99 protein-coding genes, 12 tRNA genes, 1 other RNA gene and 5 pseudogenes (1 of these 117 running past the window's edge) are annotated in these 111749 nt (G+C 71.2%); 60 read left to right on the forward strand and 57 right to left on the reverse strand.

Features of this window, described 5'->3' with window-relative positions; genetic code table 11:
• Positions 1-45: 45 nt before the first annotated feature.
• The 3 genes from ACFWBD_RS06655 to ACFWBD_RS06665 form a co-directional block, all read right to left on the reverse strand.
• Entirely contained in the window at positions 46-2361 is a 2316-nt protein-coding gene (locus ACFWBD_RS06655; protein ID WP_385663636.1) for a DEAD/DEAH box helicase, read from the reverse strand.
• A gap of 349 nt (positions 2362-2710) precedes the next feature.
• Positions 2711-3250 (reverse strand): hypothetical protein, encoded by a 540-nt coding sequence (locus tag ACFWBD_RS06660; RefSeq protein WP_385663639.1) that lies wholly within the window; start codon positions 3248-3250, stop codon positions 2711-2713.
• 96 nt (positions 3251-3346) lie between these two features.
• Positions 3347-3697 carry a metallopeptidase family protein gene (locus tag ACFWBD_RS06665; protein ID WP_385663641.1) on the reverse strand — a complete coding sequence of 117 codons (351 nt, stop codon included), beginning with the start codon at positions 3695-3697 and terminating at the stop codon, positions 3347-3349.
• An 84-nt stretch (positions 3698-3781) separates the two neighbouring features.
• On the opposite strand from ACFWBD_RS06665, the gene ACFWBD_RS06670 reads away from it, so the two are divergent.
• The 7 genes from ACFWBD_RS06670 (at position 3782) to ACFWBD_RS06700 (ending at position 10331) form a co-directional block, all read left to right on the forward strand.
• A complete protein-coding gene (locus ACFWBD_RS06670) occupies positions 3782-5368 on the forward strand; it encodes a metallophosphoesterase (RefSeq protein WP_385663644.1) in 1587 nt (528 codons plus the stop codon).
• A gap of 80 nt (positions 5369-5448) precedes the next feature.
• Positions 5449-5521 (forward strand) — tRNA-Glu (locus ACFWBD_RS06675).
• Between the two features lie 38 nt (positions 5522-5559).
• Positions 5560-5634: transfer RNA gene (locus ACFWBD_RS06680), tRNA-Asp, on the forward strand.
• A 24-nt stretch (positions 5635-5658) separates the two neighbouring features.
• Positions 5659-5732 (forward strand) — tRNA-Phe (locus ACFWBD_RS06685).
• A gap of 116 nt (positions 5733-5848) precedes the next feature.
• Positions 5849-9817: an ATP-dependent RNA helicase HrpA gene (hrpA, locus tag ACFWBD_RS06690; RefSeq protein ID WP_385663647.1), complete on the forward strand. Its 3969-nt coding sequence runs from the start codon at positions 5849-5851 to the stop codon at positions 9815-9817.
• Positions 9818-9911: 94 nt separating this feature from the next.
• A tRNA-Asp gene (locus tag ACFWBD_RS06695) sits at positions 9912-9986 on the forward strand.
• Positions 9987-10139: 153 nt separating this feature from the next.
• Positions 10140-10331 carry a DUF6274 family protein gene (locus tag ACFWBD_RS06700; RefSeq protein ID WP_385663650.1) on the forward strand — a complete coding sequence of 64 codons (192 nt, stop codon included), beginning with the start codon at positions 10140-10142 and terminating at the stop codon, positions 10329-10331.
• A 505-nt stretch (positions 10332-10836) separates the two neighbouring features.
• Here the strand turns inward: ACFWBD_RS06700 and bldC are convergent.
• Positions 10837-11043 (reverse strand): developmental transcriptional regulator BldC, encoded by a 207-nt coding sequence (gene bldC, locus ACFWBD_RS06705; protein ID WP_003949541.1) that lies wholly within the window; start codon positions 11041-11043, stop codon positions 10837-10839.
• Positions 11044-11646: 603 nt separating this feature from the next.
• Positions 11647-12489, reverse strand: coding sequence for a hypothetical protein (locus ACFWBD_RS06710; RefSeq protein WP_385663653.1), 843 nt, complete (start codon positions 12487-12489; stop codon positions 11647-11649).
• 188 nt (positions 12490-12677) lie between these two features.
• Here ACFWBD_RS06710 and ACFWBD_RS06715 point away from each other — a divergent pair, with 188 nt between their 5' ends.
• Both ACFWBD_RS06715 and ACFWBD_RS06720 read left to right on the forward strand, forming a co-directional pair.
• Complete coding sequence (locus tag ACFWBD_RS06715) at positions 12678-13778, forward strand: Leu/Phe/Val dehydrogenase (protein WP_385663656.1); 1101 nt, start codon at positions 12678-12680, stop codon at positions 13776-13778.
• A gap of 310 nt (positions 13779-14088) precedes the next feature.
• Positions 14089-14349, forward strand: a complete 261-nt coding sequence (locus ACFWBD_RS06720; protein ID WP_200726382.1) for a DUF3073 domain-containing protein — start codon at positions 14089-14091, stop codon at positions 14347-14349.
• Between the two features lie 102 nt (positions 14350-14451).
• On the opposite strand, the gene purM is transcribed toward ACFWBD_RS06720, so the two are convergent.
• The 7 genes from purM to purS form a co-directional block, all read right to left on the reverse strand.
• Entirely contained in the window at positions 14452-15552 is a 1101-nt protein-coding gene (purM, locus tag ACFWBD_RS06725; RefSeq protein ID WP_385663659.1) for a phosphoribosylformylglycinamidine cyclo-ligase, read from the reverse strand.
• A 41-nt stretch (positions 15553-15593) separates the two neighbouring features.
• Positions 15594-17120: an amidophosphoribosyltransferase gene (purF, locus tag ACFWBD_RS06730; protein ID WP_385663661.1), complete on the reverse strand. Its 1527-nt coding sequence runs from the start codon at positions 17118-17120 to the stop codon at positions 15594-15596.
• A gap of 253 nt (positions 17121-17373) precedes the next feature.
• The gene (locus tag ACFWBD_RS06735) at positions 17374-17811 is read right to left on the reverse strand and encodes an META domain-containing protein (RefSeq protein WP_385663663.1); all 438 of its coding nucleotides are present in this window, start codon (positions 17809-17811) and stop codon (positions 17374-17376) included.
• Positions 17812-17905: 94 nt separating this feature from the next.
• Positions 17906-18703 (reverse strand): sterol carrier family protein, encoded by a 798-nt coding sequence (locus ACFWBD_RS06740; protein ID WP_385663666.1) that lies wholly within the window; start codon positions 18701-18703, stop codon positions 17906-17908.
• Between the two features lie 160 nt (positions 18704-18863).
• Positions 18864-21122 carry a phosphoribosylformylglycinamidine synthase subunit PurL gene (purL, locus tag ACFWBD_RS06745; RefSeq protein WP_385663669.1) on the reverse strand — a complete coding sequence of 753 codons (2259 nt, stop codon included), beginning with the start codon at positions 21120-21122 and terminating at the stop codon, positions 18864-18866.
• Positions 21119-21799 carry a phosphoribosylformylglycinamidine synthase subunit PurQ gene (gene purQ, locus ACFWBD_RS06750; protein ID WP_385663672.1) on the reverse strand — a complete coding sequence of 227 codons (681 nt, stop codon included), beginning with the start codon at positions 21797-21799 and terminating at the stop codon, positions 21119-21121. The genes purL and purQ overlap by 4 nt, the downstream gene beginning before the upstream one ends.
• Entirely contained in the window at positions 21796-22068 is a 273-nt protein-coding gene (purS, locus tag ACFWBD_RS06755; RefSeq protein ID WP_020131278.1) for a phosphoribosylformylglycinamidine synthase subunit PurS, read from the reverse strand. The genes purQ and purS overlap by 4 nt, the downstream gene beginning before the upstream one ends.
• A 364-nt stretch (positions 22069-22432) precedes the next feature.
• Here purS and ACFWBD_RS06760 point away from each other — a divergent pair, with 364 nt between their 5' ends.
• From ACFWBD_RS06760 to ACFWBD_RS06795, 8 genes are all read left to right on the forward strand, one after another.
• Positions 22433-22750, forward strand: a complete 318-nt coding sequence (locus tag ACFWBD_RS06760) for an Lsr2 family protein (RefSeq protein ID WP_385663675.1) — start codon at positions 22433-22435, stop codon at positions 22748-22750.
• A 153-nt stretch (positions 22751-22903) separates the two neighbouring features.
• Positions 22904-22975: transfer RNA gene (locus ACFWBD_RS06765), tRNA-Gly, on the forward strand.
• 80 nt (positions 22976-23055) lie between these two features.
• Positions 23056-23128, forward strand: a tRNA-Gly gene (locus ACFWBD_RS06770).
• Positions 23129-23300: 172 nt separating this feature from the next.
• Complete coding sequence (locus ACFWBD_RS06775) at positions 23301-24254, forward strand: ABC transporter ATP-binding protein (RefSeq protein WP_385663677.1); 954 nt, start codon at positions 23301-23303, stop codon at positions 24252-24254.
• On the forward strand, positions 24251-25066 hold the full coding sequence (locus ACFWBD_RS06780) for an ABC transporter permease (protein WP_385663680.1): 816 nt from the start codon (positions 24251-24253) through the stop codon (positions 25064-25066). Before ACFWBD_RS06775 ends, ACFWBD_RS06780 begins: the two co-directional genes overlap by 4 nt.
• A 64-nt stretch (positions 25067-25130) precedes the next feature.
• On the forward strand, positions 25131-26384 hold the full coding sequence (locus ACFWBD_RS06785) for a sensor histidine kinase (RefSeq protein WP_385663683.1): 1254 nt from the start codon (positions 25131-25133) through the stop codon (positions 26382-26384).
• Entirely contained in the window at positions 26381-26989 is a 609-nt protein-coding gene (locus ACFWBD_RS06790) for a response regulator (RefSeq protein ID WP_385663686.1), read from the forward strand. Before ACFWBD_RS06785 ends, ACFWBD_RS06790 begins: the two co-directional genes overlap by 4 nt.
• A gap of 23 nt (positions 26990-27012) precedes the next feature.
• Positions 27013-27088 (forward strand) — tRNA-Gly (locus ACFWBD_RS06795).
• A 37-nt stretch (positions 27089-27125) separates the two neighbouring features.
• On the opposite strand, the gene ACFWBD_RS06800 is transcribed toward ACFWBD_RS06795, so the two are convergent.
• The 6 genes from ACFWBD_RS06800 to ffs all read right to left on the reverse strand — a co-directional run bounded on the left by ACFWBD_RS06800 (position 27126) and on the right by ffs (position 36919).
• A complete protein-coding gene (locus ACFWBD_RS06800; RefSeq protein WP_385663689.1) occupies positions 27126-28025 on the reverse strand; it encodes a phosphoribosylaminoimidazolesuccinocarboxamide synthase in 900 nt (299 codons plus the stop codon).
• A 169-nt stretch (positions 28026-28194) separates the two neighbouring features.
• Entirely contained in the window at positions 28195-29706 is a 1512-nt protein-coding gene (locus tag ACFWBD_RS06805) for a N,N-dimethylformamidase beta subunit family domain-containing protein (protein ID WP_385663692.1), read from the reverse strand.
• A 283-nt stretch (positions 29707-29989) separates the two neighbouring features.
• Positions 29990-32560 carry a hypothetical protein gene (locus ACFWBD_RS06810; protein WP_385664174.1) on the reverse strand — a complete coding sequence of 857 codons (2571 nt, stop codon included), beginning with the start codon at positions 32558-32560 and terminating at the stop codon, positions 29990-29992.
• Between the two features lie 332 nt (positions 32561-32892).
• Positions 32893-34188, reverse strand: a complete 1296-nt coding sequence (purD, locus tag ACFWBD_RS06815) for a phosphoribosylamine--glycine ligase (protein ID WP_385663695.1) — start codon at positions 34186-34188, stop codon at positions 32893-32895.
• A 156-nt stretch (positions 34189-34344) separates the two neighbouring features.
• The gene (locus ACFWBD_RS06820; RefSeq protein ID WP_385663698.1) at positions 34345-36750 is read right to left on the reverse strand and encodes a DNA polymerase III subunit gamma and tau; all 2406 of its coding nucleotides are present in this window, start codon (positions 36748-36750) and stop codon (positions 34345-34347) included.
• Positions 36751-36820: 70 nt separating this feature from the next.
• Positions 36821-36919: signal recognition particle sRNA small type (gene ffs, locus ACFWBD_RS06825), an RNA gene on the reverse strand.
• 71 nt (positions 36920-36990) lie between these two features.
• On the opposite strand from ffs, the gene ACFWBD_RS06830 reads away from it, so the two are divergent.
• Both ACFWBD_RS06830 and ACFWBD_RS06835 read left to right on the forward strand, forming a co-directional pair.
• A tRNA-Ser gene (locus ACFWBD_RS06830) sits at positions 36991-37078 on the forward strand.
• Positions 37079-37673: 595 nt separating this feature from the next.
• The gene (locus ACFWBD_RS06835) at positions 37674-37895 is read left to right on the forward strand and encodes a hypothetical protein (protein ID WP_028807083.1); all 222 of its coding nucleotides are present in this window, start codon (positions 37674-37676) and stop codon (positions 37893-37895) included.
• Between the two features lie 339 nt (positions 37896-38234).
• Here ACFWBD_RS06835 and ACFWBD_RS06840 read toward each other — a convergent pair whose 3' ends face one another.
• Entirely contained in the window at positions 38235-39560 is a 1326-nt protein-coding gene (locus ACFWBD_RS06840) for a wax ester/triacylglycerol synthase domain-containing protein (protein ID WP_385663700.1), read from the reverse strand.
• A 326-nt stretch (positions 39561-39886) separates the two neighbouring features.
• Here ACFWBD_RS06840 and ACFWBD_RS06845 point away from each other — a divergent pair, with 326 nt between their 5' ends.
• Entirely contained in the window at positions 39887-41059 is a 1173-nt protein-coding gene (locus tag ACFWBD_RS06845; RefSeq protein WP_385663705.1) for a macrolide family glycosyltransferase, read from the forward strand.
• An 86-nt stretch (positions 41060-41145) separates the two neighbouring features.
• The gene (locus ACFWBD_RS06850) at positions 41146-41637 is read left to right on the forward strand and encodes an acyl-CoA thioesterase (RefSeq protein WP_385663708.1); all 492 of its coding nucleotides are present in this window, start codon (positions 41146-41148) and stop codon (positions 41635-41637) included.
• Between the two features lie 33 nt (positions 41638-41670).
• Here ACFWBD_RS06850 and ACFWBD_RS06855 read toward each other — a convergent pair whose 3' ends face one another.
• From ACFWBD_RS06855 to ACFWBD_RS06875, 5 genes are all read right to left on the reverse strand, one after another.
• Positions 41671-43602, reverse strand: a complete 1932-nt coding sequence (locus ACFWBD_RS06855; RefSeq protein ID WP_385663711.1) for a copper resistance CopC/CopD family protein — start codon at positions 43600-43602, stop codon at positions 41671-41673.
• A gap of 164 nt (positions 43603-43766) precedes the next feature.
• On the reverse strand, positions 43767-44531 hold the full coding sequence (locus tag ACFWBD_RS06860) for an SDR family NAD(P)-dependent oxidoreductase (protein WP_385663713.1): 765 nt from the start codon (positions 44529-44531) through the stop codon (positions 43767-43769).
• Positions 44528-45013 (reverse strand): cupin domain-containing protein, encoded by a 486-nt coding sequence (locus tag ACFWBD_RS06865; protein ID WP_385663716.1) that lies wholly within the window; start codon positions 45011-45013, stop codon positions 44528-44530. Before ACFWBD_RS06865 ends, ACFWBD_RS06860 begins: the two co-directional genes overlap by 4 nt.
• Positions 45010-45648: a GNAT family N-acetyltransferase gene (locus tag ACFWBD_RS06870; protein WP_385663719.1), complete on the reverse strand. Its 639-nt coding sequence runs from the start codon at positions 45646-45648 to the stop codon at positions 45010-45012. Before ACFWBD_RS06870 ends, ACFWBD_RS06865 begins: the two co-directional genes overlap by 4 nt.
• A complete protein-coding gene (locus ACFWBD_RS06875; protein ID WP_385663721.1) occupies positions 45641-47707 on the reverse strand; it encodes a penicillin acylase family protein in 2067 nt (688 codons plus the stop codon). Before ACFWBD_RS06875 ends, ACFWBD_RS06870 begins: the two co-directional genes overlap by 8 nt.
• Before the next feature lie 77 nt (positions 47708-47784).
• Here ACFWBD_RS06875 and ACFWBD_RS06880 point away from each other — a divergent pair, with 77 nt between their 5' ends.
• The 4 genes from ACFWBD_RS06880 (at position 47785) to ACFWBD_RS06895 (ending at position 50499) form a co-directional block, all read left to right on the forward strand.
• On the forward strand, positions 47785-48528 hold the full coding sequence (locus ACFWBD_RS06880) for a siderophore-interacting protein (protein WP_385663724.1): 744 nt from the start codon (positions 47785-47787) through the stop codon (positions 48526-48528).
• A 24-nt stretch (positions 48529-48552) separates the two neighbouring features.
• A complete protein-coding gene (locus ACFWBD_RS06885; protein ID WP_385663727.1) occupies positions 48553-49155 on the forward strand; it encodes an HhH-GPD-type base excision DNA repair protein in 603 nt (200 codons plus the stop codon).
• Between the two features lie 830 nt (positions 49156-49985).
• The gene (locus ACFWBD_RS06890; protein WP_385663730.1) at positions 49986-50297 is read left to right on the forward strand and encodes a hypothetical protein; all 312 of its coding nucleotides are present in this window, start codon (positions 49986-49988) and stop codon (positions 50295-50297) included.
• A gap of 79 nt (positions 50298-50376) precedes the next feature.
• Positions 50377-50499, forward strand: a complete 123-nt coding sequence (locus ACFWBD_RS06895; RefSeq protein WP_351761623.1) for a hypothetical protein — start codon at positions 50377-50379, stop codon at positions 50497-50499.
• Between the two features lie 18 nt (positions 50500-50517).
• Here the strand turns inward: ACFWBD_RS06895 and ACFWBD_RS06900 are convergent.
• A pseudogene (locus ACFWBD_RS06900) lies at positions 50518-50946 on the reverse strand (helicase HerA-like domain-containing protein); the annotation flags it as partial.
• A 260-nt stretch (positions 50947-51206) separates the two neighbouring features.
• Here ACFWBD_RS06900 and ACFWBD_RS06905 point away from each other — a divergent pair.
• Both ACFWBD_RS06905 and ACFWBD_RS06910 read left to right on the forward strand, forming a co-directional pair.
• A complete protein-coding gene (locus ACFWBD_RS06905; RefSeq protein WP_004943146.1) occupies positions 51207-51503 on the forward strand; it encodes a type II toxin-antitoxin system VapB family antitoxin in 297 nt (98 codons plus the stop codon).
• Positions 51504-51635: 132 nt separating this feature from the next.
• Positions 51636-52304, forward strand: coding sequence for a LytR C-terminal domain-containing protein (locus ACFWBD_RS06910; RefSeq protein ID WP_385663733.1), 669 nt, complete (start codon positions 51636-51638; stop codon positions 52302-52304).
• Positions 52305-52365: 61 nt separating this feature from the next.
• Here ACFWBD_RS06910 and upp read toward each other — a convergent pair whose 3' ends face one another.
• Entirely contained in the window at positions 52366-53001 is a 636-nt protein-coding gene (gene upp, locus ACFWBD_RS06915) for a uracil phosphoribosyltransferase (protein WP_351761628.1), read from the reverse strand.
• Positions 53002-53169: 168 nt separating this feature from the next.
• On the opposite strand from upp, the gene ACFWBD_RS06920 reads away from it, so the two are divergent.
• From ACFWBD_RS06920 to ACFWBD_RS06935, 4 genes are all read left to right on the forward strand, one after another.
• Positions 53170-53373: a hypothetical protein gene (locus ACFWBD_RS06920; protein WP_385663736.1), complete on the forward strand. Its 204-nt coding sequence runs from the start codon at positions 53170-53172 to the stop codon at positions 53371-53373.
• A 345-nt stretch (positions 53374-53718) separates the two neighbouring features.
• The gene (locus tag ACFWBD_RS06925) at positions 53719-54273 is read left to right on the forward strand and encodes a hypothetical protein (protein ID WP_385663739.1); all 555 of its coding nucleotides are present in this window, start codon (positions 53719-53721) and stop codon (positions 54271-54273) included.
• A 50-nt stretch (positions 54274-54323) separates the two neighbouring features.
• Positions 54324-54755: a tRNA adenosine(34) deaminase TadA gene (gene tadA / locus ACFWBD_RS06930; protein ID WP_020131307.1), complete on the forward strand. Its 432-nt coding sequence runs from the start codon at positions 54324-54326 to the stop codon at positions 54753-54755.
• Between the two features lie 58 nt (positions 54756-54813).
• Positions 54814-54898 (forward strand) — tRNA-Ser (locus ACFWBD_RS06935).
• A gap of 524 nt (positions 54899-55422) precedes the next feature.
• Here the strand turns inward: ACFWBD_RS06935 and ACFWBD_RS06940 are convergent.
• The 4 genes and pseudogenes from ACFWBD_RS06940 to ACFWBD_RS06955 all read right to left on the reverse strand — a co-directional run.
• Positions 55423-55611 (reverse strand): annotated as a pseudogene (locus ACFWBD_RS06940) (site-specific integrase); the annotation flags it as partial.
• A gap of 107 nt (positions 55612-55718) precedes the next feature.
• Positions 55719-55936 (reverse strand): annotated as a pseudogene (locus ACFWBD_RS06945) (site-specific integrase); the annotation flags it as partial.
• A 138-nt stretch (positions 55937-56074) separates the two neighbouring features.
• Positions 56075-56494, reverse strand: a complete 420-nt coding sequence (locus tag ACFWBD_RS06950; protein ID WP_385663742.1) for a hypothetical protein — start codon at positions 56492-56494, stop codon at positions 56075-56077.
• Positions 56495-57099: 605 nt separating this feature from the next.
• The gene (locus tag ACFWBD_RS06955; RefSeq protein ID WP_385663745.1) at positions 57100-57396 is read right to left on the reverse strand and encodes a PLD nuclease N-terminal domain-containing protein; all 297 of its coding nucleotides are present in this window, start codon (positions 57394-57396) and stop codon (positions 57100-57102) included.
• Between the two features lie 186 nt (positions 57397-57582).
• Here ACFWBD_RS06955 and ACFWBD_RS06960 point away from each other — a divergent pair, with 186 nt between their 5' ends.
• From ACFWBD_RS06960 to ACFWBD_RS06980, 5 genes are all read left to right on the forward strand, one after another.
• Positions 57583-57759 carry a hypothetical protein gene (locus ACFWBD_RS06960; protein WP_020131312.1) on the forward strand — a complete coding sequence of 59 codons (177 nt, stop codon included), beginning with the start codon at positions 57583-57585 and terminating at the stop codon, positions 57757-57759.
• 17 nt (positions 57760-57776) lie between these two features.
• Positions 57777-58070 carry a Dabb family protein gene (locus ACFWBD_RS06965; RefSeq protein WP_171398159.1) on the forward strand — a complete coding sequence of 98 codons (294 nt, stop codon included), beginning with the start codon at positions 57777-57779 and terminating at the stop codon, positions 58068-58070.
• A gap of 208 nt (positions 58071-58278) precedes the next feature.
• Positions 58279-59220: an RNA polymerase sigma factor SigF gene (locus ACFWBD_RS06970; RefSeq protein ID WP_385663748.1), complete on the forward strand. Its 942-nt coding sequence runs from the start codon at positions 58279-58281 to the stop codon at positions 59218-59220.
• Positions 59221-59524: 304 nt separating this feature from the next.
• Positions 59525-60436 (forward strand): RNA polymerase sigma factor SigF, encoded by a 912-nt coding sequence (locus tag ACFWBD_RS06975; protein ID WP_385663751.1) that lies wholly within the window; start codon positions 59525-59527, stop codon positions 60434-60436.
• Between the two features lie 54 nt (positions 60437-60490).
• A complete protein-coding gene (locus ACFWBD_RS06980; protein ID WP_385663754.1) occupies positions 60491-61267 on the forward strand; it encodes a hypothetical protein in 777 nt (258 codons plus the stop codon).
• A 173-nt stretch (positions 61268-61440) separates the two neighbouring features.
• On the opposite strand, the gene ACFWBD_RS06985 is transcribed toward ACFWBD_RS06980, so the two are convergent.
• Positions 61441-61638, reverse strand: a complete 198-nt coding sequence (locus ACFWBD_RS06985) for a hypothetical protein (RefSeq protein ID WP_385555750.1) — start codon at positions 61636-61638, stop codon at positions 61441-61443.
• Positions 61639-62174: 536 nt separating this feature from the next.
• Here ACFWBD_RS06985 and ACFWBD_RS06990 point away from each other — a divergent pair.
• The 4 genes from ACFWBD_RS06990 to ACFWBD_RS07005 all read left to right on the forward strand — a co-directional run bounded on the left by ACFWBD_RS06990 (position 62175) and on the right by ACFWBD_RS07005 (position 66685).
• Positions 62175-62702, forward strand: a complete 528-nt coding sequence (locus tag ACFWBD_RS06990; RefSeq protein ID WP_385663757.1) for a MarR family winged helix-turn-helix transcriptional regulator — start codon at positions 62175-62177, stop codon at positions 62700-62702.
• 13 nt (positions 62703-62715) lie between these two features.
• Positions 62716-65265, forward strand: coding sequence for an MFS transporter (locus ACFWBD_RS06995; RefSeq protein ID WP_385663760.1), 2550 nt, complete (start codon positions 62716-62718; stop codon positions 65263-65265).
• A 78-nt stretch (positions 65266-65343) separates the two neighbouring features.
• Complete coding sequence (locus ACFWBD_RS07000) at positions 65344-66165, forward strand: YceI family protein (protein ID WP_385663763.1); 822 nt, start codon at positions 65344-65346, stop codon at positions 66163-66165.
• A 49-nt stretch (positions 66166-66214) separates the two neighbouring features.
• Complete coding sequence (locus ACFWBD_RS07005) at positions 66215-66685, forward strand: PPOX class F420-dependent oxidoreductase (protein WP_385663766.1); 471 nt, start codon at positions 66215-66217, stop codon at positions 66683-66685.
• 137 nt (positions 66686-66822) lie between these two features.
• Here ACFWBD_RS07005 and ACFWBD_RS07010 read toward each other — a convergent pair whose 3' ends face one another.
• The 9 genes from ACFWBD_RS07010 to ACFWBD_RS07050 all read right to left on the reverse strand — a co-directional run bounded on the left by ACFWBD_RS07010 (position 66823) and on the right by ACFWBD_RS07050 (position 77639).
• Entirely contained in the window at positions 66823-67587 is a 765-nt protein-coding gene (locus tag ACFWBD_RS07010) for a TetR/AcrR family transcriptional regulator (RefSeq protein WP_385663769.1), read from the reverse strand.
• Positions 67588-67903: 316 nt separating this feature from the next.
• Entirely contained in the window at positions 67904-69388 is a 1485-nt protein-coding gene (locus ACFWBD_RS07015; protein WP_385663772.1) for an MFS transporter, read from the reverse strand.
• A gap of 178 nt (positions 69389-69566) precedes the next feature.
• On the reverse strand, positions 69567-71837 hold the full coding sequence (locus tag ACFWBD_RS07020) for an ArnT family glycosyltransferase (RefSeq protein WP_385663775.1): 2271 nt from the start codon (positions 71835-71837) through the stop codon (positions 69567-69569).
• Positions 71834-73378: a glycosyltransferase gene (locus ACFWBD_RS07025; RefSeq protein WP_385663778.1), complete on the reverse strand. Its 1545-nt coding sequence runs from the start codon at positions 73376-73378 to the stop codon at positions 71834-71836. The genes ACFWBD_RS07020 and ACFWBD_RS07025 overlap by 4 nt, the downstream gene beginning before the upstream one ends.
• A gap of 14 nt (positions 73379-73392) precedes the next feature.
• Complete coding sequence (locus ACFWBD_RS07030) at positions 73393-75036, reverse strand: sensor histidine kinase (RefSeq protein ID WP_385663781.1); 1644 nt, start codon at positions 75034-75036, stop codon at positions 73393-73395.
• Positions 75033-75773, reverse strand: coding sequence for a response regulator transcription factor (locus ACFWBD_RS07035; RefSeq protein ID WP_020131327.1), 741 nt, complete (start codon positions 75771-75773; stop codon positions 75033-75035). The genes ACFWBD_RS07030 and ACFWBD_RS07035 overlap by 4 nt, the downstream gene beginning before the upstream one ends.
• A 156-nt stretch (positions 75774-75929) precedes the next feature.
• Positions 75930-76304: an antibiotic biosynthesis monooxygenase family protein gene (locus ACFWBD_RS07040; RefSeq protein ID WP_385663783.1), complete on the reverse strand. Its 375-nt coding sequence runs from the start codon at positions 76302-76304 to the stop codon at positions 75930-75932.
• 113 nt (positions 76305-76417) lie between these two features.
• Positions 76418-77293: a DUF2797 domain-containing protein gene (locus ACFWBD_RS07045; RefSeq protein ID WP_385663785.1), complete on the reverse strand. Its 876-nt coding sequence runs from the start codon at positions 77291-77293 to the stop codon at positions 76418-76420.
• The gene (locus tag ACFWBD_RS07050) at positions 77214-77639 is read right to left on the reverse strand and encodes an HGxxPAAW family protein (RefSeq protein ID WP_385663787.1); all 426 of its coding nucleotides are present in this window, start codon (positions 77637-77639) and stop codon (positions 77214-77216) included. The genes ACFWBD_RS07045 and ACFWBD_RS07050 overlap by 80 nt, the downstream gene beginning before the upstream one ends.
• Before the next feature lie 221 nt (positions 77640-77860).
• Here ACFWBD_RS07050 and ACFWBD_RS07055 point away from each other — a divergent pair, with 221 nt between their 5' ends.
• On the forward strand, positions 77861-78358 hold the full coding sequence (locus ACFWBD_RS07055; protein ID WP_385663789.1) for a MarR family winged helix-turn-helix transcriptional regulator: 498 nt from the start codon (positions 77861-77863) through the stop codon (positions 78356-78358).
• Positions 78359-78444: 86 nt separating this feature from the next.
• On the opposite strand, the gene ACFWBD_RS07060 is transcribed toward ACFWBD_RS07055, so the two are convergent.
• From ACFWBD_RS07060 to ACFWBD_RS07075, 4 genes are all read right to left on the reverse strand, one after another.
• A complete protein-coding gene (locus ACFWBD_RS07060; protein WP_385663792.1) occupies positions 78445-78816 on the reverse strand; it encodes a VOC family protein in 372 nt (123 codons plus the stop codon).
• Between the two features lie 262 nt (positions 78817-79078).
• On the reverse strand, positions 79079-79879 hold the full coding sequence (locus ACFWBD_RS07065; protein WP_385663795.1) for a DUF2637 domain-containing protein: 801 nt from the start codon (positions 79877-79879) through the stop codon (positions 79079-79081).
• A 1820-nt stretch (positions 79880-81699) separates the two neighbouring features.
• Positions 81700-82248: a UTRA domain-containing protein gene (locus tag ACFWBD_RS07070; protein ID WP_385663798.1), complete on the reverse strand. Its 549-nt coding sequence runs from the start codon at positions 82246-82248 to the stop codon at positions 81700-81702.
• Between the two features lie 14 nt (positions 82249-82262).
• Positions 82263-83039 carry a GntR family transcriptional regulator gene (locus ACFWBD_RS07075; RefSeq protein ID WP_385663801.1) on the reverse strand — a complete coding sequence of 259 codons (777 nt, stop codon included), beginning with the start codon at positions 83037-83039 and terminating at the stop codon, positions 82263-82265.
• A gap of 634 nt (positions 83040-83673) precedes the next feature.
• On the opposite strand from ACFWBD_RS07075, the gene ACFWBD_RS07080 reads away from it, so the two are divergent.
• The 14 genes from ACFWBD_RS07080 to ACFWBD_RS07145 all read left to right on the forward strand — a co-directional run bounded on the left by ACFWBD_RS07080 (position 83674) and on the right by ACFWBD_RS07145 (position 93782).
• On the forward strand, positions 83674-83925 hold the full coding sequence (locus tag ACFWBD_RS07080) for a DUF6284 family protein (protein ID WP_385663805.1): 252 nt from the start codon (positions 83674-83676) through the stop codon (positions 83923-83925).
• A complete protein-coding gene (locus ACFWBD_RS07085; protein ID WP_385663808.1) occupies positions 83925-84212 on the forward strand; it encodes a DUF6303 family protein in 288 nt (95 codons plus the stop codon). The genes ACFWBD_RS07080 and ACFWBD_RS07085 overlap by 1 nt, the downstream gene beginning before the upstream one ends.
• Positions 84209-85183, forward strand: coding sequence for a DUF2637 domain-containing protein (locus ACFWBD_RS07090; protein ID WP_385663811.1), 975 nt, complete (start codon positions 84209-84211; stop codon positions 85181-85183). Before ACFWBD_RS07085 ends, ACFWBD_RS07090 begins: the two co-directional genes overlap by 4 nt.
• Positions 85183-85524, forward strand: coding sequence for an RRQRL motif-containing zinc-binding protein (locus tag ACFWBD_RS07095; protein ID WP_385664177.1), 342 nt, complete (start codon positions 85183-85185; stop codon positions 85522-85524). Before ACFWBD_RS07090 ends, ACFWBD_RS07095 begins: the two co-directional genes overlap by 1 nt.
• A 49-nt stretch (positions 85525-85573) precedes the next feature.
• On the forward strand, positions 85574-86068 hold the full coding sequence (locus tag ACFWBD_RS07100; protein WP_385663814.1) for a hypothetical protein: 495 nt from the start codon (positions 85574-85576) through the stop codon (positions 86066-86068).
• A 17-nt stretch (positions 86069-86085) separates the two neighbouring features.
• Positions 86086-86652 (forward strand): plasmid transfer protein TraA, encoded by a 567-nt coding sequence (gene traA / locus ACFWBD_RS07105; protein WP_385663817.1) that lies wholly within the window; start codon positions 86086-86088, stop codon positions 86650-86652.
• Between the two features lie 67 nt (positions 86653-86719).
• Complete coding sequence (traB, locus tag ACFWBD_RS07110) at positions 86720-88726, forward strand: plasmid transfer protein TraB (protein ID WP_385664180.1); 2007 nt, start codon at positions 86720-86722, stop codon at positions 88724-88726.
• Between the two features lie 180 nt (positions 88727-88906).
• Positions 88907-89215, forward strand: coding sequence for a hypothetical protein (locus ACFWBD_RS07115; RefSeq protein WP_385663819.1), 309 nt, complete (start codon positions 88907-88909; stop codon positions 89213-89215).
• 16 nt (positions 89216-89231) lie between these two features.
• On the forward strand, positions 89232-89561 hold the full coding sequence (locus ACFWBD_RS07120) for a hypothetical protein (RefSeq protein ID WP_385663822.1): 330 nt from the start codon (positions 89232-89234) through the stop codon (positions 89559-89561).
• Positions 89562-89650: 89 nt separating this feature from the next.
• Complete coding sequence (locus ACFWBD_RS07125; protein ID WP_385663825.1) at positions 89651-90556, forward strand: bifunctional DNA primase/polymerase; 906 nt, start codon at positions 89651-89653, stop codon at positions 90554-90556.
• Complete coding sequence (locus ACFWBD_RS07130) at positions 90553-90987, forward strand: hypothetical protein (RefSeq protein WP_385663828.1); 435 nt, start codon at positions 90553-90555, stop codon at positions 90985-90987. Before ACFWBD_RS07125 ends, ACFWBD_RS07130 begins: the two co-directional genes overlap by 4 nt.
• A complete protein-coding gene (locus ACFWBD_RS07135; protein ID WP_385663830.1) occupies positions 90984-92132 on the forward strand; it encodes a DUF3631 domain-containing protein in 1149 nt (382 codons plus the stop codon). The genes ACFWBD_RS07130 and ACFWBD_RS07135 overlap by 4 nt, the downstream gene beginning before the upstream one ends.
• 172 nt (positions 92133-92304) lie before the next feature.
• A complete protein-coding gene (locus ACFWBD_RS07140) occupies positions 92305-92502 on the forward strand; it encodes a helix-turn-helix domain-containing protein (protein ID WP_385663832.1) in 198 nt (65 codons plus the stop codon).
• Positions 92502-93782: a tyrosine-type recombinase/integrase gene (locus ACFWBD_RS07145; RefSeq protein ID WP_385663835.1), complete on the forward strand. Its 1281-nt coding sequence runs from the start codon at positions 92502-92504 to the stop codon at positions 93780-93782. Before ACFWBD_RS07140 ends, ACFWBD_RS07145 begins: the two co-directional genes overlap by 1 nt.
• An 80-nt stretch (positions 93783-93862) precedes the next feature.
• On the opposite strand, the gene ACFWBD_RS07150 is transcribed toward ACFWBD_RS07145, so the two are convergent.
• Positions 93863-93935: transfer RNA gene (locus tag ACFWBD_RS07150), tRNA-Arg, on the reverse strand.
• Between the two features lie 195 nt (positions 93936-94130).
• Positions 94131-94221: transfer RNA gene (locus tag ACFWBD_RS07155), tRNA-Ser, on the reverse strand.
• Between the two features lie 157 nt (positions 94222-94378).
• Here ACFWBD_RS07155 and ACFWBD_RS07160 point away from each other — a divergent pair.
• Together ACFWBD_RS07160 and ACFWBD_RS07165 are read left to right on the forward strand one after the other, a co-directional pair.
• Positions 94379-94930 (forward strand): SSI family serine proteinase inhibitor, encoded by a 552-nt coding sequence (locus ACFWBD_RS07160; RefSeq protein WP_385663838.1) that lies wholly within the window; start codon positions 94379-94381, stop codon positions 94928-94930.
• A 372-nt stretch (positions 94931-95302) separates the two neighbouring features.
• Positions 95303-99790, forward strand: a complete 4488-nt coding sequence (locus tag ACFWBD_RS07165) for a PAS domain-containing protein (protein WP_385663840.1) — start codon at positions 95303-95305, stop codon at positions 99788-99790.
• A 28-nt stretch (positions 99791-99818) separates the two neighbouring features.
• Here ACFWBD_RS07165 and ACFWBD_RS07170 read toward each other — a convergent pair whose 3' ends face one another.
• Entirely contained in the window at positions 99819-100403 is a 585-nt protein-coding gene (locus tag ACFWBD_RS07170) for a TetR family transcriptional regulator (protein WP_385555695.1), read from the reverse strand.
• A 171-nt stretch (positions 100404-100574) separates the two neighbouring features.
• On the opposite strand from ACFWBD_RS07170, the gene ACFWBD_RS07175 reads away from it, so the two are divergent.
• On the forward strand, positions 100575-101891 hold the full coding sequence (locus ACFWBD_RS07175) for an MFS transporter (RefSeq protein ID WP_385663842.1): 1317 nt from the start codon (positions 100575-100577) through the stop codon (positions 101889-101891).
• A 275-nt stretch (positions 101892-102166) separates the two neighbouring features.
• On the opposite strand, the gene ACFWBD_RS07180 is transcribed toward ACFWBD_RS07175, so the two are convergent.
• The 5 genes from ACFWBD_RS07180 to ACFWBD_RS07200 form a co-directional block, all read right to left on the reverse strand.
• Entirely contained in the window at positions 102167-103822 is a 1656-nt protein-coding gene (locus tag ACFWBD_RS07180; RefSeq protein ID WP_385663845.1) for a long-chain fatty acid--CoA ligase, read from the reverse strand.
• Positions 103823-103974: 152 nt separating this feature from the next.
• Positions 103975-104523: a SigE family RNA polymerase sigma factor gene (locus tag ACFWBD_RS07185; protein ID WP_385663847.1), complete on the reverse strand. Its 549-nt coding sequence runs from the start codon at positions 104521-104523 to the stop codon at positions 103975-103977.
• A 412-nt stretch (positions 104524-104935) separates the two neighbouring features.
• On the reverse strand, positions 104936-106102 hold the full coding sequence (locus ACFWBD_RS07190) for a lipid-transfer protein (RefSeq protein ID WP_385663850.1): 1167 nt from the start codon (positions 106100-106102) through the stop codon (positions 104936-104938).
• Positions 106099-106512: an acyl dehydratase gene (locus ACFWBD_RS07195; RefSeq protein WP_385663853.1), complete on the reverse strand. Its 414-nt coding sequence runs from the start codon at positions 106510-106512 to the stop codon at positions 106099-106101. Before ACFWBD_RS07195 ends, ACFWBD_RS07190 begins: the two co-directional genes overlap by 4 nt.
• The gene (locus tag ACFWBD_RS07200; protein WP_385664183.1) at positions 106509-106727 is read right to left on the reverse strand and encodes a Zn-ribbon domain-containing OB-fold protein; all 219 of its coding nucleotides are present in this window, start codon (positions 106725-106727) and stop codon (positions 106509-106511) included. The genes ACFWBD_RS07195 and ACFWBD_RS07200 overlap by 4 nt, the downstream gene beginning before the upstream one ends.
• 310 nt (positions 106728-107037) lie before the next feature.
• Between ACFWBD_RS07200 and ACFWBD_RS07205 the strand changes: the two are divergent.
• Positions 107038-107136: pseudogene (locus ACFWBD_RS07205) on the forward strand (pentapeptide repeat-containing protein); the annotation flags it as partial.
• A 140-nt stretch (positions 107137-107276) separates the two neighbouring features.
• On the opposite strand, the pseudogene ACFWBD_RS07210 reads toward ACFWBD_RS07205, so the two are convergent.
• A pseudogene (locus tag ACFWBD_RS07210) lies at positions 107277-107546 on the reverse strand (MaoC family dehydratase N-terminal domain-containing protein); the annotation flags it as partial.
• 323 nt (positions 107547-107869) lie between these two features.
• On the reverse strand, positions 107870-108184 hold the full coding sequence (locus tag ACFWBD_RS07215) for a hypothetical protein (RefSeq protein ID WP_385663855.1): 315 nt from the start codon (positions 108182-108184) through the stop codon (positions 107870-107872).
• A gap of 362 nt (positions 108185-108546) precedes the next feature.
• Here ACFWBD_RS07215 and ACFWBD_RS07220 point away from each other — a divergent pair, with 362 nt between their 5' ends.
• Entirely contained in the window at positions 108547-109440 is an 894-nt protein-coding gene (locus ACFWBD_RS07220; RefSeq protein WP_385663858.1) for a bifunctional DNA primase/polymerase, read from the forward strand.
• Positions 109441-109845: 405 nt separating this feature from the next.
• On the opposite strand, the gene ACFWBD_RS07225 is transcribed toward ACFWBD_RS07220, so the two are convergent.
• The 3 genes from ACFWBD_RS07225 to ACFWBD_RS07235 all read right to left on the reverse strand — a co-directional run.
• Positions 109846-110145, reverse strand: a complete 300-nt coding sequence (locus ACFWBD_RS07225; protein WP_385663861.1) for a hypothetical protein — start codon at positions 110143-110145, stop codon at positions 109846-109848.
• Between the two features lie 465 nt (positions 110146-110610).
• Positions 110611-110697: transfer RNA gene (locus ACFWBD_RS07230), tRNA-Ser, on the reverse strand.
• A gap of 308 nt (positions 110698-111005) precedes the next feature.
• On the reverse strand, positions 111006-111749 hold the 3' portion of the coding sequence (locus ACFWBD_RS07235) for an HTTM domain-containing protein (protein WP_385663863.1). 453 nt of this gene lie beyond the right edge of the window; 744 of the gene's 1197 nt are visible here — the last part of the coding sequence; its start codon lies beyond the right edge, outside the window — the gene reads right to left on this strand; it ends in the stop codon at positions 111006-111008.

Here is a 111749-nt window from a genome sequence, read left to right on the forward strand (position 1 = left end):
CCGATGTTCGGTGGGGGCCACGGCGTTCACTCATCTGAGCCGACGTCAGCCGTTGCGCTTCCAGCGCGGCTTGTCGTCGCGGCGGCCGGTCGTGCCGGAGCCGGTGCCGGTGCCGGTGCCGGTGCCGCGGTGGTCGTCACGGCGGCCGAACGGACGGTCGCTGCCACGGTGCGTGGACGGACGGTCGTCGCGACGGTCACGGTTGAACGGACGGTCGCTGCCACGGTGGGTGGACGGACGCTCGTCACGACGGTCACGGTTGAAGCCGCCCGACTGACGGTCGTCGCGGCGGAAGCCACCAGAGGGGCGCTCGTCACGACGGTCACGGTTGAAGCCGCCCGCGGGACGGTCGTCGCGGCGGAAGCCACCGGAGGGACGCTCGTCACGACGGTCGTCACGGCGGTCGTCGCGACGGTCACGGTTGAAGCCGCCCGCGGGACGCTCGTCGCGGCGCTCGAAGGAACGGCCACCACGGTCGTCACGGCCGGCGCCGCCACGGTCGTCACGGCGGTCGCGGTTGAAGCCACCGCGGTCGTCACGACGCTCGAAGGAACGGCCACCACGGTCGTCACGGCCGGCGCCACCGCGGTCGTCGCGGCGGAACCCGCCACGCTCGCCGTCACGGCGGTCACGGCCGGCGCCACCGCGGTCGTCGCGGTTGAAGCCGCCACGGTCGTTGTCGCGGCGCTCGAAGGAACGGCCACCGCGGTCGTCACGGCGCTCGTAGTTGCCCCGCTCGTCACGGCGCTGACGCGGCTGCTCGTACGCGGGACGCTCGGCGGGCTGCTCGGAGACCGCGGCCTCGGCCGGCGCCTCCACCACGGCGTTCTGCTCCACGACCGCCTCGGCGGCTGCGACGACAGCCGCCTCCGGGTCCTCGCCACGCTCACGCGCCACGCGGGCCACCAGACGGTCGGCGTCCTCGCGCAGCTCGGTCGCGCGTCGCTGCGCACGCTCCAGCTCCTTGGTGAGCTGGGAGACCTCACGCTCGGCCTGCTGCGCAGCGTTGCCCGCGGACTCGGCCTGGACCTCCGTCATCGAGCGGGCGCCGGTGATCTCGGCGACCTCCGGCTCGAAGGCGGTGCCGCCCTGGATGATGTGACGCCCGGCGTCGACACCCGCGTCCTCCATCAGACGGAAGATCTGACGGCGCTGGTGCGGCAGCGAGAGGGAGACGACCGTGCCGGTGCGGCCGGCCCGGGCGGTACGGCCCGCGCGGTGCAGGTAGTCCTTGTGGTCGCCGGCCGGGTCCACGTTCAGGACCAGGTCGATGCCGTCGACGTGGATACCGCGGGCGGCGACGTCGGTCGCGACGAGCGCGTTGACGTAGCCCTTCTTGAAGTCCTCGAGCACCCGGGTGCGCGCGCCCTGCGTCATACCGCCGTGCAGCGCGTCGGCCTTCACACCGGAGTCGCACAGCTGCTCGGCGATACGGTCGGCGCCGAGCTGGGTGCGGACGAAGATGATGGTGCGGCCCTTGCGGGAGGCGATCGCGGCGGTGACCGGCGCCTTGTCCTTGGGCTTCACGATCAGGATGTGGTGCGACATGGTCGTGACGTTGCCCTGGGCGCTGTCGACCTCGTGCGTGACGGGGTTGCTCAGGTAGCGCTTGACCAGCGTGGAGATCTCGTTCTCCATCGTGGCCGAGAACAGCATGCGCTGGCCGCCGCCGGGGATCTGGTCGAGCAGCTCGGTGACCTCGGGCAGGAAGCCCAGGTCGGACATCTGGTCGGCCTCGTCGAGCACGGCGACCTGGACGTTCTCGAGCGAGCAGGCGCCGCGGTTGATGAGGTCACGCAGGCGGCCCGGGGTGGCGACGAGGACGTCGACGCCGCGCTCCAGGGCGTACATCTGGTTGCTCATGGACGTACCGCCGCAGACGACCTTCATCTTCAGGCCGAGCACGTCGCCGTACGGCTGAAGCGCGTCCGCGACCTGCATCGCGAGCTCACGCGTCGGCGTGAGGATGATGCCGCGGGGCTTCTTCTTGTCGGTGTGGCCGCCGGACAGCGACGCCAGCAGCGGCAGACCGAACGAGAGGGTCTTGCCGGAGCCGGTGCGGCCACGGCCGAGGATGTCCTTGCCGGCCAGGGCGTCCGGGATGGTCGCGGCCTGGATCGGGAAGGGGCTGGTCACGCCGTTCTGCGCGAGCTTGCGCACGACGCCCTCGGGGAGCCCCAGGGCGGAGAAGGTGACTTCGGGGGTCTCGGGGGTCTCGGCGACGGCTGCCTCGACGGCCTCGGCGACCTCTGCCGCGGCCTCGGCCGTCTCGACGGTCCCCGCGACCTCGATCGCCTCGAGGTTGATCGGCTCGTCGTTGTTCTCGGACACGACGGAGTGATCAGTACTGAAAATGGACATGCGAATGCGAAACCTTCCGGAGTCTCAAGTCGGCACGCGCCCGTCAACTCCGTGTTCGCATTGCACTACGACCGCCTCTATGCGGTCAGCCACGGCAAGGGAGAGTACGCGCCACACGGCGCGCTCTGCGGTGGCGCCGGGCAAATGGGATCAAACGATCTACCACTATAAGCACCCTGGCCACCGAAGGCAAACCGAGTCTCATCACCGCAGCTCAGCGGCCCTCTCGGGCCCGAGACCAAGGGCCGAACCAAGGGCCGACCGAAGGGCCTGAGACGAAGGACCTGAGCCGGGCCCGATCCGAGAGGCCTGCGCGAGACGGACGGCCTCCCGGGACAGAGCACCTGCTCTAGGCGGGCGAGCCCGCCTCCGGCGCCGGTTCCCGGTCCCCCAGCTGCGCCGCCGGCCCTCCGTCGCCCTCGTGCGCCGAGGACGACGGCTCGGCGACCGTCGGCTCCGGCACGGGCGACGGCGGCTCCGGCGTGGGCGCGGGCGGCTCCGGGTCCGGCGAGCGCGTGGGCGCGGGCGGCTGCGCCCCGGTGGGCGTCGGCGCCCCCGGCTGCTCGCTCCGCCCCGGCCGCACCGCCCCCGCCGAGGCCGGCGCGCTCCGGCCCGCCGACGGCGGGGCCGAGGCCGACGCCGAGGCGCTCGCCCTGCCCTTGCCGCCCTTCCCGTGCCCGTGCTTGCCGTCGCCGGCCGCCGCGCCCATCCCGAAGCCGCCCCCCGCGCCCGCCGAGACCCCGCCCGGGACCTCACCTCCCCGCCGGCCCGCCGAGTGCGACGGTTCGGGCCGGCCGCCCTCCTCGTGCCCCACGCTCATACAGCCGGCGGCCGCGGCGACGGCCATGACCGTCGCGGCCAGACGAACGGGTACGTACAAGGGGCGCACGGGGCCACCTCCGGGGCAGGCACAGGGAGTCGACCTGTCCAACTCCCGGCGCCCGCAAGAAGACACGCGCCGACGCGCGCCCCTGTGCCGTACGGCTCAGCCGTAGCCGAGGGCGTGCAGCCGGGCGTCGTCGATGCCGAAGTGGTGGGCGATCTCGTGCACCACCGTGACCTCCGTCTCCGCGACGACCTCCTCCCGCGTCTTGCACATCCGCAGCGCCGGCCCCCGGTAGATCGTGATCCGGTCCGGCAGTACGCCGGCGTACCACTCCCCGCGGTCCGTCAGCGGAGTCCCCTCGTACAGCCCGAGCAGCTCGGGATCGTCCACCGCCGGTTCGTCCTCGACGAACACCGCGACGTTGTCCATCAGTCGCGTCAACTCCGGCGGAATCCGGTCCAGCGCCTCGGCGACCAGTTCCTCGAACTCCTCACGCGTCATCTCCAGCACAGGTCCATTGTCCGGTACGACGCGGTCGGGGGGAGGTCACGAACCGTCCGCATACCAACGCCCGGACCGGGGCATAGGGCACCAATGGTCCGCGCCCGTCTCCCCACCGCAGTCCGGAAGCGTCCCAAGCCCGCCGGGCGCGGGAACCCCGTCCCCGAACTCGCCGCCCGGCCCAACCCCTGGATCCGCGCTCTCGGCCTGACCGCCGTCGTCCTCCTCGGCGCCTGGCTCGGCCTGCTGATCGTCGGGGACGTCCGCGTGTCCGTCGGCCCCATGAACACGACGATGACCCTGCGCCCGTCCGTCACCGGCGGCACGAAGATCAACATTTCCCCGCTCGGCGCGCTCAGCCTGGACAGCCACATCGCCCCGGTCCGCCTCGACGTGAACGTCGACCAGCTCGACCCCGAGCGCTCCCAGGCCCTCGTCGACCACCCCGAACGTCTGTCCGGCCTCCAGGACGAGGTCGCCCGTGACATCGAGCACGGCACCCTCGACCTCGCGCTCCGCTCCTGCGTCGCCGTGGTCTCCGGCGCCACCGCGCTCGGCCTCGCCGTCTACCGCCGCCCCCGCCGCGCCCTCGCCGCCGGCGGTCTCGCCCTCACCCTGCTGGCCGCCTCGGGCGCGACCGCGTACGCCACCTGGAACCCCAAGTCGGTGCTGGAACCGCGGTTCTCGGGCCTGCTCTCCTCCGCGCCCTCGCTCGTCGGCAACGCGCGCAGCATCGTCACCGAGTTCGACGTCTACCAGCAGGAGCTCGCCCGCCTGGTCACCAACGTGACCAAGCTCTACGACGTGACCTCCACGCTCCCCGCCTTCCAGCCGGACCCGACCACGGTCCGTGTCCTGCATGTGTCCGACATCCACCTGAACCCCGCGAGCTGGAAGATCATCGCCTCGCTCGTGGAGCAGTACAAGGTCGATGTGATCGTCGACTCCGGCGACACGATGGACCACGGCTCGGCGGCGGAGAACGGCTTCCTGGACCCCATCGCCACGCTGGGCGCGCCGTACGTCTGGGTCAGGGGCAACCACGACTCGCTCGTCACCCAGCGCTACCTGGAGGGCATGAAGAACGTGCACGTCCTGGACGACGGCCGCGCGGTCACCCTCGCCGGGCTGCGCTTCGCGGGCATCGGCGACCCCCAGTTCACCCCCGACCGCTCCGCCGCGTCCGGCGCCGAGGAGTCCCAGGAGACGGCCGGCGCCCGGCTGGCCGGGGCCCTGCGCGCCCAGCGGACCGCCGGCACCCCGGCGGACGTGGCCGTCGCCCACGAGCCCGCCGCCGCCCGGGGCACGGACGGTGAGGTGCCCCTCGTGCTGGCCGGCCATCTCCACCACGAGGACATGGAGGTCATGAAGAAGGGCACGCGACTGCGCGTCGAGGGCTCCACGGGCGGCAGCGGCCTGCGTGCCGTCGAGGGCAAGTACCCGGACCCCATCGAGGCGTCGATCCTCTACTTCGACCGCGACACCCGTCGCCTCCAGGCCTGGGACGAGATCAAACTCGGCGGTCTGGGCCTGACGACGGCCGAGGTCAGCCGCCACCTCCCGAAGGAGAACCTGCCGGGAGCCGTACCGTCCCCGAGCCCCTCCCCGACCCCCTCCCCCAGCCCGCCGCTCAGCCCCTCGACCGGCCCGTCCGGAACCCCTTCCAGGACGACCCCGTAAACCGTTTTGGCGATACCCCCCGCCATCCCATATGCTCATGACGTCCCCGACGCGCTGAGAAGCGCCCAGGCGGGCCGATAGCCCTCATCGTCTAGCGGCCTAGGACGCCGCCCTTTCAAGGCGGTAGCACGGGTTCGAATCCCGTTGGGGGCACGCAACACCGTGTGCGACACTGTCGTACACAACAGCTGGGTCCTGTGGAGCAGTTTGGAGTGCTCGCCACCCTGTCAAGGTGGAGGCCGCGGGTTCAAATCCCGTCAGGACCGCTGAGGTTTCACGTGAAACCTCGTGGCTGGGTAGCTCAGTTGGTACGAGCGATCGCCTGAAAAGCGATAGGTCGCCGGTTCGACCCCGGCCCCAGCCACAAGAACGAAGACCCTCTCCGGGTGACCGGAGGGGGTTTTTGTCGCTGCGCGAAGGACGAGGCGGCCCCAAAAGCACTCGCCCCTTCTTTCGCCGAGATGAGATCCTGGATCGCGTATGTCTACGCACCCCACTCCCGGCGCCACCGCACCGGGCACTCCCGCCCTCGGCGACCTCGCCCCCCGCCTGACCGAGCTGTCACTGCGCGACGCGCACCGGCTCGGGCGCAGGCTCGAAGGCGCGCGCAAGATCCGCAAGCCGGAAGCCCGTGCCGCCGTCCTCACCGAGATCGAGGCGGAGGTCGCCCGGGTCGAGGAGCGGATGGTGCTGCGGCGCGGCCGGGTACCCGCCGTCTCGTACCCCGAGCAGCTCCCGGTCAGCCAGAAGAAGGACGAGATCGCGGCCGCCATCCGTGATCACCAGGTCGTCATCGTCGCCGGTGAGACCGGGTCCGGCAAGACCACCCAGATCCCCAAGATCTGTCTCGAGCTGGGGCGCGGTGTCCGCGGCATGATCGGGCACACGCAGCCCCGCCGGATCGCCGCCCGCACCGTCGCCGAGCGCGTAGCCGAGGAACTCGCCACGCCCCTCGGCGAGGCCGTCGGCTGGAAGGTGCGGTTCACCGACCAGGTGAATCCGGACGCCACCTTCGTGAAGCTGATGACGGACGGCATCCTCCTCGCGGAGATCCAGACCGACCGTGAGCTGCACGCCTACGACACGATCATCATCGACGAGGCCCACGAGCGGTCCCTCAACATCGACTTCCTGCTGGGCTATCTCGCCCAGTTGCTCCCCCGCCGCCCGGACCTCAAGGTCGTCATCACCTCCGCGACCATCGACCCGGAGCGTTTCTCCCGGCACTTCGGCGACGCCCCGATCGTCGAGGTCAGCGGGCGGACGTACCCGGTGGAGGTCCGTTACCGTCCGCTCCTCGAAGAGGACTCCGAGGACGTCGACCGCGACCAGATCACCGCGATCACCGACGCCGTGGAGGAGCTCATGGGCGAGGGGAAGGGCGACATCCTCGTCTTCCTCTCCGGTGAACGGGAGATCCGGGACACGGCCGACGCGCTGGAGAAGAAGAAGTACCGCTTCACCGAGGTGCTGCCCCTCTACGCCCGGCTTTCGCACGCCGAGCAGCACCGGGTCTTCCAGCAGCACACGGGCCGCAGGATCGTTCTGGCGACGAACGTGGCCGAGACGTCCCTGACCGTCCCGGGCATCAAGTACGTGATCGACCCCGGCTTCGCCCGCATCAGCCGCTACAGCCACCGCACCAAGGTCCAGCGCCTGCCCATCGAGGCGATCTCGCAGGCCAGCGCCAACCAGCGCAAGGGCCGTTGCGGCCGGACCAGCGACGGCGTCTGCATCCGGCTGTACGACGAGGACGACTTCCTCGCCCGTCCGGAGTTCACGGACGCGGAGATCCTCCGTACGAACCTGGCGAGCGTCATCCTCCAGATGACCGCGGCGGGCCTCGGCGACATCGAGAAGTTCCCCTTCCTCGACCCGCCGGACCACCGCAACATCCGCGACGGGGTGCAGCTGCTCCAGGAACTGAACGCGCTGGACCCGTCCGAGAAGGACCCCCGCCGGCGGCTCACCCAGACCGGCCGCAAGCTGGCCCAGCTGCCCGTCGACCCGCGCCTCGCCCGCATGGTCCTGGAGGCCGACAAGAACGGCTGTGTGCGCGAGGTCATGGTGATAGCCGCCGCGCTGTCCATCCAGGACCCGCGTGAGCGACCGGCCGACAAGCAGACCCAGGCCGACCAGCAGCACGCCCGCTTCAAGGACGAGACGAGCGACTTCCTCGCCTATCTCAACCTGTGGCGGTACGTCCGCGAGCAACAGAAGGAGCGGGGTTCCTCCTCCTTCCGGCGTATGTGCAAGCAGGAGTACCTGAACTTCCTGCGCATCCGCGAGTGGCAGGACATCTACACGCAGCTCCGCACGGTCGCCAAACAGATGGGCATCCATCTGAACGAGGACGACGCGCCCGAGCAGAGTGTCCATGTCTCGCTCCTCGCCGGGCTGCTCTCGCACATCGGCATGAAGGACGTGAAGGACGGCAACAAGAACGAGTACCTGGGCGCGCGGAGCGCCAAGTTCGCGATCTTCCCGGGCTCGGCCCTCTTCAAGAAGCAGCCGCGTTTCCTGATGTCCGCCGAGCTGGTGGAGACGAGCCGCCTCTGGGCCCGCGTCAACGCGCGGATCGAGCCGGAGTGGGTCGAGCCGCTCGCCGGGCACCTGCTGAAGCGGACGTACAGCGAGCCGCGCTGGGAGAAGGACCAGGCGGCCGTGATGGCGGACGAGAAGGTCACGCTGTACGGCGTCCCGATCATCGCCCAGCGGAAGGTCAACTACGGCCGGATCGACCCGGAGACCTCCCGCGACCTGTTCATCCGCAACGCGCTGGTCGAGGGCGACTGGCGCACGCACCACAAGTTCTTCGCCGACAACCGCCGGCTCCTCAGCGAGGTCGAGGAGCTGGAGCACCGCGCCCGGCGCCGGGACATCGTGGTGGACGACGAGACCCTGTTCGACTTCTACGACCAGCGGGTGCCCGAACACGTCGTGTCCGGCGCGCACTTCGACTCGTGGTGGAAGCACAAGCGGCACGAGCAGCCCGATCACCTGGACTTCGAGCGGGAGATGCTCATCCGGGAGTCGGCGGAGGCGGTCACCAAGGCCGACTATCCGGACTCCTGGCGGCAGGGTCAGCTGAAGTTCCGGGTCACGTACCAGTTCGAGCCGGGCGCGGACGCGGACGGCGTGACCGTCCACATCCCGCTGCAGGTCCTCAACCAGGTCACGGACGAGGGCTTCGACTGGCAGATCCCGGGCCTGCGGGAGGAGGTCGTCACGGAGCTGATCCGTTCCCTCCCCAAGCCGATCCGCCGCCACTACGTACCGGCGCCGAACTTCGCGAAGCGTTTCCTGGACCGGGCGGTGCCTCTTCAGGAGCCGCTCACGACGACCATGGCGCGTGAGCTGAAGCGCATGGTCGGCGTCCCGTTCGAGGCCGAGGACTTCGACTGGTCGCGGCTCCCCGACCATCTGAGGATCACCTTCCGGATCGTCGACGAGCGGCGCCGCAACCTGGCCGAGGACAAGGAGCTCGAGCCCCTGAAGCTCCGGCTGAAACCGAAGGCGAGGCAGGCCATCTCGCAGGCGGCCGCGGCCATCGCCGAACGGCAGGGCGGCGAGTCCCTGGAGCGCTCGGGCCTGACGGACTGGACGATCGGCTCACTCGCCCGCGTCTTCGAGACCCGCCGCGCCGGCCAGCCGGTGAAGGCGTACCCGGCGCTCGTCGACGACGGGGACACCGTGTCCGTGCGCCTCTTCGACACGGAGGCGGAGCAGGCGGCGGCGATGTGGAAGGGCACGCGTCGGCTGATCCTGCGCACCATTCCGGTCAACCCGGCAAAGTTCGCATCCGAGAAGCTGACGAACGCCCAGAAGCTCGCGCTGTCCGCGAATCCGCACGGTTCGATCCAGGCTCTGTTCGACGACTGCGCGATGGCGGCGGCGGACCGGCTGATCGCCGACTTCGGCGGTCCGGCCTGGGACGAGGAGTCGTACCGGAAGCTCTACGACAAGGTGCGCGCGGAGATCGTCGACACGACGGTACGGACGGTCGGGCAGGTGCAGCAGGTCCTGGCCGCCTGGCAGGCCTGTGAGCGCCGCCTGAAGGGCGTCCGCAGCCCCGTGCTGCTCGCGAACCTGGCCGACGTACGGAAACAGCTGGACGCCCTCGTGAAGCCCGGCTTCGTGACCTGGGCGGGGCTGCGCCGCCTGCCCGACCTCATGCGCTACCTGGTGGCCGTGGACCGGCGCCTCCAGCAGATGCCGACCGGCGTCCAGCGGGACACCAGCCGCATGGAGAAGGTCCACGAGATGCAGGACGAGTACGCGTGGCTGCTGGAGCAGCTGCCGCAGGGCCGGCCGGTTCCCCAGCAGGTCCTGGACATCCGCTGGATGATCGAGGAGCTCCGGGTCAGCTATTTCGCCCACGCGCTGGGCACGGCGTACCCCGTCTCCGACAAGCGGATCGTGAAGGCGATCGACGCGGCGGTACCGTAACGGCTCCCGCACGGAGGGTGAGTTCGACCGGTGGGCTCACCCTCCTGTACAGTCCTTCTCGCAGCGCAACGCAACATCAAGTGCCGCAAAACCTGGTCCTGTGGAGCAGTTTGGAGTGCTCGCCACCCTGTCAAGGTGGAGGCCGCGGGTTCAAATCCCGTCAGGACCGCAGTGAACGAACGGCAAAGAGCCCGGATCTTCGGATCCGGGCTCTTTGCGTTGTCCTCCGGACGTTGTCCGCCGGTCTCTTGACGTCGCCACTCTCCGCCGGTACCCCAGAAGCCAGGGCCCGTTCCCGCGTGGCCCCGACGGAGGGTGGGGCATGGCGGCATCGGTCAGGCACGAGACGCGTGCACTGCTTCGCGCGCACCTGTCGGCCGCGACCCCCCACCGGCATCCGGCCCGCCACTGCCCGATCTGCCACCGCTTACTGCGGCTGGCGATGGGCGGCGCTCCACAGGGCGTGGAGGCCCCCCAGGGGGCCGTGGAGGGCGAGAGCCTCTCGACAGCGTGACCCGGGCTCGTTCGGCCTCCGGCCGGGCCGGCGTCCGCGCCCGCGTCCGCGCCCGCGTCCGCGCCCGCCAACAGCCGTACCCGCGTGGGGCGCTGGAACGTGAGCCTCCTCTAGCGCACATGAGCCAGAGGCAACAAGGCTCCTGGCATGTGACGGGTATCACGGCATGAGTTTTGAAAACCCGGGTTCTTACCAGGCTCCTACAACTGGTCAATTTTATATGTGCAATTGCACCACTCCGGAGGATGCCCCCAGGAACCCTCCCAGAGCCTCCCCAGACTCCGACAAGCCCGCTCACAGAGCCACCTGATACGACCCGCCGAGCGCCCTCGACCAGTCCCAAGCGCACAAAAAAGATCGCGCTGGACCCGGCGGAGTCCAGCGCGATCGACGACGCTCCCGTGGGCGAGGGGCCTGTTGGGGCAGGACCCACGTCGCTTGTAGCTAGGTTTCGGGCGTCCGCACAGGTTGGGGGACCTGACGTGTTGCCCGGTTATTCACTTGTTCAGGCCTCGCTGCGCTGCTGCGGGATACCCGCAAGCAGTGCGCGGACCTCAGCCTCGCGATAACGGCGGTGTCCGCCGAGCGTACGAATCGACGTGAGCTTGCCGGCCTTCGCCCACCGCGTGACCGTCTTAGGGTCGACGCGGAACATCGTGGCGACCTCAGCCGGGGTCAGCAGCGGCTCAGCATCAGGGGTGCGAGCGGTCATGAGCGGCCTCCTCGGGAGAACCGAACCTTCTCGGTTCTTTCCTCTAAATTCTGCACCTTGACCCGCGTTGCCCGAAATGGCGGACGCGAGTCGAGTCGGTTATAGGACGAACGGCTTGTCCTCGGCACTACAACTACACCATCTGTCCAGCCGCGTCGGCCAAACCGATGGAATTGCCCCCCAGGTGTTCATCGGCGACGGAAGCCGATGGACCATGCCATAGCGGACAGTCACGCCACTGTGACGATCAGTCACAGGACGATCAGGAGGCATCAGACCCCCCAAAGCGCTGCAATGCCGAGGTTTCCCCCCACAGTGGAGCATAAGCAGGCGGACGGAGCCCTCCCCGGACTCCTTGTCCTATTTTGGCACGAGGAGGGGCAAGCGACGCAAGGGCCGCGTACGTGCGTTCCATCACCCTTGCGACATAAGCCCGGATCGGGACCTACGTCCCGTCAGTTCCGTGAAGTGCGGTTGACCGTACGCTGTTCCACTGCTTCACGGCCGTGACGCAGGTCACTGACGAGGGCGGCTGTCGCGTCTGTCACATCGTCAGTTCACAGCAAGCGGGCCGAGTCGGCGGCCGTGAACGCACGGCGGCCGTCAGTTCGCGGAGCGCCGCTCCCGCACCGAGCGCCACCGCTCCACGAGCCGCCCGTACGCCTCGCCCGCCGCCGCGCCGTCCCCGACCCGCAGCGCCTCGATCCCCTCGGCCACGTCCTTCGCCGAGTGATCGTCCTCCAGATCACCCGCCGGCAGCACGTGCACCAGACCGCCGTAATCCAGTTCCACCAGCGAACGCGGGTGGAATTCCTCGAGCCAGCGGCCCACGTCCACCAGGCCCTCGATGAGCGGCCCCTCGTCCATGGCGTCCTTCAGCGTCCGCAGCGACCGGGCCACCCGGCGCCGCGCCTGCACCATCGGTGTGCGGTAGCGCAGCACGGGGGCCACCGCCGCCGTCCCCTTCTCGTACTGCCGCTCCTCGTCGGAGACGAGCACGAACCAGTTGAGCGGCACCTGCCAGACGGCCGTACGGATCCACGGGCGGGCGTCGGGGTTGCGTTCCAGCCACCGCTCGTGGTCCTTGGCGGCCTCCAGGCGCACGACCTCGGGCAGCGCCGCGTCCAGGACCGGCCGGGGCAGCTCGTCGTCCAGCTCCGCCAGGGCCAGCCAGCCGCGCAGCCGGGTACGCCAGGGACAGACGCAGAGCACTCCGCCCACCTGGGCCAGGAACGCGTCGCCGCTCTCGTGCACGGGCACCGCGACCGGCGGGGTGGGCAGCAGGTCGGCCAGCGAACGGCGCAGCTCGTCCTGGTAGGAGGGGAGGTCGGGGCGGCCGGCGTAGCGCGTCCAGTGGGTGCGCTCGGGCTCGGAGAAGGCGGCCAGCGGCTCGTACACGCGCAGATAGACCGCGTACGGAACGATCACCGAGGACACCTTGGGCACGCCTGCTCCCTCCCCCTTCGGCCGACCGGGAAACCCTGCGAATCGTCCCACGGCGGTACTCCGGGAGAAGGTGATCCCCAACACTGCGAGAGCGGCGGGCCACGCAGGCTCTACTCTCAGTCCACAGGCCCCGCCACCCTTACGGTGCCTGCGTCCCGATCGCCGCTAGACACCCGGGAGTCACCACAGTGACCGACGTATCCGGCGCACCTGCTGATGTACTGCACACCCTGTTCCACTCGGACCAGGGCGGTCATGAGCAAGTCGTGCTCTGCCAGGACCGCGCCAGCGGCCTCAAGGCCGTCATCGCCCTCCACTCCACCGCTCTGGGCCCCGCCCTCGGCGGTACCCGCTTCTACCCGTACGCGACCGAGGCGGAGGCCGTCGCCGACGCGCTGAACCTCGCGCGCGGGATGTCGTACAAGAACGCCATGGCCGGCCTGGACCACGGCGGCGGCAAGGCCGTGATCATCGGCGATCCCGACACGATCAAGACCGAGGCGCTGCTGCTCGCGTACGGACGTTTCGTGGCCTCGCTCGGCGGTCGGTACGTGACCGCCTGCGACGTCGGCACCTATGTCGCCGACATGGACGTCGTGGCGCGCGAGTGCCGCTGGACGACCGGGCGCTCGCCGGAGAACGGCGGGGCCGGCGACTCGTCCGTGCTGACCGCCTTCGGCGTCTACCAGGGCATGCGGGCCTCCGCCCAGCACCTGTGGGGCGACCCGTCGCTGCGGGGCCGTACCGTCGGCATCGCAGGCGTCGGCAAGGTCGGCCACCACCTGGTGGAGCACCTGCTGGAGGAGGGCGCCCAGGTCGTGATCACGGACGTGCGCCAGGAAGCGGTGCGGCGGATCGCCGACAAGCACCCTTCGGTGGACGTGGTCGCCGACACCGAGCGCCTGATCGGGATCGACGGGCTCGACATCTACGCGCCCTGCGCGCTCGGCGGTGCGCTGAGCGACGACTCCGTGCCGGTGCTGACGGCGAAGATCGTCTGTGGCGCGGCCAACAACCAGCTCGCCCACCCGGGCGTGGAGAAGGACCTGGCCGACCGCGGGATCCTCTACGCGCCGGACTACGTGGTGAACGCAGGCGGGGTCATCCAGGTCGCCGACGAACTGCACGGTTTCGACTTCGAGCGGTGCAGGGCGAAGGCCGCGAAGATCTTCGACACCACGCTCGCCATCTTCGCACGTGCGAAGGAGGACGGGATTCCGCCGGCCGCGGCGGCCGACCGGATCGCCGAGCAGCGGATGCACGAAGCCGCCCGGGCGCGCGGCTGGTGACCCTCGCGCACGGCCCCGCGGCGACTCGCCCGGGGGTTGCGGCGGTACCGCCGGGTGGAAAGTTGGAGAGAACTCTCACTCTTCCCGGCGGGTCGGCCGCCGATAAGTGGTTAAAATCGCCACTGACCAGCAAGGACGGGGCGACCGAACGGTGCTGCGCACACGCGCGTGCCACGGGCGACGTACCGTACGGGCGTGGGCTCAGGTACCGTGGGAGCCCTACGACGGGCTCTCCACGGAGGGACCGTCCTGGATCATGAACGCGTGTCAACCTGGGGCCGTCGAGCCCCGTCGTTGAGGGGGTCGAGCCATGGGGCGCGGCCGGGCCAAGGCCAAGCAAGCGAAGGTCGCCCGCCAGCTGAAGTACAACAGCGGCGGGACAGATCTCTCACGCCTGGCCGAAGAGCTGGGCGCATCGCCATCGAATATTCCGCCGAATGGTGAGCCATTCGAGGACGATGACGATGACGATGAGCAAGACGACGACCCGTACGCACGGTACGCCGAGCTGTACGGGGCCGACGACGAGGATGACGGCGAGGACTCTTCGCAACATCGTCGCGGCGCTTGACCTTGTACTGAGCACCCGCCCGGTCGGTGACTTCGGTCACCGGCCGGGTCTTGTGCTGCCTACCCGATCACGAGCCTGCCCGGTGGCGGGCCCGCTCGGTTCTCAGCCCGCGTAGTCCCCGACCAGCTCCGCGCCCGTCGTGTGCGCGCCGCGTTCGGTGATCTCGCCGGCGACCCAGGCCTCCACGCCGCGGTCGGCCAGCGTCGCCAGGGCCACGTCCGTGGACTCCTCGGGCACGATCGCCATCATGCCGACGCCCATGTTCAGGGTCTTCTCCAGCTCCAGACGCTCGACGGAGCCGGTCCTGCCGACCAGGTCGAAGATCGGGGCAGGGGTCCAGGTGGAGCGGTCCACGACGGCGTGCAGCCCGTCCGGGATCACCCGGGCCAGGTTGGCCGCGAGACCGCCGCCGGTGATGTGCGAGAAGGCGTGGACGTCCGTCGTGCGGGTGAGCGCCAGACAGTCCAGCGAGTAGATCTTGGTGGGCTCCAGGAGTTCCTCGCCGAGGGTGCGGCCGAGGTCGTCGATCCGCGCCTCGAGGGACAGCCCGGCCTGCTTCAGCAGGACGTGCCGGACCAGGGAGTACCCGTTCGAGTGAAGGCCGGAGGCCGCCATGGCGATCACCGTGTCACCCGTGCGGATACGATCCGGGCCGAGCAGCCGGTCGGCCTCCACGACGCCCGTACCGGCGCCGGCCACGTCGAAGTCGTCCTCGCCCAGCAGACCCGGGTGCTCGGCCGTCTCGCCGCCGACCAGGGCGCAGCCGGCGAGCACACAGCCCTCGGCGATGCCCTTGACGATGGCGGCGACCCGCTCGGGGTGGACCTTGCCGACGCAGATGTAGTCGGTCATGAACAGCGGTTCGGCGCCGCACACCACGATGTCGTCCATGACCATGGCGACCAGGTCGTGGCCGATGGTGTCGTACACGCCCAGCTGACGGGCGATGTCGACCTTGGTGCCCACGCCGTCCGTGGCGGAGGCGAGCAGCGGACGCTCGAAACGCTTGAGGGCGGAGGCGTCGAAGAGGCCGGCGAAACCGCCGAGGCCGCCGAGGACCTCGGGGCGCTGCGTCTTCTTCACCCACTCCTTCATCAGCTCTACGGCGCGGTCGCCCGCCTCGATGTCGACTCCGGCAGCCGCGTAGGACGCACCGGAAGCACTGCCCGTCACCGGAGGGGACTGATCGGACACAGAAGACATTGCCTGGGATCTTTCGGTTGGTGAAACGGGGCTCTGCGGCGCTACGGGCGACGGATGGCGTCAGCCGCGGCCGTGGCTGCGGGACCCGCGGCCAGCTCGGTCTCCAGGAGCTGCTTGCCGAGCAGCTCGGGGTCCGGGAGCTCCATCGGGTACTCGCCGTCGAAGCAGGCGCGGCAGAGGTTCGGCTTGGCGATGGTGGTCGCCTCGATCATGCCGTCGATGGAGATGTAGGAGAGGGAGTCGGCGCCCAGGGAGGTGCCGATCTCTTCGATGGTCATGCCGTTGGCGATGAGCTCCGCGCGGGTGGCGAAGTCGATGCCGAAGAAGCAGGGCCACTTCACGGGCGGCGAGGAGATCCGGATGTGGACCTCGGCCGCGCCCGCCTCGCGGAGCATGCGGACCAGGGCCCGCTGGGTGTTGCCGCGCACGATCGAGTCGTCGACGACGACCAGGCGCTTGCCCTTGATGACTTCCTTCAGCGGGTTCAGCTTCAGGCGGATACCGAGCTGGCGGATGGTCTGTGACGGCTGGATGAACGTCCGGCCGACGTACGCGTTCTTCACGAGGCCCGCGCCGAAGGGGATGCCGGAGGCCTCGGCGTAGCCGATGGCGGCGGGGGTGCCGGACTCCGGTGTCGCTATCACCAGGTCGGCGTCGACCGGCGCTTCCTTGGCGAGCTTGCGGCCCATCTCCACGCGGGAGAGGTACACGTTGCGGCCGGCGATGTCGGTGTCCGGGCGGGCCAGGTACACGTACTCGAAGACACAGCCCTTGGGCTTCGCTTCCGCGAACCGGGAGGTGCGCAGTCCGTTCTCGTCGATGGCGATGAACTCGCCGGGCTCGATCTCACGGACGTAGGCGGCGCCGCAGATGTCGAGGGCGGCGGACTCGGAGGCGACCACCCAGCCGCGCTCCAGGCGGCCGAGGACCAGCGGGCGGATGCCCTGCGGGTCGCGGCCGGCGTAGAGGGTGTGCTCGTCCATGAAGACGAGCGAGAAGGCGCCCTTGACCTGCGGAAGGATCTGGTGGGCCGCTTCTTCGATGGTCAGCGGCTTGCCGTCCTCGTCGACCTGGGCCGCGAGCAGCGCGGTGAGCAGGTCGGTGTCGTTGGTCGCCGCGACGCGCGAGGTGCGGCCCTCCTGCTTGGGCAGGTCGGCGACCATCTCGGCGAGCTGGGCGGTGTTGACGAGGTTGCCGTTGTGACCGAGCGCGATGGAGCCGTGCGCGGTGGCACGGAACGTCGGCTGGGCGTTCTCCCACACGGAGGCGCCGGTGGTCGAGTAGCGGGCGTGTCCGACCGCGATATGACCCTGGAGCGAACCGAGCGAGGTCTCGTCGAAGACCTGGGACACGAGGCCCATGTCCTTGAAGACGAGGATCTTGGAGCCGTTGCTGACCGCGATCCCCGCGGATTCCTGGCCTCGATGCTGGAGGGCGTAGAGCCCGAAGTAAGTGAGCTTGGCGACCTCTTCACCGGGAGCCCAGACTCCGAAGACGCCGCAAGCGTCCTGGGGTCCTTTCTCGCCGGGGAGCAGATCATGACTGAGTCGACCGTCACCACGTGGCACGCCACCGAGTGTAGGCGAGATCGACCACTGGTCCGAATTGGGGATACCCGCCGGTAACTCGATCACCTGTCGGCCATTACCTCCAAGATCCATTCATTTCCGCAGGTCAATGGCTGGATGTGGTGATCCATTGGATGGTTGGACGGGCCGCGGGGCGACTGCCCGGGCGGCCGTTCCGCATGCGCGAGTGAGGTGTCGCACACCATTGGGGTCGGCGGGCGCGGTCCACCGGGGCCGGGGAGCCGGCCGGATGTCATTTCCTGGTCAGCAGGACCTGATCGCCGTCGGCCGTGGCGAGCGTCAGCGTGCTGCCGTCGACCTCGGTGCTGAGGGCGCCCTCGGCGAGGGTGCCGGCCAGCGTGCGCTCGAAGTCCATGGGCTGGTCCGCGCAGGCCATCCTGGTCGACCTGGCGTCGCTGAACCGGATGCGGTCGCCCTCGACGGCGGCCTTGGCGGTGAAGTTGTTGCAGCCGTAACTGCCCGCCGCCTTGCCGTCCCGGATCTCGACGTGCGCGCCGGACGGGGCGCGGTGGGTGGTGCCGTCCACGGTGACGCTGTCGACGTTCCAGCGGACCCCGGTGACAGGCTGCTCGGCGCTCACCGCCCCGCTGCCGGGCTGTTCACCGTCCGCCTTCTCGCTGCCGCAGGCCGCGGCGAGCGGGATGAGCAGGACGGCCGCGGTCAGCGTCATGCGCTGCTTGTACGTGTGCGTAGGGCTGTGCCTCTGCCGGTACATGCCGGTTCGACGGGGCGGGTGGGGCGGTCGGTTCCACCCGGGGTCGGATTCAGGACATGAGGGGCAGCAGTGCCGTGAGGTCGGCCCGCTCGCCGCTCGCCGCGACCTTCGCCTGCGCGACGGCTTCCGGCCAGGTCACCCGGCCCGTCGCCAGCCGGATCCAGGTCAGCGGGTCGGTCTCGACGACGTTGGGCGGGGTGCCCCGGGTGTGCCGCGGGCCCTCGACGCACTGCACGACGGCGTACGGCGGGATCCGCACCTCCGTCGCGCCGCCGGGCGCCCTGGCGGCGAGGGCGTCGGCGAGGAGCCGGGTGGCGGCGGCGAGCGCCTGGCGGTCGTACGGGATGTCCAGGCCGGGGACGGCCGCGTTCAGGTCGTCGGTGTGGACGACGAGTTCGACGGTCCGGGTGACGAGGTGGTCGGCGAGGGTCATCGCTCCGGTGCGGGCGGCGAGGAGGCGGCCGCCGGGGGCGGTGGCGAGGGCCTCGGCGAAGCGCTCCTCGGTGCGGGCGAACAGGGCGTTCAGGTCGGGGTTGCCCGCGGCGAGGTCCCGGGTGCCGTCGCCGATGTCGGTGGCCCGGGAGGCGGTGGCGAACGGCCACTCGAGGAGCGTGAGGTCCGCCTTCGAAGGCTCGTCCCGGTCGAGGTTGCGGCCGACGGTCGCCACCGCCATGGTCACGTGCGCGGCCAGGTCCCGTACGGTCCAGCCCGCCAGCCGCGTGGGCAGCGCCAGCTGCTCGGGGCCGAGGGTCGCCACGGCCCGCCTCACGTTGCCGAACTGCGCGGTGACCGCGGCACGGATCTTGGCGGGGTCGTACGCGCGCGTGCGCTTCCTGGCCGGGGGCATGGCGGTGAGCCTAGTGGTCGCCTGTGACACCGGGGCCGTCCCGTCCGCGCGACCGGGTGACGGTCACGACGAAGGCCCCGCCCGTGGGAACGGGCGAGGCCTTCACCGCCGTACAGGCGCCTCGGGTGCTTGGGTGCCTTGTGCCTTGTGCCTTGGGTGCTTACGCGAGCAGGGCCGGGATGGTCTCCTCGTGGGCCTTGCGCAGCTCCTCCAGGGACAGCTCGAACTCGCCCTGGAGCTCGACCGTGTCGCCGTCGACGACACCGATGCGGGTGACGGGCAGGCCGCGCGCCCCGCACATGTCGTTGAAGCGGAGCTCCTCGGAGCGCGGGACGGCCACCACGGCACGGCCCGCCGACTCGGAGAAGAGCAGGGTGAAGGCGTCGAGCCCGTCCGGTACGACCAGCCGCGCGCCCCTGCCGCCGAGCAGCGCCGACTCGACGACCGCCTGGATCAGACCGCCGTCGGACAGGTCGTGCGCGGCGTCGATCATGCCGTCGCGGGAGGCGGAGATCAGGATCTCGGCGAGCAGCCGCTCCCGCTCCAGGTCGACCTTCGGGGGCAGCCCGCCGAGGTGGTCGTGGACGACCTGGGACCAGGCCGAGCCGCCGAACTCCTCACGCGTGTCGCCCAGGAGGTAGAGCAGCTGGCCCTCCTCCTGGAAGGCGACCGGCGTGCGGCGCGCGACATCGTCGATCACACCGAGCACGGCCACCACCGGGGTGGGGTGGATGGCCACCTCGCCCGTCTGGTTGTAGAGGGAGACGTTGCCGCCGGTCACCGGGGTGCCCAGCTGCTGGCAGGCGTCGGCCAGGCCACGGATGGCCTCCGCGAACTGCCACATCACCGCCGGGTCCTCGGGCGAGCCGAAGTTGAGGCAGTCGGAGACGGCGAGCGGCCTGGCGCCGGTCGTCGCGACGTTCCGGTAGGCCTCGGAGAGGGCCAGCTGCGCGCCCGCGTACGGGTCGAGCTTGGCGTACCGGCCGTTGCCGTCGGTCGCGATGGCGACGCCGAGGCCGGTCTCCTCGTCGATCCGGATCATGCCGGAGTCCTCGGGCTGCGCGAGGACGGTGTTGCCCTGCACGAAGTGGTCGTACTGCGAGGTGATCCACTTCTTGGACGCCTGGTTGGGCGAGGCGACCAGCGCGAGCACCTGGTCCTTGAGCTCGGCGCCGGTCGTCGGCCGGGGCAGCTTGTTCGCGTCGTCCGCCTGGAGGGCGTCCTGCCACTCCGGGCGGGCGTAGGGGCGCTCGTAGACCGGGCCGTCGTGGGCCACGGTCCGCGGGTCGACGTCGACGATCTTGCCGCCGTGCCAGAAGATCTCCAGCCGGTCGCCGTCGGTCACCTCACCGATGACGGTCGCGATGACGTCCCACTTGTCGCAGATCTCCAGGAACCGGTCGACCTTCGACGGCTCGACGACCGCGCACATGCGCTCCTGCGACTCGCTCATGAGGATTTCCTCGGGCGAGAGCGTGGAGTCCCGCAGCGGTACGTCGTCCAGGGTGACGCGCATGCCGCCGGAGCCGTTGGAGGCCAGCTCGGACGTGGCGCAGGACAGGCCGGCCGCGCCGAGGTCCTGGATGCCGACGACGAGCTTCTCCTTGAAGGCCTCCAGGGTGCACTCGATGAGGAGCTTCTCCTGGAAGGGGTCGCCGACCTGCACGGCCGGGCGCTTCGACGGCTTGGCGTCGTCGAAGGTCTCGGAGGCGAGGATCGACGCGCCGCCGATGCCATCGCCGCCGGTCCGGGCCCCGTAGAGGATGACCTTGTTGCCGGGGCCGGAAGCCTTCGCGAGGTGGATGTCCTCGTGCCGCATCACGCCGATGGCACCGGCGTTGACCAGCGGGTTGCCCTGATAGCAGGCGTCGAAGACGACCTCGCCGCCGATGTTCGGCAGGCCCAGACAGTTGCCGTAGCCGCCGATGCCGGCGACGACGCCCGGCAGGACGCGCTTGGTGTCGGGGTGGTCGGCGGCGCCGAAGCGCAGCGGGTCCACGACCGCGACCGGGCGCGCGCCCATCGCGATGATGTCGCGGACGATGCCGCCCACGCCCGTGGCCGCGCCCTGGTAGGGCTCGACGTACGAGGGGTGGTTGTGCGACTCGACCTTGAAGGTGACCGCGTAGCCCTGGCCGACGTCGACGACGCCCGCGTTCTCGCCGATGCCCACGAGCAGCGCGTCGGACTGGGGGGCCTTCTCACCGAACTGGCGGAGGTGGACCTTGGAGGACTTGTACGAGCAGTGCTCGGACCACATGACGGAGTACATGGCGAGTTCGGCGCCGGTGGGCCGGCGGCCGAGGATCTCCACGACGCGCTCGTACTCGTCCTTCTTCAGACCGAGTTCGGCCCAGGGCAGCTCGACGTCGGGGGTCTCGGCCGCGTGCTCGACCGTGTCCAGAGGCGTCCGGCTCATGCGTTGACCAGCTTCTTGAGGATCGAGGTGAAGAACGGGAGACCGTCGGTGCGGCCCGACCCGACGAGGGGCTCGACGGCGTGCTCCGGGTGCGGCATGAGGCCCACGACGTTGCCGGCCTCGTTGGTGATGCCGGCGATGTCACGGAGGCTGCCGTTGGGGTTCACGTCCAGGTAGCGGAAGGCGACCCGGCCCTCGGCCTCGAGCTTGTCGAGGGTGTACTCGTCGGCGACGTACCGGCCGTCCATGTTCTTCAGCGGGATGTGGATCTCCTGGCCCGCCTCGTAGTCGGCGGTCCAGGCGGTCTCCGCGTTCTCCACCCGCAGCTTCTGGTCGCGGCAGATGAAGTGGAGGTGGTCGTTGCCGAGCATCCCGCCGGGAAGCAGGTGGGCCTCCGTGAGGATCTGGAAGCCGTTGCAGATACCGAGGACGGGAAGACCGGCCTTCGCCTGCTCGATGACGCTCTCCATCACCGGCGAGAAGCGGGAGATGGCTCCGGCGCGCAGATAGTCGCCGTAGGAGAAACCACCGGGCAGCACCACGGCGTCCACCTGATGGAGGTTCTTGTCCTTGTGCCAGAGAGCGACGGGTTCGGCACCCGCGAGTCGGATCGCACGCGCAGTGTCCCGGTCGTCGAGGCTGCCCGGGAAAGTGACGACGCCAATACGAGGGGTCACTTCGCGGCTCCCGCGACTGCTTCTTCCGACTCGACCTTGACGGTGAAGTCCTCGATCACGGTGTTCGCGAGGAAGGATTCCGCAAGATCATGGATGCGGGCGAGGGCGGCCTCGTCGACCGGCCCGTCAACTTCCAGTTCGAATCGCTTTCCCTGACGTACGTCGGAGATGCCTTCGAAACCCAGCCGCGGCAGTGCGCGCTGCACCGCCTGGCCCTGGGGGTCGAGGATCTCCGGCTTGAGCATGACGTCGACTACGACGCGTGCCACTGGCACTCCCGGTGGTGTGGTGCTGAGCAGGTGCCTGCAGGTGTCTCCAACAGGTGTCTTCAGACTACCCGTACAAAATTTCTACGCGGGTAGAGTTGTAGGAAAGTACGTGAGCGCCATCACGATCAGGTATCGGACCAGTGCCTTCGCGAAAATTTCAGGGAAAGATCCGGGGTGCACCAACGTTCCCTATTGCCCAGGGACACGCGGGCAGATTTAGTCGAGCTTCACATTGCAATGCCGGGCACTGTACAAATGAATTAGCAATAGCCGATACTTTGCCCCATTAACAGGCGGACAGTCGACATCTCCGTGACGTCATGGCACGTCATCGCAGAGCTGTCGCACGAAGGGACCGATATTCGTGGCGCAGAAGGTCGTGGTCACTCTCTTTGACGACATCGACGGCTCGGAAGCGGCGGAAACGATCGCCTTCGGACTCGACGGCAAGTCGTACGAGATCGACCTGAATGAAGCCAATGCCGAGAAACTGCGTAAGGCTCTCGCGCCCTACGTCGACGCCGGCCGCAAGCGGTCGAGGTCCGGCAAGGCGTACAAGCAGACGGAGGTCGCCCCCGACCCGGCTGCCGTCCGGGCCTGGGCCCAGGCCAACAAACTGGAGGTGCCGGCGCGCGGCCGCATCCCCAAGAAGGTCTACGAGGCGTTCGCCGACGCGCAGTGAGCCGCACCAGCTGATCGGCTCCCCGTGAGCCACGGGCCGACGGCCGGTCACCGGCCCCTCGAACGCACCGACTTGCGCTGCACCCCTCCTGGTCAGCTAGAGTCTGGAGCACGCCGAGGGGCAAGGCCGAAAAGCCCAGCTCACGGAGTACACGCGGGTGTAGTTCAGTAGTAGAACATCCCCCTTCCAGGGGGAAGGCGCAGTGTGCGATCCCTGTCACCCGCTCTGCATCACCTGCCTGACCACTCTTGTGGATCAGGTAGGGTAGTGCTCGCGCCGATCGGTGAAAGCCGGTCGGAGGCAATGCGGACGTAGCTCAGTTGGTAGAGCGCAACCTTGCCAAGGTTGAGGTCGCGAGTTCGAGCCTCGTCGTCCGCTCAGGAATCAGACCCCGGTCCATTGGACCGGGGTCTTTTCGTGGGCCCTGAGCGCGTGCCCCGTGTGTGGGCCCTGAGCGTGGGCACGACGCGAGGGTCCGTCTGACATTTGTCATATGGAGTGGTGACACCTCGCACTGCTGCCGGCCTCCGCCCGCGGGGAGGCTTGAGGCATGGACACGAATGAACACGTGATTGAGGTCACCGACCTCCGGCGTGTGTACGGGGGCGGGTTCGAAGCGGTCCGTGGGATCTCCTTCCACGTCGACCGCGGTGAGATCTTCGCGCTGCTCGGCACCAACGGCGCCGGAAAGACATCGACGGTCGAGTTGCTGGAGGGGCTCGCGCGCCCCGACGGCGGGCGGATCAGAGTGCTGGGCCACGATCCGCACACCGAGCGGGCCGCCGTCCGGCCGCGCACCGGCGTGATGCTCCAGGAGGGCGGCTTCCCCTCCGAGCTGACCGTGGCCGAGACCGCGCGCATGTGGGCCGGCTGTGTGAGCGGCGCCCGCCCGGTCAAGGAGGCGCTGGCGCTGGTCGGGCTCGCCGGGCGGGCCGACGTCCGGGTCAAGCAGCTGTCCGGGGGCGAGCGGCGGCGCCTCGACCTGGCGCTCGCGGTTCTCGGCGAACCCGAGGTGCTGTTCCTGGACGAGCCGACGACCGGCCTGGACGCCGAGGGCCGCCGAGACACCTGGGACCTGGTGCGCGCGCTGCGTGACGCCGGTACGACGGTGCTGCTGACCACGCACTACCTGGAGGAGGCGGAGAACCTCGCCGACCGGCTGGCCATCCTGCACGAGGGCCGTATCGCGGCCGCCGGGACCCCTGCCGAGGTGACCGGCGCCCAGCCGTCCCGGATCACCTTCGAACTGCCCGAGGGGTACTTCGTGGGCGACCTGCCTCCGCTGGGCGAGCTGGGTGTGTGCGGTCACGAGGTCGACGGGCGCCTCATACGGCTGCGCACCCGGGAGCTGCAACGGGCGGCGACCGGGCTCCTGGTGTGGGCCGAGCGGGCCCAGGTCGCGCTGCGGAGGCTGGATGTGCGGTCGGCCTCGTTGGAGGAGGCGTTCCTGGGGATAGCCCGGGAGGCGTCGAACAGCGCCGAGACCGAGGAGGTCGCTGCATGAGCGGGGCAACGGCGAAGGACTCGGCCGGCCGTGCGGCCGGCCGGCCGCTCACGACTCCCGCGAGCCGGATGGCCGCCCTCGCGCGCGCCGAGCTGACGCTGCTCGGGCGGAGCAAGAGCACGATCATCGCGGCCGTGTTCCTACCGCTGGTGCTGCCGGTGAGCCTGGCGTCGGTGGTCGAGGACATGGACGTGGAGGACGTCGGGCTCAGCGTCGGCCTGGTGCTGCTGCCCGCCGCGATCGGCTTCTCGCTGCTGTTCGGGGTGTACTCGGCGCTGGCTGCCATCTACACCGCCCGACGGGAGGAGCTCGTACTGAAGCGGCTGCGTACCGGCGAGCTGCGGGACCCGGAGATCCTCGGCGGGGCGGCGCTGCCCGTCGTCGCCACGGGGCTGGTGCAGTCCCTGGTGCTGGTGGCGGGCACCACGCTCCTGCTCGACGTACCGGCCCCCGAAGCTCCGCATCTCGCCGTCCTGGGGCTGCTGTTGGGCCTGGCGATGTGCGCGGCGCTCGCGGCCGTCACGGCGACGGTGACCCGGACCGTGGAGAGCGCGCAGGTCACCACGATGCCCCTGGTGCTCGTGTCGATGACCGGCTCCGGCGTGACCGTCCCCCTGGAAATGCTGCCCGACCGGCTCGCCTCCGTCTGCGAACTGCTGCCGCTGTCGCCGGTGATCACCCTGATACGCGGCGGCTGGACCGGGAGCCTGTCGGCGTACGAGGCCCTGGGCGCCCTGGCGACCGCACTGGCCTGGACCCTGCTGGCGGTGTTTGCTGTACGGCGGTGGTTCCGATGGGAGCCCCGGCGCTGACCCGCCGGGACCGAGCCGGGGCGAGCCGGGATCGTGGCGGACTGAACGGTAGGGGAGGGCAAGGATGTTGGGCCGCATTCGGGGGTGGCAGCGGCGCCACTGGCGAGACCGCAGCAAGGCCGAGCGGGTCGAGTTGCAGACCCTGGGCACCTGGTACTTCACCACCTGGTTCTTCTCCTTCGCCTGGCTCGCGCTGCCTTTGGTGGGCGGGCTCGAGCACCGTCCGGCGCCGCTGCTCGTCGGCGGGCTGCTGCTGTTGGCGGGCGCCCTCCAGTGCGCCGAGGCGAACCGGCTCACCCGGCCCGTCCTCGACCACTACCTGCGCCGCGCCGAGCTCCCACCGCGTGCCCTGTATCCCGCGGCCGGGCTGCTGGTACTCGGCCTGGTGCTGGCCCTGGCGCTCACCGTGGTGGGCGGCGCCGACCCCGTGACGACCCGGCTCTGCATAGGAGCCGCGCTGCTGCCCTTCGGGATGCTGTACGGACTCGTGGTGCCCATCCGGCGGTTCCTGCACCACTCCGCCCTGCTCGCCGTGGCCCTCATGGCCGCGTTCGGCTGGGCCGAACCGGATGCGGCGGGGATCTTCATGGTCGGGTTCCTGACCGCCTTCGCGACCTGCTTCTCGCTGTTCGCCTGCCGCTGTAGCGCCTGGAACCTGGCGGTGCTGTGGGAGGCGGACCGAGCCGGGGAGGTCGAGGCCCGGCTCGCCGTCGCCGAGGAGCGGCTGCGGTTCGGACGCGATCTGCACGACGTGATGGGGCGGAACCTGGCCGTGATCGCCCTGAAGAGCGAGCTGGCCGTGCAGCTGGCCAGGCGCGGGCGGCCGGAGGCCGTGGAGCAGATGATCGAGGTCCAGCGGATAGCGCAGGATTCGCAGCGGGAGGTGCGCGCCGTCGTGCGGGGCTATCGAGAGGCGGACCTCGGGATCGAACTCGTCGGCGCCCAAGGGGTGTTGAGGGCGGCCGGAATCGCCTGCGAGGTGATCGGGGAGGCCGGCGGGCTGCCCGCTGAGGTGCAGTCGGCGCTCGGCTGGGTGGTGCGGGAGACCACCACCAATGTGCTGCGGCACGGAGACGCCGGGCGTTGCTCGGTGGCGTTGCGGATGCCCGAGGGACGCGTGGTGCTGACCGTGGAGAACGACGGCGCCGGATCCCCCACCACCGAAGGCGGCGACGGGTCGGGGCTGGCCGGGCTGCGGGAGCGGTTGCGGAGCGTCGACGGGACGCTGGAGGCCGGGTTCGTCGGGGCGGGCGTCTTCCGGGTCGTCGCCGAGGTTCCGTTGAGCGGAAAGGCTGCTGTGAGAGAGGTCGCTTCATGACCGTGCGGGTGCTGCTCGCCGACGACGAACATCTCATCCGGGGTGCGCTGGCCGCGCTGCTCTCCCTGGAGGACGACCTGGTGATCGTCGCCGAGGCGGCCACCGGACCGGAGGCGCTGGCGATGGCGATGGCGCACCGGCCCGACGTCGCCGTCCTGGATCTGCAGATGCCGGGCACCGACGGTGTGAACGTCGCCACATCCCTGCGCACCGAACTGCCCGGCTGCCAGGCACTGATCGTCACCAGCCACGGTCGGCCCGGGCATCTCAAACGGGCGCTCGCGGCGGGTGTGCGCGGGTTCGTCCCGAAAACGGTGAGCGCACAGCGGCTCGCGGAGATCATCCGTACCGTGCACGCCGGGAGCCGGTACGTCGACCCGGAGTTGGCCGCCGACGCGATCGCCGCCGGTGACTCGCCGCTGACCTCGCGTGAGACGGAGGTGCTCGAACTCGCTGCCGACGGGGCGCCCGTCGCGGAGATCGCCGAGCGGGCCGCGCTCTCCCAGGGGACCGTACGGAACTATCTGTCGTCGGCCGTCTCCAAGCTCGGGGCGGAGAACCGGCACGCCGCGGTGCGGCTCGCCCGGGAGCGGGGTTGGGTATAGTTGGCCTCGCGCCACGGCGCACTGCGGACGTAGCTCAGTTGGTAGAGCGCAACCTTGCCAAGGTTGAGGTCGCGAGTTCGAGCCTCGTCGTCCGCTCCATCGCAAAGGCCCCGGTCATCGACCGGGGCCTTTCGCGTCAGGCCCAGCTGATGCCCGTGAGGCGCTCGTAGGCCTCGATGTACTTCGCGCGGGTCGCATCCACGATGTGCTGCGGCAGGGGCGGCGGGGGCTGCTCGCTCGCCCGGTCCCAGCCGGACTCGGCCGAGGTCAGCCAGTCACGCACGAACTGCTTGTCGTACGAGGGCTGCGCGCGGCCGGGCTGCCACTGGTCGGCGGGCCAGAAGCGGGAGGAGTCCGGGGTGAGGACCTCGTCGGCGATGACCAGGTTCTCGCCCTCGAAGCCGAACTCGAACTTGGTGTCGGCGAGGATGATGCCCCGGTCGCGGGCGATGTCGCGGGCGCGGCCGTAGACGGCGAGGGTCGCCTGGCGGAGCTGGGCGGCGGTGTCGGCGCCGACCTGACGGGCCACCTCCTCGTAGGAGACGTTCTCGTCGTGCTCGCCGACGGCGGCCTTGGTGGCCGGGGTGAAGATCGGCGCGGGGAGTTCGCTGCCGTCCACCAGGCCCTCGGGAAGGGCGAGGCCGCAGACCGTGCGGGACTCCTTGTATTCGGCGAGGCCCGAGCCGGTGAGGTAGCCGCGGGCCACGCACTCGACGGGGACCATCCGGAGCGACTTGCAGACCAGGGTGCGGCCGGCCCAGTCGGCGGGGACGCCGGCGGGCGGTTCCGTGCTCAGGACGTGGTGGGGGACCAGGTCGCGGAGCTGGTCGAACCACCACAGGGAAAGCTGGGTGAGGATACGGCCCTTGTCGGGGATCTCGGTCGGCAGCACCCAGTCGAAGGCGGAGGTGCGGTCGCTGGCGACCATCACGAGGTCGCCCGCCTCGTTCTGGTACAGCTCGCGCACCTTGCCGGTGTGCAGATGCACCAGGCCCGGCACCTGAAGGGGCTCGGGCTTTTCTACGAATCCGGACACGGTTCCTCCCCGTGGTTGAGACAAAGGGGTGCCCGCAGGGCTCGAGCAGGGTGGTGGTGGGAGACGGGCGGGCCTAGTGGGTCGATTGTCCCGTACATAGGGATCGATCAAGGACAGCGGGTGGGGCGAGCGGGTGTCCACGGGGGTCAGTCGCGTCTGTACACGGGGGTCAGTCGCGTTTGCAGATGCGGTCCAGGAGGTTGGCCGTGGCGCGTTGGACGCGGGGGTCCACATGGCCGGGGCGGTCCAGGGCCGGGGACCAGGCGAAGGTGCCGGAGGCGAAGACCAGCGCGCCGGAGGGGGCCCGGTAGAGGGAGGTCTCCTGGTGGCGGAGGACGCCCTCGCTGTCGGGGTACGGGGAGTGGGCGAGGAGTATGCGGTCCTCGTGCGGTGGGAGAGGGGTGCGCGGGAAGTAGCGGTCGGCCTCGCCCGCGACCAGGTCCTCGATGCCGTCACCGTCGCATGCGCCGGTCGCCTCCCACAGCCAGTGGTCGGCGTTGCGGACGATCAGCGGATGCGGCTCGGGCACCCGGCCCGCGTACTGGATGCCGACCAACTGCTGCTCGGCGCGGTCGATCTCCCGCCAGAGGACGGACTTGCCGGGCCCCTTGCGCTTGCGGCAGGTCAGCAGGCGGCTCGGGACACCGGACGGGGAGGGACCCAACTCCACTTGCCAATAAAGGGAGTTGGCGGACAGGAAGACCAGTGAGGTGCCGCTGTCACGGGCGAGTTCCACGGTGCGGCGCATGCTCGTCGACCAGTACTCGTCGTGGCCGGGGAAGACCAGGCCGCGGTAGCGGGTGGGGTCGATGTGACCGGCGTGCAGGTCGCGGGCGTCGGCGTAGGCGAGGTCGTAGCCGTAGCGCTCGGCCCAGCGGATGAAGTCGTAGGCGTGGCCGACATGGAGGGGCAGTCCGGCGCCGGCGTACGGGCGGTCGAAGGAGACCGTGGTCGCGGCGTCGGCTTCCCCGAGCAGACGGCCGTCGTCGTCCCACGCGTGGTAGAGGCTGGCGCCGCTGCGGCCGTCCTCGGGGTAGAGGTTGTAGGCCTGCCAGGTGACGTCGGGGAGCAGCAGGAGCAGATCGGCCGGATGGTGGTCGCGAACCGTGAAGGGGACGTGGGAGCGGTAGCCGTCGACGGTGGTGAGGACGGCGACGTACGCGCCGACGTTCCAGTACGACGGGACCTGTAAGCGCCAGGAGAGCCACCAGTGGTGGCAGGAGACCGTGCGGTCGGCGGTCAGCGGCGAGGGCTGGACGATCCCGGAGAGGCGCGGGCTGGTGGTGATCTTGGCGGCGCCGTCGCCGTCGTAGTGGCCGATGCGGTAGACGTCGACGCTGAATTCCTGGGGCGGGTCGACCGTGATGTGGAAGTCGACGGCGTCGCCGGGCGCGACCGCGCCGGTGGAGACGAAGCCCTTGATCTGGCGGCGCACGTCGTCGGCCGAGCGGGGGCCGCCGGCCGAGGGCGCGGTGCGGGGGGCCGGGACGCGGGAGGTGCCCCGGGCGGGAGCGGGGGCCGCGTCCACGTACCAGGGGACGACCTGGCCGGTGTCGTCGAAGTACGTCTCGCTGCCGCGCAGCCAGGGGAGGGGACCCTGTCCGAAGGGGTCCGTCACGGCGTGGGCCAGTGCTCCCGACTCCCATCGGCGGATGTGTTCCGGTCCTGGTCCGGGTCCCATGGTGCTCCCCTCCCGTGTGCCCCCGTAGTGGCTCGTGCGTACGCCGTACGTGACCGCCCTGCGCGTTTGTCCTATGTCGCCAGCCCTTGCCATGGGCTCGATCGGTCCCAGCACATCACATAACGCGCGCAGGCAGTCACGATTCGTTGCGAATTGGCCGAAAGTGGAATATAGAGCTCCGTTAGGGTGTGGCCGATGGGCTGCCGGGGCTGCCGGGGCTGCCGGAAGTTGCCCGGGGCGGCTGGAGACGGACGGCGCGGGCAGCGCCGGCGCCTCGGCGCGCTCAGCCGAGCCGTACCGGCTTCTCCGGGCGTATCCCGAGCTCCACCAGCCAGGTGCGCAGGGGGACCGCGTCGCCGTCCTCCACGAGGCTGAGCACCCGGGGGGCCAGATCTGCCACGCGCTCACCGTCGACCAGGAGGGTCGGGCCGTCGAGCCAGTCGAGACCCGGAATGGCGCCGACGGTGTCCATCGCCGCGCAGCAGACCATCGCCGTGACGTGATCGGCCAGGAGCTCGCGGTCGGTGCGCGGCGGCTGGAGGGGGAACAGGGGGAGCGCGCCCTCGTCCCAGAGGGCCAGGTCGGGGCCCTGTCCGGGTGCCGGGGGGCCGGCCGGAGCGGGGGGCGCGGCCGCCGCGGCCGCGGCTTCCTCCCGCCCCAGCTCGGCCCCGAGCCCGGCAGCGAGGGCCGCGCTGCGGGGGTTCGGGGGCGGGGGGTCCTCGTCATCGGCGAGGAAGGCGGCCTCGAAGGCGGGGGCCGGGACGGGCGCCGAGTCGGGGGCGGGGGCAGAGGCGGGGGCCGAGTCGTGGGCCGAGTCGGGGGCAGGGGCCGGGTCGGGGGCGGAGGCCGGGTCGGGGGCAGGGCTGGTGCCCGGATCGAGCTCGGAGTTCGGGCCCTGGCGAGGGTTCCGGACGATGCCCGGGTCGGCTGAGGCGGGGGCGGGGGCGGGATGCCCGGCGGGGGCCGGCGCGGCCGGGAGACCGGTAGGTCCTGTCCGGTCGGTAGGGCCGGTGGGGCCGGTCCCATCGGTGGGGCCGGTCCCATCGGTGGGGCCGTCAGAGCCGGTGAGTCCGGTAGGGCCGGTCCGGTCGGTCGGGTCGGTCGGGTCGGTCCGGTCGGTCCGGTCGATCCGGTCGGTCCGGTCGGTGAGGCCCTCAGAGCCGGTGAGGCCCCCAGAGCCGGTCCGGTCGGTGAGGCCGGTAGGCCCGGTGAAGCTGCCGGAGCCGGTCCGGTCGGTGAGGCCGGGGAAGCTGGCGGAGCTGCCGGAGCCGGTCCGGTCGGTGAGGCCGGGGAAGCTGGCGGAGCTGCCGGAGCCGGTCCGGTCGGTGAGGCCGGGGAAGCTGGCGGAGCCCGTGAGGCCGGTAGGGCCGGGGAAGCTGGCGGAGCCCGTGGGGTCGGTGGGGGATGGGGCTGGGCTGGGTGCAGGGGCTGTGGGCGCGCTCGGCTCGGCCGCCGGGGCGGGTGTGGGTACCGGGGGTGTCTGGCCGGCGGTCGGGCTCGTCGGGTGGGGGCCCTCGGTGTCGTCGGGCCTGTCTGTCGGCCGGTCCGTCAGGTGGTCCAGGACTCGGGCCAGTGTGGGGCCGCTGTGGCCACCGGAGTGGGGGCCACCGGAGTGGGTGGTGCTGGTCGGGTCGCAGGTGCGGCGGACGCCGAGGGCGTCGAGGACCCGGTGGAGCCGGGCCGCGTCGGTACGCCACTTGCGGTCGACCACCTCGTCCGGGTAGTCCTCCCAGGCCACCGGCGACCAGTCCGGGCCCGGGTCCGCGGGGCCGCCGTGGAAGAGGCGGGCGGCGAGCAGCGAGGCGGCCTCGTCGATCGTGCCGGGCTCTTCGAGCAGGTCGCAGGCGGGGCGCTCGCCGAGGCGGGAGGCGAATCCCTCGGCCAGCCGGTCGCGCCGGGACAGCTCGGTCAGGGCGGCGACGACGCCCGCGTCCAGCCGGGAGGGCCAGCGGCCCATCCGCCAGGCGGGCAGCGCCACCCGCGTCAGGAGACGGTCCCAGCCCGCGTAGGCCAGGCCCACCTGCTCCTGAGCGACGATGCGCAGCCCGTAGTCCACAGCCTGTGCACGCTCGGAGGCCGCGGCGGCGACGCCCCGCTCCATCTCGCCGGCGTGGATCTGACAGCCGCGCAGCATCAGGCGCGCTACCCAGCCGATGCCCGAGCAGGCCGGGCGCAGCACGGGATACCGGTCACCGCGGTAGGCGCAGACGGCCACCGCGGCGTCCAGCCCGCGCACGAAGCGCCGGGCCGCGGCTATGTCGGGGTGCGCCGAGGGGCCCGTGCCGGCGACGACGGGGGCCAGCACGGCGCGCAGCTCGCCCACGCGCATCCACCACAGGAACGGGGAACCGATGACGAGGACGGGTGCCGCCGCCGTACGGCGGTGGAGGGGGCCGTGGGGGCCGCCCGGGCCGGCTATCTCGTCACCGCCGCGGGACGGAGACGGGCCGTGGGCCGGGTGGGTGCGGTCCTCCAGCCAGCTGTCGCAGTCCGGTGTGAGCGCTATCGCGGAGGGCGCGGGAACTTCGAGGCGGTCGGCGAGGTCGCGGACCAGCCGGTACAGGTCGGGGGCCGCGTCCTCGGCGACGCCGACGGTGGGGCTGACCGCGGGGCGGGCGCGGGCGACGACCAGGCCGATGACACCGGAGGCCAGCAGTACGACGAGCGCGACGGCGGACACGGCCCAGCGGGCGGCGTCCCACCCCGGGCCCACGAAGTGCCCGGTGGAACCGCCCGCCAGCAGGATCACCGCGGCGGCCGCGGGCAGCAGCGCGACGGCGAGCGCCCGGCTGCGGATGCGTAGCACCGCCATTGCCCGGGCCCGCGCGGCCTGCGCGCCCATCTCCACTCCCATACCGGTCACGACCGGACCTCACCCCCTCTACGGTCCTGTTTCCCCGGCTGTCCTCGCAGTGGTCACTCCCCCACTGTGGCACCGACCACCGACATCGCAATGCCGGTGGGCCAAGTGCCGGAACGAGCACCGGAACGCTTGCGCCGCACCCTAGTTGGCGCTCCGGCCCACGTCAGCCGGATAGCTCAGCGCTCACACGATGGAATGGCTTTGGGGAAAGGTGGATGACGGTGGGCAACGATCAGGCCCCGGGTTCCACGGGTCCTCCGTACGGAGTTCCATGGTGGCCCGGGGCCTGGGAGATCCCTGCTGACGCCTGCCGCGGCGCGTGCCTACGCGTCTGCCGCCGCCTTCGCGGCGATGTCGGTGCGGTGCTGCGAACCGTCGAGCCCGATGCGCTCGACCGCCTTGTAGGCGCGCTCGCGGGCTTCGGTGAGGTCGGTGCCGGTCGCGGTGACGGACAGGACGCGCCCGCCGGCGCTGACGACCGTGCCGCGGTCGGCCCCGTCGTACTTCGTCCCGGCGTGCAGGACGTACGCGTGCGGGGCGTCCTCGGCGGCCACCTCGGCGAGGCCGGAGATCGGGTCGCCGGTGCGCGGGGTGCCGGGGTAGTTGTGCGAGGCGATGACGACGGTGACGGCCGCGTCGTCGCTCCAGCGCAGGGACGGCAGGTCGGCGAGGTCGCCGGTGGCGGCCGCCTTCAGGACGCCGGCCAGCGGGGTCTTCAGACGGGCCAGGACGACCTGCGTCTCGGGGTCGCCGAAGCGGGCGTTGAACTCGATGACCCGGACACCGCGGCTGGTGATCGCGAGGCCCGCGTAGAGCAGTCCGGAGAAGGGGGTGCCGCGGTGGCGCATCTCGTCGACGGTCGGCTGGAGAACGGTCTCCAGGACCTCCTCCACCAGCTTCGGGTCGGCCCAGGGCAGCGGCGAGTAGGCACCCATGCCGCCCGTGTTGGGGCCCTCGTCGCCGTCGAGCGCGCGCTTGAAGTCCTGGGCGGGCTGGAGCGGGACGACGCTCACGCCGTCGGTGATCGCGAAGAGGGAGACCTCGGGGCCGTCGAGGAACTCCTCGATGACGACGCTCCCCCGCTGCCTGGACGGCGCGGGAGGTACCCCCATGCAGCCGGCCGCGTGCGCCGCGGCGGCCTCCAGGTCGTCGGTGACGACGACGCCCTTGCCGGCGGCCAGACCGTCGTCCTTGACGACGTACGGCGCACCGAAGGCGTCGAGGGCCTCGGCGGCCTCCTCGGGGGTCGTGCAGACGTAGGAGCGGGCCGTCGGTACGCCGGCCGCGGCCATCACGTCCTTGGCGAACGCCTTGGAGCCCTCCAGCTGCGCGGCCTCCTTCGAGGGGCCGAACACCGGGATGTCCACGGCGCGCACGGCGTCGGCGACCCCGGCGACCAGCGGCGCCTCCGGGCCTACGACGACCAGCTCGGCGCCGAGCTCGACGGCCAGCGCGGAGACGGCCGCGCCGTCCAGGGCGTCGACCTGGTGCAGCTCGGCGACCTCGGCGATGCCGGCGTTGCCTGGGGCGCAGTGCAGCGCGGTGACGGCGGGGTCGAGGGACAGGGAGTGGCACAGGGCGTGTTCGCGGGCGCCGCTGCCGATGACGAGGACGTTCACGGGGGTCAGCCTAACGGGCGGGGGCGGGGGCGTTTTGTGCGGGCTTCCGAAAGCCGGGAGGTGGGGATGTTGTGCGTTCCTCCAAGCGGTCCGCGCGACGGGCCCAGGGAAACGGCGAGGGGAACGGCGTCGCCGGGGGAACCTCCGTGTCTCCCCCTACTCGTTGGTGAACTCCTCCACCACCGTCGCTCCGAGCTCGCGCACGATCAGTTCGTAGCCGGAGAGGGCCGACTCGTTGAGGTCGGGGTCGTCGTCCTCGGGGGTGTCGTCCTCGGGGGCCACCGGTTCCGGGGCGGGCGGACGGGACGGCGCCGGGCCGGGGGCCGCGTGGGTGGGGACCGAGGCCGACGCCGACGCGTACGGGGCAGGGGCGCCGGGAGCGGCCGGCGCCTGGGACGCGGTCGTGCCCGACGGGGCCGACGCACCGCCGCCACCGCCGTAGCCACCGGGGCTGTTGTGGCCCCCGGGGCTGCCGTAGCCGCCGGGCGCACCACCGCCGCCGCCACCGAAGCCGCCGGTCGGCGGGGGCGCCGAGCCGCCGGACGGGTCGACGATCGCGTCGATCTTCCACTGGACGCTGAACTGCTCGGCCAGCGCCTGCCGCAGCACGTCCTCGCTGCCGCTGCTCGTGAAGTTGTCGCGGGCGCCGGCGTTGACGAAGCCGAGCTGGAGGGTCGTGCCGTCGAAGCCCGCCACGTGGGCGTTCTGGCTGAGCAGGATCCAGGTGAAGCGACGGCGGTTCTTGACCGCCTCCAGGATGTTCGGCCAGAGCATGCGGGGGTCGAGGCCGCCGGCGGGGGCCGCGTACCCGCCGGGCGCGGACGGCGCGGGGGTGACTGCCGGGGCCGGGGCCGAGGGAGCTGCCGAGGCGGCCGGAGCGGAAGCGGGGGCCGGTGTCGCCGGAGGCCGGCCGCCGCTGCCCGCGGGCGCGGCCGTGGGCCAGCCACCGGGGCGGCGCCCGCTGCCCGCCGCGGTGGCGGTGGGCCAGGCTCCGGGGGCGGGCTGGGCAGGAGCCTGGGGGCTCGCGGCCGGCACCTCCTCCACCGGCGGGGCGGAGGCCGCGGCCGGAGCGGAAGCCGGAGCGGGTGTACGGTCCGGGACGACCGCGGGCGGGGCGGCCGGAGACTGGGCAGGCGCGGGCGCGGGCGCGGCGGGCTCGGGCGCGGCGGACTCGGCTGAGGGGTCAGGCGCCTGGCCGGGACCGGGGCCCTGAGCGGGACCCTGCCCCGGACCCGGGCCCCGTACCGCGGCGCGGGCGGCGGCCGCCCCGCCGCCGGGCGGGAGCGGCGCGCCCCCGGTCGTGGCGGCTCCGCCGTGCGCCTCGGGTCCGGGCACGTAACCCATCGTCGGCATCGCGGATGCGCCGGGCGCCGCCCCGTGCGTACCGACGCCCGGCGAGAAGTTCACGCCCCGCTCGATGCGGTCGAGGCGGGCCATGACGGAGCGTTCGTCGCCGTAGGCGGCGGGCAGCATCACGCGCGCGCAGATCAGCTCGAGCTGGAGACGGGGTGAGGTGGCGCCCCGCATCTCGGTGAGCCCCTCGTTGACGAGGTCGGCGGCGCGGCTCAGCTCCGCGGCGCCGAAGACGCCGGCCTGGGCCTGCATGCGCTCGATCACGTCGGCGGGGGCGTCGATGAGCCCCTTGTCGGCCGCGTCCGGGACCGCGGCGAGGATGACGAGGTCCCGGAGCCGCTCCAGCAGGTCGGCGACGAAGCGGCGGGGGTCGTTGCCGCCCTCGATGATCCGGTCGACCACCTCGAAGGCGGCGGCGCCGTCACCGGTGGCGAAGGCCTCGACGACGGAGTCGAGCAGCGAGCTGTCCGTGTACCCGAGCAGGGAGGTGGCCATGGCGTACGTCACACCCACGTCGGTCGCGCCGGCGAGGAGCTGGTCCATGACGGACATGGAGTCACGCACGGAACCCGCTCCGGAGCGCACGACGAGCGGCAGCACGCCCTCCTCTACGGGGATGGCCTCCTGCCCGCACACCTCGCCGAGGTAGTCCCGCAGCGTGCCCGGCGGCACGAGCCGGAACGGGTAGTGGTGGGTCCGCGACCGGATGGTCCCGATGACCTTCTCGGGCTCGGTGGTCGCGAAGATGAACTTCAGATGCTCCGGCGGCTCCTCGACGACCTTCAGGAGCGCGTTGAAGCCGGCCGGCGTGACCATGTGGGCCTCGTCGATGATGTAGATCTTGTAGCGGCTGCGGGCGGGCCCGAAGAAAGCCTTTTCCCGCAGGTCACGGGCGTCTTCCACACCGCCGTGCGAAGCTGCGTCGATCTCGATGACGTCGATGGACCCCGGGCCGTTCCTGGCGAGGTCCTTGCACGACTCGCACTCCCCGCACGGGGTCGGTGTGGGCCCCTGCTCGCAGTTCAGGCACCGGGCCAGGATCCGCGCGCTGGTGGTCTTCCCGCACCCACGCGGCCCGCTGAACAGGTACGCGTGATTGACCCGGTTGTTCCGTAGCGCCTGCTGCAACGGACCGGTGACATGCTCCTGCCCGATGACCTCGGCGAACGACTCCGGGCGATAGCGGCGGTACAGCGCGAGAGACGACACGCATACGAGGTTATAGGCGACCGCTGACATCGGGTCCCACGTGCGGGCCCGCCGCCCGGCCCCCACCGCGAACGCAAGCGCCCCCCACGCACCCGCCAGAGCCGACCTACCCTTGCTGCCTTCCGGCCCTGGGGGAGTTCAGTCAGATAGCGCCGCGTGAGGGGCTGCGCACAGGCTACAGGATCCGAGCGGGGGGAACGAGTTCGCGAGCACTCCTCAACGTCTTGTATTGTTTGCCGCGGAGGATTCGCCTAGTGGCCTAGGGCGCACGCTTGGAAAGCGTGTTGGGGGCAACCCCTCACGAGTTCGAATCTCGTATCCTCCGCCAGTGCCTCACCGGGCACGAAGTCGAAGGGCCCCACCGTTCGCGGTGGGGCCCTTCGACTTTGTCCGCCGCGTTTTCCGCCGTTGTCCGCCGCGGTTTCCGTCTCGTTCGCCGATCCGGGACATCCGGTCCGGCCGACTGCGACGCCGCCCGTCATGCTCATGATCGCCAACACACCGGCAGCGTCATGGCAGTGGCGGGAGTCGCCCTGCCGGCACTGAGCCTGATCCTCGCCGTCGGCTGAGGCGGGTTCTCGCGGTCGGCCGACGCGGAGGCTCGCGGTCGGCCGACGCGGAGGCTCGCGGTCGGCCGACGCGGAGGCTCGCGGTGGAACGCGGTGGAACGCGGAAAGCCGGAGCGCCACGCACCGGATGCCGCCACGCGCGGGGTGTCCCGGGGGCACGAAGTGCGGATCCGAAGGTAACGGTCTGTGGTGGGGTCCGGCGGGCTCTCCCGTGGGCTTGTCGGCGAATCCCCAGGTCAGAGGCGCGTGACTGCCCGCGTTCCGGCCGAAGCGGTGATCGCTGTGCGGGTCTGTGACGAACAGCGGAGAAAGACGGCCGCTACGAGCGGCGCATCCAGGCCCATACTGGAGTCAATGACAAAGCCATCGGCACCGAAGCGTTACTTGCCCACCAGTCCCTTCAAGGCCCCGGCCGCGCCGTCCCCCAAGCACTTCGAGGTGGGCGACCAGGTCACGCACGACATGTACGGCCTCGGGCGTGTGATCGGCATCGAGGACGGAATCGCGGCACTCGTGGATTTCGGTTCGGCGCAAATGCGGATCCTGAGCCCGTACACCAAGATGAGCAAGCTGTAGGACCGCTGTGCCCGGTCACGGCACGCCAGGTCCCTCCACGGCCCTGTAACGAATGGGAGACCTCTCATCGACCCGACCTCGCTGTTCTCCGCTCCGGAAGGGGCGACTCGCTATGCCACCGCGGCATCGCCGCCTCCGACGACCAACCCCTTCCAGGCCCCGGACTTCGGGGAGGACGAGATCTTCCTGATCGAGGATGCGCAGGCATCCCTCTCGGCCATGGGTGCGGCTCGACGCCAGGCGAGCTAGTCGGCGGCCACGCGCCGCCCCGGTTCCGCGCATGCCGAAGGGCCCCACCGTTCAATGTGGGGCCCTTCGACATGCGCGGAACCGGCGGGGTCAGCGGGCCCTCTCGGCCAGCAGCGTCAGCTCGTCGAGGAACGCCTCCGCCAGCAGGCCCGCGTCCTGGCTGCCCGAGTTGGTGGCGACGCTCAGCGTGTGGCCCTTGGCGCAGCCGCCCAGCGCGAAGGTGGCCGTGTCGGCCGGGGGCACCATGGGGACGATGGTGAGGTGGCGCAGCGGTCGTCCGGCCAGGGTCTGGCCCTGCTCGCGCAGATGGACGTAGGAGCAGGCGGCCGGCGCGTACGCGGGCGCGAAGATCTTTCCGCCGGCCAGCGCCAGGGCCGCCCCGGGGACCGCCGCGAGCGTGCCCTCGACCAGCTTCTCGGCGGTGCGCCGGGGCCGGGTGACGGTGGTCAGCAGACCGGTGCACGCGGTCAGCCGGGCCACCGGGTCGGCGAGCGTCACCGGCGCGGGGACCCGGACGTTGGCGAACGCGTTGCCGAGGAACTCACCGCAGTCGTCCGGCCGTTCGTCGACCGGGACCGACAGCCACACCTGCCTCGCATCCGGATCCCGGTCACCGCCGACGGAGGCGGACGCGGAATCGGAATCGGAATCGGCATCCGAGGCCGACAGACAGGCGCGCAGGACTCCGGAGACCGTCGCCAGGAACACCTCGTTGGTGGTCGCCGGGCGCGCGGAGCCCACCGCTCCCACGGAGACGGCCGCGCGCGCGGCCCGCAGCAGGTCGGCGCGCAGCCGTACGACGGTGTACGCGGGCTCCCGCGGGCCCCGGTGCGGCAGGGGCACCGCGCGGCCCGTGGTGAGCAGGCCCGGCGGGCCGCCGCCCGTGGGGCCGGGGCGGACCGTCCGTCGCCGGGGGCCGGGGACCGCCAGGGACGCGGCGCCGTCCAGCGGCCCGCCGTCGTCGAAGAGGGCGCGCAGCAGGGTCGTCAGGGAACGGCCGTCGAGCAGGCTGTGGTGCATCCGGAACAGCAGGGAGAACTCCCCCTCCACCGTCCCGCGCAGCAGGTGGAGGCTCCATGGCGGCCGGTCGGCCGGGAACGGGGTGTGGAACCACCGGCGGACCGCGTCCCGGAGGGTGAGGTCCGCGCTGTCGATCTGCTGGGCCAGGTCGTGGCCGTCCCGCCGCGCCCAGCGGTGCCGGCCGGTCCACCAGGTCAGGCCCGTCCGGGCGCCGCCGGGAGCGACCAGGGTCTGGGTGAGCCTGGGGAGCGCCTTCCAGCGTTCCTCCACCAACGCCCGCAGCTCGTCCAACGACGGTGGGGCGCCCGCGAGGTCCAGGGCGATGCCGGCGTTGGGCGGGCCGAACGGCCAGCGGGCCATCCCCTCTTCCATCAAGGGCAGATGCGATCCGGGCATGAGACTGCTCCTGTCGTGGGCCGTCCGTGTCGTGGGCCGGTCCTGTCGTGGGCCGGCTGCTGGGGGACGACGTCCTGTACCCCCAACGGCCGATCGGACCGGCGGTCACGTCCGCCGCGTCACCGGACGCCCCGACAGGTACCTCTCAGGTGTTCCGCAGGTGTCAACGCGCGGCCGTGGAGGCTCCCTGATGGGGTGACACTGCCGCAGGTTTGCGGTCACGAACGGTGTCGGTGCGCCTTTAATCGGGACTCCGCGTCCGCCGTTCGGGCGTCCCGTTCCCGAGTCCCCCGCCCCGGCTCCGTGCCGGACAGGAGTTGTGTGTCGTGCCTGGTACTCATCCGAATCCCGCGCACATCCCCGCGCACATCGCCGTGTTCAACGTTCCGATGCACGGGCACGTGAATCCGACCCTGGGGGTCGTCGAGGAACTCGTCCGGCGGGGGCACCGGGTCAGTTACGCCGTCACCGAGGACTTCATGCACCAGGTGAAGGCGGCCGGTGCCGAACCCGTGCTCTACCCGGACGCGGGGGACGGCTCGGACGCGCCGGAGGACATGGGCGAGGGGTTCGCCCGGGTCGTCGAGGTGGCGCTGGCGGCCCTGCCCGCCCTGACCCGGGCGTTCGGCAAGGACCGTCCGGACCTGGTGCTGTGCGACATCTACGCCTTCGCGGGCCTGCTGCTGGGGGCACGGTGGCAGCTGCCGACCGTCGTGGCCTCGCCCACCCATCTCGCCTACGACGGCATCGTCCCCGAGTTCTTCGGCGTGCCCGGCCTCCCGCAGCTGCCGGGCTTCGCGCGGCTCGCGGCCGCCTTCGCCGGCCAGGGGATCGAACCCGCGCGGATCCAGGACCTCGTGCGGCCCGATCACGCCGTCGCGTTCTTCCCCCGGACCTTCCAGCGCAGGGCGGACACCGTCGCGGCACAGCGCGTCGCGTACGTCGGACCGGCGCTCGGGGACCGCTCCTACCAGGGTTCCTGGCAGCCGCCGCGGCCCGACCTGCCCGTCCTGCTGGTCTCGCTTGGCTCCCAGTTCACCCGGCGGCCGGAGTTCTACCGGTCCTGCGTCCAGGCGTTCGCCGAGCTGCCCTGGCATGTGGTCATGTCCGTCGGCGCCGTCCCGCCGGACGGGCTGGGGCCGCTGCCCGCCAACGTCGAGGCCCACTCCCATGTGCCCCAGCTGGCGGTGCTCGCGCACGCGGACGCCTTCGTCACCCACGCCGGAATGGGCGGCACGATGGAGGCCCTGCACTACGGCGTCCCTCTCGTGGCGGTCCCGCAGATGGCCGAGCAGCGGGTCAACGCCGACCGGATCGAACGCCTCCGGCTGGGCGTCCACCTGCCGCGCGAGAGCGTCACCCCCGAGGCGCTGCGCGAGGCCGTCCTGCGCGTCTCGTCCGACCGGGACATCCGCGCGGGCGTGTCCGCCATGCGCCGGGAGATCGCGGCGGCCGGCGGCGCGAGGGCCGCGGCCGACCTGATCGAGCGGGCCCTGTAGCCCCGCAGTCCCTGTAGCCCCGCGCCGGTACCGGGTACCGGCCAGGAGGCCGGGACCCCTGTTCCGATGTTCCGAGGAGTGACACCTTGACCCTGACCCACGCCCTGGCGTCCGACATCCGCCGCACAGGCACCGGGCGCCCGCCCCTGGAGGTGCCGGGGTGCCGGCCGCACCTGTATCTCCGCCAGGTACGCATGAGCGACCTGGACTCCATGAACCATGTGAACAACGTCCGGCTGCTGGAGATGATCCAGGACGCCCATATGGACATGTTCTATCTGCGCCCCGGACTGCCCGGGCAGGAGATCCGCCCGAGGTTCGTCTACGCACGCCACGAACTCGACTACACGGAACCCCTCGTCCTCCAGCCGGAGCCGGTCACCATCACCACGACCATCGGTGACCTGCGCCGCTCGACCTTCCGCGTCACCAGCCGCGTCACCCGCGACGCCCAGGTGTTCTGCACCTGTGTGAGCACGGCCGTCGCCTACGATCCGGACGCCCGGTGCTCCCGCCGGCTCGAGGAGGAGGAACGTGCCCTCGCGGCCCGTCACGCCACTCCCGACCCGGCGCGCTGACCGGCGGCCGCCCGGCGCAGGGCGGCCCCTGTCTCAGCGCACGATCTCCACCGGCTTCGACTCGCTCACCTGGTCGGTATCCGACACCCGTACCGTCACCTTCATCTCCCAGGTGCCGGGCAGCGGCAGGTTGACCGTGTCGGCGGCCCAGTAGCCGCCCCGGTCGGTGACCTTGGCGTCGAGGGGGCCGATGTCCTGGTCGGGCAGGCTGAAGGAGACGCGCAGCTCGGGAATGCTGACGAAGCCGCCGTCGGGGCCGTAGACCACGGCCTGGAGGCTGCTGTCGCCGACCCGGCCCGGATCGAGGGTGACCTGCACCTTGCCGCTGACACCGCGGACACCGGGATCGCCGGAGCCGATGGTGAAGGGGATGTTGGTCACGGAGGCCACGGGCAGCCCGGCGGACTGTTCCGCCGTCGCCGCCTCCGCCGCCGCCCGGCCGGGCAGGGTGCCCGTCAGGACGGTCGTGAAGACGAGGACGACGACGGAGACGACGACCTCGGCCAGTACGGAGCGGCGCAGCGCCCGGCGTTGGGCGTCCTCGGCCGGGGTGAGGGTCCCAGCGGCCGGCGGGCGGGGCTTCTCGGGCAGTCGCGGGCCGCCCACCGGGGCGTCGACCGAGCCGTCCGCCCGGCCTCCCGCCAGGCCCTCCACCGCGCTTTCGGCCCGGCCGCCCACCGGCTCCGGCACCCGCGCCTCCCGCACCTCCCGCTCCTCCCGCTCCTCCCGCTCCTCGTGCTCCCCCTGCTCCTCGTGCTCCCCCTGCTTTTCGGCGGTCTCCACCGTCACGTTCCTCGCCGTCCTTTCCCTTGTCACCGTCCGCCGGGACCGGGCCCCCGCCAGCAGCAGCAGCGTCACCGCGACCAGCTTGGCCAGCAGGACCCGCCCGTACGTGGTGTCCGTCAGCGCGGACACGGAGCCGAGGCCACGCCAGGACTGGTAGACGCCCGTCACCACCAGGACGGTCACCGAGAAGCCCGCCAGCTGCGAGAAGCGGCCGACCACGCGCGACGGGACGGACGCGCGGTAGAACAGGGTGAGCAGGGCCGCCAGGCCGCCCAGCCACACCGCCATCGCCAGCAGGTGCAGCACCGTGGACGTCATCGCCGCCGGGACCTGGATACCGGCCGACGCGTGTTCGGCGGCGGCCCAGGTCAGGGCAAGCCCCACGGCCAGCGCGGCGCCGGTCGGCAGCGCCGTGCGGGACGGCTGCGGCTGCTTCCCCTCCCGGAGGGCCTTCCGCTGCCACAGGAGGAAGGCCGCGGCCGCCGCGAGCAGCGCGAGGCGCGCCACCAGGGCCATGCCCGGCCGGGTGCCCAGCGTGCGGGTCAGACCCGACGGGTCCAGGGCCTGCGCGGGGCCGGTGCCGGTCTCGTAGGGGCCGCGGAGCAGCAGCAGGAACACCGTCGATCCGGCCAGCGCCCACCAGCCGGCCGACAGCAGCCCGCGCAGCGGCCGGACGTCCGGCGGGCGGCAGACGGCGATGAAGGCGGCCGTGCCGATGAGGAGCGCCGCGGCGAGGTAGGCGAGGTAGCGGCCGATGTTGAAGAGGCCTCCGGTGGCCGGGTTCTCCACGGAGGTGCTGGGCAAGGGCGGCGGGGTCGCGGACGGGGTGCCCACCGAGAAGGTGAAGGCGCCGGCGATCGGGTGGCTGTCCGCCGACACCACGCGCCAGGCGACCGTGAACGTGCCGGTGCCGAGCTGTGCGGGGAGCTTGACCCGCGCGGTGTCGGCGCGGCCGTCCGCGTGGCCCGCCTCGCCCGTGTCGACCCGCCGGTTGTCGGGGTCGAAGACGCGGAAGGAGTCGTCGAGCAGGCCTACGGACTCGGTGAAGGTGAGGGTGATGGAGTCGGGGGCTGTTTTGACGACGCTTCCGTCGGCGGGGTCGGCGCCGCGGAGGGCAGCGTGCGCCGAGGCCGGTCCGCCGCCGAGGAGGAGCAGGACCAGCACGGTGCCCAGCAGCACCAGCCCTTGAAGTCGCCTCCGGCCGCCGCCGTGTCCCCGGCCGCCGCGTCGCCCACCTTCGTGTCGTCCGCCATCTCGCCCTTCGCTCACGTCACCGCTCCGCCTTGCCTGAGACTCGACACTCGTGTGCTCGGAGATACGTACGCATGCACGGGGCACTCGGTTCACCACGTCGGCCGCGCCGACACCCCGCCGTCCACCACCAGGTCGTGTCCGGTGATCCAGGACGCGAGCGGGGAGGCCAGGAAGACGCAGGCGTCGCCGACGTCCTCCGGACGGCCCAGCCGGCCGACCGCGACCGCCTCCCGCCACCGCCGCACCCCCTCGGGCCACGCCTCGGCCAGCCCCTCCCGGTCGATCAGTCCCGGCGAGACCGAGTTCACGCGGATGCCGGCCGCCCCGTACTCCTGTGCCGCCGCCCGCGCGTGCATCACGACGGCGGCCTTGGAGGCCGCGTAGTGGGCGTGCCCGGGGGCCGGCCTCGCCGCTTCGACGGAGGCGATGTGCGTGATGCTCCCCCCTCGCTCCCGCATCACCTCCGCCGCCGCCTGCGTACAGGCGAACACGCTGGTCAGGTTGGTGTCCACGACCGCCCGCCAGTCGGCCGCCGGCATCCCGGGCAGCTCCTGCACCGGCTGTACGCCCGCGTTGTTGACCAGCGCGTCGAGCCGTCCGCCGCCCCACTCGGCGGCCTGGGCCACCACCCTGCGGCACTCGTCCTCCACGGTCAGGTCGGCGCCGGCCAGGACGACGGCCCGTGCCCCGGTCCCGTCGGTGATCGCCTCGGCGAGCGCGTGGGCCGCCTCGGTCCCCGTCCGGCAGTGCAGCGCCACCGCCGCGCCCTCCTGGGCGAACCGCAGCGCGATGCCGCGTCCGATACCGCCGCCCGCACCCGTGATCAGGGCCACCCGGCCCGCCAGCAACGTCATGGACGGCACAGTCCCGCGATGAGGGCGGCCCGGTCCGGGTGCCGCGCCGTGAGGTCGGTCGCGTCGCCGTGTTCGTAGTCCCCGTAGGTGAAGCCGGGGGCCATCGTGCAGCCGAAGAAGGTCCAGGCGCCCCCGGCGGCCACCCGCGCGCCCATCCAGGTGCGGGCGGGCACGGTGAGCTGCGGCTGCTGCCCGCCGAGGAGGTCCGGGCCGAGCACCGCCGTACGGGAGCTGCCGTCGGGGGCGAGGAGCAGCAGCGCGAGCGGGTCGCCGAGGTAGAAGTGCCAGACCTCGTCGGTGGGCAGGCGGTGCAGGGCCGAGAAGTCCTCGGCGGTGAGCAGCGCGACGATCGCGGAGCCGGCGGGGCGGCCGTCCGGCCCCTGCGGACCCGCCCAGGTACGGCGGAACAGGCCTCCCTCGCGGGGGATCGGCTCCAGGTCGTAGTGCGCGACGAGGTCGTCGGCGGTGAGCGGTGAGGTCACCCGGGGAACGCTACCTCCCGGCGCAGAAACGCCAGCTGCGCCTTCTTCTCCGGCAGGTACACGTCCGGCAGGTCGATCTCCGGCAGCGTGACGACCGGCCCCTCCTCGAAGCCCTGCCTCAGGAAGCGGGCGACCGCCTTCTCGTTGCGCACATCGGGGTCCACCACGACGCGCGGCCGGTCAAGGCCGACCAGCACGTACGACGTGAACACGGTCAGCAGCGCCGCCGACCAGCCCGTCCGCGCCCCTCGCCCGCCGGCCGGCGCGATGAGCACGTGGACGCCGATGTCCCCGGGCTCGACCGGGTAGCACTCGCCGACCCGGTCCTCGGTCGGCTCGTAGGTCTGGAGGAGGGCGACCGGTTCGCCGTCCAGCTCGGTCAGGAAGGCGTGATGGGTGTCGAGACCGGCCATGTGGGCGTAGATCTCGGCGACCTGGTCCCGCGTCAGTCCGTTCATGCCCCAGAACGCGGCCCGCTCCTCGCTCACCCAGCCGTGGACGACGTCCGCGTCGCGCTCGGCGTCGAGGGGACGGATGCCGAAGGTGCCGAACCCGTCGATCACCCGCTCGTGCACGTGGACGCCCCGGTTGTCACGGCTGTCACGGTTGTCACGGTTGTCACGGCTGTCACTCATCGTCGCTCTCCTTCTTCAGCTGTGCCCAGTCGGTGACGACCGGGGCCAGTTCGCCCTTGAGCCACAGGGGGAGCTGGTCGTGGTGGTGGGGGTGGTCGGGGAGGCCGGACGCGCCGTACGGGACGACCCACAGGCTGTCCTCGCGGCGGGCCAGGTCCCACACGTAGCGGGCGGCCGGGCCGCGCGCGGCGAGGTCGGTCCAGCCGGGCACGGCCGAGGTGCACAGCACGCAGTCGTGGTCGCCGGCGAGGGCGGGGGCCTGCCGCCCGGGGTCGGGCAGCGCCTGCCAGGGGGCCAGGCGGTGGGTGTCGCCCCAGCGGGCGGCGGGCCGGCCTGCGACCTCCTCGACGGCCTCCCGTACGAGTGCCGCCCGGTCGACGCCGTACAGCTCCTCGGCGCGCAGGAGGTGTTCGAGGGCGAAGCCGACGCGCGGGATGAGGGCCAGCCAGGGGAGGAAGACCTCCGGGTAGGCGGGCGGGGTCGTGAGGGCCGCGAACGCCGGATGGGCGGCGAGACGGCGGACCAGGGCGCTGCGCAGGGCCGCGAACCGCGCCGCGTCCTGGCTGTCGGCGTCCATCCGGCGGTCCCAGCGCAGCAGGCGGTCGCGGAGCTCGGCGGCCGGTCCCGTCAGGTCGTCGAGGGCGGTCAAGTGGTCCAGCAGGGGCGCGGCGGAGGCCAGGTGGGTGTCCGTGTGGATGGCCGGCATGCCGGCCGCGGACCACTGCCGACGCCCGGCCAGCAGCGCCCGGATGCGGTCGGCGCGGTGCGGCGGGGCGAACTCGACGCCCAGCTCCCCGGCGGGGCCCCGCTGGTTCGCCATCACCGCGATGCCGTCGGCCAGTCCCGCGCGGGGCATCTCGTGCCAGCCGGTCCACTCGTGGCCGGGTTCCCAGGCGGGCACCAGCCGGGTGCCGTTCGCCTCGGCGCGCAGCGGCACCCTGCCAGCGACCCTGTGCAGCAGGCCGCCCTCGGTGTCGGCGGCCTGGACCACGTTGACGGGCTCGACCCAGAGGTCGAAGGCGCGGTCAACGTCGGCGACCCGGCGGGCCCGGAGCAGCGGGAGGAGCGCCCGGAAGCCCAGGTCGGCGGTGACGCGGGGCGGGTGGCGCAGCGCCAGGGCGAGCGGGGTGCCGTCGTCGAGGCCTTCCGGGCCGCCCGCGATCACCGGGCCCCGCTCGGTCTCCAGCACCTCCACCTCGACGGTCTCCTCGCCCGCCACCCGTACGAGTTCGGTGTGCCGGGCGACCCGCCGCCAGGTGCCGTCCGGGCCGAGCGCCTCGACGCCCGCGCCGGTGCGGCGCAGCCGTTCGCGGTAGAGGTCCTGGTAGTCGGCCATGGCGTTGGTGATGGCCCAGGCGACCGTGCCGGTGTGGCCGAAGTGGGCGATGCCGGGGACACCGGGGACGGCGAGCCCGACGACGTCGAACTCGTCGCAGGCCAGGCGGATCTGCTGGTAGACGCCGGGGTCCTCGATGAAGCGGTGCGGGTCGCCGGCGATGACCGCCTGCCCGGTGACCGTCCGCGCCCCGTCCACCAGCCAGCCGTTGCTGCCGGAGGTGCCGGGCCCGTCGGTGGCGAACAGGCCGACCGCCTCGGGGCCGAGGTGCCGGGCGGCCTCCTCGCGCCACAGCTTGGCGGGGAACCCGGCGAACAGGATGTGGGTGGCCAGCCAGACGGCGAGCGGGGTCCAGAATTCCCAGCGGCCGGGCGCGAGGCCGACCCGGGTGAACTCGGGGGCGTCGCAGGCGGCCAGCCCCTCGTTGACACCGTCGACGTACGCCCGGACCCAGTCCGCCGTCTCCGGGTCCCGTCTCTCGAGCTCGTCGAAGCAGCGCCTGGCCGTGTCGTCGAGGCGGGCGCGGCGCACGAACCGGTCCCAGGGGAGGGCCTCGGGGCCGAGGAAGGACGCCGAGGTACCGCGCGCCCGGTGCCGTTCGACCTCCAGTTGCCAGGCGCGGTCGCGGGCGGTGACCGATCCCTGGAGGCGGGCGAGGGCGTGGGCGCTGTCGGCGCGCAGATGCGGAACGCCCCAGGCGTCACGGTAGATCTCGGTCGTCACCCTCTGGCCCCTTTTAGCTTTAGGTTAGGCTTCCCTAAGTAGTTGTGCCGAAATCGTACGCGAGGGGTGACGAGGCCATGGCGCAGGGGCGGGGCCGGGAGGGCACGGTCCTCAGACTGATGCGGGCCGAGGACTTCACGCTCACGGTCACGGGCGTGGAGGAGGTCACCGGCGAGTACCGCCGGCTGCGCCTCTCGGACGGCGGGCTGCTCGCCGCCGGCGGCGTCCACCCGACGATCTGGATCCGGCTCTGGTTCGAGAACGCGGGCCGGCCGCACCAGCGGGCCTGCACCCTGGTCGACCCCGACCCGGCGGCCGGCGCCTTCGCCCTGGAGTTCGCGCTGCACGAGGGCGCGGCCAGCGACTGGGCACGGGCGGCCGTGCCCGGCGACACCATCGAGGCGACCGTCCAGGGCACCGGCTTCGAACCACCCGCCCCGGCCCCCTCGCACGTCCTCGTGATCGGCGACCCGGCCTCCCTGCCCGCGATCAACTCCCTGCTCGGCGAGGGCGAGGGAGCGCTCGGCTCCGCCCCGGCGACCCTCTGGTTCGAGGGCTCGCCCGACGGTCCGGACGGCCTCCCCTTCCGCACCGACCCCGCCCGCCACGAGATACGGCACGTGCCCCGCGCGGACTCGGGCGCCCACCTCGTCGAGCGGGTGAAGGCCGAACTGCCCGCCCTCCTGACGGCCACCCCCGACCCGTACGTCCGGATCGCCTGCGACACCCGCACCACCAGGACGCTGTCGGCCTGTCTGCGCAAGGAACTCGGCGTGCCCAAGGAGCGGCGGCACGCGCTGGGGTACCGGCGCGCGAGCTGACGGGCCAGGCGGGATCATCGACGCATGGACGTCACCCTTCACCTCTCCCAGGACCCCGAGGCCGACGAGCTCCTCGGGCGGTCCCCGCTCGCCGCGCTGGTCGGGATGCTGCTGGACCAGCAGGTTCCGATGGAGTGGGCGTTCAAGGGACCCCGGACGATCGCCGACCGGCTCGGCGCCGACGACCTGAACGCGCACGACATCGCCGCCCAGGACCCGGAGGCCTTCGCCGCGCTGCTCTCCGAGAAGCCGGCCGTGCACCGCTACCCCGGGTCCATGGCCAAGCGCGTCCAGCAGCTCTGCCAGTACCTCGTCGAGCACTACGACGGGGACGCCGGTGCCGTCTGGAAGGACGCGAGCAGCGGCAAGGAGCTGCTCGGGCGGCTCCAGGAACTGCCCGGCTTCGGCAGGCAGAAGGCGCAGATCTTCCTCGCGCTGCTGGGCAAGCAGCTCGGTGTGCGGCCCACGGGCTGGCGGGAGGCGGCCGGCGCCTACGGCGAGCCGAAGTCCTTCCGGTCCGTCGCCGACATCACCGGCCCGGAGTCGCTGACGAAGGTGCGCGCGCACAAGCAGGAGATGAAGGCGGCGGCGAAAGCAGAGAAGGCGGACAAGGCCGCGAAGAAGTAAGCCGGGTGACCCGCCCGGGGAGCGGGTGACCCGCCCGGGGAGCGGGTGACCCGCCCGGGGAGCGGGTGACCCGCCCGGGGAGCGGGTGACCCGCCCGGGGAGCGGGTGGCGGGCCCGGGGAGCGGGTGACCCGCCCGGGGAGCGGGTGACCCGCCCGGGGAGCGGGTGGCGGGCCCGGGGAGCGGGTGGCCCGCCCGGGGAGCGGTGCCAGGTGGCGGGCCCGGGGAGCGGGTGACCCGCCCGGGGAGCGGGTGGCCCGCCCGGGGAGCGGTGCCAGGTGGCGGGCCCGGGGAGCGGGTGACCCGCCCGGGCGCCGGGTGGCGGGCCCGGGTGCCGGGTGGCGGGCCCGGGGGGCGGGTCGCGGGCCCGGGTGCCGGGTGGCGGGCCCGGGTGTCGGGTGGCGGGCCCGGGTGTCGGGTGGCGGGCCCGGGTGGCGGGTCGCGGGCCCGGGTGCCGGGTGGCGGGCCCGGGTGCCGGGTGGCGGGCCCGGGTGTCGGGTGGCGGGCCCGGGTGTCGGGCGGCTCGCCCGGGTGGCGGGTCGCCGACCCGGGTGCCAGATGGCCCGCCCGGATGGCGGGCCCGGGTGCCGGGTGGCGGGTGACCCGCCCGGGTGCCAGGTGGCCCGCCCGGGTGCCAGGTGGTGGGCCGACGCCCCGCGGGCGGGCAGCGGTACCCACGAGCCCGAGTCGCCCTTCGAGGGCCCCGCACTCCCGCTCCCGCGCCGCCCGGCGGATCGTGTGGCACACCGTGTGAGCCGGTTGTCCGCCGAACGGGCGGATCCGGCCCCCGGCATGCTGAACCCAGGGCGTGTCGCGGGGAGATGACCTCCCATGAGCCCCGCAGCCCGCCTCCCCCGCAGCCGCACCTGGCTGCGGACGCTCGTGCTGCTGCTCGCCCTGCTGGTGCCGGGTGCGGCCGCCGAGGTCTCCGCGGCACCCGTCGCCGCCGCCGAGGTTGCCGAGTACGACGCCCTCGACACGGCGCTGCGACCCGCCCCCTGCGCCCACCACCCCGCCGCCCTGCGACGCCCGGCGCCCCTCCCGGCCCCCGCGCCCGGTGTCCCCGCGGACCGGCCGCGCCCCGCGCCGCACCGGCCGTCGTACGCCCTGCACGCCCTGCGCACCGTGGTCCTGCGCTGCTGACGGACGCCGTTCCCAGGCCCGCCGACGATCAGCCGCTCGGCGCTCACGCTCACGCGAGAAACATGCGAGGGAAAGAGTCATGCCCACAGACCCGTACGCGATCCTGCGCGCCCTGCTGCGCGCGGAGGCCGCGCGCAGCGCACCGAAACCGCAGGTGAAGGAAGCGAAACCGCGGCAGGCCCCGGAGCACCGGGACCGCTGACCGGTCGGCGGAGGCGGACTACCGCCTCCGCCGGGCCGTGCCGAAGAGCGAGCGGGTGATCTCCCGGCCGATCTGCGTGCCGACGGAACGGGCCAGGGACTTGAACACGCCGCTGCCGACGACCTGCTCGACGACGGAGCGGTCCTCCTCGGGCCGCCGCGGCTCGGACTCCCGGGTCCGGGAACCCTTCGGTGACTCCGGCGACTCCGGCGACTTCGGCGACTTCGGCGGCTCCGGTTGCCCGGCGGGCCGGGCCGCCAGCTTCTCGAACGCGGATTCTCTGTCCACAGCCTGTGCATACCGCTCGTGGAGCGGGGGCTCCCGTGCCGCCCGGTCGAGGGCGGGGCCGTCGACCGGACCCATCAGCGACTCCGGGGCGCGCAGCCGGGTCGCGGCCACCCGCGTCGGAGCACCCTTCTCGCTGAGGACGGTGACGACGTGGCGCCCGCGACCAGTCCGTGCCTGCTCAGCATGGGAAGGGGGATGCGGACGGGGGCCTCGGGCAGGCACTTCCCGTCCCACAGCAGCGCGCCCAGGTCGAGGGCGGGCCCGGCGAACGCGTCCCCGTCGGCGATGTCAGCGGCCCTCGTCGACCCACTCATCGGCAGACCCTCGTTCCGTTTTACCCCCGTTCATCACGTCTTTTCCAGCGTCGTACTCCGTCTCCATGGCTGCGCCCGGAACGTCTGGACCGGTAGGCTTTCCGTGTGATCTTCAAGCGCATCGGAAACGGCCGGCCGTACCCCGACCACGGCCGGGAAAGCACCCGGCAGTGGGCGGACGTCGCGCCGCGCCCGGTCCGCCTCGATCAGCTGGTGACCACCAAGCAGCAGCTCGACCTGGAAACCCTGCTCGCGGAGGACTCCACGTTCTACGGCGACCTCTTCGCGCACGTCGTGAAGTGGCAGGGCGACCTGTACCTGGAGGACGGGCTGCACCGCGCGGTGCGGGCGGCACTCCAGCAGCGACAGGTACTGCACGCGCGCGTGCTCGAGCTGGACTGACCCTCCGCCAGGACCCCTCTCCCGCCCCGGTCGACCTCGCGCGTTGACCCTTTCGGGTGCTTTCCCGCGCCTCGAACGGTGTCGGATGATCGTTTATTCGTCACGGCCGCCCCGGCGCACTACGCTGCGCCCATGAGCATGCTGACTCCCCCCGGCATGGGCGGCAAGTACCGGATCACGGGGGACAAATACCCCCGCATGCGCCCCCATCGACGACGCGGCAGGCTGGCTGTCGTGGTCGTCGCCTGCGGTGCCGTGCTCGGCGTGGCCGGCTGGGGCACCCTTCAGCTCATCGACGTCTTCACGGGCGGCGGAGGGACGGCCACGGCCGCCGGTTCCGGCTGCTCGACGAAGGTGACGACGGCGACCAAGGCGAGCCCCGCGGCCTCCGCGTCCGCCGCCGCCGCTGTCGCGGGCTCGGCACCCAAGCCCGCGCAGATCACCGTGAACGTCTTCAACGCCACCACCCGCAGCGGCCTCGCCAAGACCACCGCGGACGAGCTGAAGAAACGCGGCTTCAAGATCGGCGAGGTGGGCAACGCCACCAAGCAGTACGACAAGAAGGTCGTCGGCACCGGGATACTGCTCGGCCCCGCGGCCTCGCTGAACACCTCGCTGCCGGTGCTCGCCACCCAGCTCACCACCGCCGAACGGCGCACCGACACCGCCCGTACGGGCACGACCGTCGACCTGATCATCGGCAACCAGTTCAAGGCGCTGACCAGCCAGGCGGCCTCGGTCAAGGCGCTGACGGCCCTGGCCGCGCCGCTGCCGACGGCAACCACGAAAAAGGGCTGCTAGCAGCAGCCCTTCCCGCCGTCCGGCCGTTCTCGAGAGTGACGAGTGTTTCGGCTCGCCCGGGCTATTCGGCCGCGCCGTACAGCCGGTCGCCCGCGTCGCCCAGGCCCGGGACGATGTAGCCGTGCTCGTTGAGGTGGTCGTCGACCGCCGCCGTGACGACGGTGACCGGGGTGCCCGCGAGCTCGCGCTCCATGAGCTCCACGCCCTCCGGGGCCGCGAGCAGCACCACGGCCGTCACGTCGTCGGCGCCGCGCCGGATCAGCTCGCGGATCGCGGCGACCAGCGTGCCGCCGGTGGCCAGCATCGGGTCCAGTACGTACACCTGGCGGCCGAGGAGGTTCTCCGGCATGCGCGTCGCGTACGTGGACGCCTCGAGCGTCTCCTCGTTGCGGATCATGCCCAGGAAGCCCACCTCGGCGGTCGGCAGCAGCCGGACCATGCCGTCGAGCATGCCGAGGCCCGCGCGCAGGATCGGCACGACCAGCGGGCGGGGGTAGGAGAGCTTCACGCCGGTGGTCGGGGAGACCGGCGTCTTGATGTCGACCTGCTCGGTGCGCACGTCACGCGTGGCTTCGTAGGCGAGCAGGGTGACCAGTTCGTCGGCCAGCCGGCGGAAGGTCGCGGAATCCGTGCGCTGGTCGCGCAGCGTGGTGAGCTTGTGGGCGACCAGGGGGTGGTCGACGACGTGGAGACGCATGTCCACAACAGTAACCGGGCCGAACCCGCCCGGCGTCCCCACTCACGGTGAACCTCTCCCCCTCGGCCTTCCCCCGGGTTGGGCCGTTGGCTGGCGTCAAACCGCCCGTCGGAGGGAAAGTGGGGGAAAGGTAAGGAGACGGACCGGGGTACCCGGAGTGGTGTGCTGATGCCTGAGCTGCCCAACCTGCCCGACAACGACTCGCCGAAAAGGGCGCGGCCGGACGAGACCGACGCCGAGCGCCGTCGGCGCCGCGCCCGGTTTCTGCGCGAGCTGGCCGAGGCCCGCGCACTGCGCGACCGGGTCCAGCCGCGCCGCGCCAAGACCGCCCGTCTGCGCCACGCGATGCGCATGCGCACCTTCCGCTGGTAGCCGCAGCCGTACGGGACTTGGGGCATACGGGGAAGATCGCCACCGCCACGGGTGTCACGTGGGGCGGACGTGCGTGGGCGCGCGGTAAAGCCGCGTACGATCCGCTGGTGGCGGCAACGAGAGCGCTGGTGAGTCACTCACGGACGTCTCATGGACGTGCTCATGGACGTCCTCGTGGGCGTGCGATCAAAACCACCCAACACAGGGAGCCGAAGACGTCCCCTGGACGCCTTGTTTCTGCCACGATTCCCAGTGGGTGGGGCTCGGAGCCTGAGCTCTCTCCGCCCGCAACCTCCGCCGGGGGGACCCCCAACCGGCACGCCTAAGACCAGTGGGAGAGTCACGGTGTACTTCGCCGCACTGCTCGCGCGCACCGAAGACGGGTGGGAAGCGAGCGACACAGAGCTCGACGATGTGGAGACCCTGTCGGATCTGGCCGAGCTGGCCCGGGAGGCCTCTCCAGACGACGACACGGTGCTCGTGCTGATCGAGCAGGAGGACTCCTGGTTCGGGGTCGTCCGCATCGACGGCGAGGAGGACCCTCGCATCTTCGTCTCCGACGCCGCCGCCGCCGCCCGCAGCTCGTACGGCGAGATCCTGCTCACCGACGAGCTGCTCGGAAGGGACCCGGGTGACGACGTCGACCTGGACGCCCTCGACCTCGACGGCACCGAGGACGGTGAGAACGAGAGTGAGAACGAGGACGACGTCGAGAACGAGGGTGCCGTCAGCACCGTGAACGGCTCGGCCGAGGCCGTGCCGCACGGCCCGGTCGGCGACGCCGGCATCCTCGACGACCTCGGCGTCGGCGAGAAGGAGCTGAGGTCGCTGTCCGCGGACGCCGTCACCGAGATCGCGGAGGCCCTGGGCGCCTCGGAGGTTCTGGAGACCGTCCGCTGACCGCACCGGGAACGATGCCGGATCCCGTACGCGACCGCTGGCGGCCCGCGATGCGGCTCGCCCTGGACGAGGCACGGCTGGCCGCCCGGGACGGAGACGTCCCGGTCGGCGCCGTCGTGCTGGCTCCGGACGGTACGACGGTCCTCGCCAGGGGCCACAACGAACGTGAGGCCGGCGGCGATCCGACGGCCCACGCGGAGGTGCTCGCCGTCCGGCGGGCGGCCGCCGCGCTGGGCGAGTGGCGGCTGTCCGGCTGCACGCTCGTCGTGACCCTCGAACCGTGCACGATGTGCGCGGGCGCGCTCGTGCAGTCCCGGGTGGACCGGGTCGTCTACGGCGCCCGCGACGACAAGGCGGGCGCGGCCGGCTCCCTCTGGGACGTCGTCCGCGACCGACGGCTCAACCACCGCCCCGAGGTCGTCGAAGGCGTCCTCGCCGAGGAGTGCGCCGGGCTCCTCACGGAGTTCTTCCGCGACCGGTGATCCACCCCCCCGAATACCGATTTCAAACCGGGGCCGGCCTTGCTGTAAGGTCTCCCTCGGTAGCGTGTCCGAGCGGCCGAAGGAGCTCGCCTCGAAAGCGAGTGTGGCGCAAGTCACCGAGGGTTCAAATCCCTCCGCTACCGCTGGTAGACGAAGGGCCCGGTCCGTTGGACCGGGCCCTTCGTGGTCTTCCGTCTCAGTTTCCGTCTCAGTTGCAGGCCGTGGAGCCTGAACTGGCCGCCGGTTCAAGACAGGGCGCGCGGCAGGCCGCTCAGCCAATGTCGGACACCGCCGAAAAAGTCCCCGAGAGAGCTGAACGGATGATGTCGCGCTTCGGGATGGGCGGCGAAGAAGCCCACCAGGAACATGATCACCAGTGCATACCCGATGACCTCGAAGCAGTTTTTGGATGTTGGCTCGGACGACGCCTGCCGCGGAGCGGACGACGTCCGCCCCGCGCACCGTAGGCACTGGAACGACCCGTGGCACGAACAGTCACGATTCTCCGGATACATGAAACCACCCCCCTCAACCAAAATCAGGTTATGGGCAAGTAGGCCGGAAGGTGGCGGTTCGCAACTTAGGTGCAAACAGCAGCCATTTACACGCATCTCGGTAGAAGCCAGCTTGAACTGGAGTATTGGCCTTTAAGCCTGTCCTCCGGTGTTCAGCAGCCCGGCGCGAGCCCCCCGTGGGGACGGTCGTCATCGTTGTCCGACCGCTCCGGCTTCCAAGTGAGTCCGTCAACCTGGCGCGCGACCTCGCTGCGAACGGAGTCGCCCATGTGTTGATACCGCGCGGCCGTGGCCGTGGTGGACCAGCCCATGAGTCCCATGACGGCGCGCTCGGACACTCCGACGGCCTCGTTCAGCGCGGTACGGAAGGTGCGGTGGATCTGATGGATCGTCCCGGCCTTGCGGCCGTCGGCCACCATGCGTCCGTGGAAGGTCTCTCGGAGACTCCGAGATTCAGGAGGACCGTTGCAGCGGTGTGGCGGGCATGTGTAGCCGGCCGTCTCGGACCTTCGCGTCGTCCAGTAGTCCCTTCCAGTCGTCATGGTCCGTTCGGGGGGAAGTGCCCCGGCCGGTCGGCGTCGCGAAGAGCCACCCTTCGTCCGTCCAGTCCCCGCCGGCCGCAGCGCGTTCCTCCTGCTGTTTGGCACGGTGCGTGCGCAGCAGATCCGGCGACGATGCTTCCATTGCCCTCTGACAATAGCGATGGTCGCCAATCAGCCAGAATGGGCGCATCCCTCGCGGTAAGGCAATGCGCAGACGCCCCGTCAGGCCACGTACCTGGCAGGGCGTCTGCGCCTCCAACCACTACTTGATGTCGAGCGTGATCACTTGCTCGTCTGTGAGGTCTGTCTGCTCGATCTGCCTGTTGAATGTCTTTACGTTCTGCCCGGCGGGCTTGCACGAGACTGTGACCCTGAGCTGGAACTTGGAATCCAGCGGAACCACCAAGTCGGTAGGGCCGTAGTCCCCTGCGCGTGCACCATCGTTTTCGACGGTATCCGACGCCGTCCTGGGTGTCTTTTTGGGGCCGTTGGTCAGGGTCACCTTGACCGGGACGGACGTGGCGGGGGCCGGATACCGGGCATCGCAGCTCACCGTGCCGGAGTAGGTCACCGTTCCCAGTTCTACGGCGGCGACGGTTGGCGGGGCCGTACCAACGACCAGCAGACTGCCGCCGATCGAGGCTGCGGCCAGGGCTGCGGAGGCGCGGGACTTTGCGGACATGCGAGAGTGCCTGCGGATGGACATAGGACCACCTGCTGATTGATGTGCGGGAGTTCGAAGAGGGCCGACCTTGAGGCTGCGGCACAGGTCCCGCTCAGACAACGCGAGATGTTCGGCGAGATCGCCGTGAATGTACCGGGGGTTTTCCTCCTGCGCCTCGCCGAGGGCGACGGGACCGGAAAGCGTCGGACCCTCGTTTTCCAGCCTGCTACAGCCCCACCTTGCCTGCAACCGGAGCGTTTCCGCTGGTCAATGGGTATGCCATCACTCGTTCAACTACGTGACACAAGAGGTTCATCCTCCACCGTCGAGCCCTATGTCCGTGGTGGCTGAACCGTCGAGCGAGCACAAGTGCGGAGCGTGGAAACCTCGCGATATTTCAAGAAGAGGACGAGACGTGGACTGGCAACCCGCCAGTCAGGATGGACTGACCCCGTCTCGGATTCCTTCTCATTCACCCCGTCCGGAGCTGTCCACAACGGGTCACGCTCCGGGCGGGAGTACGGGAATGAACGAGGTTGAACGGCTGCGGATACTGCTCTGACCAGCACGAACAGACCTCGAGAGCGAGTGTGGCGCAAGCACCGAGGGTGCAAATCCCTCCGCTACCGCTTCTGGACGAAGGGTCCGGCTCCGTGAGCCGGGCCCTTCGTCGTGTCCCCGGCGGCTCCGGGCTCTTCGTGGTCTCCGGTGCTTTCGCGCGGCTCGGGTCGCTTGCCCAGGTACATCCAGGCGAGGCCGCCGACGACCGGGGCGCTGAGCATGAAGATCAGCCAGAGCAGCTTCGGCACGTACCTGACGCGCTCTCCGGGGGTACGGGCGCAGTCGAGCAGCGCCCCCAGGCACAGCACCGCCACGAGGACCATCGGGGCGACGGCCAGCGGTTCCAGCAGTCCCAGCATTTTCCTCCCCTTCCCTTCTCTTCCACTCCGCCCGGCACGCACCGGCGTCCACCCCCTCATCGGACGAGGACCCGCGAACGGTTCACGAACGCGCCGTGGACGCTCAAAAGCGGTGTGAAAATCGCACTTACGGTTACACTCGCCGCCGTCAACAGGGCCCGGGTGGGCTCATACAGGGGAGGCCAGGTGGCGGTGAACGCCAAGAAGATCGCCGTCTACGTACTCGTGGTCTTCGTGCTCTACGTGATCATCACAGACCCGGCGAAGGCGGCGGACTACGTCCAGATAGGCTTCCAGGGCATATCGGACGCCGCCAAGGCCGTCGGCGACTTCTTCACCTGGCTCGCCGACGGGGCCGAGTAGCACGCACGGGAGTGCCCATGATCCGCCACCTGGTCCTTTTCAAGCTCAACGAGGGTGTCGAGCGCGACGACCCCCGGGTCGTGCAGGGCGAAGCGGCCTTCCGGGCACTCGGCGGCCGGATCGAGGAGCTGCGCTTCTGGGAACTGGGCTGGAACATCAGCGACCGGCCCATCGCCTACGACTTCGCGATCAACTCGGCGGTCGAGGACGCGGACGCCCTGAAGCGGTACATCGAGCACCCCGCCCACCAGGCGGGCGTCGCCCTGTGGCGCGAGTTCGCCACCTGGGTGGTCGCCGACTACGAGTTCTGAGCCGCCCTTTCGGCAGCCCTTCTCGGCAGTACGGAGCCCTCCGCCGGAACAGCGGGGGGCTTTCGCACGTCCGGAGTGGGGGTGATCGGCTGAACTTCTCCTTCAACACGGCGTTATGGGGTGCTTGCACACAGTGCACATGTCTTGTGATGCTATGACCGCTTTTGATGGATGAGTTGACCGATGTTGACCTGACGAAGAGGTGGCGTTGACCGTGTCGGCCAGTACTGCGCCGCCTCAGGAAGAGGCACCCCCGGCACCCGCCTCCGCGCCTGCCCTGGAAGCCCTCCCGGAGGTCATCCCGGAGCTCGTCCCGGCCGTCCGGGAGGCCGTCCCGGAGACCGTCCAGGAAGCCCCTCCGGAAACCGCCCAGCCGCCCGAGCGGCGCCGGGGAGCCGACACCCGGGCGCTGACCCAACTGCTCTTCGGCGAGCTCAAGGAGCTCCAGCCGGGCACGCCGGAGCACAACCGGGTGCGCGGGGCGCTCATCGAGGCCAACCTCCCGCTCGTGCGCTACGCGGCCGCCCGCTTCCGCTCCCGCAACGAACCGATGGAGGACGTCGTCCAGGTCGGCACCATCGGCCTGATCAACGCCATCGACCGCTTCGACCCGGACCGGGGCGTGCAGTTCCCGACCTTCGCCATGCCGACGGTCATCGGCGAGATCAAGCGGTACTTCCGCGACAACGTCCGCACGGTCCACGTACCGCGCCGGCTGCACGAGTTGTGGGTGCAGGTCAACAGCGCCACGGAGGACCTGACGACCGCCTTCGGCCGCACTCCGACGACGGCCGAGATCGCCGAACGGCTGCGCATCGGCGAGGACGAGGTGCTCTCGTGCATCGAGGCCGGCCGCTCGTACCACGCCACCTCGCTGGAGGCGGCGCAGGAGGGCGACGGCCTGCCGGGCCTGCTGGACCGCCTCGGCTACGAGGATCCGGCACTGGACGGCGTGGAGCACCGCGACCTCGTGCGCCACCTCCTGGTCCAACTCCCCGAGCGCGAGCAGCGCATCCTCCTCCTGCGCTACTACAGCAACCTCACGCAGTCCCAGATCAGTGCGGAACTCGGCGTCTCCCAGATGCACGTGTCCCGGCTACTCGCGCGTAGCTTCCAGCGGCTTCGCTCGGCGAACCGCATCGAGGCGTGACGCGGGACCCGAACGACACGTCACTCGATCAGGGCTCGGATGCCTGAGCGAGTTGTCACCGCTTGGAGCGAATCGCTCATCAGGTCTCTTCCCGACGAATCTGCGCTGAAAGGCCGTCAGACCCCCTCTTTCCAGGGCTGATTCGTCACTCACGTGTCGACATGTCACTACAGCGTGTTGCCGACATGTGACATTCTGCCGGAAGCGCGTTTGCCGGGGCTTCGGCGCCGGTATTCAGGTGAAGGCTGACGTTCCTCAAGCGGGAATGTTCGCCGCGACCGTCCCGCGACCCAAAGGGGGTGGCATGTCCGCAGATCAGGGCAGCTCGAAGGTGCTCATGCTCACAAAGAGCGAGTCAGCGCCCAACGCGCCCGTCGAGCCCGCCGTGCTCGACGTGCTCGACGACGTCACGGCCCCCGAGGCCGCTCCGGCCCCGGCTCCCACGGCCACAGGGGCCATCGACACCCGCACCCTGTCCCGCTCCCTGTTCCTGCGACTGGCCACCCTCGCCGAGGACAGCCCCGAGCGCATGTACGTCCGGGACACCCTCATCGAGCTCAACCTCCCCCTCGTGCGCTACGCGGCGGCCCGCTTCCGCTCGCGCAACGAACCGATGGAGGACATCGTCCAGGTCGGCACCATCGGCCTGATCAAGGCGATCGACCGTTTCGACTGCGAACGGGGCGTGGAGTTCCCGACGTTCGCCATGCCGACGGTCGTGGGCGAGATCAAGCGCTTCTTCCGCGACACCTCGTGGTCGGTGCGCGTCCCGCGCCGCCTCCAGGAGCTGCGTCTGGCCCTCACCAAGGCCAGCGACGAGCTCTCCCAGAAGCTGGACCGCTCCCCGACGGTCGCCGAACTCGCCGCGGTACTGGGCGTGTCCGAGGAGGACGTCGTCGACGGCCTCGCGGTCGGCAACGCCTACACGGCCTCCTCGCTGGACTCCCCGGCCCTGGAGGACGACGGCGGCGAGGGCTCCCTGGCCGACCGCCTCGGCTACGAGGACACGGCCCTGGAGGGCGTGGAGTACCGCGAGTCGCTGAAGCCGCTGCTGGCCAAGCTCCCGCCCCGCGAGCGCCGCATCATCATGCTGCGCTTCTTCGCCAACATGACCCAGTCCCAGATCGGCGAGGAGGTCGGCATCTCCCAGATGCACGTCTCCCGCCTCCTGACCCGGACCCTGGCGCAACTGCGCGAGGGCCTGATCTCCGACTAGCCGGACTCGGGCCGAGGACTTCCCTCCTGACGGAGCGTCAGTGACACTGGCGCGATGCGAAGTCCGACACGGGCACGTGGCCGCCGGGGCGCCGTTCGGGGCGCGTCGGCGGCCGCCGTCGTCCTGGCGGCGGGCCTGCTGGCCGGCTGCGGGGGAGACGGGCACACGGGCGGCTACGTCGCCATCGGCGGAGCGGGCGACACGGCGTTCCCGGATACGCGTACGGGCGACTCGGCGGATCCGACGGGCGGGGTGCGGCTCTTCCCGCTGGACGCCGCGAGCGGCTCTCCCGCGGACAAGGCCGGCCCGGGGTTCTCGACCGGAGAAACGGCCGGAAACGGCTCACGGGGCACAGCGGGAGGCGGCGCCGGGTCCGGCACCCCACCGACCACCGACCCGGGTGTCACGGGTGCCCCTGGCGCCTCGGAAGCGCCGGGCGTCGAGGGCGGCTCCTCCGCGGGCGGTACGCCCCCGGACACCCCCTCACCGACGCCCACGGCCCCGCCGGGCACCTCGCCCGCCGGACCGGCCTCGCTCGCCATGAGCGATCCCGTCCGCGCCGGCACGGATCAGCGGTGGTGCGAGGAGGTGACCCTCACGTTCCTCAACTCCGGCGGCACCGCGGCGCGTTCCGGCACGGTCACCTTCGGGACCCATGTCGTCGACCTGCTCGGCATCGACTGGGCGACCCGTGAGTCGACGGCCGCGCTCCCGACGCCGATCGCCGCGGGGGCGCGCGGGGAGAAGACCTGGACGGTCTGCGTCGACGCGTGGCGTGTACCGCTGGGCATGCACATCGAGACGCGCGACGTGTCGGTCCGGTGGGAGTGAGCGGGCGGCGCCGGACCTGAAAGGACCGGCCATACGAGGACCGAGCATACGAGGACCGGCCATGCGAGGACCGGGCATGCGAAGGGACGGGGGCGTGCGCGCCGACCCCGCCGTGCCGCACGGCGGTTGACGCGCCCGGTCACCCCGTCACCCCGTCCGGTGCGGGCGGGCGGTTACTTCAGCGCCAGCCAGGCGACCGCCGCGACGATCACGACCGCGGCGACGATGCCGATGATCAGGCCGATGCGAGGCCCGGACTGTGTGGGAGCCGGCTGGGCGGCCCGGGGGGCGCCGTCGTCGACGAACGCGCGGAACATCTGGGTGCTGCCGGCGGGGTCGTGGTTGCCCTGGGGGCCCTGCGTGTTAGCCATGGGCCGAGACACTAGCGAAAATGCGCGGGGCGGCCCAAGTGGGGGTGGGGAGTCCGGACGACCGGAACCCTCCGGGCGCGACCGGCCACTTGAGGCCCGAGGCGCGCCCGCCGCCTGCGCCGACCACCTTGCCGACCACCTCGCCAGCCATCTCGCCGGGCATCCGGCGGCCACCATGCCGGACATCCGGCGGGCATCCGGCGGTGACGTCGCGGCTCCCCGTCCGGCCGGGTGGTTCGCCGCACGCCGGGAACGGGTCGGGCCCGTACCGGGCGCCCTCACCCCTGTGGCCCTGCCCCCTGTGCTCCGGCGGCGCCGACCCCACCCGGACGACGACCGACCCGCCCGGAAGACGACCGAGCCTGCGCGGACGCCGACCACCCCCGCCCGGACCGGGAGCCTCAACGCCCCCACCTGCACATTTACCACCGCAATACTTGCCTTTGCCAACTTTTTGCGGGCCTCACGACCCTTTTATTTGCCTGTAGCAACCAACCGCTCCTATGGTTGCCCTAAGCAACAAACTGGGAGGTGTGATGGCAGGGCAGGCGCAGTACGAGGAGCTGGTGCGTCAGCTCACCGCCGTCGGCGCGGTGAAGCGTGACCTCGGGCGGATCCTGCCGCCCGACTGCTCCGCCGGCTCGGCCGGTGTACTGGCGCTCCTCGGCCGCCATGGCGACATGCGCATGAGCGCTCTCTCCGAGCTGCTCGCCGTCGACATGTCCGTGACCAGCAGGCATGCCGCACACCTCGCCGACCGGGGCTGGATCGAACGCTCCCCCGACCCGGCGGACAAGCGCTCCCGCATCCTGCACCTCACGCCCGAGGGCCACGCGATGCTCGTCGAGCTGTCCCGCCGGAGCACCGAGCTGCTGGCGGAACGGCTGGGCGACTGGACCGACGCCGAGGTCGGCCGGCTCATCGCCCTGCTGACCCGGCTGCGCGCCAGCTTCGGCGACTGCCGCACGGTCACGCACCGGCCGCCGGCCCCGCCCGCGCCGCCGCCTCCCGTTCCCGTAGGCGAACACACACAGACCACCCGTACACCCGCACAAGCAACATAGGAAAAGGAAGCCCATGGCAACGACCACACCAGCCGGTGTGCGGGCTCACGCGAAGCACGGCGGAGGGTCCCACGGCTCCGCCGAGGCCACTCCGATGACCCACCGGCAGATCATGGAGGCCCTCTCCGGGCTGCTGCTCGGGATGTTCGTGGCGATCCTCTCGTCCACGATCGTCTCGAACGCGCTCCCGGAGATCATCGGCGACCTCGGCGGCGGCCAGTCCGCCTACACCTGGGTCGTGACCGCCACCCTGCTGTCGATGACGGCGACCACCCCGCTGTGGGGCAAGCTCGCCGACCTGTATCCCAAGAAGGCGCTCGTCCAGCTAGCGCTCGTCATCTATGTGCTCGGGTCCGCGGCCGCCGGTCTGTCGCAGAAACCCGGCATGCTGATCGCCTGCCGAGTCGTGCAGGGCGTCGGCGTCGGCGGTCTGTCCGCCCTCGCGCAGATCGTCATGGCGGCGATGATCTCCCCGCGTGAGCGCGGCCGTTACTCCGGCTACCTCGGCGCGACCTTCGCCGTCGCCACCGTCGGCGGTCCGTTGCTCGGCGGTGTCATCACCGACACCAGCTGGCTCGGCTGGCGCTGGTGCTTCTACGTCGGCGTCCCCTTCGCCGTCATCGCGCTGATCGTGCTCCAGAAGACCCTGCACCTGCCCACGGTGAAGCGGGACGTGAAGGTCGACTGGGCCGGCGCGTTCTTCATCTCCGCCGCGGTGTCGCTGCTGCTGGTCTGGGTCACCTTCGCCGGTGACAAGTACGACTGGCTGTCGTGGCAGACGTACGCGATGGTCGCGGGCTCGATCGCGCTCGGACTGATCTTCGTGCTCGTCGAGTCGAAGGCCACCGAGCCGATCATCCCGCTGCGTCTCTTCCGCAACCGCACCATCACCCTGTCCTCCATCGCCTCGATGTTCGTCGGCGTCGCGATGTTCTCCGGCACGGTGTTCTTCGCCCAGTACTTCCAGCTGGCCCGGGACAAGTCCCCGACCATGTCGGGCGTCATGACGATCCCGATGATCGGCGGACTGTTCATCTCCTCCACCGTCTCCGGGCAGTTCATCACCAAGACCGGCAAGTGGAAGGCCTGGCTGGTCGGCGGAGGTGTGCTCATCACGGCCGGCCTCGGTCTGCTGGGCACCATCCGCTACGACACGGACTACTGGAAGACCGCCGTCTTCATGGCCCTGCTGGGCCTCGGCGTCGGCATGATGATGCAGAACCTGGTGCTCTCGACGCAGAACCAGGTCGAGCCGAAGGACCTCGGCTCCGCCAGCTCCACGGTCACCTTCTTCCGGTCACTGGGCGGTGCGATGGGCGTCTCGGCGCTGGGCGCCGTCATGGCCAACCGGATCACCGACTACGCCAAGGACGGCATCACCGACCTCGGCCCCAAGTACGCCTCCCTCGCCTCCGGTTCGAGCTCCTCCAGCTCGATCCCGGACATGGACAAGCTGCCCGCGCCGCTGCGCACGGTCATGGAGAGCGCGTACGGCCACGGCATCGCGGACGTCTTCCTGATCGCGTCCGTCCTGGCGCTGCTCGCCTTCCTGATCACCCTGTTCATCAAGGAGGTCCCGCTGCGCACCAAGGGCGCGCTGGCGCAGGCGGCCTCGGCGGAGGCGGAGACCCCGGCCACGGCCACCGCTTCGGCTCCGGCCGCGGTCACGGCTCCCGCCGAGGAGCACGTCCCCAGCTGGGCGGTCGCCGAGGCGGCTGCCGAACCCGGCCGGGAGGCCGGTCCTCAGGGCACGCAGCGGCTCGCCGCCGTCGCCACCGCCGAACCCCTCCAGGCGCCCTCGGGCGGCATCCCGGTGCACGGCTACGTCCGCGGCGCGGAGAGCGCGCCCGTCCCGCAGGCCGCCGTCACGCTGATCTCGCTCGCCGGACGCCAGCTCGGCCGTTCGGTCGCACAGGCCGACGGTTCCTACGGACTGGACGCGCCGGGCACGGGTTCGTACGTGCTGATCGCCTCCGCCGACGGCTTCCAGCCGCAGGCGTCCACGATCGTCGTGAACGGCGAGCCGGTCGCGTACGACATCCTGCTCAGCGGAACCAGCGGACTCAGCGGTGTCGTGCGCGCCGCCGAGTCGGGCGAGGCCGTCAAGGACGCGATGGTGATCGTCACCGATGTGCGCGGCGATCTGCTGGCCACCGCGGCCAGCGGTGAGCAGGGCGAGTTCTCCTTCGCCGAGCTGGTGCCGGGCGCCGTGACCGTCGCGGTGAACGCCGTCGGGTTCCGGCCGCGCGCCCTGCCCGTCGAGATCGGCGCGACGGGCGTGACCCGCGCGGAGGTCGTCCTCGAAGCGGGCGCCCAGCTCCAGGGAGTCGTCCGGGCGCCGTACGGTCCGCTGTCCGACGCGCGCGTGACGCTCGTGGACGCGGCGGGCAACGTGGTCGGCACCGCCACCACCGGCGTGGACGGGGCGTACGCCTTCGCCGACCTCGACGGCGGCGAGTACACGGTCATCGCTACCGGCTACCCGCCGGTGGCCACCGCGCTGACCGTGGCGGGCGCGGGCGTCGACGGCCACGACATCGAACTCGCCCACCCCGGCGAGTAGTTCCGACAGTTATCGGCTCCGGCCCGGTGCGGGGGTTCGCCCCGCACCGGGCCGGTTCCAGTTCGAGGAGTACATGAGATGGGACTGACCGCGAAGATCCGTACGCGGGACGGGTGGGCCGTGTCGCACGCGGTCGTCACGGTGACCGACACGGCGGGCGGCCAGGTGCTGCGCGCCGAGGCGGACGGTGAAGGAGCCGTACGGGACGCGACCGCGCTCGCACCGGGGGCGTACACCGTCATCGTCACGGCCGTCGGGTACGCGCCCGCGGCCTCCAGTGCGATCGTGACGGCGAGCGGACGCGCCGAGGTGGGGACCGTGACCCTGGCCCGGCGGGGTGGCACGGAACTGCCCCCGCCCGGGCCCTGGACCGTCGACCCGGCGCACTCCGCCGTCGGCGCGGTCGCCCAGCACCTGGGCATCTCCAGCGTGCGCGGGCGGTTCACGGAGTTCTCGGCGGCGATCGAGGTCGCTCCGGACGACATCGCCGAGTCCCGCGTGAAGGCGGTGATCCGGGCGGCCTCCATCGACACCGGCAACGCCATGCGCGACACCCACCTGCGGTCGGCGGACTTCCTGGACGTCGAGACGTACCCGGAGATCACCTACCGCTCCGGCGGTCTGACCCCGGCGGGCCCGGACCGCTGGACCGTGCACGGCGAACTGTCCCTGCACGGTGTCGCCCGCCCCGTCGACCTGGACCTCGCCTACCTGGGCACCGGCTCCGACCCCTGGGGCGGCACCCGGGCGGCCTTCCGGGCCACGGCGGAGCTGCACCGCGAGGACTTCGCGATGAACTACAACCAGGTCGTCCAGGCGGGCATCGCGGCCATCGGCACGACCCTGAAGGTGGAGCTGGACGTCCAGGCGGTGCAGGGCGACGCGCTGCCCCAGGCGTAGGCACGGCGGGCTCAGCCGGAACGGGCACCGCTGCGCCTACGCTGACTCCATGGCACCGAACATCGCGACGAACACCAAGGTCTCCCTGGACGAGTTGCTGGACTTCGTACGGCCCCGGCACCGCGCGATCCTGCTGACCCGGCGCGCCGACGGCAGCTCCCAGGCCTCGCCGCTGACCTGCGGGGTCGACGACTCGGGGCGGATCGTCGTCTCCACCTACCCCGAGCGGGCCAAGACCCGCAACGCCAAGCGGGACGACCGGGTCGGCGTCCTCGTGCTCAGCGACGACTGGAACGGGCCGTGGGTCCAGATCGACGGTACGGCCGAGGTGATCGACACGCCCGACTCCGTCGAGCCGCTCGTGGAGTACTACCGCAACATCGCCGGCGAACACCCGGACTGGGACGAGTACCGCCAGGCCATGCTGAAGCAGGGCAAGTCGATCATCCGGGTCACACCGGACCGCTGGGGCCCGATCGCCACCGGCGGCTTCCCGGCCCGCCTGGTCGCCGACCAGTAGGGCCGGGCCACCGGCCAGGAGGCCTGGAGTCGCCTGGCAGGAGCCCTGGGGCCCCGAAGAGCAGGCTTGGGGGCCGAAGAGCGGGCCTGAGGCCGCCTGACCCGAGTTCTGAGGCCGCCGGGCCGGAAGGCCAGGGGTCAGCCGCGTTTCACCATTGCCTCGATTCCTGCGATCAGCAGGTCCAGGGCGAAGGTGAAGTCGCGGCTCATCATCTCCTCGACCGTGTCGCCGCCGCGGGCCGCCATGAGGGTCTTCGACTCCTCGATGATCTCGGCGGTCTGCGGGGCGCCCGCGGTCGCGGTCATGGCCTGCCGGAAGTACTCGTCCGGGGTCAGACCGGTGTCGGCGACCCGCGCGAAGAAGTGGCCCTCGATCGTGCCGTAGCCGTACACGAACTGGAAGACGGCCGAGATCGCGCCGGTGATTCCGTGCGCGGGCAGGCCGGTGCGCAGGACGACCTGCTGGACCGTACGGGAGAAGACGAGCGAGTTCGGGCCGATGTTGAGGTAGTGGCCGGCCAGCGGGGACAGCCACGGATGACGGACCAGCAGCCCGCGGTACTGCGTGGCCAGCGCGCGCAGCTGCTCACGCCAGTCCGCGTCCTCGTCCGTCGGGTCGGGCAGCGCCGTCAGCTCGCCGAAGGCGGTGTCCAGGGCGAGTTCGAGCAGGTCGTCCTTGGTGTCGACGTACCAGTACACGGACATCGCCGTCACGTTCAGCTCGGCCGCCAGCCGCCGCATGGAGAACTTGGCGAGCCCCTCCGCGTCCAGCAGCCGCACGGTGGCCTCGGTGATCCGTTCCCGGTCCAGTCCGGAGGGCTGTCCCCCGCCACGGCCCCGCCGACGCGCCTTGCCTTCCAGCCACACACTGTGATGCGCGGCGCTCCTGGCGGTCTCGGCCATGGCAAGGCACCTTCCTTCCGGTAGCTGGGGAAGATGCTAGGCCGCGGTCTGTCGCCGTGGCGCGGGGGACCGCCCTGACATGCGGTTCCGCCGCCCCGGCGAGCCGCTCGGCTCGGCTCTGGAGGTACCGGCTCGGGCTCGACTCTCGGGGTCACGGCTCGGGGTCGCGGCTCGGGGTCACGGCTCGGGCTCGGCTCTCGGGCTCGACTCTTGGGGTTGCGGCTCGGGCTCGGCTCTCGGGGTCACGGCTCGGGCTCGGCTCTCGGGGTTGCGGCTCGGGGTCGCGGCTCGGGCTCGGCGCGGCGGAGTCCTCTCCTCACGAGGCGGCCAGCACCGACGGCTCCTCCTTGCGCTCCGCCCGGGTCAGCAGGACCGCGGCCACCACCCCGCCCAGCAGCACCGCGGCCGCCCCGATCAGGAGGCTGACCTCCAGCCCGGACGAGAACGAGTCGATCACCCGCGCCTTCTCCGCCACCGAGTTCGCCGCCGCCAGCGCGACCGGCAGGGACACCGCCGCGAACCGCGCGTTCAGCACGGCGCCGAGCACGGCGACCCCCAGCCCGGTGCCGAACTCGGCCAGCGTCCCGTTGACCCCAGCGCCCACCCCCGCCTTCGCCGGCGGGATCGAACTCATGATCGCGTACGCCATCGCCGGGCTGGCGACCGACGTCCCCGCGCCGATGAGCAGCAGCCCGATCAGCATCCCCGGGTAGCCGCCGGAGGCGAGCGTGGCGACGGCCGTCAGGCCCCCCGCCACCAGCGTCATCCCCACCAGCACCGACATGGGGCCACCGAGCCTGGCCATCACTCTCGCCGACAGTCCGGTGAAGTTGAGGGCCACCACGGCCAGCGCCAGCGGCGCGGTCCGCAGGCCCGCTTCCAGGGGGCCGTAGCCGAGGACGAACTGAAGCTGCTGGGTGAGCAGGAACAGCGCCCCGCCCATCCCGAAGGTGACCAGAACCGCGCCGGCGACCGCGCCCGTGAATCGTCGGTCACGGAAGAACGCCAGGTCGAGCATGGGATACGGGATTCTCGACTCCCAGTGGGCGAACAGGGCGAGGACGACGACCGCCAGCCCCGCGCTCGCCAGGACCCGCGACGACGTCCACCCGTGCGAGGGGCCGGAGATGATCGCGAAGACCAGCGAGGTCATACCGACGGTGGACAGGAACGCGCCGAGCAGGTCGGGACGGTCGCCCTGCGGGTTCTTCGTCTCGGGGACCAGGGCGACGACGGCCACCAGGCCCAGCGCCGCCACCGGCAGGTTGATCAGGAAGATCGCGCCCCACCAGAAGTGGTTGAGCACGAAGCCGCCGATGAGCGGACCGGTCGCGAAGCCCAGCGAGTTCACCGCGGCCCAGATGCCGATCGCCTTCGGCTGCTCCTCGGACATGAAGACCTGCATCACCACGGCGAGGGTGGTGGTGAACAGCAGCGCCCCGCCCACGCCCATGCCGGCCCGCGCCGCGATCAGCTGGGCGGTGGTGTCCGAGAGGCCGGCCGCCAGGGAGCCGACGCCGAACAGCGCCAGGCCCGCGACCAGCATCTTCTTACGGCCGTAGCGGTCGGCGGCGCTGCCGGCGGTGAGCAGCAGACCGGACTGCACCAGCGAGTACGCGTTGATCATCCACTGGATGTCGGCGGTGGCCGCGTCCAGCTCCCGGGTGAGCGAGGGGATCGCGACGTTCAGGACGGTGTTGTCGAGCAGCACGGTGAGCTGCGCGAGGCAGATGACGCCGAGGATGAGCCAGCGTTGGGGGTGTCCTTGGGGACTGCCGGGGAGGGACGGGGGCGTGGTCATGTTCTACACCGTAGAACTCTCCTCGTACGCTGTACAACAAAATTGTTCGGGACAGGGACATGCCCTGCGGCATGACGTGCGACATCAGGAGCGGACGCGAGGAAGGGCGGCGACCGTGGTCACCGCCCTTCCTCACCCGCTCACCCGCTCACGCGCTCACGCGCTCACCTGCGCTACCTCAGCTGCTCGCCTTCTGCGTCAGGTCGTAGAAGGTGGCCGAACCGACCGTCACCTTCTTGAAGTTGGCCTCGACCCAGGTGCTGATCTGCGAGGACGTGCCGCTGCTGCTGCCGCTCATGCCGCCGCCGGAGCCACTGCTGATGAAGTAGTGGATCTTGCCGTCGGTCACGTACTGCTTGAACTGCGCCAGCGTCGGGGACGGGTCGGTGCCGTTGAAGCCGCCGATCGCCATCACCGCGTCACCCGTGGCGAGCTGGTAGCTCGCGGCGTTCTGGGCGCCGATCGCGGCCGCCGCCCAGGTGTACTTGCCGGAGTCGGCCGCCAGCAGCTTCTTGGCCTCGTCGGTGACCGAGGCGCCGTTGAGCAGTCCTCCGGCACCCCCGCCGCCCATGCCGCCGCCGTCGCCGGTCTGGCCGCCGGGACCGGCCTGCTGGTTCTGCCCCTGGCCCTGCGTGCTGCCGTTGCCGTTCTGCTGGTTCTGGCCGGGCATGCCCCCGCCGGGGAAGCCGCCGGTGCCGCCACCCTGCTGGTTCTGGCCCTGGCCCTGGCCCTGGCCCTGGCCCTGGCCCTGGCCCTGGCCCTGGCCCTGGCCCTGGTTCTGGCCCTGGTTCTGCGTGTTGCCGTTGCCGTTCTGGCCGCCGCCGAAGCCGCCTCGGCCACCGCCGCCGCCACCCGGGCCACCGCCGCCCATCATGCTCGCGCCGGACGGACCGGCGGTCACGATGGAACCGGTGTGGCCCTCCTGAAGCGTGCTGATGGTGTACGCCGTCGGTCCGGCCAGCGCGGCCACCAGGCCCACGGAGGCCGCCGCGAGCGCGAGCTGACGGTTGATCCGGCCCGCGAAGGTCAGGCCGAGCGCGGCGGCCAGGCCGCCGATCAGCACCAGCCACTTCAGCCAGGGCAGGTAGTCGGAGGTGCGGTTGAGCAGAACGTACGACCAGGACGCCGCCGCGACGACCGAGGCCGCGAGGGTGATCGAGGCCCACAGCTCGGACCGCTTCTCCCACAGCAGACCCGCGCCCATGCCGATCACGGCCGCCATGTAGGGAGCCAGGGCCACCGTGTAGTACTGGTGGAAGATGCCCGCCATGTAGCTGAAGACGACCGTGGTGATGAGCAGCGAGCCGCCCCACACCAGGAACAGACCGCGGGTCGTCGACGTCCGCTTCAGCTTCCGCGTGGCCACCAGACCGCCGGCCAGCAGGATCAGCGCGGCCGGCAGCAGCCAGGAGATCTGGCCGCCGATCTCGGAGTTGAACATCCGGTCCCAGCCGGTCTCGCCCCACTGCCCGGTGCCTCCGCCGCCACCGCCGCCGCCGACGCTGCCGGTCTCCTCGCCGTTCAGGCGGCCGAGACCGTTGTAGCCGAAGGTCAGCTCCAGGAAGGAGTTGTTCTGCGAGCCGCCGATGTACGGGCGGGAGGAGGCCGGCCACAGCTCGACGATCGCCACCCACCAGCCGCCGGACACGATCAGCGCGCCGGTGGCGACGGCCAGCTGGCCGAACCGCTTCTTCAGGCCCACCGGGGCGCACACCGCGTACACGATCGCCAGCGGCGGCAGGATCAGGAAGGCCTGGAGGGTCTTGGCGAGGAACGCGAAACCGATCGCGACCCCGGCCCACACCAGCCACTTCGTCCGGCCGTCCTCCAGCGCGCGGGCCACCATGTAGCAGGCCACGGCCATCAGCAGGGCCAGCATCGCGTCCGGGTTGTTGAACCGGAACATCAGGGCGGCGACCGGCGTCAGCGCCAGCACGGCGCCCGCGATCAGACCGGCCGCGGCACTGAACCGGCGGCGCACCGAGGCGTATACGACGGCGACCGAGCCGACACCCATCAGCACCTCGGGAACGAGGATCGCCCACGAGTTCAGACCGAAGAGCCTGACGGACAGCGCCATCGGCCACAGCGAGGCCGGGGGCTTGTCGACGGTGATGGCGTTGCCCGCGTCCAGCGAGCCGAAGAACAGGGCCTTCCAGCTCTGGCTGCCGGCCTGGACGGCCGCGGAGTAGAAGGAGTTGGCGTAGCCGGAGGCGCTCAGGTTGTACAGGTAGAGCAGCAGGGTGGCGGCCAGCAGGCCGAGGAAGGCCGGGCGCGCCCAGCGGGGGTCCTCGGGGCGGCCGCGCCACAGTCTGCGGTGCAGGGGCTGCTTCGGCTCACCGGATTCGAGGGACGGGACGGCCGTCTCCCGGGCGTCGGGATCCGTGCCGGCCGGCGCCGCGGCCGGCGGCGGATCCCAGGTCGTCGTCTGGTCGAGGTCGGTGGTCATCGGGCGTCCCCCGGGTCGGTGTCATGGGGGCGGCGCACCGGCAGCATCTGCATGGTCGCGTCCCTCCAGGTGCCGTCCGCGGCTTCGCCGGCGCGGAACTGGGTGGTCGTGTTGTGGTCGTGCGGGTGCACGATGTGCCGCTGCGGCAGCGGCTGCGTCTGCGTCTGGGGGTGCGGCACGGACGGGCCGCCGGCCTGCGGAGCACCGGTCGGGTACGTCGGTGAGGAGGCGTGGGGGAGGGAGACGCCGGGGGCAGAGGCGCGGGGGGCGGCCGTCCCGCCGTTCGTCGGCTCGTCGCCCTCGCGCCGGTCGGAGAACACCCAGACGCGGAAGAGCAGGAAGCGCAGCACGGTCGCCGCGAGGTTGGCGGCGATGAGCACCGCCAGCTCGGTGGAGTGCGCGGGGCTGGACGTCGCCGTGTTCAGGGCGAAGAGCGAGCCGCTGGTCAGCGCGAGGCCGATACCGAAGACGACCAGACCCTGGGCCTGGTGCTTGACGGCCCCGCCGCGGCCCCGCACGCCGAAGGTGAGCCGGCGGTTGGCGGCGGTGTTGGCGACGGCCGACACCAGCAGCGCCAGCGCGTTCGCCAGCTGGGATCCGCCGAACTGGCGGAACACGGTGTAGAGCAGCAGGTAGAAGAGGGTGGAGAGGCCACCCACGACACAGAAGCCGACAAGCTGGCGGGCCAGGCCCTTGGGTACGTCCATGATGTCGCGGTCGCGGGGGTCGTCGCCGAACGGCCTGGTCAGCCGGTCCAGGGAAAGCGAACCGGTGGCCAGCGCCCGGCCCACGCGCCATACCCCCTTCAGGTCGTCGGTCGCCGTCTTCACGATGTGCACCGTGGAGTTCGGGTCGTCGACCCAGTCGACCGGCACCTCGTGGATACGGAGGCCGGCACGTTCGGCGAGCACCAGCATCTCAGTGTCGAAGAACCAGCCGGTGTCTTCCACCAGGGGGAGCAGAATCTGTGCGACATCACGCCGGATCGCCTTGAACCCGCACTGCGCGTCCGAGAAGCGGGCCTGGAGCGAGCCGCGCAGGATGAGGTTGTAGGCGCGGCTGATGAACTCCCGCTTCGGCCCGCGCACCACGCGGGAGCTGCGGGCCAGCCGGGAGCCGATCGCCAGGTCCGAGTGGCCGGAGATCAGCGGTGCCACCAACGGCAGCAGCGCGTTGAGGTCGGTGGAGAGGTCCACGTCCATGTACGCGAGGATCGGGGCGTCCGAGGCCGACCAGACGGTCCGCAGCGCACGGCCGCGGCCCTTCTGCTCGAGCCGGAAGTTCCTGACCTCCGGGATGCGCGCCTCCAGGCGCTGCGCCACCAGGGGGGTGGTGTCCGTCGACGCGTTGTCCGCGATCGTGATGCGGAAGGAGTACGGGAACGTACGCGTCAGATGGGCGTGCAGTCTCTGGACGCACGGCTGGAGGTCCTTCTCCTCGTTGTAGACGGGGATCACTACGTCCAGGACAGGCGTACCGGCTGTGGCGGCCGGGAGGTGCTCCCGCGCCGGCAGGGTGCCGGGAGAAGAGTCGGTTCGCATGGCATCGACTTTCGTCAGGCGCCCTGTTGCACCCATGTGGTGGCACTGTGCTCGACCTGTGAGTCGAGTTGCCAGTTCGTTTCGGGGGAGGGCTGGGGAACGGCGGGGGCAAGAGCCGGCAAGTGCACCGTGAAGACGGTCTGCCCGGGCACGCTGTCCACCGTCACGGCGCCGCCGTGCGCGGTCGCCACGGCCTGCACGATGGCGAGCCCGAGACCGGTCGAACCAGTGGTACGGGAGCGCGCCGTGTCGCCGCGGGCGAAACGTTCGAACACATGCGGGAGCAGATCGGCCGGGATGCCCTGACCGTTGTCCTGGACGTCCACGCACAGCCACGGCCCGCGTCGCTGCACGCGTGCGGTGACGGTCGTGCCGGGCGCGGTGTGCGTCCGGGCGTTGGCGAGCAGGTTGACGAGGACCTGCTGCAGGCGTGCCGCGTCGGCGGAGACGAGCGCGGGCTCGTCGGGAAGTTCGAGGCGCCAGACGTGGTCACGTCCGGCGGCGCGGGCGTCGCTGATGGTGTCGATGACCAGGGGGACCAGGTCGGTCTGCTCGAACTGCAGGGGGCGGCCCGCGTCGAGCCGGGCGAGCAGGAGCAGGTCCTCGACGAGGAAGGTCATCCGGCCGGCCTCGGACTCGATACGCCCGAGGGCGTGCCGGGTGTCGGGCCCGACCTCTTCCCGGCCGCGCCGGGTCAGCTCGGCGTAGCCCCTGATGGAGGCGAGCGGCGTACGGAGCTCGTGACTGGCGTCCGCGACGAACTGGCGGACCCGCATCTCGCTCTCCTGGCGGGCGTGCAGGGCGCCGTGGACGTGGTTCAGCATCCGGTTGAGCGCGGCTCCGACCTGCCCGACCTCGGTGTGCGGATCGGTCTCGGCCTCGGCTACCCGCTCGCTGAGGTTGACCTCACCGGTGTGCAGGGGGAGTTCGGAGACCCGGGTGGCGGTCGCGGCGACCCTGCGCAGGGGCCGGGTGGCGACACCGACCATGACGGTGCCCGCGAGGGTGGCGGCGATCAGGCCGGCGACGGTGAGGCTGATCTCGACGAGGATCAGGGTGTTGATGGTGTTGTCGACGTCGGAGGTCGGGATGCCAACGTAGTAGTCACCGTTGTTGCCGTTGATGTACTGGACCCGGTAGGTGCCGAGTCCGGGGATCTCGACGGTGTGCCGTTTCCCGTCCTGCGCGACCGAGCCGAGCACCTTGATCTGGGCCTCGCTGAGGTCCTCGGGGTCCATCCGCGGGATGTTGTTGTCGTCGTTCTTCTTCTCGCCGACCTGGCCGCTGGTGATCGAGCCGTTCTCGACCTGGGCCGCGAGCGCCCGCTGCGGCCCCGGGCCCTGGCTGACGAACTCGTCGAGGGTCATCTGCTTCTGGGGCGCGTTGGCGTTGCTGTTGGCGGTGCCGTTGCTGTTCTTGGCTTCGTCCTTGCCACCCGGTCCTCCGGCGGGGCCGCCGGACAGGCGCATGGTGGCCTCCTTCAGGGAGCCGTCAAGCTGCCCGTAAAGGTGGTCCCGCAGCACCAGTGTGGTCACGGTGCCGATCACCGCGCAGATCACGGCGATCAGGGTCACGGACACGACGACGAGCCGCGTCCGCAGGGTGCGCGGCTGTCCCGCTCGTCTCTTCTGCGCACGCGGCCGTCGTCGCCCGCTCATGACACAGCGGGCTTGATCAGGTACCCGGCGCCGCGCCGGGTGTGGATCATCGGTTCCCGGCCCGCGTCGATCTTCCGCCGCAGGTAGGAGATGTACAGCTCGACGACGTTGGCCTGGCCGCCGAAGTCGTACGACCAGACGCGGTCGAGTATCTGGGCCTTGCTGAGCACGCGCCGCGGGTTACGCATGAGGAAGCGCAGCAGCTCGAACTCGGTGGCGGTCAGGTGGATGTTGTCCCCGGCCCGCGACACCTCGTGACTGTCCTCGTCGAGGGTGAGGTCCCCGACGACGAGCACCGAGTCGGAGCGCCGGTCGGCTGCGCCGGAGCGCCGGATCAGCCCACGCAGCCGGGCCACGACCTCTTCGAGGCTGAACGGCTTGGTGACGTAGTCGTCGCCGCCGGCGGTGAGGCCGGCGATACGGTCCTCGACCGCGTCCTTGGCCGTCAGGAACAGCACCGGGACCTCGGGCAGCTCACGACGCAGCCGCCCCAGGACGGTCAGCCCGTCCATGTCGGGCAGCATCATGTCCAGGACGACGGCGTCGGGGCGGAACTCCCGCGCGGTCTGGATGGCGCCCGTGCCGTCTCCCGCACTCCGGATCTGCCATCCCTCATAGCGCAGGGCCATGGACAGCAGTTCGGTGATCGACAGCTCGTCGTCCACCACAAGCACTCGGACGGGGCTCCCGTCCGGCCTCAGCAGTTCGGTGCGCCCCTGGGGCGAGGTCGTGGTCATGGTGAACACCTTGGCCGGGTCCCCTGAGAGCACTCTTTCACTAATCTGTGATTTCCCTGAGAAACGCACAGGCGCCTCTCAGGCAACACCTGGGAAGCCCTTGCTCCGTATCGACTTCGAGGGGCCGTATGTCCGGTACGACACGCTGTGCGACCCTCAGGACACGGGCTCCGTGAGAATCGCATGGGGCGTCCGCTCGAAGCCGTGGCTGTGTTCCACCTTGGCGATGTGCAGGGAGTACCGCTCGTACCAGTGCGCCCGTCCGTGCTCCTTGGCCGCCCGGTGCTCGGCGTGCGCCCGCCACTGCTCGATCCCGTCGAGATCGCGGAAGTACGCGACGGTGATGGCGAGTCCGCCGGGGGTACGGGCCGAATCCTCCCCCAGGAACCCGGGGACGTCCTTCACCAGCTCGCCCAGCCGCTCGGCGGTCTCGCCGTACCCGGCGTCCCCCTCGGTGCGCAGGGAGGTGAAGACCACGGCGTAGTAGGGGGGTTGAAATGCGACAACAGGTGTTACGCGCTGTTCGCTCATGTCACCCACGATCAGCCGGGCGCCCCGCCCAGGTCCAGCCTCCTTGCCGAAAGGGATCCCAGCGGGATCCAACTCTTTACCCGGCCGCCCCCTTTGCCCACCCGCGCAGCCCTTCAGAACAGCCCGTCCTGCCGATGGTCCACCGCGGCCTCGAAGTGCCGTACGGGAAAGGCGGGTTCACCGCCCGACACCGGCACCAGCCGCCACCCCCTCATCAACCGCGTGTCGAGCACGACCACCCCGACCGGAGTGGCGAGATGCAGATCGGGCCCGGCGGCCGCGACGAGCTCCCCGCTCACCGCTCCCCCGGGGACGAGCTCGCCGATGTCCCCGAGGGCCGTCGGCGCCCCGGCCAGCCCGAACGCCCGTACGTGATCGACCGGCAGGAAGGGCGCACGCTCCAACGACTCGGGCCAGCCGCCCAGTTCCACGGCCCGCGCGTACACCTCGCGTATCTCTTCGGCCCGTTCCTCCCGCGCTTGCGGCAGCGCGGCCCGCACCGCCCGCTTCTCGGCGTACGGAATCCGGTCCGGCACCCGCAGAGCGGCCCGCAGCAGCTCCTCGGTGCGCCGGGCGGCCATCAGCGGCCCGCTGCCGAGCCAGCTGAAGCAGACGGCCCCCTGCTCCAGCAGCCGTACCGAGCCCCGCTCGACCGCCGTGATCCCGACCTTGACCAGACCGGGCCCGAACCAGGCGAGGTACACGCGGTACGGGCGCGGGTCGTCGGCGACCCGGTCCGCGGCGACGGAGTGCGCCCGGTCCAGCCGCGCGCACTCCTCGCACCGGCCGCCCGCGCTCCTCCCCGGCACGACCACCCGCCGGGGGCAGGCATGCCCGCGAGCCCCCGCACACTCCCGCACACCCCCCTCCGCCACTGCGAAGGAGACCCGCTTCCCCCAGGACAACGGGCTACGACGCCCCCCGTCCCACCTCAGCTCCGGCCCCTCCGCCGACCACCGCAGCCCCGCGCACTTCCATGCCTGTGCCATCACCCACCACCGTAGGCCCAGGCACTGACACCACGGGCCGGGCCTTGGGCGAGCGCCCCGCGAGCCGGCATCCGACACATTCCGGATGCCCGCCGCGGGCCCACGGATCCCGGACCCGCATCCCCCACTCCGCCCTCGGCCGCACCCCCGGCGGCTTGCCCCACCCGGTGAGATGCAGCCCCCAGGTGACCAGCGCGCCCAGCCCCACGATCACGAGCCCCCCGGCCAGAAGGATCCCGGAGACGGTACACACACCCACCCCCACCACGGCGGTCCCGACGGTCACGATGCCGACGCCCGTCCAGCCGGCGACCGTATGCCCCTCGTCGTACAGATGACCCGCCACGCTTCCCTCACCCTCTAAGAAGTTGCAGTACTAAACATCTTAGAGGGTAAGAGAAACCGAAAGCGGATAACAAGGACCCAGCACAAACCAACGCCCGCAGACCCGAGGACCGCCAACCCGAGGACCGCCAACCCGAGGACCGCAGACCCGAGGACCGCAGACCCGAGGACCGCAGAACGCACACCCGCAGACCGCCGCGCCAGGAACAAGAGAGCCCCGAGATGCCAGCCGAGCCGACACCGCCGCACAACGGCCGCCCCGCCGCCACCCCCGCACAAGCGCTCGCGGCGATGGACGATCTCATCGCGGCCAGCATGATCGGCCAGCAGGAGATGGCCCAGCGCCTGGGCCTGAACGTCACCGACCTGACCTGCTTCGCCTACGTCATCCAGGCCGGCGAGAACCTCCTCACCGCCGGCGACCTCGCGACCCGCGTCCACGTCACGACAGGCGCCGTGACCGGCATCCTCAACCGCCTGGAACGCGCCGGCTATGTCACGCGCCGCCCCGACCCCGAGGACCGTCGCCGGGTCCGCGTCGCCGCGATCCCCTCCGCGGTCGCCCGCGCCCACGCCCTCTACGAGCCGTACTACGCCCGCCTCAACGCCCTCTTCGCGGACTACTCCCCCCAGGAGGCCGCCGTTCTGACGGACTGGTTCACCCGCGCCACCACCCTGGCCAACACCTACCGGGAGGAACTCCGCCTCCACGAAAGCTGATGGCGATCGCCGTCCTTCGTCGCCGTACGGCAGGATCGAACGATGGCCTGATCAGCGGGCGCGCACACGTGATGGAGAGTCGTCGTCTACTGCACGAGGTTCTTCTTCGGGCGGACCACGCAGAACTCGTTCCCCTCCGGATCGGCCAGCACGGTCCACGACTCGTCGCCGCTCTGCCCGACGTCCGCCCGGCGGGCGCCGAGCGCGAGGATGCGCTCGATCTCGGCCTCCCGGTCCTCCGCCGCGGAGGTCAGATCAAGGTGCAGCCGGTTCTTGACCACCTTGCGGTCCGACACCGGCATGAAGCAGATCCCCACCGGGGCCGTCTCATCCGCCCCGATCACCACCTCCCGCTCCCGCTCGGACAGAATCCGCCACCCCAGCACCCCAGCCCAGAACCGGGCAAGACCGGGCAGATCATGAGCGTCGATCACGATGTGATGCAACGAAACAGGCATGCCGCACAGTGTCCCTCCCCTCGGACCTCACGAACAGATACGAGCGGAGCAGAGGGCGGTGGAGCCGCCCTCCTCGCCAGGCGCTCGGCAACACGCGCAGAAGGTCAGGTGGGCCGGGCGGCCCTCGCCCGGCCCTTGCCGGCGAAGACAGTTCCGATCGCACCGGAATCCGTATCGGGCAGGAAGTCGATCGAAATGCCGTCTTATGTAAGGCGGCTCGCCCCCTCGCCGCGCGCGGCACGGCCCCCGGCGGACTCGGACGCTACTGGCGGTGGCGACGCGTGCCCTGTTGCGGTGGCAGGGTCAAGGTGATTTGCCGGACGAGTTGCTGGAAGCATGCGAGGGACGCGAGAGCAGGCAGGGAAGCCCCTGCGATACCGGTGAAGGTCTTGTCCGCCTGTGCGACGCACAGCATTATCGCGACGGAGGAGAACAACAGAACGATGAACCATGAGTGCACAGCTCGGCGCTGATGCAGGGCAGTCCGCAGGATGGAGAGAGAGGCAACCATCCAGGGGCCGTAGACGAGAAGAGGCCACGACGAGACCATTCCACCTCCCGTTTTGGAGGTGATGTTCTGGAGCGGCGCGTAGGCCACCATGCCGCCGAAGACGCTGACCATGGCCACGATGACGGCGACGAGTGCGACGATGACGAAGCTGCCGGTCTGCAACCACTTGCGCCGGAGTTTTCCACCTCGCATCTTCCGATGCCCGGCGGAAGAGCGTCGGGTGGGCGGCAGCTGCGCGGTGATCTGCGCCAGGCCCTCCATCGGGTCGGTGAAGTCGACGCCGGACGAGGACTCACTGCGAGGCGGCGGCACCCGGACCGGCTGCTCCGCCGGAACGGCCTCCTGCATGAGATAGGCGAGTTCCTCGACCGGGTCCCAGCCCGCGTCGGGTGGGGTCAGGGGCACCCCCGCGTGCACGCTGTCGACAGGTCCACCGTTCCAGCCGGTGCCCGACCCGTAGGAGTACGCGTCTGAATACCATTCATGCCGCGCAAAGGAAGGATCTACATAGTCATGATTCATAGGAATGCGCCCGTCGGGCGTGGTCCACATGACGGCCGAAGTTCTCCTGGCCGCTCCATCGAGAATTGAGTTCCTCCTGGATCGCCTCCAGCAGCGCAAGGAACTCGCGGAGCAGTGACTCGGTGATCTGACGTTCGACTCGCACACCACCCCCGATCACGGTGCCCTGTACCGCAGGCTCCGAGCTTGCCGCGCCGGGCGGGAAAAGGTATTTCCCCACTGTCAGATCACGGACCGCAGGCAGATTATCCGTCCTCGCGTTGCGTTGAGGCAGGCCCTGGGACCTTGCTTTCGTCATGTCCCGCTAACGCCACTCCCCCTCCTCCAGATGCGCAGCAAATGAGTGACCCTGCCGTTGTGAAATACGAGGAGAGCGTTTCTTAATTAATTCTACGTATCTCATTCCGCACTTTATGGGCCGAGCAGGTTTTCTTCTCGAGTCCTCCCTCGAACGGCGACCGACCGCTCTCGGGCGCGTCGAGCCATTCGGCCCGGAGGCCGATCGGACCCGGACGGAGATCTGGGCGCCGGGCGCGTCGCGCACCTCGACCACGTAGGGCTCCTCGGCGACGAAGGTGAGGCAGTCCGTGCGGCCCTCGCTCGGCCAGTTGCCGGCGAGGCGGCGTCGGCCCCACCGGCTTCCGTATCGGCTTCCTCGACCGCGTCCTGGAGCGCCGCCCGGTCGTCGAGGTCGTCTGCGTGGAAGCCGATCCGCACGGCGGCGTTCACGAAGCCGCCGCGGATGAGGATCTCGGCGTCGCAGCAGCCGTGCCGCGGAGCCGGGGACCGGTGACTGACATCAGCCGTTGCCGTACTTCACTGCCGTACGTCCCGGAAACGCCAAAGGCCCCGGATCTCTCCGGGGCCTTTGGTCTGGGTGCACTCGGCAGGATTCGAACCTGCAACCTTCTGATCCGTAGGCGCGTTCACCCCGGACGCGTCGTGCGTCGACCAGCCATTCAGCGCCGCCAATTCTCAGGGCTGGACCGATTCCGGTCCACCGCCGTGCGCCGGTGTACGTGGCTGTTGATGTCAGGTGTTGATGTCAGGACGTCGTCCGGTCTTCGCTGGTCAAGCACCGTTGGCCCATGTGCCAGCTCTACGGTTCGCCGGCCGCTCCACCGCCGGACGGCCCGCCACGTCCCATCCGTTGCACCAGCGGGACAACGGCGGCGACGACGCCGGCCGAGGTTCCGATAGGGGCCGCAAGGCTCGGGAAAGCCAGCACGAGGGCCACTACGCCAAGCCCGATTGCAGCGACTCCGACCCCGACGAGCCGCCACCGACGGACCGAACGGATGCGTACGGGAGGGCTCCCTTCGTCGGCGGCGGATACCTCGGAGTGCGACGCCTGAGGCTTCGTGGGTACCGTCATGGCTAGACCTTTCTCACGCTAGGGACAAGGTCGGGGCGGCTCCCGTGCCAGCGGGGGCCGCTTTTTTGCGACCACGCCACCCGTCAGCGGCAATAGTGACAGCGCCGTAGCCAGCCGCCAATCTGTTCATCCACAGCCCCTGTGGAAAACCTGTGCATTACTGTGCGTAAACCCTCATTTCCTGTGGGCGGACCGGTGGACAAGGCAGTGGATTAACCACAGGGCGATCCACAGCATGGGCACTGACCTGCATGTTTGAGTTACCCACACTGTGCAGAATAAAAAGTTGCCAAGTCGGACCAAATCACTCCAAGTGAAAGCGGAAGATTTGATTCCGAGCTTATTTCTATTCGCGTAGATACCCTGAATAGGGGTAGCGATCGGCGTGAGATAGCGATGGACAGTGACGTCGGCGGGACCCGCAGGAACGCCGATGGCCCGCACCTTTGGTGCGGGCCATCGATACGCGCGCGGTTCAGCTGATCGGCGGGCTGTAACGCAGAACCCAACCGGGGCTGGGACGGTGGACGGTGACCTCAACGGCGCGACCGGTCTTCGTGTAACCGGTGTGCGTGATCTGAAGCAGGTTGCTGCCGACCTCGACGCCGAACGCCTCTGCCTCAACCGAGGTCGCCGGGTACAGCGTGATCTCCTCGATCGCTTCGGTCTGCTCGAATCCCGCGTCGCGCATCCGGCTGATGATGCCGCCGAGGCCCGGGTCCGGGTTCTCGATGCTCGCGGCCTCTGCCACGTCCACAGGGACGTACGAGTCGGCAAGCTGCACCAGACGGTCACCGTCGTACATGTGCCTGGCCCGGATCACGGTCTGGTCAGTGCTCGCGATGCCAAGCAATTCGGCGACGTGAGGGAGTGCCGTGTCGCGACGGATAGCGGTCTCCACACGGGGATTTCCACCGAGGCGCTTGATCTCGGTCTCGAAGGCCCCACGGCTTTCGCCGGCCTCGCGACGCGCCGTGCGGTAGCGCTCCGTGGCGTCGCGGACGATGGCGGTGTTGCTGCTCACTTCGGTCTTTCCTCTCAGACGGCGGGCTGGTCGATAGGCCACTCATAGCTGAGCGACCAAAGGGTGATGGGCATGACGTGGACGCAGACTTCCACGGCCCTGCCGGTCTCGGTCAGGCCGACATGGGTGATCTCGTAGACGAGCCTGTCGGCTGAAACGCCAAGCGACTCGGCTTCCTCTTTGCTCGGAGGCCGCACATCCACGGACTCCCGGATACGGGTCTGCTGGTACCCGAGCTCAGCAAGACGAGACTTGCTTCCGCCGTCCCCGGTGTCCTGCTGTTCGAGTTGCGTATCAAAGGCCACGTCGCCAGGGAAGTACGAAGTTGCCACCTGCACAACGGTGGCATCGGCACGCATGACCCGTGCCCTGACGACAGCTTTCGCGGCGTGATGGATGCCCAGGATCTGAGCAACTCGCTTCGGCGGTCGCTCCCGGCTGATCACGGTTGATGCGCTCGACGTCATCCCGAGCCGAGCGATCTCAGCCGCGAACGCGCCCCGCGCGCCGGCCTCTTCTCGGGCCGACTTGATGTAGCGCCCCGTTCCGTCCCGGTGGATCTTCCCGAGGATCGGAGACACGAAGGTGCCCTCACCCCGGCGGGAAATGATCAGCCCTTCGTCTTCCAGCACCCGGTACACGTCGCGGACGGTCTGGTAGGCGACACCTTCGGATTCCTGGAGCTCCCGGACCTTCGGCAGTGCAGAACCCGGGGGGTACGCCCCCTCTCGAATCTTCGTCCGAAGCTCAGCGGCGAGCCGCTGAACCTTCGGAACCTTGGTCTCCTCCATGCCTGACTCCCTCGATGTGTGACTCACGCGCCCCCAGTCTTACAGAACTAGTCCTAGAAGGATAGCCGGGATCACTTCGGGGCCGATCGGGCGCCCCACAGAGCCTCTGAACTAGTTCTATTGACGCCCGCCCCGGAGCGTGCCTTAATCGTCACAGCGCACCGCAGAACTAGTTCAGCGAAGTGCTAGGAGAGGCCCTCTTTGGGTTGCTCCAGGGCAGGGCAGCGCCCGGAGGAAAGCCCCGCACTGCGGGGGGTGAGTACGAAGTGAGCGCGCATTGATTGAGAACTCAACAGAGTGCCGACCCAGCCGCCTGAACACAGGCGGTCGATGGGTGCGGGTCACCATCCCGACCGCCCACGTCGGGCCGGGTGACCTGCCCAGATGCGCCCCTCGGGGCTCTACCTGGCATCGCTTGATCTGACTGCGCAGAACCTTTGCGGGCCGTTCGTGCCCGCGCTGAGCACCAGTGCTCGCGGCCCCAGCATCAGCGCCATACACGGCGCTCCGTGCCGGGTGACCGTGGCCGCTCGTGCCGTACGACAGACCACACCTCATAACGGCGCGCACCCCCGGAGCTGGAACTCCGGGGGTGCTGTTCGGGCCGTCCACCCTTGGAGAGGAACACGACCCTATGAACCACATCGTGACTGTTCAGGAAGCTGTTACCGCGTTCGCCGACTGGATGGAGCCGACGGACTCCGAGTTGGACGCGATTGAGGCTGAGATGCCGCGGATCCTCGCGGACGTCGAGGCGCTGGACGTACAGATCGCCCTGCTGGACCAGGCGCCCACCGAGCTGGACCAGCGGCGCGCCCGCCGCGACCGGCGCCGGGCGCTGTCCGCGCGGGCCGTGCTCGCCAACCGCTCTGGTGCGGTGGCGTGATGGCGCGGGAACTGCGGGCGCAACTGTCCGCGAGTTCGGGCGGTTGGCGGCTGTACGTGGTGGTGCGCGGTTCGCTCGATGGGTGGCCCGAGTACAGCTTTGGTCCCGGTGGGCGGGTGCCGACGTTCACGGAGCGGGCGCAGGCGCTCACGGCGCTGGGGTTCGTTCAGGCGCCGGCGGCTGAGTGGGAGTGGACGGAGTTCAGCAGGGACCCCGCCGACCCCGCCTCGCCGGTGTGGCTGCTCGCCTCCGTGCTGGTGCGTTCACGGCAGGAGGCTGCCGCGTGAACGGTGTTCAGATCCGTTCAGCGGAGCGCGCGCTGAACGTGGGGACGTGGCTGATCGTGTCCGGCGCCATGCTGTACTCGATCCTCACCGTCACCCCCCTCATGTCGGCCCACACCCCCGTCAAGTGGGGGTGGACGGCGCCGATCCTGCCGCTCGTCGTGGACGCTGCGGTGGTCATCGTGGTCCGTCTCGACTCCGTCCTTGCCCGCCTCGGTGGGCACGGCGGCCGGTGGCCGATCGTGTTGCGGTGGATGACCGGCTGCATGACCCTCGCGCTCAACACGGCCGACTCCGCCTTGCAGAAAGACCTTGTCGGAGTGGCGGTCCACTCGGTGGCGCCGTTGCTGCTGATCGTCACCGCGGAGACCGGGCTCGCCTACCGTCGCGCCATCACCGCCGCCGTCACGGCGCTGGAGGCGCGGCAGCGGGCCGAACGCGAGGCAGCCCAGCAGGCCGCCCGCGAACGCGCCGAAGTATCCCGGCTGGAGGCGCGCGAGGAGCGCGAGCACGCCGCGATGCTGGCGCGTGAACAGCGTGAACACGAAGCCCGATTGGCCGCGGAAGCGGCGGAGCGGGAGGAGCGCCGGCGTCGGGAGGAGCGGGAGGAGCAGGCTGCCCGGGAGGCTGCCGAACGTGAGGGGCGTGAACGCCGTGAACGCGAGCGTGAACAGCGCGAGCGGAACCGTGAACACGCTGAACGCGAGGCGGCCGAACGGGTAGCGAGGGATGCCCGGGAGCGTGCGGAAGCCGCCCGCCGTGAGCACGCCGCGCTGCTGGACGGCCCGCCCGTGAACATCAAGCTGCCCGAGGACCACGCCCGGCGGATCGTCGCCGCCGCGGTCGCCGAGGGCGTGTCCGTGCGACGCGCCGCGGACCTGTGCGGCTGGTCGGTCGGCTGGGTCTCCGCCCGCTACGCCGAGTACCGCGACCCCGGTGACGGTGGCGCGCAACTCGCGATCGTGAGCCGGTGATGGCCGCCTTACCGGTCTACACCTGGCGCCTGGCGCCGGACGGTTTGGCCACCCGCCGCCAGCTGCGCGCAAAAGGGCTGCGGCCGGGTGGTCAGGACGTGGTCGCGCAGATCGAGCGGCCCCGCTACCGGCGTCCGCCACTCGTTGCCTACCTCTACCGCGTCGACGACGCGAAGCCTGTACGTCCCATGACGCCGGCCAAGCAGGCCGCATTGGACAAGGCGAACACGGCCCGCCGCACGTGTCCTGAGTGCCTCCGGGATGCCGGCTACGTCATCCCGGCCCAGCTCGGCATGTGCGTGCCGTGCGCCTACCCCGACGACCAGGCCGCCGCGGCCTGACTCGCCTGCACAGCACCCCTCAACCACTCTCCGACCTAGGAGCTTCGCTGTGTCCAGTCGTACCCGTGCCCGCGCCCCCAAGGGGGCCGTTCACACCGTTTCGATCCCGCGTCAGCGCGGGCGCCGCGGCGCGCAGCCGTTCGTGATCGTCGTCCCCGAGACGCCCTCGCTGACCCGCGAGGCACTCGGCTTCCTGGGCCGCGCGCTGTGGAAGGGCCGGCGCGCGCTCGCCCCGACCGCGCTCGCCCTGCTCGCGTTCGCCGTCGTTGGCCTGCTGCACGTCATGGCCTGGTGGTCGTCCCTGGTCCTCGCGCCGCTCGCCGCGGCTCCGCTGGTGTGGCTGGCGGTCATGCAGGTTCGCCGGCCCGGCCGCGGCACGGTCGTGCTCTGGCGCGCCGGTCTGGCCCTGCTCGCCACCCTCGCCCTGACGTGGGCAGCGTTCGCGGCCGGGTTCGGGCCGCTCGCCGGCCCGCTGGAGCTGGTCTGGCTCCTGATGTGGATCGCCGCACAGACCACGTGGCTCATCGTCCGCCGCTCCCACTGACCTGAGGAGATCGCCAGATGGCAGACAGCTCTTCCGCCCACCGGCGGGCGCAGACCAGCAGCCGGCCGCGCAGCACCAATGACGGCAAGGGCCACAAGTTCGCCAACGCCGGCGCCGCCGCCGGCGGGTTCGTCGGCGCGCTGGGCGGCTCGTTCGTCCCGCCGATCAACGTCACCGTCAACAACAGCCGACAGACCGCCCGCCAGGGTGGGGGCGGCCGGCCGCACTCCGAGTCGCTGCTTCCCTCGCCTGAGTTCGGGTCGCCGGCGCAGGTGCGGCAGTACTGCAACACCCTGCGCGCCGCCGCCGTGACCCTCTCGATCGAGGTGGCCATGGGCGCCGAAATCATGAAAGGCGTCCTGGCCGCGGTCCCGGACCCCCAGGGCCGCACCTTCGGATCCCGTGTTCGGGCCGCGAAGGTGGCGCGCAAGATGCAGCGCTCCGCCGACGCCCTGCGCGATGCGGCGAAGAATGCCGCGGCTTGCTACTCGACTTTTCAGCAGGAGTTCGAGGAGGAGATCAACCGCGTCCGTCACCGTGCCCGCAAGCCGCAGCAGCCGGTCATGAACTGGCACCAGCAGTAAGAGAGGCAGCCACATGACCAGGAACAACCGCCGCAACGTCACCGATCTTCTGAACGACGGGCAGGCCATGACCGCCTACAGCCTGCCCGATAGCTCGTCGGGCGGGGGCGTGGGCGCGTATCTGCTGCACCGGGCCAAGCCCCACCTTCCCCCGTGGATCGGCCTCGCCGGCACCGGTATCGCCGGCGCGCTGGGGAACTGGCGGTGGGAGGGCAGCGCCGGCGCCGGCGTCGGCCTCACCCTCGCCTCCGTCGCCCTCACCGGCGCCACCTGGTGGGCGGGAAAGTCGACCAGCCAACAGCGCCGGCTGCACTCCGCCGTCACCGTCGCCGCCGGATCCGCCTGGGTCACCGCCGCCTGCCTCGCCGGCCCCACCGCCGGCGCCATCGACGACATGTTCCTAATGGGCGGGCCGGTCGTGGCGCTGTCCTGGAACGTGCGCATGATGCTGCGCCACAACCCCGAGGGCGCCGCGAACGGGAGCTCTGACGGTGGCCTGCTGGAGAAGGTGGGTCTGGCCCGGGCGCAGATCGGCGCGGCGAAGGTGGAGCCGAACCGGGTCACCGCGCCGCTCGCCGTCGTGGCCGGTGAGCAGACCAACGACGACGTCACCAAGGCACTGGCCCGGATCGCGTCCGCGCTGGACCTGCCGACATCCGCCGTCCGCTACACCCCCGACGCCGGATCCTCCCGCCGCGGCGAGCTGGTCATCGTCCCCGAAGACATGCTCGCGGACGTGGTCGAGTGGGAAGGGCCGTCGAACCTCGGGGGTTCGATCGCCGACCCGCTGGTCATCGGCCGCTACGACGACGGCGCCCCCCTCGTGCTCTGGCTGCCCGGCGACCCCGACGCCGAGCGCAACTCCACCCACGTCCTGGTCGCCGGCGGCACCGGGTCGGGCAAGGGCGACACGGCCCTGAACCTGCTGACCGAGGTTCTCTCGCGGCGGGACGTCATCGTGTGGTTCTCCGACCCGAAAGCCTTCCAGGACTTCGCCCCCCTCCGCACCGGCCTGGACTGGGCAGCCGAGGGCGGAACGGACACCGAGGTCATGGTGGAGGCGGTCAAGGCCGTCATCCCCGCCCGGACCCGCTGGCTGGGCGCCCACGGCTACCGCCAGTGGGTACCGGCCGCCGCGCAGCAGCAGAACGATCCCGCACACTCGTGCCAGAGCGGGAGGGCGTGCGGGTGCGCAGGGATGCCGTTCTTGGTCGCGTGGTTCGAGGAGGCCGCCAACACTCTGCGCGCCCTCGGGGACGACGCGTTCACCGGGATCGCGCAGGAAGCCCGATCGGCGGGTATCTCGCTGATCGTGTCGCTTCAGCGGCCCTCCTACGACCAGATGTCCACGTCCACCCGTGCCTCGCTGCCGTCTGTGATCGCACTCGGCTGCGACCCGCGCGACGAAGGGTTCTGCCTCCCCGACACCGTGCTGGACGCCGGCGCCCACCCCGGAGCATGGGGCAACCGGCGCCCCGGATACTGCTACACCGTCTCCCCAGGCATCCCCGAGGACCGCTACCCCTCCCCGGGCCGCACCCGCCGCTTCACCCTGCGCGCCGTGCCCGTCATGCAGCAGCTCGCAGCCTGGGTGCAGCACAACGGCGCGAGCGCCGACCCGATCACCGCCGGCGCCGCCGCCAGTGTGGCCGGACAGGCATACGCCGGCCGCCCGACCGCGCAGCCGGCTGCGCTGCGGGCCGTCCATGAGGAGGACGACATGACCGAGTACGGCGGCGGACTCCTGGTCGACCCCGAGGACGCCGGCATCGACCCGGACGCCGAACTCCCCGACACCGAGGACGGCGACGACGCGCCGATCTTCGGGCAGGAGCAGGGGCGCAAGCCGTCCCCGGACGAGGCGCGGGAGCTGTTCGCGCGAGCGCTGGCGGAGTTCGAGGCGGCCGGACGGATGGTCGTCGGGCCGGTCGACTTCACCGACTGGTGCGACCGCAACAACCTGTCCCGCTCCTGGGTGTCCCTCCGGTTGAAGGAAGCCGCGACGGACGGCCGTTTGGAGGCGACGAACACCACCGGCCGGTGGCGCATCGTGCCCGCCCTCGCCGCGGCCTAACACCCCTAACGGCCGTAACACCGTTACGGGCCCCTAACACCCAAACCCCTAGGCAGACCCGGTGTTACGCGCCCTCACACCGGCCCGTAACACCCCCTGACACACGCGCCTAACACCCACCCGCACGGGCCCGCGCCACCTCCTGGTGCGGGCCCGTCGCACACCCCGAGGGGAGCACCGATGAACCAGTCCAACCCGCCCGGCAGCCTCGCCCCCCACATCCCCGCCGACGCCTACCGCCGCGCGCAGGCCACCGGGCAACCGGTCGTGATCGTCGTCCACACCACCGACCACAGCGGCCGCCCGTTGGGCGCCTACCTCTACCCGCTCGCCGTCGCCGGCGCCGCCGCGGTCGGCATCTTCGCCACCGTCGCCGCCCTGATCGCCCTGCTCGACTTCGCCGTCCACACTGCCGTCGCCATCGGCGCCGCCACCGGCCCGATCGGCGTGGGCGGGATCAGCCTCAAGCTCTTCGGCTCCAAGCGCTGACAGGAGACCACCACCCATGAACCAGCCCCACACCGCTCACGCGCCGTTCCCGACTCCGGAGCAGGCGTACGCGGACGCCCCCAGCATCTTCGACGAGATCGGATGGACGGCCCGCACTCTCGCCGCCCGGGAGTGCTTCACCGCACTGGACAGGGAGTTCTACCTGCGCAAGGCGGCCCTGCTCGACCGTATCGCCCTGCTCAGCGAACCCGACAACCCCGGTGAGACCACCGAAACCGCCGTCGCGGCGGCCCTGTACCTGCTCGACCTGGACCAGCCGGCCGTGACCTGCGACCCGCGGGCCTACGTCCGCCGGCAGTACCTCTACTGGGCCAGGAACAACTAGCTACGCCAAGGGCGGCCCCCTACGTCTCGCCAAAGTCGCGGGGCCGCCCTTGCTCACCAGCACCCTTCACAGGACTGGAGACAACCAGCATGACCCATGACGCCCGTTCCGCGCTGCTGCGCGCAGCGTTAGACGCCGCCGAACGCGGATGGCACGTCTTTCCCCTGCGCCCCGGCACCAAGCGGCCCGCCCTGCACGGCGAGCAGTCCTGTCCCAGCAACGGCCCCTGCTCGACCAGGCACCAGAAGTGGGAGGAGCGCGCCACCACCGACCCGGACCGCATCCGCGCCACCTGGTCCCACGGCCCGTTCAACGTCGGCATCGCCACCGGCCCCTCCGGGCTCCTGGTTGTCGACCTGGACGTGCCGAAGGACAACGGCAGTTCGGACGCGCCTGACGGCGCGGCAATCTTCGGGGCGCTCTGCGAGCGCGCCGGCCATGCCGTCCCCGACACCTACCGGACCCGGACCGCGAGCGGCGGAACCCACCTGTACTTCACCGCCCCGACCGGCGTCCGGCTGGCCAACACGGCCGGGACTGTGGGTGAGTTGGTCGACACTCGGGCATGGGGCGGATACGTCGTCGCCGCCGGATCCGTCACCCCCACCGGACCCTACGAAGCGCTGTGCGGCCCTGAGGCGACTCCACTGCCCGGATGGCTCCAAGTCATCCTGCAACCAGCCCCCAGGGCGGCTCAGACCCCTTCAATGGCCTTACCGGGGCAGTCCACTCGGTATGCGGATGTAGCGCTCGCTGCCGAGACGCGGAACGTCGCCGCGGCCCAACCGGGGGCGCGGGAGTCGACGCTGTTCCGTGCGGCGCGCGCACTCGGGCGGTTCGTCGCGTGGGGCGACCTCCCCCGGCACGCGGTTGAGCAGGCTCTTCAGGAGGCGGGGGAGGCGGCCGGCCTCACCGTCGCCGAGTGCCGCTCGACCCTGCGCAGCGCCCTCAACTGGTCCATCACCCGCAACCAGCGCAGGGGGAAGGCGGCATGAGCGCCCATCCTCGCCCCTCCCTGAAGAGCATCACCGGCACACCGGACGGCCCGGACGCCGCACGATGGACCGCACCCCGGACGGGCGTAGGCGAACCCAAAGACGCCCCCCGCAAGGGCGTCATCACTGCTCTTTGTCCCGACCGCTCCCCGGCACCCGAAGCGGACCCCGGACCCAGCACCGACCCCACACCGGACCAGCCCGGCATTCGCATCTACGCGCCGCCGATCTACCGCGACCACAACGACGGCGCCCGCTGGTCCAAGCGCTACGGCGACTTCCCCAACGCCGCCTACGCCTGCGCTTGCGGCAAGACCGGCACGGCCGCCGGACCGCGACGCGTGGCCGCCCTGATCGACGAGTACACCGCCCACAAGACCACCTGCGCGGGAGCTCCCGCCGGACTGCCCGAAGGGAGGGCCGCCGCATGACCGAGATCATCGACGGGGCCGCGCTACTGGACGAGGTGGAAGCCTTCCACCGCCGCTTCAACGTCTTCCCCACCGAAGCCGCCTACGTCGCCGTCACACTGTGGGACGCGCACGCCCACCTGCTCGACGCGTTCGACTCCACCCCCCGACTCGCGTTCCTCTCCCCGGAACCCGGATCGGGGAAGTCGCGGGCGCTGGAAGTCGTCGAAACCCTCGTGCCGCGCTCCATGGCGGCCGTGGACGCCTCCGCCGCCGCCCTCTTTCGGTCCGTGTCCGGGGTCGACGGCGGCCGACCGACGATCCTCTTCGACGAGATCGACACGATCTTCGGACCCAAGGCAGGCGAGAACGAACAGCTCCGGGGGTTCATCAACGCCGGACACACCCGCGGCCGGCCGATGTACCGATGCGTCGGAGACGGAGCCAACCAGCAGGTACAGGGCTTCCCCTCGTTCTGCGCCCTCGCCGTCGCCGGCCTCGGCTACCTGCCCGACACGATCATGACGCGGTCCGTCATCGTCCGCATGCGCCGCCGGGCCCGGAATGAGCGGGTGGAGCAGTTCCGCACCCGCATCCACGTCCGCGAGGGCAATGAGATCCGTGACCGGCTCGCCAAGTGGGCGGAAGCGGTTCAGGAGAAGGTCACCGACGCCTTTCCCGAGTTGCCCGAAGGGGTCACCGACCGGCCCGCTGACGTGTGGGAACCGCTCATCGCCATTGCCGACGCGGCCGGCGGGGACTGGCCGGACCGCGCGCGGAAGGCCTGCACGACGATGGTCAAGGCCTCGCAGGCCAACGACAAAGGCAGCATCGGAATCCGCCTGCTTACCGATCTGCGCGACCACGTGCTGAGCGGCATCGACCGCCTGCCCACCGTCGCCATCCTCGACCGGCTCAACGCCCTCGACGACGCCCCCTGGGCCGACATGGGCGGCAAGCCGCTCGACTCCCGCCGCCTCTCACGGATGCTCTCCGAGTACGTCACCACCGACGGCGACCCCGTCGCTTCCCGCAACATCAAAACCGGCGGGAGCGTCCTCAAGGGCTACTACGCCACCGATCTCTACGACGCCTGGCAGCGCTACTGCCCCCCGCCCCCGGAAAGTCCGCTACTTCCGCTACCGGACACAGCACACGTGGGCTGACCAGCAGAAACCCGGTAGCGGGCCGCACCCCGCGGCCCGCTACCCCGCGCTACGCCATCCGCTACCGCTACCCCCATCCGCTACCCCCAGCAGGCCTCTGACCTGCAAGGAAGCGGAGGTAGCGCAGGTAGCGGACTTCCAAAGGCCCCCGAAAGCCCGGAGGAGCCCCCGCATGACCACCGCCATGCCCCCGAGCCACGAAGCGCTCAAGGTGCCCGAGGTCATGTCCGCCCTGCGCCTCAGCCGCAGCAAGGTCTACGACCTCATTCGCTCGAAACAGCTCGAAAGCTTCACGGTCGGACGCGCCCGCCGCGTCCCGGTCGACGCCGTATGCCGGTTCATGCGCAACCGCATTGAGGAGAACGACTGATGGCCCAGCGTGCCAACGGTGAAGGAACGATCAGCAAGCGCACGGACGGCCGGTATCACGCCGCCGCCTACGTCTACCGTCCCGACGGAACCCGCACCCGGAAGTTCGTCTACGGCAAGACCCGCAAAGAAGTGGCCGAGAAGCTAACAGAGTTGCTGGAGAAGACCCGACAGGGAATCCCCGCCGCAGAGTCCACCATGGCGTTCGGCGACTACCTGACCTACTGGCTCGCCACCATCGCGCCGGCACGGCTCAAGCCGTCCACGCTGAACAGTTACGAGGGTTTGACCCGCCTGTACATCCGCCCCGCCCTCGGCAAGAAGCGGTTGAACCGGCTGTCGCCGGCGGACGTGCGCTGGTTCCTGGCGGAGTTCAAGGACGCCTGCCTCTGCTGCCTGCGCGGTGCGGACCAGGAGCGTCCCGAGGGCAAGCGTTCGTGCTGCGCCGTGGGCCGCTGCTGCAAGCGTCGCCCATCGGCCCGGACCGTCCAGTACATCCATGCCGTGCTCCGGTCCTCGCTCCAACAGGCGATCCGGGAAGAGCTGATCGCGCGGAACGTCGCACGGATCGTGGAGACCCCCACCGTCGCCCGCAAGGAGGTGCGTCCGCTGGACGCTGCCGAGACCCGCCTGATGCTCAAAACCGCCCGGTCCCACCGCCTCTACGCTCTGTGGCTGCTGCTCGTGTCGACAGGCCTGCGCCGCGGCGAAGCGCTCGCCCTCACGTGGGCGGACGTCGACCTCACGAATGGTCAGCTCCGCGTCCGCCGGAACGTGCAACGCATCCGGCGTGAGCTGATCTTCGGCAGCCCCAAAACGATGCGTTCCATTCGGACGGTGTCCCTCCCGAAGCACTGCATGCGGGCACTCACACAGCACCGAACTCAGCAGGAGCGCGAACGCGCCGTCGCGGGGAAGAAGTGGCAGCCTGCCCCCGGGCACCCGGACGGGCTGATCTTCACGACGACGACTGGCCGCGTCACGGACCCCCGCAGCCTGAATCGGATGCTGACCATCCTGTGCCGTGACGCCGGCGTGCGACGTGTGCGCGTGCACGACCTCCGACACACGTGCGCCTCACTCCTGCTCGCGCAGGGCGTGGACGCCCGCACGATCATGGAGACTCTCGGGCACAGCACGATCACGATGACGCTCGACACCTACGCGCACGTCATGAGCACGACGCTCAAGGCTGCCGCCGATCGGATGGATGACGCCCTCGGACTGGACGAGTCGGAGGAGGAATCAGACGACGAGCAGGAGCCGCTCACCGAGGAGTGATCGACACTTCTGGCCGCGTTGATGTCAGCCGTTGATGTCAAAGGCCCCCCGGAATGATCCCGGGGGGCCTTTGACATGGGTGCACTCGGCAGGATTCGAACCTGCAACCTTCTGATCCGTAGTCAGATGCTCTATCCGTTAAGCTACGAGTGCTTGTTATTCGGTTTTCGTGTCTTCGCTCCCGGCCCTTGCGGCCCGCTCGCGGCGACAGGAAGAACATTACATGACTGCCGCCGACATGTGAAATCCGTTTGCCATACCGCTTGTGAGCTGCGGAAACGCCTCTCTGGAGGCTCCTTGGGAAACACCGAAGCCCCGGTCGGGTGGACCGGGGCTTCGGTGATCGCGCGGAGGCGGAGGGATTTGAACCCTCGATGGGATTGAAGTCCCAAACCGCATTAGCAGTGCGGCGCCATAGACCGGACTAGGCGACGCCTCCAGCACAACCACTCGCGTGTGTGCGAGTGGTGCGTGCAGATGATGACACAGTCGAGCGGCGTGTCACCAATCGGCGTCCACGGTACTAGGCAGGTGGGCCGCAGGGCAAAGCGGTTGCCGGGGCGCAACGTCGTCGGGGGCGTGGCGTTAGTCCTGTCATGTTCCAGGTCACCCCGCTCCGACGGTTCGCCGTCGCCGCTTCCGCCGCCGCCTGTGCCGTCGTGGTCGCCTCGTCCGCCACCGGGCCGGTCACCGCGTACGCCGCCGGGACGGCCGAGGCCGTCACCGCCGTCGCCGGTGTCACCCCGCTCGTCCCACTCACCCCACTCACCCCACTTTCGCCTCCGCCCGTCCGGGAGGAGGACCGGGTCTCCGGCGATCACCTCACGGTCACCGTCCGGCACACGGGCGGGCGGGCGGACGGGACGTTCGATCTGTACTGCCACCCCGGAGGCGGCAGTCACCCGGACGTGGGAAGCGCCTGTCGCGCCGTGGACCGCGTCACCCGGTGGGGCAGGGACGCCTTCGCGCCCGCGCCGGACGGCGGCGTCTGCACCATGCGGTACGGCGGACCGGCCACCGCCCACATCACGGGCCGCTGGGCCGGGCGCCCGGTCGACGCCACGTACGACCGCAGCAACGGCTGCCAGATGGAGCGGTGGGACCAACTCGTGCCGCTGCTGCCCGACCTGCGCCCGGCCGCCCGCTGACGTGTGCCGGAGCGCCGCGGCCGGTGTCCGATGGCGACGCCCGACGACTCCCGACGACGCCCCTCCCTTGTTCGCGGTCGTGCGCGTACAGGCGACGCGCGGCGGAAGCACCGGTTCCGTAAAGGTGGCGCGAAGGTCCCGCGAAGTCCGGGCAGGCGGCGGGGCGGGCGCGGGAGCCGTCCGTCGTGCCCAAGGACAGGCCAGGACAGGTGAGGACACACGTTCTGTGTCACTTCGTCGTGCGAGCTCCCTCTCATCCGGCGACGCCGACGGGACCCCAGCCCTTAGACTCCCTCGCGTGACACGGTGCGGCCCGGTTGGCAAGATGGCCCGCACGGTCGGCAAGGTGCGGTAACAGGGAGGAAGCGACTCGTGAGCAGCAGGCCATCCCGAGGCGCTGCTCGCCTCGCAGCCATACTCGACGCGCTCCCCGATGCGTTGGTGCTGGTCAACGCCAACGGGACAGTCGTCAACGCGAACACCATCGCGCTCGAGGCGTTCGAGACACCGGGTACCGCTCTGGTGGGGCGGGGGCTGCTCGATCTGCTGCCGCAGTTCGACTCCAAGCTCATCCCGGGATCCATGCGGCGGCCCGATCACATGGACCCGCGCGGGCGGACCAAGCCGACCCGGATGGTCGCGCGCCGCACCGACGGCAGCGAGTTCCCGGTCGAGGTCACCAGCGCCAACCTCGAGAACGGCCAGCAGGCCTACGACGGCTACGGCTACTCCTCCGCCTCCGACGAACTGCTGATGCTCGTCGTTCGCGACCTGTCCGGGACCGTCGACACCGAGGCCGAGCTGGCGCGTTCGCAGCGGCAGACCGAGATGATCCTGCGGGCCGCGTCCGAGGGCGTCGTGGGCACCGACACCGACGGACGGATCGTCCTCGTCAACCCGGCCGCCGCCCAGATTCTGGGATACCGGGCCAGCGATCTCGGCGCCAAGGAGCTGCACACCCTCGTACTGCACTCCCGCGCCGACGGCTCGCCGTTCCCGTACGACGAGTCGCCGCTCGCCGACACCCTGCGCTCCGGGCGCAAGCACCGGGTGCGCGGGCAGGTGCTGTGGTCCAAGAGCGGTGACCGGGTGGCGGTCGATCTGACGACCGCGCCCGTGCGCGACGGCGATCAGCTCGTCGGCGCCGTCATGACCTTCACCGACCGGCGGCCCTACGACGCCCTCGCCGACGAGAAGGACGGCGTCGAGAAGCGGCACACGGAGGAGTTGGAGAAGCTCTCCGAGGAGCACGCCTCCGATCTCACCGCGCTTCGCCAGCAGCATGTGACCGAGCTGGAGGAGCTGCGCGAGCGGCACGAGGAGGAGCTCGCGGCCGGCGAGGAGCGCTACGCCTCGCTCGGCGAGCGCGAGAAGGACCGGTACGAGGCGCTCGCGGGGCGGCATGAGCAGCTGCTCACCCTGCTCGGGGCGTCCCTGCGCGGGCCCCTGGACGAACTGCGCCGCGAGCTGGCGGCGCTCGCCGCGGACGACGCCGGTCAGCTCTGGCCCGAGGCCAACCAGGTGCTCCATCACCTGTCGGCCGGTTACTCGCGGATCACCACGCTCATCGACAACGTGCTCGGCTACCAGCGTCTCGACACCGGATCGGAGGCCATCACCCGGACGAAGGTGATGCTCGACGCCGTCGTCGCCGCCGGTGTCGACGGCGCGGTGGATCTCATCGGACCGGGACGGGTGCAGTTCGCCGTGCACGCGCCGCCCATCGAGGCCGAGGTCGACGCGCGGCTCCTCGCGACCGCGCTCGCGCACCTCGTGGCGGACGTCGCGGGGGTCGACGCCACCGGCAACGCGCCCGTCTCTGCGGGCGGTTACATGGACAACACGGTCGTGGTGGCGGCCGCCCAGCGCGGCGAGGTCGTACGCATCGAGGTGCGCGGGCCGTACGCCGGCGGCGACCCCGTGCACGAACCGATCGTGCGAGGGATCGTGCGGGCGCACGGTGGCGTGCTCCAGACGCACGAGGTGCCGGGCATGAGCGGCAGCGCGTACGTGCTGGAGGTGCCGTTGGGCGGTGGTGCGGGGGCCGTGGCGGCTCCGGCGGCCATGGCTCTGCCCGCTCTCGCGGCCGGTGCCGCCTCGGCGGCCCCCTCGGCCGCCATGGCCTCGGAGGAGGACGTTCCGGGCGAGTACGGCGCCGGTGGGCGCCGACGGGCCCGGCGGTCCTCCGTGGACGCCTTCCTGGAGGGCGACGTCCCGGGGGCGGAGGGCGGCGCGGACCCGGATGCCGCGGTTCCGACCGGACGGCGGCGCAGGCGGGCCGGAGCGGCGGCCACGGAGGAGACGCCGGGTGAGGTGTCTCCCGCGATGGACGAGGCCGAGGGCCCGGAGGGCTCCGGCGGCACCGGGCGGCGGCGTGGACGGTCGGCCGAGGTCGCCGTCGTGGGGGCCGACGCGGGAATGGCCGCAGGGGTCGACGGCGGGGTGAGCGAGGGCGCCGTCGTCACCGCGGCGGAGCACGCGGCGGGGACCGCGGCCTCGGGTACGGGACTCGGCGGCACCGTTCCGCCGCAAGGTGTACCGGCGCCGGGCGGACAGCGGGCCGCACAGGCACAGGACGGCCGGCAGCCGCAGAACGCGTTGCCGCCCGCACTGCCGGCGATCGCGGGCGCGCCGGCCGGGGCCCCGATGACGGGTCCGGGAGGCACGGCACAGGCGGAGACGGAGACGGAGGACGGTCAGCCGACGGGCAGGCGACGGCGCGCCCTGGCCGCCGCGAACGAGCGCGCCGCCGCGCAGGAGGCTGGCCCCCGCGCGGTGTTCGCCCTGCCGCCCGCGGAGGCCGACCGGGTGCCGGACGGTCCCGTCGGCACGAGTGCGGCAGCCCAGGTCGCCCCGGTCACTCCGGCCGCCCCGGCTGCCCCGACCGCCCCGGCTGCCCGGGTAGTGGGGCCGATTCCGGTGCCCGGTCAGGTTCCGGTGCCCGGTCAGGTTCCGGGTTCCGTGCCCGGTCCGGTTCCGGGAGCGGTGCAGGGGCTGGGAGCGGTGCAGGTGCCCGCACAGGCACAGGCGCCCGCACAGGCACAGGCGCCGGTTCAGGCACAGGCGCGCGTTCAGAGTGCCGCCGAGGATTCCGCGATCGACCACGGGCGGCACGACGCCGTCCCGCACGACCAGGCCGACGACCACACCCCGCCCCAGCCGCACCCGACGAACGCGCCCACGGGACGCCGTCGACGGGCCGTCGCTCAGGCTGCGGAGGTCGCCGCCCCGGCACAGGTTCAGCCCCAGACCCGATCTCAGCCGCAGCAAGTGGGACAGCCCGTCGCCGCCGCGCGGCCTGCCGCTGCCGTCGCGCAGCCGGTTCCGGCAGCCGGGCCCGTCCCCGGGCAGCCGACCTCAGGTCAGCCGCTCCCCGTGCAAGCGGCCCCCGCCTCCGTGCCGAACGTGCCCGGCCAGGGCCAGCCGCTCCCGGCCGAAGCGGCTCCCGCCCCCGCCCCCGCGGTGACGCAACCCGCACCCGCGGCGGCAACGCCCAGCGGTGGCACTCCGCTTCCGCCCGAGGCCGCCGTCGGGCAGCCGCGGGCGGCGCAGCCGTTGCCCGCCGAGGCCGCGGCGGGCCGGCCCATGGACCCCAACTCGACGCAGGGTCGGGCGATCAGCGTGCGGACCCTGGGGCAGGGCGTGCCCTTCACCCGGCAGGCCGCGCAGGTTCAGCAGGCACAGCAGTTGCAGCAAGCGCAGCAGGCACAGCAGTTGCAGCAGGCTCAGGCGATGCGTCACTCGCAGCCGGGGCTGCCGTCGGCGCAGTCCACGGCCACCCCCGCTCCGAACACCCCCGGTGGTTCCGGACGGCGCCGCAAGCTGGGGACCCCGCCCGACCCGGCGACGCGCCCGGAGCAGACGGCACGGCCGCACCCGTCGGCCGAGCAGCCCGTCGTGGCGCAGGCCCCCGCGCCGCCGCCCGGCGCGACGCCCGCGCCGACCCCCGTACCGCACCCCTCTCTCGCGGGTCAGTCGCGGCTCGTGCCCGGTGGGCCCGGGACCGAGGGCGCCGGACGGTCGTACGCCATAGGGGCCCCGGACGAGAACGCCGCCGAGGGGCCCGAGCCGCTGGACGGCCCGGGCGGGGCCGTCGAGGTGGCGGATCCGCCACGGCCGCAGCCACTGGACGACGAGCTGCCGCCGGAGCCGCTGGACAACCCGCGTCGGCTGCTGGTGTGGCCGGCGCCGGACGTCAGTACGCAGCAGGCGCTCAGCGACCGCGGCTACCGGCCGGTGATCGTGCACTCGCGCGAGGAGGTCGACGCGCAGATCGCCGCCTTCCCGGCCGCGCTGTTCGTGGACCCGCTGACCGGGCCGATCACCCGTACGGCGTTGCAGTCGCTGCGCACGGCCGCGGTGGCCGCCGAGGTTCCGGTGCTGGTCACGGCGGGGCTCGGGCAGGCGACGCGCGAGGCCGCGTACGGCGCCGATCCCGCCGTCCTGCTGAAGGCGCTCGCGCCGCGTGACAGCGAGCAGCATCCGCCCCGGGTGCTGCTCATCGAGGAGCACGCCGAGATCGCCCTCGCCCTGACCTCGACGCTGGAGCGGCGTGGGATGCAGGTGGCGCGGGCGGCGAGCGACGCGGACGCCGTCACGCTCGCCGGGCAGCTGCGGCCGAACCTGGTCGTGATGGACCTGATGCAGGTGCACCGCCGCCAGTCCGGGATCCTGGACTGGCTGCGGGCGAACGGCCAGCTCAACCGCACTCCGCTGGTCGTCTACACGGCCGCCGTCGACCAGGCGGACCTGCCGCGGCTGGCGTCGGGGGAGACGGTCCTCTTCCTAGCCGAGCGGTCGACGAGTGCCGAGGTGCAGAGCAGGATCGTGGACCTGCTGGCCCGGATCGGCACCAACTAGGACCCGTCCGCCCCGGTCCTACCTCGTCCTACCGGGCGACCATCCGCCGCGCCGCCTCCTTGATGGAGGCGCGCAGGCGGTCGCGGTCGGCATCCTCGGAGCCTGCCAGGATGCGGCTCATCTGGGGGACGAAGGCGGCCCAGTTGGCCATCGCGATCAGCAGGAAGAAGAGGTCGCGGGCCGGGATCGCGTCGGAGATCACTCCCCGGTCCTGCCCGTCCTGCACGGCGGCGACCTTGAGCGCGTAGTGCTTCTGGCGTTGCGCCTCGTCGGGCAGCAGCTCGGTGCTGCCGTACTCGATGCCCTCCCAGTACAGCAGGCGCAGCAGCCCTGGGTGGGCGGCGTGGTAGTCCATCAGCCGGTCGAGCCAGCCCTCGATGTCGTCCGGGTCGACCGGGACGGCGGAGGCGAGATCCACCATGGAGCGGCCGAGGACCTGGGAGAACAGCTCGGCCTTGTTGCCGAAGTAGGCGTAGATCAGCTGCTTGTTCGCCTTGGCTTCGGCGGCGATGCGGTCGATGCGGGCGCCCGCGATGCCGTAGCGGGCGAACTCCGCGACGGCGGCGTCGAAGATCCGGGCCCGGGTGGCCTCGGGATCCCTGGTGGTTGCCATGGGGCCATCGTAGCGAGGACCTAACCAACTAGTTGGTTGACAGGGAATTCACGCTCACCCCAGACTGTTCCCCCTGCGTTCCAACCAACTGGTTGGTTGCCGGTCGCGTTAGAAGCCACATGCCACATGCGAGATGCGAGATGCCAGATGTCGGAGTGGGAGCACCGCACCATGTCGTCGCCCGAAGCCACAGAAGCCCGAGCACCCCGAGAGACCGGAGAGACCGTAGAGACCGGCGATACCGGAGAGACCGGAGAGACCCGGGACAATCACGGCACTCGAGAAACCCGGGACACTCCAGAAACGACGCAGGAAGTCGCGCCCTCGGCGGCCACGGGTCGCCGCAAGGACCTTCTCCTCGTCCTCATCGCCCTCTGCACCGCCGTCACGGCCGCCAACATCTACCTCGCGGCCCCGCTGCTCCCCCTCATCGCCCACGACTTCGGCTCGGCGCCCTCGGCCGTGGCCTGGATCGCCTCGGTCGCCCAGTTCGGCTACGCGGCCGGCCTGCTCGTCTTCGCCCCGCTCGGCGACCGCGTGAACCGGCGCCGACTCGTCGCCGTCCTCTCCCTGGTCACCGCGGCGGCCCTGGTCGCCGCGGCCACGGCCGCCGGAACCGGCGCGCTCGCGGCCGCCGTGCTCGTCGCCTCGGCCGCGACCGTCGTCCCGCAGCTCCTCGTGCCGCTGGTCGCCGCCCGCGCCCCCGCCGACCGGCGTGCCCGGCACGTGGCCGCCGTCATCGCCGGGCTGTTCACCGGCATCGTCGCGGCCCGCGTCCTCGGCGGGCTGGCCGGGCAGGCCTTCGGCTGGCGGGCGGTCTTCGTGGGCGCGGCCGTTCTCACCACGATCCTGGGCCTGCTGACCGCGGCCGCCCTCCCCTCCGAACGCCACCGCCCTCGCGAGGGCCACCTCTTCGCCGGTCTCACCGCGATGCCGGGCCTGGTGCGGCGCTCGCCCGACCTGTGGCGGGCCTGCGTGCGACAGGCCGGGATGTACGGCGCCTGGAGCGCCCTGTGGACCTCGCTGGCCCTGCTGTTGACGGGCGAGGGGTCCTACGGACTGTCGACCGCGACCGCCGGTCTCTTCGGCCTCTTCGGACTGGCCGCCAGCGTCGTCGCACCGCTGGCGGGCGGCCTGGTCGACCGCTTCGGCGCCGCGAAGGTCGTACGCAACGCGTATCTTCTCGCCGCTGTCTCGGTCCCGCTGTTCTGGCTGGGCGGGCAGGTGCTCGTGGCGCTCTTCGTGGCCGCGATCGTGATCCACGCGGCTCTCGTCGCCTCCCACGTCGCCAACCAGACCCTCGCCCTGACGACGACCTCCGCCCCGGCCACCGCGAACAGCGCCTATGTCGTCGCGGGGTTCGCCGGCGGCGCGACCGCCTCGGCCCTGGCCGGCCTCGCCTTCACCCAGTTCGGCTGGGGTGGCGTCGTCGCGGTGGCGGGCGCCTGGCTGATCCTGGGCTGGACGACCACCGCCGTACGCCGGTGACGGCCGTACAACGCTGAAGGCCGTACGACGGCGAAGACCGTACGACGGCGAAGTCGGCCTACGCCCGTGATTCCGGCCTGCGACCGGGGGTTCCGGCCGGCGCCCGTGGGTTCCACCGGGCTACGACGGTGACGTCGGCCCGCGACCGTGAAAACGGCGTACGCCGGGCAGGGGCCGCGAGGTGCCCTGCCCGGCGTACACGACATGCGTGACTCGGCACTGCGGATGCCGCATCGGCCGCGACACCGGCTGCGGCAGTCGCAGCGCGGGCGAATTCAGAGCCGGGTGACGTCCAGCTCGCCCTCCGCGTACTGCCTGCGCAGCACCTTCTTGTCGAACTTGCCCACGCTCGTCTTCGGCACCGACCCGATGATCGTCCAGCGCTCCGGGAGCTGCCACTTGGCGATCCGGCCCTCGGCGGCGAGGAAGGTGCGCAGGGCCTCGAAGTCCGTGGTGGCGCCCTCCCTGAGGACGACCGTGGCCAGCGGGCGCTCGCCCCACTTGTCGTCCGGGACGGCCACGACGGCGGCCTCGGCGACGTCGGGGTGGGACATCAGCGCGTTCTCCAGGTCCACCGACGAGATCCACTCGCCGCCGGACTTGATGACGTCCTTGGCGCGGTCGGTGAGGGTGAGGAAACCGTCGGGGGAGATGGTGCCGACGTCGCCCGTCTTCAGCCAGCCGTCCTCGCTGAACTTGTCGGCGGGGCGCAGGGGCTCGCCGTCGGGGCCGTTGTAGTAGGCGCCGGCGATCCACGTGCCGCGCACCTCCAGCTCGCCCGCGGACTCGCCGTCCCAGGGGAGGCGTTCGCCGCCGGGGCCGGTGAGGCGGCCCTCGACGCCGGCCGGGAAGCGGCCCTGGGTGAGGCGGTAGCCGAGTTCCTCGTCGGTGCCGACCGCGTGGGCCGGCGGACGGGCGACGGTCCCGAGCGGGGAGGTCTCCGTCATGCCCCAGGCGTGGCAGACCCGCATGCCCAGCTCGTCGAACGCGGTCATGAGGGAGGGCGGACAGGCCGATCCGCCGATGGTGACCTGGGTGAGGGAGGAGACGTCGCGCGGCTTGGCGGTGAGCTCGGCCAGCAGACCCTGCCAGATGGTGGGGACGGCGGCCGCGTGGGTCGGCTTCTCGCTCTCGATCATCTCGGCGAGGGGCGCGGGCTGGAGGAAGCGGTCCGGCATCAGCATGTTGATGCCGGTCATGAAGGTGGCGTGCGGCAGGCCCCAGGCGTTGACGTGGAACTGCGGGACGACGACGAGCGAGGTGTCCTGGTCGGTCAGTCCCATCGACTCGGCCATGTTCACCTGCATGGAGTGCAGGTAGATCGAACGGTGGCTGTAGACCACGCCCTTGGGATCGCCCGTGGTCCCGGAGGTGTAACACATGGCGGCGGCCTGGCGTTCGTCCAGCTCGGGCCAGTCGAAGGTCTTCGGCTGGTCCGCGATCAGCTCCTCGTACTCGTGCACGCGCGCGTGGGCGCCCTCGAGGAGCGAGCGGTCACCCGGTCCCGAGACGACGACGTGCTCGACCGTGGGCAGCTTCGGCAGCAGGGGCGCGAGCAGCGGGAGCAGCGAGCCGTTGACTATGACGACCTTGTCGGCGGCGTGGTTGACGATCCACACCAGCTGCTCGGCCGGGAGGCGCAGGTTGAGGGTGTGCAGCACCGCGCCCATGGAGGGGATCGCGAAGTACGCCTCGACGTGCTCGGCGTTGTTCCACATCAGCGTCGCCACCCGGTCGTCGCCGCGGACGCCGAGGTCGTCGCGCAGGGCGTTCGCCAGCTGCACCGCCCGGGTGCCCGCCTCGGCGAAACTGCGCCGCTGCGGCTCGCTCTCACCTGTCCAGGTAATGATCTGGGACCGGCCGTGCACCAGCACACCGTGCTCGAGAATGCGGGTGACGGTCAGCGGTACGTCCTGCATGGTGCTCAGCACGGCGTGTCCTCCCAGGCGGCGACATTGCCTACGCGGTGGTAACGGTTGTGCTGATTCTGCGCACATACCGCGCGGTATGTCACTAGGGAGCGGTGATCGATCAGGTGACATCGGGGCCCGGACGCCCAAGCGGGCCGCAAGACCGGCCCTCGTCAGCGGACAAGCACCAGCTCAGGGTCCTCCCGCAACTTGCCGAGCGCCCGCGACACCGCCGACTTCACCGTGCCCACCGAGACACCGAGCACCTCGGCCGTCTGGACCTCACTGAGGTCCTCGTAGTACCTGAGGACCACCATCGCCCGCTGCCGCGCGGGCAGCTTCATGATCGCCCGCCACATGGCGTCGTGCAGCGCCTGCCGCTCCGCCGGGTCGTCCGCGCAGGCGACCGGATCCGGCTCCGGCAGCTCGTCGCACACGAACTCGTCGACCTTGCGCTTGCGCCACTGCGACGTACGGGTGTTCAGCAGGGCCCTGCGGACATAGCCGTCGAGCGCCCGGTGGTCCTCGATCCGCTCCCACGCGACGTACGTCTTGGTGAGCGCGGTCTGCAGCAGGTCCTCCGCGTCGCTCGGGTTCGCGGTCAGCGACCGTGCGGTGCGCAGCAGCACCGGCTGACGGGCCCTGACGTACGACGTGAAGGACGGGTACGGAGAAGGCCGCGTCATGCCGTTCGAAGCGCTGGTGCAGACGGGTGTGGTCATGGCTCCACGCTAGGTTCGCGGCCCGCCCGGGCGGATCGGCCGCAGGTCCCGAAGCCGGATCCCTCTCAGGTTGTAGGGGTGGCGCCCGCCCCACCTCCTGAAGGTGGACGAGACGACGGCGACTACTACGGGATGACCCCTGGGTGCTCATCCCTCCGGGCTCAGTCCGCGACTCCGTGCGAGGCTCCACGTCTCCGTGCGAGGCTCCGAGGCTCCGAGGCTCCGTGCGACGATCCGCGACCCGTGCGACGATCCGCGACTCCGTGCGAGGCTCCGCGACTCCGTGCGAGGCTCTGCGACTTGGTGCGAGGCTCCACGTCTCCGTGCGAGGCTCCGCGACTCCGTGCGACGATCCGCGACTCCGTGCGAGGCTCCGCGACTTGGTGCGCGGCTCCGCGGCTCCGTGCGCGGCTCAGTCCGCGGTCAGGACCAGGCCCGACGTCGGCACCCCGGTCCCCGCCGTCACCAGGGTCCGGGCGGCCCCCGGCACCTGGTTCACGGACGTGCCGCGCAGCTGCCGTACGGCTTCCGCCACGCCGTTCATCCCGTGGAGGTAGGCCTCCCCGAGCTGACCTCCGTGGGTGTTCAGCGGCAGCCGGTCCTCGGCGACGAAGGCCGGCGCCTCGCCCGGGGCGCAGAAGCCGAACTCCTCCAGCTGCATCAGCACGAACGGCGTGAAGTGGTCGTACAGGATCCCCACGTCGATGTCGGCCGGCGCCAGACCGGAGCTGCGCCACAGCTGGCGGGCGACCACGGACATCTCGGGCAGGCCCGTCAGGTCGTCGCGGTAGAAGCTGGTCATCTGCTCCTGGGACCGGCCGGCGCCCTGGGCGGCCGCGGTGACCACGGCGGGCGGCTGCGGCAGGTCCCGGGCCCGCTCCACCGAGGTGACGACCAGCGCCTGGCCGCCGTCGGTCTCCTGGCAGCAGTCCAGCAGCCGGAGCGGCTCGGCGATCCAGCGCGAGGCCGCGTGGTCGGCACGGGTGATCGGGCGGTCGTGGAAGTACGCCGCCGGGTTCGTCGCCGCGTGCCGGCGGGCCGTGACGGCGACCGGCCCGAACGCGTCCTCCGGGGTCAGCCCGTACGCGTACAGATAGCGCTGCGCCGCCATCGCCACCCAGGAGGCGGGGGTGAGCAGACCGAACGGCAGCGACCAGCCGAGCGCCGTCCCCTCCGCCGACGGCTCGCGGTGTCGCACACCCGAGCCGAAGCGGCGCCCCGACCGCTCGTTGAAGGCGCGGTAGCAGACCACGACCTCGGCCACCCCGGCCGCGACGGCGAGCGCCGCCTGCTGCACGGTCGCGCAGGCCGCCCCGCCGCCGTAGTGGACCCGGGAGAAGAAGCACAGCTCGCCCATGCCGCAGGCCTGCGCGACGGTGATCTCCGGGCTGGTGTCCATGGTGAACGTCACCAGCCCGTCCACGTCGGCGGGCGTGAGTCCCGCGTCGGAGAGAGCCGCCCGCACCGACTCCACCGCCAGCCGCAGTTCACTGCGCCCCGAGTCCTTGGAGAACTCCGTGGCCCCGATGCCGACGATCGCCGCCCGGCCGCCGAGGGAGTCTTTCGTCCGCACGCTCACCCCGCGCCTCCCGGCGGGACGGTGACGGCGGCGGCGACGGTGAGCGTCACCGTGCCGGTGACATGCCGGCCGATCCCGTTGTCCCCGGTGACCCGCACCACGGCCGTGTCCCCGTCGGCCTCCTCGATCCTGCCCCTCAACACCATGGTGTCTCCCGGGTGGTTGGGCGCCCCGAGCCGGATGGCGACCTTGCGGAGCACGGCCGTCGGGCCGAAGTGGTCGGTGAGGTACCGGCCGACCAGGCCGTTGGTGGTGAGGATGTTCATGAAGATGTCGGGGGACCCCTTCCGCCGGGCCAGTTCGGGGTCGTGGTGGACGTCCTGGTAGTCCCGCGAGGCGAGGGCGCCGGCGACGATCAGGGTGCGGGTGATCCCGATCTCCAGCGGCGGCAGCTCGTCACCGGCCTTCACGCGGCCGCCTCCCCCGCGCGCGGGCGGAACACGGGCAGCACCAGCTCGCCGTCCGCATCGTCGTAGGCCCGGAACTCCAGCTCCACCGGCAGGCCGATCCGCACCTTGTCGTAGGGCATGTCGACCACGTTGCTGATGATGCGGACGCCCTCGGCGAGTTCGATCAGGCCGATCGCGTAGGGCGGGGAGAAGGCCGGGAAGGGCGGGTGGTGCATCACGACGTACGAGAAGACCGTGCCCTCGCCGCTCGCCTCGACGGTGTCCCACTCCGCCGAGCCGCAGGCGTTGCAGCCGGGGAGCCAGGGGAAGCGGAGTGTGTCGCAGGCGGTACAGCGCTGGACGAGGAGGCGGTGGCGCCGGACGCCCTCCCAGAAACCCGCGTTGTCCCGGTTGACGACGGGACGCGGCCGCCGCGGCGGTTCCTGCCGGTCCTGCGCCTTCTGTCCCCGTCCGGTCTGTGCGTCCTCGCTTGGCGCGTCCTCGCTTGGCGCGTACTTGCCCGGTGCGTCCTTGCCCGGTGCGTACTTGCTCGGCGCGTACTTGCCCGGTGCGTCCCTGCTCGGCGCGTACTTGCCCGGTGCGTACCTGCTCGGCGCGTCCCTGCTCGGCGCGTCCCTGCTCGGCGCGTCCTTGCCCGGCGCGTCCCTGCCCGGTGCGTACTTGAGGATGCGGAAGCGATGGGTGCCGACCAGCGCCTCACCCACGCGCACCTCCGTCCGGGTCGTGACGAAGTACCCGGTGCCCAGCTTGGTGGTCTTCCGCCGCGAGACCGACTCGATCACCGTGTCGAAGGCGACCTCGTCCCCGGGCCGCAGTGGGCGCAGGTACTCCTGTTCGCAGTCGGTGGCGACGACCGAGGTGCAGCCCGCCTCGTCGAGGAGCGAGAGAAGCTCGTCATAGCCCCGCGCACGGCGCTCGTGGCCGCTCAGGCCGCCCATGATCCACGCCTGGAGCATGGTCGGCGGGGCGATCGCGCCGGGGCCGGTGTACGCGGGGTTCCGGTCGCCCATCGCCTCGCACCAGTGCCGGATCATGGGCGCGTTGACGGGATCCCGGCCGGCGCCCGCGACGGTCGCGGGGCGGCCCTCGTAGGCCTTCAGCCGCGCGTGGAGCTCGTCGTCCACGGCCGTACTCCTTCCGGCGGGAAAGGGTTACCAGGACTTACCGGGAACGGACTTACCGGAAACAGTTTCTGACTGTCCGTCAGATATGGGCCTCTGTCAAGGTCACCTCCGCGCACGAAAACGCCTGCGCGGCGGTACCGAAGTACCGCCGCGCGGACGCGTTGCCACCCCCACAGCCCCCACCCGGCACACAGCTCCCCCCGGGGCCGGCGCCGGACTCCGGCCCTCTCAGGTCACCGCCACAGCGGGGTGAAGGCGACCGCGACGTTGCTGTTGCCCTGGTTGACCGCGGTGAACGCGGATCCCTTGACCTGCGCGGTGTTGCTCTGGTTCGAGGCGCCCGAACCGACGGCGTTCTGCTGTGTGGTGGCCGAGTTGCCGCTGTTGTCGCGCCCGACACCGCTGCCGGCGATGCTCGCGACACCCGCGTTCGATCCGTCGTCCGCGAAGCCGCCGTTGTCCGCCACCGCGACGCCGGTGAAGAGGGCGGCTGCCAGCGGGAGGGCGGAGACGGCGGCGATGACGCGGGCGGTACGGATGCTTGCCATGTGGTTCCTCCAGAACGGAAGTACGTGAGTACCCGAAGTGCGTGAAGTACGGCTTTCACCTGGGCGGTTGGCCGACCTCCCCGGCGCTTGTGACGACGTCGCGAGACCAGAGTTGCCCACCGAATCCCCGGCGAACCACCCCGGAAGCCATGATTCGCACTCAAGCGTGATGACAAGTCGATAAACCCCTAGCGCCACTTTTCCTGCCCGTGCCGCCATAACCCCCGGCAAGCCGGACACCCGTCCCCCGGGCCCCGCAAGAGGCGAAGCGTTCCGGCACTTTTTCCGCCCGGGCCTGCCGACCTCGGGCGCGTCGCGGCCCACCCCTTCCCTTCATCGAACATACGTACGACACTATCCTCATGGCCACCACCGACCGGTACTCCCGGCAGGCCACCACGCTGGCCCTCGCCCACGCCCTGTCGGCCGCCGAACGCGGCCTGGCCGTCATCCCCCTGTCCCGGACGAAACTCCCGGCCCTGCGCTCCCCCCACCGCGACGCCCCCGAGCCGGCGGGGCCGCCCTGCCACGGCGCATGCGGCCGCCCCGGCCACGGCGTGTACGACGCCTCGACCGACCCGGCCCGCATCCGCGAACTGTTCGCCGCCGCACCCTGGGCCACCGGCTACGGCATCGCCTGCGGCCTGCCCCCGCACCACCTCATCGGCGTCGACCTGGACACCAAGTCGGACACGGACTCCACGGTGGCCCTGCGCGAACTGGCCCTGCGCCACCTCTTCACCATCCCGCCCACGATCGTCGTCCTCACCCCGTCCGGCGGGCGCCACCTGTGGCTCACCGGCCCGCCGGACGTCGTGGTCCCCAACTCGGCCGGCCGGCTCGCCCCCGGCATCGACATCCGGGGCGCCGGCGGCTACCTGGTCGGCCCCGGCTCCCGCACCGCCCACGGCGTCTACGCCACCGCCCCCGGCACCGCCCACCTCGCCCCCGCCCCCTGCCCGCGCTCCCTCCTGCGCCTGCTGCTGCCACCGCCGCGCTCACCCCGCCCGGGCCCCGGCTCGACGGCGGGCGGCGCACACGGCCGGGGCCTGGTCCAGTTCGTCCTGGCCGCCCACGAGGGCCAGCGCAACACCCGCCTCTTCTGGGCGGCCTGCCGGGCCTACGAGGACGGCATCGGCCCGGAGTTGACCGAGGACCTGGTCGACGCCGCCGTACGAACCGGCCTGACGGCCCGGGAGGCACGCGGGACGATCACGTCTGCGGCCCGCATGACCACACACCGCCCCGGCCCGTGACGGCCCCCGGCACCCGCGCGAGCCCTGTGCCGTGCGACGGCGCAGTCCGAGGACGATGCCCCGCCGACCAGAACCAGCACGGCGGCGACACCGAAGACAACCGCCGTACGCCTCGACACCCCGGTCTCGGCAAGGCCGATGCCACCACCCGCGGCCGACGGCACACCGCCGCCCTGCGCGGGAGCCGGCCGCACGGCCGACGAAGCGGAGGCCGACGCCGCGACGGCCGATCGCATGATCTGGGACAGGACGCGGTACGCCTGCCTGATCCGGGACGCGCCGAGTCCCTTGGTCTTCATCCCGCCAACCCGCTCGGCGGCCGTAAGGGGCCGCAGGTGGGACGGCTCCTGGTCACCGAGCGCCGGAACGGTTGACCAAGTTGGCTGGTCAGGAGCCGATCCAGCCCTACCGCAGGGTCAGGATGCAGAGCGAGTGGCCCTCGTCGGGGTCCCCGACATATGTCCAGAGTTTCAGTGTCCTGCCGTCTCGCAGGGCCTCGTAGGTGGAGCTCACGCGATCGGCTTCGAACGACACCGTGACGCTGCTCTGCCCCTCCCGGTCATCGTCGTCCCAGGTACCCGATCCCGACCGGGGTTCGTTCTCCGGCCCGTAGGCAGAGATGTCGTAATCACCGCAGACATCATGGGCAGTGAACGTTCCATCCGGCTTCAGCTCCAGTTCGCCGCCCGCGCCGTCGCCCCACATGGTCGCTGTCTGCGATCGGGGTAGCTCGGCCGGCTTACCGTCAGGGACTGGCGAGAAGGCGAACCTGCCACATGCGACGAGGGCGAACGCGACGGGAACGAGGACCAGGACTGCCCGACAGGAACGCAACTCACGCCACCCCAACACCTTCGGCGGGACGCACGAACGACCCGGGTTCGACCAGTCGTCGAGCACGTGCTCGTCATCTTGGCAGCGTTATTGAACATGTTCAACTCCTCCGGGCGGCTGTGCACGTGAACGGGTGGTGCTCGGGACCGGGCTGGAGAAAGCCGCGGGTCTTCTCTGCGGCAGCGGCCGGGCTGCTCGCCGGTCTGGAGATCGCCAGTCGACGTGCCCCTCCCGTGCCCGTTCGGTCGGGAAGCAGCGGGGAGCCACGGTCCGCGGCGGCCAACGCTCACGAGAACGGCCCCTGACCGAGATACCTGGTCAGGGGCCGTTCACCTGCGGTGGGTGTGGGATTTGAACCCACGGTGACATCGCTGCCACGACGGTTTTCAAGACCGTTCCCTTAGGCCGCTCGGGCAACCCACCTGTGCCCCTGCCCACCTGGGGCGGAGCGGGTACAGCGTACCGGGCGCGGGGGCTGCTCGGGGGGCGTGGTCCACACGGGGTCCACCAGCCCTGCTTCCGGCCGCCGGTGCCGCCGCCCACCCTCAGCACCCCGCCCCCGGCCTCACGCCAGCACACGGAAAGCACCGTACTGGCCGCGCCGGCACGGAGCGGGACTTTTCAGGGGTGCCGCCACGCCGCTCTCATGGAGCACGACCTTCTGATCCTGGGATCGGGCAAGACGCCAGGCGAGAGGTGGACGGCCTCTGAGTTCGATCCAGGAGGCAGGGTCAGTCAGCCGTTGGTGAGGGAGACCTGGGGGATGTGGGCTCGGCGGCCGGCACGGTCCCTTTCCGCCCTGCCGGGAGCACGGTTCGATGTGCTGAGCAGGGTGCGCCGCCGGGCCCGCCTTGCGCAGGTACCGCTCCGGGGCCTGCCGCTGGTCCGGGTGCCGGCCGGCTGCTGTCCGTCCGCCGCACCGCTCGTCGGCGGAGGTGGGGCAGGAAGGTGTAGAAGCGGTCGGGAAGGAACACGGCGTCCGCGACGATCATCGCGCCGGAGAAGAGAGGCAGCCCCATCAGCAGTGCGATGCCGATGTGCATGCCCAGCAGCATGACGAGGACGGGGTACTTGAGCCTTCCGAAGAGCACGAACGGGAAGGCCACCTGCAAGAGCACGGTCATGTAGCCGGCGACGGCGACCACGAGGGTGTGCTCGTCCACGAAGTGGGAGAGGGCGGGCCAGGGCCGGAAGAGTTCGAGGTTCAGGACGTAGTGGAGCGCGGTGCCGCCGCCCCAGAGAGCTCCCTGGACCTTGTACAGGCCGGCTGAACCATAGAGAAAACAGACCTGTGCCGCGATCACGAACATGCCGCAGTTGTGCACCACCGTGATCAAAGTGGTCCGGGCATCGCGGAGTTGCCGCGCGAAGGGACTGCCTGCCGGTTCCGGCGTGCTGCCCGCTTGGACCGCCTGCAGCCTGTTTCTGCGTGCGTCCAGGGACCAGCGTCGGCCGCACGCGGTGAGGACGAGGTA

The organism is Streptomyces sp. NPDC060002, from assembly GCF_042737245.1.
Lineage (GTDB): Bacteria > Actinomycetota > Actinomycetes > Streptomycetales > Streptomycetaceae > Streptomyces.

What these genes read in the sequence shown, in the direction of transcription:
- ACFWBD_RS07065 (WP_385663795.1), bottom strand. Translation starts at nt 79,879, where the DNA reads ATGTGGACCACGCCCGACGGGCGCATTCCTATGAATCATGACTATGTA.
- tadA (WP_020131307.1), top strand. Translation starts at nt 54,324, where the DNA reads ATGCGGCTCGCCCTGGACGAGGCACGGCTGGCCGCCCGGGACGGAGAC.
- ACFWBD_RS07000 (WP_385663763.1), top strand. Translation starts at nt 65,344, where the DNA reads ATGGGACTGACCGCGAAGATCCGTACGCGGGACGGGTGGGCCGTGTCG.
- ACFWBD_RS06950 (WP_385663742.1), bottom strand. Translation starts at nt 56,494, where the DNA reads ATGTCCGCAAAGTCCCGCGCCTCCGCAGCCCTGGCCGCAGCCTCGATC.
- ACFWBD_RS07035 (WP_020131327.1), bottom strand. Translation starts at nt 75,773, where the DNA reads ATGACCACGACCTCGCCCCAGGGGCGCACCGAACTGCTGAGGCCGGAC.
- ACFWBD_RS06965 (WP_171398159.1), top strand. Translation starts at nt 57,777, where the DNA reads ATGATCCGCCACCTGGTCCTTTTCAAGCTCAACGAGGGTGTCGAGCGC.
- ACFWBD_RS07115 (WP_385663819.1), top strand. Translation starts at nt 88,907, where the DNA reads ATGAACCAGTCCAACCCGCCCGGCAGCCTCGCCCCCCACATCCCCGCC.
- ACFWBD_RS06805 (WP_385663692.1), bottom strand. Translation starts at nt 29,706, where the DNA reads ATGGGACCCGGACCAGGACCGGAACACATCCGCCGATGGGAGTCGGGA.
- ACFWBD_RS07120 (WP_385663822.1), top strand. Translation starts at nt 89,232, where the DNA reads ATGAACCAGCCCCACACCGCTCACGCGCCGTTCCCGACTCCGGAGCAG.
- ACFWBD_RS06835 (WP_028807083.1), top strand. Translation starts at nt 37,674, where the DNA reads ATGACAAAGCCATCGGCACCGAAGCGTTACTTGCCCACCAGTCCCTTC.
- ACFWBD_RS07015 (WP_385663772.1), bottom strand. Translation starts at nt 69,388, where the DNA reads ATGACCACGCCCCCGTCCCTCCCCGGCAGTCCCCAAGGACACCCCCAA.
- ACFWBD_RS07010 (WP_385663769.1), bottom strand. Translation starts at nt 67,587, where the DNA reads ATGGCCGAGACCGCCAGGAGCGCCGCGCATCACAGTGTGTGGCTGGAA.
- ACFWBD_RS06735 (WP_385663663.1), bottom strand. Translation starts at nt 17,811, where the DNA reads ATGACGCTGACCGCGGCCGTCCTGCTCATCCCGCTCGCCGCGGCCTGC.
- ACFWBD_RS06880 (WP_385663724.1), top strand. Translation starts at nt 47,785, where the DNA reads ATGGCGCAGGGGCGGGGCCGGGAGGGCACGGTCCTCAGACTGATGCGG.
- ACFWBD_RS06775 (WP_385663677.1), top strand. Translation starts at nt 23,301, where the DNA reads ATGGACACGAATGAACACGTGATTGAGGTCACCGACCTCCGGCGTGTG.
- purM (WP_385663659.1), bottom strand. Translation starts at nt 15,552, where the DNA reads ATGTCTTCTGTGTCCGATCAGTCCCCTCCGGTGACGGGCAGTGCTTCC.
- ACFWBD_RS07045 (WP_385663785.1), bottom strand. Translation starts at nt 77,293, where the DNA reads ATGGCACAGGCATGGAAGTGCGCGGGGCTGCGGTGGTCGGCGGAGGGG.
- ACFWBD_RS06785 (WP_385663683.1), top strand. Translation starts at nt 25,131, where the DNA reads ATGTTGGGCCGCATTCGGGGGTGGCAGCGGCGCCACTGGCGAGACCGC.
- ACFWBD_RS07060 (WP_385663792.1), bottom strand. Translation starts at nt 78,816, where the DNA reads ATGCCTGTTTCGTTGCATCACATCGTGATCGACGCTCATGATCTGCCC.
- ACFWBD_RS07140 (WP_385663832.1), top strand. Translation starts at nt 92,305, where the DNA reads ATGACCACCGCCATGCCCCCGAGCCACGAAGCGCTCAAGGTGCCCGAG.
- ACFWBD_RS07055 (WP_385663789.1), top strand. Translation starts at nt 77,861, where the DNA reads ATGCCAGCCGAGCCGACACCGCCGCACAACGGCCGCCCCGCCGCCACC.
- ACFWBD_RS06840 (WP_385663700.1), bottom strand. Translation starts at nt 39,560, where the DNA reads ATGCCCGGATCGCATCTGCCCTTGATGGAAGAGGGGATGGCCCGCTGG.
- ACFWBD_RS06910 (WP_385663733.1), top strand. Translation starts at nt 51,636, where the DNA reads ATGAGCATGCTGACTCCCCCCGGCATGGGCGGCAAGTACCGGATCACG.
- ACFWBD_RS06780 (WP_385663680.1), top strand. Translation starts at nt 24,251, where the DNA reads ATGAGCGGGGCAACGGCGAAGGACTCGGCCGGCCGTGCGGCCGGCCGG.
- ACFWBD_RS07200 (WP_385664183.1), bottom strand. Translation starts at nt 106,727, where the DNA reads ATGCACCACCCGCCCTTCCCGGCCTTCTCCCCGCCCTACGCGATCGGC.
- ACFWBD_RS07135 (WP_385663830.1), top strand. Translation starts at nt 90,984, where the DNA reads ATGACCGAGATCATCGACGGGGCCGCGCTACTGGACGAGGTGGAAGCC.
- traA (WP_385663817.1), top strand. Translation starts at nt 86,086, where the DNA reads ATGGCAGACAGCTCTTCCGCCCACCGGCGGGCGCAGACCAGCAGCCGG.
- ACFWBD_RS07095 (WP_385664177.1), top strand. Translation starts at nt 85,183, where the DNA reads ATGGCCGCCTTACCGGTCTACACCTGGCGCCTGGCGCCGGACGGTTTG.
- ACFWBD_RS06975 (WP_385663751.1), top strand. Translation starts at nt 59,525, where the DNA reads ATGTCCGCAGATCAGGGCAGCTCGAAGGTGCTCATGCTCACAAAGAGC.
- ACFWBD_RS07030 (WP_385663781.1), bottom strand. Translation starts at nt 75,036, where the DNA reads ATGAGCGGGCGACGACGGCCGCGTGCGCAGAAGAGACGAGCGGGACAG.
- ACFWBD_RS07145 (WP_385663835.1), top strand. Translation starts at nt 92,502, where the DNA reads ATGGCCCAGCGTGCCAACGGTGAAGGAACGATCAGCAAGCGCACGGAC.
- ACFWBD_RS07175 (WP_385663842.1), top strand. Translation starts at nt 100,575, where the DNA reads ATGTCGTCGCCCGAAGCCACAGAAGCCCGAGCACCCCGAGAGACCGGA.
- ACFWBD_RS06990 (WP_385663757.1), top strand. Translation starts at nt 62,175, where the DNA reads ATGGCAGGGCAGGCGCAGTACGAGGAGCTGGTGCGTCAGCTCACCGCC.
- ACFWBD_RS06890 (WP_385663730.1), top strand. Translation starts at nt 49,986, where the DNA reads ATGAGCCCCGCAGCCCGCCTCCCCCGCAGCCGCACCTGGCTGCGGACG.
- ACFWBD_RS07085 (WP_385663808.1), top strand. Translation starts at nt 83,925, where the DNA reads ATGGCGCGGGAACTGCGGGCGCAACTGTCCGCGAGTTCGGGCGGTTGG.
- ACFWBD_RS06700 (WP_385663650.1), top strand. Translation starts at nt 10,140, where the DNA reads ATGGCGGCATCGGTCAGGCACGAGACGCGTGCACTGCTTCGCGCGCAC.
- ACFWBD_RS06740 (WP_385663666.1), bottom strand. Translation starts at nt 18,703, where the DNA reads ATGCCCCCGGCCAGGAAGCGCACGCGCGCGTACGACCCCGCCAAGATC.
- ACFWBD_RS07075 (WP_385663801.1), bottom strand. Translation starts at nt 83,039, where the DNA reads ATGGAGGAGACCAAGGTTCCGAAGGTTCAGCGGCTCGCCGCTGAGCTT.
- ACFWBD_RS07130 (WP_385663828.1), top strand. Translation starts at nt 90,553, where the DNA reads ATGAGCGCCCATCCTCGCCCCTCCCTGAAGAGCATCACCGGCACACCG.
- ACFWBD_RS07160 (WP_385663838.1), top strand. Translation starts at nt 94,379, where the DNA reads ATGTTCCAGGTCACCCCGCTCCGACGGTTCGCCGTCGCCGCTTCCGCC.
- hrpA (WP_385663647.1), top strand. Translation starts at nt 5,849, where the DNA reads ATGTCTACGCACCCCACTCCCGGCGCCACCGCACCGGGCACTCCCGCC.
- ACFWBD_RS07020 (WP_385663775.1), bottom strand. Translation starts at nt 71,837, where the DNA reads ATGACCACCGACCTCGACCAGACGACGACCTGGGATCCGCCGCCGGCC.
- ACFWBD_RS07185 (WP_385663847.1), bottom strand. Translation starts at nt 104,523, where the DNA reads ATGACCACACCCGTCTGCACCAGCGCTTCGAACGGCATGACGCGGCCT.
- ACFWBD_RS07225 (WP_385663861.1), bottom strand. Translation starts at nt 110,145, where the DNA reads ATGTGGGGCGACGGCGCGGGCGGCGAACTGGAGCTGAAGCCGGATGGA.
- ACFWBD_RS06670 (WP_385663644.1), top strand. Translation starts at nt 3,782, where the DNA reads ATGGTCCGCGCCCGTCTCCCCACCGCAGTCCGGAAGCGTCCCAAGCCC.
- ACFWBD_RS06995 (WP_385663760.1), top strand. Translation starts at nt 62,716, where the DNA reads ATGGCAACGACCACACCAGCCGGTGTGCGGGCTCACGCGAAGCACGGC.
- ACFWBD_RS07005 (WP_385663766.1), top strand. Translation starts at nt 66,215, where the DNA reads ATGGCACCGAACATCGCGACGAACACCAAGGTCTCCCTGGACGAGTTG.
- ACFWBD_RS06720 (WP_200726382.1), top strand. Translation starts at nt 14,089, where the DNA reads ATGGGGCGCGGCCGGGCCAAGGCCAAGCAAGCGAAGGTCGCCCGCCAG.
- ACFWBD_RS06860 (WP_385663713.1), bottom strand. Translation starts at nt 44,531, where the DNA reads ATGACGTTGCTGGCGGGCCGGGTGGCCCTGATCACGGGTGCGGGCGGC.
- ACFWBD_RS07170 (WP_385555695.1), bottom strand. Translation starts at nt 100,403, where the DNA reads ATGGCAACCACCAGGGATCCCGAGGCCACCCGGGCCCGGATCTTCGAC.
- ACFWBD_RS06955 (WP_385663745.1), bottom strand. Translation starts at nt 57,396, where the DNA reads ATGCTGGGACTGCTGGAACCGCTGGCCGTCGCCCCGATGGTCCTCGTG.
- ACFWBD_RS06895 (WP_351761623.1), top strand. Translation starts at nt 50,377, where the DNA reads ATGCCCACAGACCCGTACGCGATCCTGCGCGCCCTGCTGCGCGCGGAG.
- ACFWBD_RS06790 (WP_385663686.1), top strand. Translation starts at nt 26,381, where the DNA reads ATGACCGTGCGGGTGCTGCTCGCCGACGACGAACATCTCATCCGGGGT.
- ACFWBD_RS06985 (WP_385555750.1), bottom strand. Translation starts at nt 61,638, where the DNA reads ATGGCTAACACGCAGGGCCCCCAGGGCAACCACGACCCCGCCGGCAGC.
- ACFWBD_RS06870 (WP_385663719.1), bottom strand. Translation starts at nt 45,648, where the DNA reads ATGAGTGACAGCCGTGACAACCGTGACAACCGTGACAGCCGTGACAAC.
- ACFWBD_RS07215 (WP_385663855.1), bottom strand. Translation starts at nt 108,184, where the DNA reads ATGGCAAGCATCCGTACCGCCCGCGTCATCGCCGCCGTCTCCGCCCTC.
- ACFWBD_RS07080 (WP_385663805.1), top strand. Translation starts at nt 83,674, where the DNA reads ATGAACCACATCGTGACTGTTCAGGAAGCTGTTACCGCGTTCGCCGAC.
- ACFWBD_RS06920 (WP_385663736.1), top strand. Translation starts at nt 53,170, where the DNA reads ATGCCTGAGCTGCCCAACCTGCCCGACAACGACTCGCCGAAAAGGGCG.
- ACFWBD_RS06655 (WP_385663636.1), bottom strand. Translation starts at nt 2,361, where the DNA reads ATGTCCATTTTCAGTACTGATCACTCCGTCGTGTCCGAGAACAACGAC.
- ACFWBD_RS07025 (WP_385663778.1), bottom strand. Translation starts at nt 73,378, where the DNA reads ATGCGAACCGACTCTTCTCCCGGCACCCTGCCGGCGCGGGAGCACCTC.
- ACFWBD_RS06810 (WP_385664174.1), bottom strand. Translation starts at nt 32,560, where the DNA reads ATGGGAGTGGAGATGGGCGCGCAGGCCGCGCGGGCCCGGGCAATGGCG.
- ACFWBD_RS06885 (WP_385663727.1), top strand. Translation starts at nt 48,553, where the DNA reads ATGGACGTCACCCTTCACCTCTCCCAGGACCCCGAGGCCGACGAGCTC.
- ACFWBD_RS07220 (WP_385663858.1), top strand. Translation starts at nt 108,547, where the DNA reads ATGGCCACCACCGACCGGTACTCCCGGCAGGCCACCACGCTGGCCCTC.
- purL (WP_385663669.1), bottom strand. Translation starts at nt 21,122, where the DNA reads ATGAGCCGGACGCCTCTGGACACGGTCGAGCACGCGGCCGAGACCCCC.
- bldC (WP_003949541.1), bottom strand. Translation starts at nt 11,043, where the DNA reads ATGACCGCTCGCACCCCTGATGCTGAGCCGCTGCTGACCCCGGCTGAG.
- traB (WP_385664180.1), top strand. Translation starts at nt 86,720, where the DNA reads ATGACCGCCTACAGCCTGCCCGATAGCTCGTCGGGCGGGGGCGTGGGC.
- ACFWBD_RS07125 (WP_385663825.1), top strand. Translation starts at nt 89,651, where the DNA reads ATGACCCATGACGCCCGTTCCGCGCTGCTGCGCGCAGCGTTAGACGCC.
- upp (WP_351761628.1), bottom strand. Translation starts at nt 53,001, where the DNA reads ATGCGTCTCCACGTCGTCGACCACCCCCTGGTCGCCCACAAGCTCACC.
- ACFWBD_RS06980 (WP_385663754.1), top strand. Translation starts at nt 60,491, where the DNA reads ATGCGAAGTCCGACACGGGCACGTGGCCGCCGGGGCGCCGTTCGGGGC.
- ACFWBD_RS07040 (WP_385663783.1), bottom strand. Translation starts at nt 76,304, where the DNA reads ATGAGCGAACAGCGCGTAACACCTGTTGTCGCATTTCAACCCCCCTAC.